This window comes from Vibrio tetraodonis, from assembly GCF_003350295.1.
GTDB lineage: Bacteria > Pseudomonadota > Gammaproteobacteria > Enterobacterales > Vibrionaceae > Vibrio > Vibrio tetraodonis.
In genome coordinates this window covers 1-115,343 of record NZ_QLYY01000017.1, presented here as the reverse complement: position 1 = coordinate 115,343, position 115,343 = coordinate 1, and the positions used below count along the sequence as shown (strand labels likewise).

Below are 115,343 nucleotides of genomic sequence, written 5' to 3'. Positions count from 1 at the left end.
TGTGTGGCGCCCTGCCCTACAGATTGTATTGAAATGATTCCTGTAGAAACCACTACAGCGAATTGGAAGTGGCAACTCAACGCCATTCCTGTTGTCGATATTACTGATTCTGCTAGAACGCAGAATAATGTGAATTAAGGGCTGGTATGTTGTCACTGATAGAACAAATTAAATCGGGCGCACTATGGGACTTTCCGGGTGGGATACACCCGCCAGAAAACAAATCCCAATCGATGAAAGAGCCTATTGCGCCAGCAAGTATTCCAAGGGAAATTATCTTACCGATTAAGCAACATATAGGTAAGCCAGGCCACCTGATCGTCAGTCAAGGGGAAAAAGTCCTCAAAGGGCAAGCTCTCACCAAATATGACACCAGCTTTATGTTGCCAGTCCACGCACCAACATCAGGTATTATCTCAGCAATCGAACCACGTACTATAGCTCATCCCTCAGGGTTATCGGAAATGTGCATCGTGATTGAACCCGATGGTGAAGACCGCTGGATCGAACGAAAGAAAACCAACGATTTTACCGATTGCACGCCCGATGAATTGATTGAAGTAATCCGCCAAGCGGGTATTTCAGGCATGGGCGGAGCGGGTTTCCCAACCGCGAAAAAAATTCAGTCTGGACTTGCTAGAACAGAGATACTTATTGTCAATGCCGCCGAATGTGAACCTTATATCACAGCAGATGACATGCTAATGCAAACTCACGCTGATGAAGTCATCAAGGGCATAGATATCGTTGAGCATATTCTCAAGCCTAAGCTCACTATCATAGGAATTGAGGATAACAAGCCAGCCGCGATTAGAGCTCTTGAAAAAGCTGCCCAGCATAAAGACGTCGTTATACGCGTTGTGCCCACCAAATACCCTTCGGGTGGTGAAAAACAGCTGATCAAACTGCTAACCAATAAAGAAGTACCCGCTAATGGTATTCCTGCCGACATTGGCTTGTTAGTACAAAATGTTGGTTCGCTTCAAGCCATTAAACGAGCGGTCTGTGACGGGGAACCCTTGATTGAGCGTATTGTTACCCTGACGGGCAATACTTTCAAGCAGCCAAAAAATGTTAAGGCGCTTATTGGTACTCCTGTCCAAGCTCTACTGGATCAGTTTGGGTATAAAGCAGACAAAAAACTACCTCGCCTTATCATGGGGGGACCTATGATGGGCTTTACTCTTCCCCATGCGAATGTGCCGATAACCAAAACGGCGAACTGCATTCTGGCTCCTACGGTGAAAGAGATTTCTCCAAACCAACATGAAATGTCATGCATTCGATGTGGTCAATGTGCTGATGCTTGCCCAGCATCCTTATTACCTCAACAGCTTTACTGGCATTCTAAAGCCGAAGAGTATGAAAAGTGTGAAGAGCTCAACCTTAAAGATTGTATTGAATGTGGTGCTTGTGCTTTTGTTTGCCCGAGTGAAATTCCGCTGGTGCAATATTATCGACAATCCAAAGCCGAAATCCGCACTCGTAAAGAAGAGGCCCAAGCCGCCGAACGGGCGAAAGTCCGCTTTGAAGAAAGAAAGAGCCGTTTAGAACGCGATAAGATTGAACGAGAGAACCGCTTTAAGAAAGCCGCAGAGAACAGGCGTAAAGAGGTTAAAACCCCTGATGGTGAAGATGCGATCGCTGCCGCCATTGCTCGCGTCAAAGCGCAAAAGTCAGATTCATCATCTGCTGAACCAAAAGTAAAACCAGCTGTAGCAGCGGCGATTGCCAAAGCGAAAGCAAAACAAGAAGCCGCAAAGGAAGCTGGACTTGCTGAGCCTGACAACTCTGAAATGAGTAAACTTCGTGAAAAGCGTAAGCGTTTGGCCCGTGAAAAGAAAGCCAATAAGGCAGCAGAAACAGAAGTCAATTCCGAATCTGATGAGAGTGATCCCAAAAAAGCGGCAGTAGCGGCCGCCATTGCCAGAGCTAAAGCGCGCAAAGCAGAGCAAGAAAAAGCCGCTGAGCCATCTGAATCAGAACCTGCACCTTCTGAAGACGATCCGAAAAAAGCTGCGGTCGCTGCCGCCATTGCCAGAGCCAAAGCGCGCAAAGCAGAGCAAGAAAAAGCCGCTGAACCATCTGAATCAGAACCTGCACCTTCTGAAGACGATCCCAAAAAAGCTGCAGTAGCGGCCGCCATTGCCAGAGCTAAAGCGCGCAAAGCGCAGCAAGAAAAAGCCGCTGAACCATCTGAATCAGAGTCTGCATCTTCTGAAGACGATCCGAAAAAAGCCGCCGTCGCTGCCGCCATTGCCAGAGCCAAAGCGCGCAAAGCAGAGCAAGCAAAAGCCGCTGAACCATCTGAATCAGAACCTGCACCTTCTGAAGGCGATCCGAAAAAAGCTGCAGTAGCGGCCGCCATTGCCAGAGCCAAGGCACGCAAGGCACAAAACCAACAGAACAACAGACTTGAGGAGGACGAGTAGTGGCCTTTTTTATTGCCAGCTCACCCCATGCTCATAGCCGTAGGAGCACACCCGATCTTATGAAATGGGTCGCCCTGTGCGCCTTGCCCGGCTTGTTTGCTCAAACCTACTTCTTTGGTTGGGGCACCCTAATACAACTCGTTTTTGCTATCTTGTTAAGCTTGGCACTTGAAGCTGGTGTGATGAAGATGCGCAAGCGTCCACCTATGTTAGCGCTACGTGATAACAGCGCAATTGTGACAGCCTGGTTACTTGCTATTGCAATTCCACCACTCTCACCTTGGTGGATTGTTGCCATAGGTCTTGTCTTCGCGATCGTGGTAGCTAAACACCTTTATGGGGGGATTGGACAGAACTTATTCAACCCAGCAATGGTTGCCTATGTAGTTTTGCTGATCTCCTTTCCAGTACAAATGACCAGTTGGATTGCACCAACCGAGTTGCAACCCTCAACCATCCCGTTTAGTGATGCTGTATCGCTTATTTTTACCGGTTTCAATCTGGATGGACTCTCGCTTCAACAAGTACGTACAGGTATAGATGGCCTAACCATGGCTACCCCGCTAGATGCGTTTAAAACCGCATTGCATTCAGGCAATACTGCTGCAGAAGCTCTATCTCAGCCACAGTTTAGTGGCTTAGCTGGTTTGGGCTGGGAGTGGGTTAATCTCGCCTATCTAGCAGGCGGCTTATTGCTGATAAAGATGAGAATCATTAATTGGCACATACCAATCAGCTTTATCGTCAGCTTATTTATTATTAGTATCTTATTTAGCCTATTCACACCGGGAGAAACCGCGTCTCCTCTCATTCATATATTATCCGGCGCAACCATGTTAGGCGCATTTTTTATCGCCACTGACCCTGTCTCTGCTTCAACCACGGTCAAAGGTCGTCTTATTTTCGGCGCTTTTATCGGTGCCATGATCTTTATCATACGAACTTGGGGTGGTTTTCCTGACGGCGTAGCATTCGCGGTATTGCTTGGCAATATGTGTGTCCCGCTTATCGACTACTACACCAAGCCACGAACCTACGGACACTGAGGAGCAAGATGTTAAACGCTATTCGTAAAAATGGAGTCGTACTCGCTCTTTTTGCTTGTGCCTCAACTGGGGTTGTCGCCCTCACCCACTATCTGACTAAAGATCAGATAAGCAAGCAAGAACAGGCTCAGCTTCTGTCTGTGCTCAACCAAGTCATCCCTGAGGGCATGCACGATAACAGCCTGTATCAGTCCTGTACCTTAGTTAATCATCCAGATCTTGGAACAGATACGGATATGCCTGTCTATATAGCAACTAAGGATGGTCAAACAACCGCGGTTGCCATTGAAGCTATTGCTCCCGACGGCTACAGCGGCGCGATCAAAGTTATCGTTGGTATTGACCAAAACGGTACTATTTTGGGTACTCGGGTGTTAAACCATCAGGAAACCCCGGGCCTTGGAGACAAGATAGATTTACGCATTACAGACTGGATCCTAAGCTTTAGCGGTAAAAGTGTTACCGAAGACAATGAAGGCCAATGGAAAGTGCGCAAAGATGGCGGGCAATTTGATCAATTCACAGGCGCAACAATAACGCCGAGAGCTGTAGTCAAAGCGGTGAAAAAAGCCGTTCAGTTTTTCAACGCCCATAGTGATGAGATTCAAAACCAGCCACGAAATTGTGGAGACTAGAATGAGCGATCATAAAACATTAATCAAAAATGGTATGTGGGATAACAACCCAGCATTGGTTCAGTTGCTTGGCCTATGTCCTCTACTTGCTGTATCCTCGACCGTGACTAATGCACTTGGCCTTGGCATTGCCACCTTGCTAGTGTTAGTCGGCTCAAATGTGATCGTCTCTTTGGTACGCTCTCACGTGCCAAACGAAGTCCGTATTCCTATCTTTGTTATGATTATTGCCGCGCTAGTAACTTGCGTGCAGTTACTGATGAATGCCTACGCTTATGGACTCTACCTCTCTCTTGGCATTTTCATTCCTTTGATTGTGACCAACTGCATTATCATTGGCCGAGCTGAAGCTTTTGCATCGAAAAATGATGTCCTTCCTGCGGCCCAAGATGGCTTTTGGATGGGGCTAGGCATGACTAGCGTGCTGGTTGTATTAGGCGCCATGCGCGAGATAATCGGCAACGGAACATTATTCGATGGCGCAGACTTGCTGCTTGGCAGCTGGGCGACTGCACTAAAAATTGAAATATTCCATTTTGAGAGCAGTTTCTTGCTCGCACTATTGCCACCCGGCGCCTTTATTGGAGTAGGATTACTTATCGCGTTAAAAAACGTCATCGATGCACAACAAAAAGCTCGTCAGCCAAAAATACAAAAACCAACAATCGAACGAGCTCGCGTTACCAACCAGTAAGATCTGGTTGAGACACTGGAAAACAGCACAAAAATGAACAAAGAAAAACGAGTACAAATACTGGAGCGCTTACGGGAAAACAACCCTAATCCGCAGACTGAATTAAATTGGAGTACACCATTTGAGCTTCTCATAGCGGTACTTCTCTCAGCCCAAGCGACGGATGTGAGTGTCAATAAGGCAACCGATAAACTGTATCCCGTCGCCAATACTCCGCAAAGTCTTTTTGACTTGGGCGTTGACGGCGTAAAGGAATACATCAAAACCATAGGTTTGTTTAATTCAAAAGCTGAAAACGTAATCAAAACATGTCGTATCCTGCTCGATAAGCATAATGGACAAGTCCCCGAAGACCGCGCTGCTCTTGAAGCTCTGCCCGGTGTCGGACGCAAGACCGCTAATGTTGTATTGAACACAGCCTTTGGTTGGCCAACCATCGCTGTCGATACTCATATTTTTCGCGTATCAAACCGAACCAAGTTTGCCATGGGAAAAAACGTTGACCAAGTAGAAGAAAAGCTACTTAAAGTTGTACCTAAAGAATTCAAACTCGACGTACACCACTGGTTAATTCTTCATGGCAGATACACATGCGTGGCAAGAAAACCCCGCTGTGGGAGCTGCATTATAGAAGACTTATGTGAGTTTAAAGATTTTCCAGATAAGCGCAAAAAAGGTAAATAGTTGTCAATGTAAGAATCATAAACAGCTATCTATCTGGTTAAGTTATCATTTGAGCTGCAAGCTGTATCCACACAACTTGTTAGCTCATCTTAACAGTATTAGTTTTGTTCTAGTAGCTCAACTAGATCTAATACGATCGATATAACACTGGGTTTTAATGGTATTGAATCTTTAGCAACTTACATATCTATTCAGTTTCAAATGATCTCACAAATTGGCGTATTAACCTAAGAAGCTCTATCCTTTGCTTTAGATATGTATTCTTGTTGAGTCAATTCCGACTTAACAAACTCATCATCAAGTAGAGTGAGAAAATGTCGACAACGATTGATACTACCTAAATCAAACTGGCTTTCGTCTTCCGTTAATTTCAGTTTTTCTTGGTAATACACCTTGCTCATTGCAAATTTAATAATTGTATCGTTGGCAATCTCTTTTTCAATAACAGCAGATCCCTTACATACTTTCACAAGCTTTCTGGCAAATGACGTATCATTGTTCAGTTGAGATTTAAACTTGGTTAAATCATTAACAATAGATTTTTCTTCAATAGTTGCACAATATTGCACGGCTTTGCTGTGAATAATCTTGTCAAAACCGAATTCTTTTTCTAATACGTTTACATTTTCAATTAAGTAATCATCTCCAATTTTGGCAAAAACGAACCTATTGCCTAAACGAAGAACGTCATGTGTCAGCCTTACAACCCTTGACTCATGTGTGGTAAGGAAAATCGTCTTTCCTGGAGTGGCAATGTATGTACTGGTCTAATGAAACAGGACACTTAATTGAGAGACAATCAATGTTAATCAATGAGGTGTTATATGACCGAGAAACGTACTTATAAACGTTATCCTAAAGAGTTTAAAGAAGAAGCTGTCGCTTTGGTTCGAGAGCAAGGATACACAGTCACAGAAGCTGCTGAGGCGGTAGGTGTCTCTACCACACTCCTTCACAAGTGGAAGGCTAAATTAGAAGCTCAGCTTGACTCTGAGGAGCTATCAGACGAGGAATATGAAGAGTTGAAACAACTGCGTAAGGAAGTAAAGCAGCTCCGTATGGAGAAAGATATTTTAAAAAAGGCGTCAGCCTTCTTTGCGAAAGAAATGAAGTAAGGTTTGAATTCATCAAAGCCGAAGCTAAGCATTATCCGGTTTCAGTGATATGCGAAGTCATGCTAGTGAGTCGCTCTGCTTATTACGCTTGGCTGAAGAGACCAGCAAAGGTTATTTCAGTCACTACTTTGAGTTTATATCGTCGAATTAAGACGTTATTCAAAGAAAGTCGAGGAAGCTTAGGCAATCGTGAGATGGTAAAGAAATTACGCAAGGAAGGGTTCGTAGTGGGGAGATACAAAGTTCGTTCAATCATGAGGTCATTGGGGTTAAAAGCCGTACAAAGACAGGCTTACAAAGTGACGACAAAACGCAAACACAGCGATACGGTTGCCGACAACTTACTCAACCAAAACTTCAACCCTGTCGCTCCAAATCAAGTGTGGGCCGGCGACGTTACGTATCTGAAGACAGATGAAGGCTGGATGTACCTAGCTATTGTAATGGACTTGTACTCACGTCGTATCGTGGGATGGCATTTAAGTAAACGAATGACCACAGACTTAGTCAACAAAGCTCTAATGAAAGCTTATAACTTGAGGCAACCTCCGAGAGGCTTAGTGTTCCACAGTGACCGAGGTTCCCAATACACAAGTAAGCGTTACCAGAAGCTATTACAGAGCTACGGAATGCGTTCGAGTATGGGGGATGTTGGAGCTTGTTGGGATAATACGGTTGTAGAGCGCTTCTTTGGAAGTCTGAAGCATGATTGGCTGTTTAAAGTGCCTCAGCCGACCAGGGAGCATATGAAGCAAGATGTGACGAACTACGTGAGATATTACAATCTAGATAGACTGCATTCTGCAAACCAAGATCTGTCGCCAATAGAGTTCGAAAACTCTCTAAAAAAAGTGTCCTGTTGGACTTGACCAGTACAACCTTACTTTTTCTAAGAAAGTGCAGTTTATAAATTGACATTCTTTAAGATTCACTCGCTTGAAGCTACAGAGAACAAATGTACAGTTAATAAAAACAAGCCCACTAACACTTTGTTTGAAAAGTCTACTTTACTGTAATATTCGTCTTTTTACATTAATCTATCTTTTGCCTACTTTCCATAGTTTTTTATAAAATACCAAGCTACTTAAGTGCGAATCCTTTATTGGCCTTAAATGATAAGAAAAAACATACTGGTATTAAAGTTACGCTAGAAAGAATAATAATAGGTTGATTTCCAATCAAGTCGGCAAAAATATAAATTACCCCTCCACCCAAAGGCAGCATAATTATATTAATCAAGTAGAATACGCCCATAACCTTGCCTATATACTGCTGTTCTATAATGCTAGTCCTAAGTGTTCTGTTAAAAATATTAAAAAGAGAAATCCCCATCATAGACATCGAAAAGCCAACTACATAGATAACATAGCCAGTAGATAGCGAAAGTACAACAAATCCAAAACCTAACAATAACAAACCCACTACAGAAAATGAAAACATTGACATACGTTTGACTAGTATTGGAACTAAAAGTAAATTTACAAAACCAAACATACCTCCAATAAAGTTTAATATTCCATAATATTTTTCACTTAACTCAAACACTCCTGTGATAATTGCAGCGTGTGAAGATATAACAACTGCAAACATGAAATTTATTAGGCTATTTAATGCAGCAAGATAGAAGAGAGGCTTCCGTTCAAAGATATAAGTAATACCAAAGAAAAAATTACTATCATTAGTCTCTGATTGAAAATTTGGCTGAACACGATAAAGCATAATTGACAAAAATGAAAACAAAAATACAATGCCACTTATGGACAGCAATTGAATTAGATCAAGGTATTCAGATGAAAAGGCAGCTAATGCAGGCCCTAACGTCCATGCCAATAATTCACTCGATTGAACATAGGAATGTATTATTGATATATTCTTATTTTCCTTTAAGAGTGCTACATTCTTTTCTGCCCCAACTCTGCTAAATGGTAGGAGGAAAGATAAAGCAAAAGCACATGTCAGAACTATAAATAGTGTTTTTTCTTCCACTTTATATATGCAAAAGATTGCAATCGTAATTATCAAAAATCTAGTCAAAGAAGAGAGAGCGAGTGCGCCTTTAGGGCCGAGTTTGTCTGCAATAGCTCCAGCAATAGGATACATAATAATTGCAGGCACCCACTCAAGCATAAACGCGAGACCAGCATATGAAGGGCTTGAAGTTAACTCTAAGACAATTAATGGGATTGAGAAAATGACAAATGACTCTGCTAATATCCCCAAGAATATTGATATAAGGAAGGCTAATATAGAAAGGTCTGAACTACTATCTACTCCGACTTTTTGAACAATCTTAGAGTTAAGCATCAGAATTAGCCTCGATTAAGTAAATGATTCTTCAACAAGAGAGAAATCTCTATTTTTATTGAAAGCGGCTAAGCTAAATACAAGCTCTTTTCCATATGGAGTTAAAAGGTCTATCTTCTCAAGTGTTCCTTGCACACAGTCATCTAATGACTTAGAAAACTCGTTCATCATTTCATCTTTACCGATAAGTTGCTCAAAGTACAAAAGTGGGACTGTCACAAATGCTGAATGAATAGCTTTATCAAGGGGTCTCAAATCACCAACTCTCACAGCGGATAATACCCTATACTCTTCTTTGTCAAGCTCAGACGCTGGTTTAGAAAACATCTTGTTCACCATATCGCAAATGAACGTACTTAGGTGCGTTGACTCGTGAATAAGCGTATTTGCCACATCTAGTGAAGTCCAGTTGTCATCAATACTGATACAGATGACTCCAGGTAAATGAGAACCTGAACCACCACCAACCCTTGGCGAGTAAACAAAAACGACATCAGTTACGACAGTATCAACAAGCTCACGAAGATCGGTTGAGTGTTTAGAAATTAGTTCCATCGCATCTTCGTATAGTTGTCTACAATGCTCTTTGTAAGAGTCAGATTGAATCGATTCTATATCGTTAATGTTTGCTGATTCTGAAAATACGCCTTGCGAAATAGCTTCTTTAGCTATGTCTGAAGTGTGAAATTGAATTGATATTTCGGGAGTACATTCAATACCTCGTATTGTTTGAATAGACTTGGCGTATGAATCTTTTAGAGGTAAAGGCGGCTCGTACTCGCGTTTTAGTACTGCCTGAGAAAACTTCGCAATGTTGTCTCGAAGGTGTGATAAGCTTAAAAAATCCATTTTTATTCTCCTTATTTGAGAGGGGGAAGCCCCCCCCCTCTCTGGTTATTGTTACTTTTGATTATCTTCATCACGATCGATTGTCCAACCGCCCATCATTGAGCGGTTTTCCTCCGAAAAGAACTCAGCTACGTTCGTTTCACTTGAATCATCACGATCAATAGTCCAGCCGCCCATCATTGAACGATTTTCAACACTGAAGAACTCTTGAAGATTGCTCTGTACTTTTTCCATTAGTAAATTCCTTTTTTTACAATGCTTTATATACCCCACCACAAGCAGGGCAAAAAAAAACTAACGTTCAATTAATAGATATGCAACACTTTTATATTCAACAAGATTTAAAAATGGGACAAAACTATCATTTCTAACTGTATTGAACGATGTGTCAAACCGTAACTCATATATGCATAACCAGCTAAAGTTTAATGAAAAATCACTATTTCTAACGTATATACAAGAATATATGCTTGGACGGCACTATGCCCTTCGTACAGCGAGGTGTAGTGTATTAGTAACTTTGACCCCGCCAGCAAGTCTCTAGTCAGGAAAAACAACAATACCCAGCGCTTCAAGAAGCTGTCCTTGCTGCCAGCTGGCAATTTTGATACCTGATGTATCGACTTTACGAGGATCTAAACCATCTAGTTCGGCGTGACATAAATTGGCACCCTGAAGGCTAAATTGTCCCCAGACATCTTCGGAAAAAACACCTCGACTTAAATCCGACTCTTTTAATGATGCGCCCGTGAGGTGAGTCCCTATCCAACGATTTTCATACAGCTCACATTTTTCTAAGCAGACCTGTTCCATATTTGCATAGGAGAGGTTACACCCAGTAATAAAGGCTGAGCAAAAGTACATACGATTACTCACTTGATTGGCAAAGTTTGTTCGGGAAAAGTTGGCACCTTTTAAATCGCACTCTCGCAGTTCAATACCGTAGCAATTGGCGTGATTAAAATTTGCCATCGCAAGTTGACATTGTTGGAAACTTGCATCGCGAAGATCCGCGACATCAAAATGGCAACCTTCGATATCCCCCTGCTCAATGAACTTGCAGCTAATAAATGTCGCATCACGCAAGTTGGCACGTCGAAAGTCGCATCGTATAAAGGTGCAAGCAGTGAAGGTAATTTCACTTAGATCTCGATGTGAAAAACTGTGGTGTCGATATGTGTGATGGTAGGTTTCCATGTTGCTTACTCCAATGATGAACTGAACGCAACACTACCATCAAAACCACTCCACAGCACCAAATTAAAAACACTAAAAATAAACACCTTAAAACCCGTCATTTACCCATTTAAAGGGGCCAAAACAGTACGACAAGCCTTCATGTTAACGGTCAAAGTATGTGGCATCATTGAAAAAAGTTATCCGCTTAAACTGCCACAGAGAGAAGGGGCCTTCATCTGGTTTAGCTATAATGTCCGTCATTAGGTAAAGTAACCTTAAGCGGAAGCCCGCAAATTGAAGTTGATACAAGTTCTAAGAAGGAATGGGGCAAAATCTTGCTAATAGCTTCAAAGTGAATAAGCTGACGGACAATAAAGAAGCCCCGCAATAGCGAGGCTTAATTGTGTTTATTTGTAGTACTGGTGGCGTCTTCTCGAATTATGCTTCCAGCACTTCGCAACGTCGTATACGTACGCAGGATAATCATCCCACGGGTCAGCTAGTGCTTTCCCTCTAGCTGCTCGCAGTTTGATTGGATATCCACGACACTCAACTTTGTGTAGGAAAAAGTAGCTCTTCTCCTGCTTGGTTGAAAAATGCTTGTGAGTTCCACTACGTACGTTAGGATACACATCCCATAGATAAGCCCCTTGCGCTTTGACATGACTTCGGTACTGTTGCTTTAGTTTTTTCATTTACCCTCCAGGTTTACATTACCTAGAAGGGGTCCTCTGCAAAGTAGTTCATTCGGCCACCATGATGTGCTCTTTACCTAAGTCTAGCAAATTCTAGTTAGGGCCTAAAACTATTACCAAAACTTATCAAGCAAACCATGCTTCTTAAATGATGTATGGAATCCACTCTCTCCTCGGCTAACTACACTCAATGCGAATATTATACTTAGAAACAAAATCTTAGTCCTCTCATGTGTTGTGCCGACGCGCTAGTTCGTACTAGCTAACAACTCTATCAATTCATCAGTTGTAACTGTTCGGTGTTTTTCATGAACCATTTTTCGTTTATAACATATACAGCAATACGATATTTGGGTTAGTTCTAGTGTGGCAAAGCAAGCTTGCCACTAATTGGAAAGAGTATGTAGGCAACTAGCAAGCCTCGACACATTTCCGTGTTAAAATAATCTAATTACACCTATTGTGTAAGTGTAGTTAGATTCGGAGGTACTTTAATGTTCAGTGCAGCTTATGAAATGCTTGGAGGTGATAAGCGTAAAGCTCAGAGCGTAATCGATAGCCTAAAAATTATTCGTCAAGGGCTTCCTGTTGAAATGCTGGATAGAGGAATGTTAACTCTTGGTCTGACTAAGACAGATTACGCGAAAATTATTGGCGTTAATCTACGTACTCTCCAGCAAAAAATGAAAAAGCCGAACGCAACGCTAAGCCCAACTGCCAGTGAACATGCTCTTATGCTTGCAGATATGGTCAAAGAAGCAGATGAGTATTTTGGTGATCGTGATGCGACATTACGCTGGTTAAATAAACCCAGTTTGGTGTTTGAAAACGAAACACCACTTTCACTCTGTGACACAAAAACCGGTATCATTCTGGTGACAGAAGAGATCAATAAGTTGACGTACGGATATACGGCTTAACTGGAAACCTACCAATGGTCTTGTCACAAAGCCACTTTTCTGACATAGCAGGGAAAGTTGGTCCGTTTGGTTCTGCGACATAGGCTCTTAGACACACTATGATTGGGTACAAGCGTGTTAGTTCCAGCCCATATAGCGTATCTCTGCCTTACAAAGTAGGCTTCATCCGGAAAGAGATGGCCAATGGATCAACATATCAACCTGATCTTTTGAGATAAAAACATCTCAAGAAAAATCACCATACTTGATACGATTTAATGCATCTAAAACGCGTTTTAAATCGCCTTTAAGCACAACTTCTAGCGGAGTTAGACCAGATAGCGCTGGAATTGCGGAAGTTAACCATTCTGCTCTCAAATCATAGCCCTCAAATACATCCTCCATTTGCTCTTTTAAAGTAGGGTGTTGTGAAAGAATGTACTCTATAGACTTCGACTGGGTATCATCCTCAAGTTCAACTTTGCGTAAAGTCCATGAGCCATCTTTATTGTCGAGCCATTCGATTTGATCGCCTTCTTCCCATTGCAATTCTTCTTGCAGTATTTCTGGAATGTTGAAGAAAGCTTCACCATCACAGGTCTTCTCAATTTTAACTTTCATTGCTGCTTAGAACCTTATTCTATTCACATGGTGATTTTATGACACGCTTACTCTAGTTTAGCAAAAACAGATTGCCACTAATTGGAACGAACATGCAACTGGCAAACCTACCATAAGTAACTTAAATTGCACTTATAGATAATTTCTTATACAACCACTACAAAAGTGAGTTATAGTGAACTTATATAGCAGGACGAACCCAATAGTGACAAAAGTACATTAAAAGGCACTTATGAAAAAAGGTAAGATGGTAAAGGCACAACCTATGCCTGATTTGAATACCGAGTTCAGTATGGAAACGCTGGGGAGCGCCATTCGCTCAAAACGCACCGATAGAGGCTGGCGTATTGATGATCTCGCTTCAAAAGCCAACTTATCTCGTAGGACAGTCATGAAAGTAGAAAAAGGCGATACCAGTGTCACCTTTGCCAATGTACTCGTCCTCATGGACATCTTAGGGCTATCGTTACGCCTTATCGATTTAAACCTATTTGTTCGTCCACATAGCCAAATAACCTCCCAAGCTGAAAACAGCGTGAGAGGCAATGAGGACGGTTGGTATGAGTAAGTTACAACAGTTAGACGTGTTTATCGGTACGAATACCAAAATTGGTCGTTTGACTCTCCCCGTCGGAACAGAAACAGAGTTCTCATTCATCTATGAAGAAGAATGGAAACACACTGGTTTCCCGATTTCGCCCCGCATCCTTTTCGATGATCAGGCTTCGCCACGTAGTATCGAGAACTATCTCAGAAATCTCCTTCCTGAAGGAGAAGCCTTTGAGGAGATGATACAAAACACCACTATCTCCAAAAGCAACACGTTCGGGCTGATTCGTAAGCTTGGTGCGGAAACATCTGGCGCATTATCTTTTCGAGTTTCAAACTCAGAACCTGAGGAAACCAGCTTTAGAGCTGTCCCTGATGATGAGCTCATAGAACGACTAGAGCGAAATCTATCGCCATTAGTGTATTGGGACGGTAAGGTTCGCCTTTCGGTTGCCGGTGTGCAAAACAAGTTAAACTTACTTAAGCGCGGTGATGAATGGGGATTTGGTGAAGGAAAACTAAGTTCGAACTACATTCTGAAGTTTGAAAGCGGTAAAGCACCGTGTATTGCTGTGAATGAGTTCTTTTGCATGACATTAGCTAAGCTAGCAGGTTTGGACGTCGCTAATGTTGAGTTAACCCGTATTGGGAAGACTAGGACACTGATCATAGAGCGGTTCGATCGTGCCTATATCGAGGCTCGTGATGTCGTTCAACGAAAACATGTGATTGATGGCTGTCAGGCGACTGACTTACCTCCAGGTTACAAATACGAGCGTCAGAATGGGGATGAAGGCGATGGTGTATATATGCGTGATGGCGTTTCCTTCCCACGCCTACTGAGCGTCAAAACCATAGACACGGTAATCACCAACCTAAAGCTTACCCAATGGATGCTCTTTAATTTAGCAACACTAAACTACGATGCTCATGGTAAAAATATTAGCTTCTTCGTCACCCCTAAAGGCCTTGAACTGACCCCTTTTTATGATTTAGTCAACATAGAAGCTATCGCTCAAGAGGGAGCAAAACGTAACTCACGAAGCGGCAAATTGTCTGCTGATGAGGGGCGTGCCGCCAGTATCCCTCAATATTTTGCAATGTCGATTGGAGATTGGGAAAGTGAAGACTTTCAAAATCCACCGAAAGGTAACTTCAAACGCCCTATCACCAGCTATGATTTAGCTGAATTCGGTGCTCTGCTCGGCTATTCAGGCACCAAAATGGCTTCCATAATTGCAGAAACCACTAGTGCCATAAAGAATGCCCTGAAGGAAACGGTTGGACTTACCGAAGCTCAAGGAATCGATGACGGAGAGCGTGAACACATAGAGCTATGTGTGTCACTCATCCAAACAGAGTGTGAATACTTGTTAGCGCAAGCCGACAGTGTGCCAGAAATGAGTGAGCTTCTTTAATAGCAAATGCAGGGGCGATCTTTAGCAATTTATAAACCACTTTTGGACAAAAAACGTTCATGATCTTGCCCTGCTTACATGGGTCTGTATCTAACGAAATAAGCATGACCAAGAAAAAAAGAAACATAAGCGATAAGATATACAGCTTTACCTGATCAATAACCCTCATGTTTTCTCCTACTTCCATTTAATAGGTCTGGCTTTGCTTAAGCAAGCCTGATGACATCACCAGTAATCAGGCTATGTTAAACAAAAGACACATCCAGAGATGTCGATTACCTAAACTATCTATTTTTCAATGACAAACCTATCTTAGCGTCTATACTCATATGAAACTACATAAGCATCGATATTTTAGCCTTAAATCTGTCCACCCACACCTTTAAACTTCTCAACAAAAGCAGCTATCTTACGGAACACAGTCTGCTTGAGCGTTCGGTATTTAGGGTTGAGCGGGCTTAACTTCGGCAATGCTTCTGTCAGCGCGGTGCCATTCTCAGATGCATACTCACGCTTCAACGATGAGGTGATATAGCGTTTAGCGGCCTCTTCATTCAATTTTTCAGAATCAATGATAGCTTCTGCTTCGCGTTTTTGTTCTGCTTGTGCAAACTTGAAAAATGCGTCAATGATGCTGGCTTTATCACTAATTTCGTCTAGATTGGTTTGATTAATGAAATCAACAACTAGACTCTCTTTAGCCCGGTTACCAAGGCTACCACGGATAAGACGGCGCACTTCATCGATTAACCCTTCTTTGCTCTTGTTCTTCTTGTTGTGTTCAAAGATCAGCTCAAGAATGTAATCCAGATTAATTTCTTGCGATTTAAGTAAATCGACCTCAAAAACGACATCGTCCCAGTCCATGGTCGGTTTATCTTTTTCCTGGCCTTCTTTCTCACGACGTAACCAATCACGGGTATCGTTATAAGTAGAACGATAATCCTGAACCACACGTTCGTTTGGTATTTCTATCGTTTGCATTACCGCAATGTCTTCATCGTTCAGATAATATTTTTCTTTGAACGCTTCAACAGCCTGCTCATCGCTAGTATCTAGGTTTTGCAGCGCTTTAAGACCGGCGAACTCATCATAGTTCTGTAGGATATTTTCCGCTTTAAGATATTCGCCAAACAACTTAGCAAAGTCTTTTTTATCTTGTTCTTTTACGATGTCTTCAGGGTTAGGAAAGCGCTCCTGCAACTCCCTGACAATCTCGACAAAACCACGACGAGCCTGACCTGTTACGATATCGGTAAAGCCTTCCATGTACTCTTTGTAGCTCTTTTCGAGTACAACGTTCTTCGTATTTTTATCGCCAAACAAGGTAATGGCATCAACGGTCGCTTGTTCTAGATCTCGGAAAGTAACAATATTGCCAAAGGTCTTAGTTGCATCATAAATACGATTAGTTCGAGAGAATGCTTGCATCAAACCGTGATAACGTAAGTTCTTATCAACGAATAAAGTGTTCAGTGTTGGCGCATCAAACCCAGTTAAGAACATCCCAACTACGATCAGCACATCGATTTCTTGCTTCTTCACTCGCTGAGCAAGATCGCGGTAGTAGTTTTGAAAACCATTGCTGTCTACACCAAAGTTGGTCTTAAACATCCTGTTGTAATCATCAATTGCCGCACTTAAAAACTCTTTGGCACTGCTATTCATTGCCGTCACTTCAAAGCTTTCATCTGCGATATCACCGATGGCATCTTGCTCTTCATTTGCAGCGAAGGAAAAGATGGTTGCGACTTTCAGTGGTTTTTCAGCGTCTTTCTGCAGTTGCGAAAAGCTCTCGTAGTAGGCTTTTGCTGCATCTACACTACTTACTGCAAACATAGCATTAAAGCCTTTTGCGCCTTTATAAGCCCGATGCGTTTTCTGATTAAAATTATTTAAGATGTACTGCGAGATCTCCCGAATACGCATTGGGTGTAAGAAGGCTTGTTTGTTTTCAGCAGCGCTAAGCTTTTTATCATCTTGCTCTGTTTCAATACTCTTGAACTGAGGACGAACATCGTTGTAGTCCACTTTAAACTTAAGCACTTTTTCATCACGAATCGCATCGGTAATGACGTAGGTGTGAAGCTGTTGACCAAAGACACTACCGGTTGTTTCTGCTCCAAGTGCATTGTCAGGAAAAATAGGTGTTCCAGTAAAACCAAATTGGTAATACGTTTTAAATTTCTTCTTAATGTTCTTTTGCGCTTCACCAAACTGGCTGCGGTGACACTCATCAAAAATAAATACGACTTGCTGCTTGTAGACAGGCAGATCACTTTCACTCTTGATTAAATTGTTGAGCTTTTGAATGGTGGTAACAATGATTTTGTTATCGTCTTTATCCAGATTGCGTTTAAGCCCTGCTGTACTCTCTGAACCATTCACGCTATCCGGTGAAAAGCGCTGATATTCCTTCATGGTCTGGTAGTCGAGATCTTTACGGTCAACAACAAAGAATACTTTATCTACAAAATCTAATTTCGTTGCTAATCGTGCCGCTTTGAAACTGGTGAGCGTTTTACCCGAACCGGTGGTATGCCAGATATAACCACCGCTTTCCGTATTGCTCCAGCTTTTGCTGTTATAGGCGCTTTTAATCTTCCACAAAATGCGCTCAGTCGCCGCTATTTGATAGGGGCGCATCACTAGCAGAGTATTGCTAACATCAAACACAGAGTAACGCAGAATCACTTCCAGTAAGGTTTCTTTTTGGAAGAAGGTTGCCGTAAAGTCTTTTAAATCTTTGATGAGGTTGTTGTCTGACTTCGCCCAGTTCATGGTGAAGTCATAGCTGTTTTTGTTGCGCTTAGTGGTATTAGCGAAGTACCGAGTATCGGTACCATTGGATATCACAAACAGCTGTAAGTACTTATATAAAGAATTTTCAGCATTGAAGCTTTCTTTGCTGTAGCGATGAACCTGGTTAAAAGCTTCACGAATCGCTACACCGCGCTTCTTCAGCTCAATTTGAACCAATGGTAATCCATTGACTAAGATAGTCACATCATAGCGGTTAGCATGGCTCCCAGTCTGTTCGAACTGTTTAATTACCTGAACTTTATTACGTGCGATGGTTGTCTTATCAAACAGGTAGATATTTTCAATATGACCATCATCAAATACAAAATCGTAAATATAATCGCTGTGTACTTTACGCGTTTTCTCGATGATGTTGTCACTTGGCGTATTTAAGTATTGTTCCTGAAAACGCCCCCACTCAGCGTCGGTAAACTCAACTTTATTGAGATCTTGAAGTTGAGTCCGCACATTTGCCATCATTGAGTCTGGGGTTGTTAACTCAGGCAAAAACTCATAGCCTTGATTCTGCAAATCCTGAATCAGTTCTCGTTCTAAATCACTTTCACTTTGATAACTATCACTAGGCTGCAATTGTTTGGTGTATTTATCTAAGACGATAAAGTTATTGGATTCTGCAATCGTTTTATAGTCAGTCATTTTGCGCTTCCTGCTGCCAATAGCTGTAGTTCTCCATTAAATTGTCCAACAGAAGCTTCACTGTTTGTTTTTCTTGTTCATTTGGTTCTGAAATAACTTCACTGGACAGAGAACTATGGCTGGTAAATTGAATAATACGGTTTAAATAGGCCTGTTTATTACCTGGGACAGTGTTTAACAGCTCTCCCCATTCAGGGTAACCCAAGAATCCTGCTGTTTTTTCGTATAAATTACGCAGCAGCATAAAGTGATAACGCTCTATTTGGTTGTGCTCTATCGCTTGTTCGAGGAGCTGTTTTAAATGCAAGTGATATGAAAAACTCTTGTTGGAATCGCCATACTTCACATTCAAGTTAAATGTGCCATCCTCAAAGCGCTCCAGTAGATAACAACCATCTTTCTTGTTGCCTTTATTGAGTCCCAACTCGTTGTGAAGAACGTTGTAGAATAGTGGGCTATGTGTAGTGATAATAAACTTAAGTCCATGCCCATTGGTAAAATCGCTAGACTTAATTAATGCCGCCAGATCGACCGCCAACTGAATAAGATGGTTATCGTCTAAGGAGCTAACAGGATCATCAATGAACACATAGTTTAGCTTATCGAAGGCATTAGTTTCTCTATCGTCGATTTCGGGAACATTAAGCACTTCAATCACTTGCTCAAGTAAGCTATAGAATACGCTCCAAATCAGGTTGCTTTCTTCACCCTTAGAAATTTTTAAATTCCCTAAATGATCGTCGTCCCCAGCTACCATTGAAAAAGAGACTTCGGAAAAATCAGCACTAAACTCCGGGGTCAATTTACTGTTTGTCAGACGTTGAAAATGAGCAACGATGTTCTGGTCTTGCCCTTGGTCTTCAAAAACCCATTTGGTGAACGCGTTTGGATGTATTTTTAGCTTTCTAGACTCATCCGCTTCTAAGTCGTTATCCCAATAGAAAAGGTCTTCAGTGAAGGCGTTGTAGTAGAGGATATTTTTGTTCGACAGCCCTAACAGATCTTCAGCATCCTCTTCATTTACTTCGGCTGCGAGCATTTCCTTGAATGTTCTCGAAAGTCGAGTTTTTCCTGAACCATTAAACGCATAGATTAACTGTATTTTCTTAGGCGAATTTCTGAGTTCTTCTGCAATCTCAGTCAGTGATTTCCCCATACTATGCAACTACCTCCTGCTTAGGAAAACTCAACAGTAGCTCCCGATAATACCCGTATTGCTTTTGGCGTAGTTCTATTTCTCGCGGCAAACCATCAGATATCGAACTAGTCAATGTATAGAACTTATCTAATATGGAAACAATACGTTCTTTTTCTTCAAGTGAAGGGTTAGGAATACTAATACTGTTTAAGTTCTTTTTATTCAGCTTTGGCTGTGCAGCTCCTGAAATGTAAGGAGTTAGATCGATACTATTTAGGTAGTACTCTACATACCTTCTCTCAGCATAAGTTTCAAACTTCAGCACATGAGCGTGATTATTTACCCAGTTTTTACCACTAATACTAAATGCAATAGGTGTGTTTCTTGCCAACAAGTTGGCTCCATCTTCTGAAACAAGCAAAAAGTCTCCATCAAAGATGAAATCTTTAACATAATCAACAATACCGGACGCACCGTAGTATGGAATATCACCAGGTACTCTCTGTCCACTAGTTATTGGCTTGCGTTTAGAGTCTAAGTTGTCAGCAAGTTCGCCTAATGACTTCCACTCGACAGCACCTTCATCAAAGCTCAACAACTGGTCACGGTAGTAGTTGTATTGTTTTTTCCGCATGTTAAGCTCAGCGGTCAGCTCAGCGGTCAGCTCGGCGGTCATGGCGGTAAATGCGTCCAAAATACGTACTATTTCAGCTTGTATTTCCAGCGATTTTTCTGGGTTATTTGGGCATGGGATGGGGATACTGAAATCTTTGACCTTCGCGTCAGAAATGGCTGGATATGCAGAACCACTCTGATTCTCTTCAAGGTACTTTTTAAAATCGCTTGAAGAAATCAAATGCAAAATCCACTTAGGCAGAGTCACTTCCTTTTTTACTCGCAATACGCAATATCCTGTGCTCGCAACTGCTCCATCATATTCTTCATCAATTAAGCAATAACGCATTTGTGTCGGACGAGTTGTTGCAAATAACACATCGTCTCTTTTTACAAGCTTTTGAGCACGGCTGGGTGCATTGCTAGATCCTACCTCTGTTGTTTCTATTATTTTTTTTGTATCGATACTGACAGAAGTTAGATCAATATACTGATGGCTTTTTGAAGTTTCACGCCACTTGATATTCGTAGTTCGCTCAGTAACTTCTCTGATCGGAAACCAAACCACTTCGATACCCTCGAGAAGTTTCTCTAAATAGCTCAAATGGTTCACGCCTCAAACTCCTCACCTTCAATCTCCGCCACAATGGCGTCAATATCACTACGAAGCTGATCAATTTTAGCGACTGTGATTTTAAGATCGGCATTAAGTTTAGTAATGTCCACTAATTCGCGAGTATCTTCAGCTTCTACGTAGGTACTCACCGATAGATTGTAATCATCAGTTATCGCATCTAAGTCAACAGATTTGGCAAAGTATTCAACATCTTCCTTACTATCAAACACCGACATGATTTTCTTGATATGCTCGTCTGTCAGTATGTTGTTATTGGTTTCTTTTTTAAACAAACCACTGGCATCGATAAACTGTGTTTTTGTATCGGTTTTATGCTTAGACAGAACCAGAATATTTACAGCAATTGTTGTACCAAAGAACAGGTTTGGAGCTAGCGAGATAACCGTTTCAACATAGTTATTATCAATAAGATATTTTCGAATTTTTTGCTCAGCACCACCTCGGTAAAAAATACCCGGGAAGCAGACAATCGCCGCTCGACCTTTACTAGAAAGGTAACTTAGCGCATGAAGCACAAAAGCAAAATCTGCTTTAGATTTGGGCGCAAGAACACCTGCAGGAGCAAAGCGTTCATCATTGATTAGCGTTGGGTCATCACTACCAATCCATTTCACCGAATATGGCGGGTTAGAAACAATAGCGTCGAACGGTTTATCATCTCCAAAGTGTGGATCGATCAATGTATCGCCCAATTGAACATCAAACTTGTCGTAGTTGATATTGTGCAAAAACATATTCATACGAGCCAAGTTATAGGTTGTGTGATTGAGTTCCTGACCAAAGAAGCCATCTTCAATGATATGAGCATCAAAGTGCTTTTTCGCCTGAAGCAGCAAAGAACCTGAACCAGCTGCTGGGTCGTAAATCTTATTAACGCTGGTTTGTCCATGCATAGCTAGTTGGGCAATCAGTTTGGATACGTGTTGAGGCGTGAAGAATTCGCCTCCGGATTTACCCGCATTCGCTGCATAGTTAGAAATCAAGAACTCGTAAGCATCACCAAACAAGTCAATTTTATTCTCGTCAAAGTCACCTAATGGAAGTTCTGCAACTCCTTTTAATACTTTGGCTAGACGGTCATTTTTCGCTTTTACCGTGTTCCCTAGACGGTTACTCGTGGTATCGAAATCAGCAAACAGGCCTTTAATGTCTTTTTCTGAATCGTAGCCGTTGGCTGAGTTTTCGATATCTGAAAAGATAGCAGCAAGGTCAGTATTTAGATTCTCATTTTTAGATGCATTAGCGACTACATTGCTAAACAACTGACTTGGATAGATAAAGTAACCTTTGGTCTTAATCGCATCATCTCTGGCAAACTCGATATTTTCGTCATCATCCGACATAGCTGCGTAGTCTACGCTTTCATCTCCACCGGTAATGAAGTGAACAAAGTTCTCACTGATAAAGCGATAGAACAAAGTGCCTAGTACATACTGTTTAAAATCCCAGCCATCTACTGAACCACGAACATCGTTGGCGATCGCCCATATCTGGCGTTGCAGGGCGGCGCGTTGCTGGCTACTTGTCATTTTTATTATTCCTGTTTCAATTCGTTTTGAGCCATTATGAGCTCATTATCTGGCGAGTATTATAACGAGCAAGGGAGTGCGAATCTAACCACTTGTTGTAAAAGTACTAACTTCGGATTAATTTAAGTCAACATTCATAAAAACAAGGATTTAGCATGAAAGTTTGCCTTGATGATGAACGACCGACTCCGAAAGGATAGCATCGGCTTTGCTGGTCTGAAGAAGCTATTGCCTTGCTAGAGTAAGGAACGGTGACTGAAATCAGCCTAGATCATGATCTGGGAGATGATGCTCATGGTACTTGTGTGAGATAGTACTTTATAAAGTCTCATACCAAGTATATCACTAAGACGGATCATTGGACTTTGTTTGCTCTTTCGGCTCTGTACGATAGTTGTCACCAGCAACGATATTGTATTGAATCACGGTATCGTCAGTAAATTGGGTGAAATCAATAGTAATGGAGTAAGCATTATTGACTTTTGATTTTTTCAGCTTTTCGTTTACATAAAAATCGCAAGCAAAACCGTCTGACCAATCTTTCCATTTTTCATAGTATTTTGCTCTACAGTTATTAGCTTCAATTACTGACTGCGTTGAAATAAATTTATCACTTGCCATTCTCGGCGGATAAATACGTAATTCAGCAAAGCCAACGGTATCGTATGCATTTTCTGCATCCACCACTATGCTGTAGAGCTTCATATCACAACCACTGGATGCAAAGTTTTTGTATGGAATGCGTAGTTCATAATGATTCTCATCGCTGGCAAAGTTATGAGTGATACGCAGTACCGCTTTCCCCCCAGAGCGCTTTTTACCATCGGAAGCACTCCAAAAAAACGATTTGCACTCATCGCCGCCTCCGTAAAAAGTGCCGTAGGCTTTGACCTTGGCATCTTTGGGTTTTGTCCCTTGGATTGAGATATAGCTATCTTCAGGAGATGAACCAAACGGCGGCTTGGTGCTCTCATACCACTCAAAGGCTGGGTAGACCATATAAAAAAGCGCGCCACAGAGTGCTACCAATATCGCGCCAATTTTTAAAACCTTAGCCATCTATTTGCTCTTTAAGCCAATACCCAACACATCACTAAGACGGATCATTGGGCTTTGTTTGCTCTTTCGGCTCTGTACGGTAGTTGTCACCTGCAACAATATTGTATTGAATCACGGTATCGTCAGTAAATTGGGTGAAGTCAATAGTAATAGAGTATGCATTGAACTCTTCTTTCTGCTTAACTTTTTCATTAATGTAATAGTCGCAGGCGTATCCCCCTGCCCATCTATTTAAATCAGAGATATATAAATCTTCGCAGTTACTAGCTTCAAATTTAGATTTAATATCAAAAACTTTATCACTTTCGTATATAGGGGGGTATATACGTAATTCAGCAAAACCAACGGTATCGTATGAATTTTCTGCATCTACCACTATGCTGTAGAGCTTCATATCACAACCACTGGATATAAAGTTTTTATATGGGATACGCAATTCATAATGACTCTCGTCGCTGGCAAAGTTATGAGTGATACGCAATACCGCTTTTCCTCCTGGGCGTTTTTTACCATCGGAAGCACTCCAAGAAAACGATTTACACTCATCGCCGCCACCGTAAAAAGTGCCGTAGGCTTTGACCTTGGCATCTTTGGGCTTGGTCCCTTGGATTGAGATATAACTATCTTCAGGAGATGAACCAAACGGTGGTTTGGTGCTCTCATACCACTCAAAGGCTGGGTAAACCACGTAAAAAAGCGCGACCCAGAGCGCTATCAATATCGCCCCTATTTTTAAAACCTTAGCCATCAATTTGTCCTTCTAAATCAATCTGTAATGGTTTCTTATCACCATACAGTAACACACTAGGGGGAAGCACTGCTGGGGAGTTAACCAGTACCCCTAACTCTCGTTGAATTCGTTTAAGATTGGCTAGCAATTTAGCTATGGTTTCCTCTTCAAGCTTTAAGCTGCCACGTTTGGCCTCGCCGACATGATAAGGGATGTTTTGACTGTGTTGATACTCTTCTTGTAAGGTTTGAATCGCTTGATTTAAATTATCTATTGTCGCCGTAAGCTCTGTATTGGCACTGTCATAACTTTGAGACAAAGTACCTTGGAGTAGTATTTCCAGTTGCGATTTGAGGTTTGGAATATACTCGGACATCATATGATTTAGCCCTGAATCAAGGATAGTCGCCGCATAGCCGTTTAGATCAATATGCTCTTTGCTAAGGGTATCTGCCAACACAAATGTATCATCTTGTTTGTTACGTGCAAATGTTAGGCTGGTAACGTGAGTCTGCTTAGGTGTCAATAGCACTTGTTTGACCTCTTTGGGCTGGTGCTTTTCGCGGCTATAAGTCAGTAGCTGAACGAGGTTGCCATGATGGTGATAATTATCCTCATCATTATCGACAAAGCGTTCCAAAACTAAAGCGCGCACTGACTCTGAAAGTTTTGACGCACTCGCATCAGAAGTGTCATCTGGGTTGGTATTCGTCCACTTAAAAGGCACTTGGGGCACCAAATCATGGTTATTGACATGGCGATAATGGCTAATGTCGTTATATGCTCCGACAAATGAATGTGTGCCCGTTCTTGGCATCCCATAGGTATAAAGACGAAGTGCTGTTGGCGAAAAATACTGTTTCAATAGTGCGCTGACAATAAGTGCGCCCGCACCGCCCAAGCTATGCCCACAAATATAAAGTTTTTTGTGTTTATGAAACTTCGAAATATCTTGCTGGATAAGCGTCCAAAAAGCTAATGCGTATTGAGAAAAGCCTTGGTGTAAGTAGGTTCCTTGCAGCTCAGCAATTGGAACTTGGGAAGCATCTAAGTCTGTCATCACATCCGTATAGCCCTCGGATTGAAAAAACGCCCGAACACCATCTTGGGTTTCAATCGCTTTAAAAGCCACCCCATTTACTTGTTTTACGCTTTGACCCCAAGTGGTATCACCAAGCTTATACACCTCTTCATTCTCAAAGTAGGTTTGCGTGCCCCGAATGCCGATAATCGCTATATCATCATTGCTTAAAATATACCCTTCACAGCCAATGCTCTCATCTTGGTAAAATTTACTTTTCAAATGCTGAGAATACGGCACCTCTTGCAGTAACCAATCTTCTTTGAAAGCCGCGCAATAGGCTGGGCGTATTTTAGTTTTCATTTGCTCAGCCACTTTAGCTAACCCTCCGTCAGGTATTGAAGGTGACTTACTATCTGGAATACCAAATTTCTCGCTAGCGTAAGCTTGGTTTGCCAAAAGTGCAAAGGTATAACTGTTGATAAGACTGTATTCATCGGTGTCGATAATCAAAGGCATATAACTGCGAAGCGCTTTAATTTCAACAACCGTCGTTTGGTTGGAAGTAAGTTTTAAGCCTGCTTTTTCGCTGTCATGCTGGCTATCAAGGGCACTATGGTGATCGCGTAAAAAATCATCGTCAGGCACTTGATCCCACAAGTCCCCAACAGCAGCGTAGATATAATGCTTAACCTTTTGATCCGAAGCGTCTTTCTCACTATGCGCTCTTTGCTTAACGGGAGAAAGCAAAGCCTCATCTCGGCTTGCATGCTTTTCTACCTCGCTCAGCAAATCATCTCTCATCGCGGTAACACGCCAATCCCCATCGAGAATATCATCAAAAATCACCCCACCATGTTGAATGGTCTGAGTAAGTTGCTGTCCTGTTGCGCAGTGGGTGATTGTCACTTCTAACCCATCTAAAGACACATCTAACTCACTGCGCAGCTCTAAGGCTAACCAATGTTTTGATTGTGTGGGGGCTTCAATATAGGTGATTGGTAAAGCGGATTTGTTATTGCCTACTGGCAGCTTAGGCAGCTCTGAAACCGATTTGGGTGTTCGAGTGGTAACGTCTGTGAAGCGTACCGCTGCTTTTCCTGGGTTCGTTTTTACTTGTGCTCCTTGGATTTTCGTTGAACTCAGGCCATCTATCGTTATATCAGAGCCATACAATAAAATATTGCCATTACTTTTTAAGACCAGTCCAGAAAACCCGACTTTCACTGCTATTTCATCCGCAGACACAATGGCGGTTTGTCCATCTGAGCGAAGAGAAGTATTCCCACTGACTTCGACATCTAAGTGCCTTCCTACCCCTTGAGTGTCATCACTCCCGATATTGACAGAACGAGATGCTTGAATGGTTTCATCTAAATCGTTTCCAACCTCTCGCGAATCATTATCTCCAATGAGCGTTTTACGATTTTCATAAGTGGTAAGCTTTTGTTCACCCGCAACCTGTTTGGATTCATTCGCATTGTAGGTGATAGTCACATCTTGCTCGACTTGATCTTTAAAGGTTTGCTTAGTGACAGAAGTCTTATGACCGTGGATGTCTTCTTTGCGATCACCAAAGATTTCGTTTTCTTGGTTACGGCCCACTTTCAGCTCTTCATCATTACCTATATCTCGGTAGCGATTATTCAGCACGTCGGTTTTCATGTTCCTTTGCGCACGAAAATACACCTCTTCTTGGTCATTTTCATCTTCAAAGTGCATTTCGTTGTAACCGTCTGCCTTATGACTTTGGGTACGAAAAACGGTGCGGGTTTTATGCTCTGGCAACTCATAAGGTGGGGTATGCAAACCGTTATATACCGCGCCTGTGACAAGCGGCCTATCAGGATCGCCTTCTAAAAAGGTCACCACCACTTCATGACCGATACGTGGCAGATACACCGCGCCCCAATTCGGCGCGGCCATAGATTGGCTGACTCGCAGCCAGCATGAGCTGTGCTCATCATTTTGCCCGTAGCGATCCCAGTGAAACTGAACCTTAATTCGCCCAAACTCGTCGGTGTAGATTTCTTCTCCCGCAGGCCCAACCACCACAGCCGTTTGCGGCCCATCTACTACAGGGGCGGCCATTTTCGGCGCTCGATAGGTCACATCACGCGGCAGGCAGACAAACTGATTTTGGTAGGTTGTGGGGGCGTCAGCGCCTTCTTCTTCGTGCACGCGAGGGTTGTCACCAGAATGCATCACAGAGAACATGAGGTAATCACGATTGACAGAGGAACGCGGATGCTCGCTTATCTCAAAACTCACCCCAGATGCTAAACGCATAATGTTGCTTGAGGCATGAACCTGATCACTATCAACCCTGTATTCTGACATCCATTCCTTGCTGCGCTGGCCACCAAAATCTGGAGAAGTGTAACGCCCAGGGTAATCAAAGCGTTTTAAATCTGTATTCATGCCATCTTGGGCAGCGGTGTTTTGCGGAATTTTTGGGGTGAGGTAATTGTAATCGCTATAGCTGACATCACTGGTAAGGGCGCGATGGATTTGTTCAAGGTCGAAAATATGCTCTTTATCGGACACCCCGCCACCGTGAGATTGAAACAGCATAGGCCCAAGGTATGAAGCATTGAGCGGCGTGCTGACAAGCTCAGGAATGGCATCATTACTGTCAACAATGACCATAGTATGTGCGTTATCACTGTGCTCAAAGTAAAACCACATGCCGTGTTCGGCCAAAAGGCGCTGGACAAAATGATGGTCACTTTCACGGTATTGCAACAGGTACTCTTTTTCTTGGTATTGCCCTACCAGCTCAAAGCGGTAATCGCTCATCCCCGCATCATCAAAAACATGGCGAATAATATCTGGCGCAGTTTTATTTTGGAAAATGCGGCAATCTTGGCGCTGGGTTAAAAACCAAAGTTGAGGCACTAGGGTGATAAGATAGCGAGAATAGCGGCGACCTGAACCTAGATAACTCAGCTCTGAAACGCTGCCGTTAAATTGGCGAGCTGCCGCTAAGCCTTGACCATAGATATTAAGCACGCCTGTTTTTCGGCTCAGCGCTTCAAAGGTAATACTATGGTTATCTGACAAGACGGTCAGAGTCATTTCAAACGGGGCAGACAGGGCTTCCGTTACCCGAAAACTTTCGACTTTGAATGCCCCTAAAAAACCAGAGACTTCAAAGCCAAACTCAATATCATTCGCCATACAGCTTCACTCTTGTGATCACAGTAATTGTGGATAATTAATCCACATGCATATTAAATGGCTGAACTGTAACAAGTTACATTGAAATCATCACTGTGCAAAAACAGGGGATAAAGGCTAAAAAACACCCACCAATTCACTAATGAATTGGTGCAAGTGCCTAGAGGGATATTTAAAGAGACTGAAAGGCTAGTGAAAACGACGGTTTTTACTCTCAGTAGATAATTGTGGTTTTGTGATGGGGTTGGCAGTGCGGAGGTGGGCGGCTTTGTATCTCGGCCGTGGTTTTGCCCCAAAAATCACTTTGATTAAATACTCTACTCAATTCAGAGGACGTGCGTTTACCCTACCAAAACTTATTTCGATTTATTTGATAACTCTAACTCCCGTCATTAGGCGGCATCTTGTAGTCTAATTTCCCTTCATGCGTCATATATTATTGATTATCACTTGAGTTAATATAAAAATGATTGCATTACCGAAGGGTGAAAAACGATAATTTGTCGTCTAATAAGTGTTAGCTTAATCGGGGCAGATTTAACATATGAGTAGAGGTTTAGAGCAAATGAGTAAGTTTAGTTCCATTTACAATCAGCCGTGGATGGAGCAAATCCGTTCAGTTGTTAATCAACCTTGGATGCAGAACCTTGAGTATATCAAGTCAATTCAGCAGTCCATGGTCACTCCAGAAATGGCAAGTCTTACTGAAAGCTTGAAAAGATATAACATTCAAAATTACTCAACCGTAGTTGACCATTTTCCACAAATGGAACTGATAAAGCACTGGAAAACTTTATCGTTAGACTTTCCCAAAATACCATCTGTGTTACCTGATGAGTTCTTGGTAACCTTAAATCTACTGAAGCAACATCAAGCTGTATTTAATGAAATTGCTGAAGAGGGATTCACTCATGAATTCAGTACAGTTGAAGAAAATTGTGAGTTCTCCGAAGTATTGTCGGAGGTTAACGAGGAACTAAAGACACCTAATCTCACTAAAACTTTGCTACTTCATGTGCTGCGAAAAGTCCCTGTAATACTCAGAGTATTACTTATAAGCTTTTTTCAGTACGTTATGATACCCCTCTCAGTTACGTTCTATTTACAGCCTCGAATTGAGGCCTACCTCAGTGAAACTGATGAACCTAAAAGGGTTCAAACTAACAATATTAAAAGACTACCGCAGCAAGAAAATGTTGAAGTAACATCTCTAAATCGTTTCATCAGTGGTGTTGGTGTAAGGCTTCGAGCTTCAGCTTCAATAAAGTCGGATATCTTAATGTCTCTAAGCTATGGGCAAGCAGTGTACGTTATCGAAAAACAGCGCAGTTGGTCTAAAGTTGCGGTACTAATCAAAGATGGTAACGCCATGGAAGGCTGGGTATTTACAGAGTACACGGAACGGTTTAAAAATTAAGCATACAAACGTTTAAGGTTTCTATACATGTCGAAATATAAAATCTTCACTGAAACCACCTAGTCCGTATTAGGCATAGTTAAAATGGTGTTTCATGAAAAAATCCACATGACATCCTCTTTCTAATGCTCTTTCCTCAATTTGCTTCCATAAGAGTGGTAAATAGGTTTTAAGATCTTCCGCTTCCGATTGATGATATTCATCCTCACAGTCCCCTGCGGCCGCTTTTAGCCACTCTGAAGGACTTAAAATAGTGAGCCCTAGATGAAAATATTCTGGAATCGCTGCCCGTATTGATTCTTCGCTACCACTGGCAACATACATTGTTACTCCTTCACCCGTTGCGTAATAGTGGCTTACACCGATATAGAACATATTGACTCCTTAGAAGTTTGCTGCTTGATGAAACATCGTTGCTAATTATAAAAATGCTGAGACCACACGCTCACGGAATCGTCCTAACCAGATTTCATCGAAAACATCCTCAGAACCCCGACCAGATAAGGAATGTTTGGATTGGATTCCCCAGTCTAACTGGCTGTAACCTTCGATAGCTTTAATCGGTGCAGATTCGACGTCACTGGTTTGATGGGTTACGATCAGAGCTGGTGCACTGTCCCCTTTACCAATTTTTGCAAAGAGGCAGGTTTCGGGAATGTCATGTTCTATACGTTCCGCGTATTCAATTAAATTCTCCTCAGCGAACGTGTAAAGCCAAGCTTGCTGATTGGGACTATCGTTGACGCGCAATATCCGCCCTAGTACTTGCCTAAAGTAAAGTTCTGTTTTTACCGCGCTGATATGGCAACACACTTGTAAACGGGGAATATCGGTACCTTCGCTTATCATTCCGACACTGACGATCCATTGGGTTGTTCCTTTTTGATAGGCCTTGATTTCAGATTGAGGATCGTCATGATGGTAGGTGACTAATGCTGTCGACTGACCAAATTTTTCAATCAATATTTTTTGAACTTGTTTTGCATGTTTCACGGATGAGGCAACAACGAGACCTCCCGCACTTGATGACTCTTTCCGGATTTCATTCAGTTTTTGGCACCCCAACCTGAGAATATATTCCATCGCTTGAGTATTATGTATCACGTCCTGATATGATGTTTTTGATTGCTTAAGCAGCTCTAAAATAGAAGCAAATGATTTCTTCTCAAAGCCTTCTGAAATCGTTAAATGCTCATTATCAACCAGAACTATTTTCGGCTTACGGCACACACTATCTGCAATCGCTTGTGCTAGACCGTACTGGTAATCACAAAACAACTTACCTTCTGGATCACTATATTCGGCCAAAACAATCGGAAATTTATCGGAGCGCCAAGGAGTACCTGACAGAGCTAGCGTATAGGTGGCAACCCCCTGTATACGCGCCAGTATTTGTTGTCCCCAAATATTGGCTCTCTCTAGCTCATCACCGGAGCAATGATGTATCTCATCGAAGACGACAAGTAATCGATATTTTTCAATAGTTCGCCAAAAGTCATCACCTAAATACTGAATGGACTGATAAGTCAGTGACTGACCAATTGAACCAAGACTACCGTTAAATGGACATTTAGTGGTTATTGAAAACGTAGCCCTCAAGCCGTCAGCGACAGAGATAGAGGGTGAAAAGCAAAGAATGAGGTCAATCATATTTTTTTCGAGTAATGTCTTAGCCAGTGTGGCAGACATGATGCTTTTACCGGCTCCAGGCGTTGCCTGACAGAAGAAATGGTTAGAACCGGATTCGTACTTTTTCAGAGCTTGAGCGACGCATTCAGCTTGCCATTTTCTTAGCATATTATGCTCTCTCATGTGACAACGAGTTTAGCATATTTGTAATGGCATTAATGTTGCCCATAAACAAAGCAGCCTTTTCGTTAGCGGCACAATGCAGACGTTCAAGAAGCTGAAGTTGCTCGGGATATTGTTCTTTTAACCTTTTGTACTTATCTATTTCACTCAAAGTGACTTCCAACTCTCCTTTTAATCTGTTGCGCTCAACCGTTTGCTCAGAGTAATCGTTACTATCTTGGTTGGTAACGGAAACTTTTGGGAGGCTCTTTCTTACGCGTGATTTGGGTTTACGAGGCTCAAAAGAGAGCGAGTTGAATTCATCCGTTTTGAAGTAACGTTTTTCTCTGTGAGAACCTTCACAGCGTAACCACCCGCTTTCTATGCACTTTAATAATTGCCGATAAACAATCTTCCGGAGTTCATTGATATCTTTGGGGCTTTCGGGGAACAAACGTGCAACATCTCTGGCTTCTACAACTGAAAACCCATCCATGTTCTTTTCTATCAACAACTTATAAATATATTCATTTATTTTTTGAGAACGTTTCATTTACTACTCGAACAACACAAAAACTAAGTATTGCTTAGTATACATAAATAAGTAAAACTAAGAAAATCTTAGTAACAAAGAGTCAAACAAGCATGAAACATCAGTGTCAACAGACAACCCAATTCCCAAGCGACTCAAAGAAGCCCGAAAAAAAGTGAAGGTCTCTCAGAAAACATTGGGGGTTCGTATCGGCCTTGATGAAGGCGTAGCAAGTCCACGGATGAACCAGTATGAGAGAGGGGTACATACTCCTGATGTTCGTACGCTTAAGCTGATGGCTAAAGAGTTAGGGGTTCCTTTGAGCTATTTCTTTTGTGAGGATGAATCAACTGCCGAGATAGCAACTGCTATTTCAAAATTATCCGAAGATCAGCGAAATCAGGTGCTTAATTTTATTTATAGTCTTAAAAATGAGGTTAAATAGATTCTAGAAATTTTCTAATCATTAAACTATCAAATATTATCTTATTGATTTTAATTGACTATTCTGAATAATATCACCAAACTAATTGTATTAAAAATTAGCCTATTTAATACGATAAGCATTAATTCCATATTAGTTACCTGCCACTAACATAATGAATTTTCAATATCATATTCAAATGCAGATAATATCATATCAATCTGTAATAACCCTTCCGTCATGGTAATGCTTTTATCCTTCAATTGTTGTTTAAGGCTTTGCACTTGACGTTGAACAATAGTTACTGAATCCTTTAACTTAACTGCATTATAAATTTCGCTATAGCCATTCAGCTCCGAAAAAACAAGATTTATATAAATATCAAGAGAATAGATCCGGGTATGTCCAGTCCATTCTTTCAGCTGCATTTTAAATTTTTCTGTATGTAATAAATGCTCTCTAAACTTATCAACTGATGTAATTTCCTTATGCTGTAAAATAATTTCTTTAAGCTTGTTAGTAATAAAGGCATGCCGGTATAAGTGAGCATGAAGTTCCCCTTCGATTCCTAAATCTCTCTTCCATTTATTCATATATCTCGTTAAAGTAGCACTTTTTAATCTCTTTCCTGTTGTCAATGATATGAATAGATAACCATGATCATTTTCTTTACCTATTGTAGATTTAATCACCTTTTTTCTAACTTTATTAATATAACTTTTAATATCAGTTAATAATGCTGAAGTAACAGGAATACTACGAGTGGTATTATCATCTTTCCTTTTTAAATTAGTTAAAGTCAAATGTGGCTCAACACTAGATCCTATCGCATTTTTTACATCATCAACCGTAATCAAATGAAGTTCCTCAACACGAGCACCAAGCTGCTCCATACATTGGTATAACGCTATATCACGCATTCGCTTATTTCTATTTTCTTGGTCTTGAATATAGTTCCAAACTTTTAAGGCATCATCTTCACTAACAGGTAATTTTTTCTTAACTGCATCCTTACTAGGAAAAGAAGCATGGCTAAATATCTCTTCTTCTCTTTTATAATTAGATCCTTCAATGACTTTTTTAGATTTTGTTATCTTTACAATAATAGAATTTTCTTTGCCTTGTCCGATAAAATTTTCGATTTCATGGAGTTCCTGGACAAATACTAAAAAGTCTAGGCATCTTCTAGCTATATTAATTACATGATTGTTTGTTCTAGCTCTCTCTCCAAACTCATCTTTTTCAGCTTGTAAGTATTGTATAAAAAGCCTAAACGAGGAATCGGTAAGATTACTAAACCTTATCTGGTTTTCATGACAAAATTTCACTATATGAATTATTTGATTAGCATAAGTCCTTAATGTCCCAGCTGTTCGATTATGAGTTAAAAGTCTATGCATATACATATTAGCTTCATAGCATGGTACCCCGCTAGCATAGGTAATAAAAGGAGTATCACTCGCTTCAACCATATATAACTTATGGTCCAATGGAGAATAAAAATCCCAACGTTCAAAATCACCTAAATAATTAACCGCCCCCATCATCGGTCTCCTTTAAGCAATTCAATACACTCAGTACAAATACCAAAGTTTTCAAAATCTCGTATTTTTAATATATAATTAAATTTTTCTTCGACTTTCCTATTAATCTCTTTATAGCTAGATCGCTTATCATCTATCGAATCGTCTGATTCGGCCATTCGCTTTAAATCTCCACGGAGTTCACTAATCATTATAGTTAGTAGGAAATTACTTTGCCGCATCTTCAAAAGACTAGTTTCTAACTCATCAACCATATTCCTTAACCCTACTTTAGTTGATTTATTCACTTTACTATCGACATCTATCATACTGTTTTCAAGCGAATCTAAAGCACTTTTCCTTAAATAATCTAGCTCAGAAAACCCTCGCTCAAGCAGAGATTCACTAGCATTTTTTAAGGTATTTAGAGAACAGGCTGTAATATCTCGGTCTTCGTCAGTGTATTTTGCTAAGTTTCCTTGTGATTTTAAAGCGGATTTAATTATTTCATTATTTATAAAACCTGAAGGGGATTCAATAATGTTCTTTAGTAATTTTTTTGTTTCGATAACTTTTTTCTGATTAGTTTCTAATGCCTTCATCTTTTTGCCTCTAATCTAATTCTTTTACTTGAAGTATTAATGTGAAGTCATTTATTTTATTTCCATCTTTTTCAATGGTAAAAAAATCAGGTTCAAGGGTTATTACTTCATCTTCTAATAACTCAAGGATTTGAGACTCCAATTTTTCTCTTTTCTTTAACTCATCGATATGAGGAATGGTTTGATAGTCATCTGTATTTTCATAATCTTCAATCGCGGCTGTAAATGTTGAAATAGATATATTTTCTTTTAAAACACCATAACGTTTTTCCAGTACTTCTGATAATCCCTGTATATCGTGAAGCTGCTGTTTCCCTAGTTCATCAACGATATAACTTGCCTTTATACCATTTAATACCCTACCGGTTTCACTTTCGGTAATATAATGATATAAATGCTGTATATCAGTATGCCCCAACATCCAGCGAAGTGTCTCCATACCTGCGTGATCAAACCCTTTTGACCAGAAAAAAACCATTGCAAAAAAACGGCGAAGTTGATGCTGACGAATATAATAACGACGTAATTCATCATCTTCACATTCCACTAGAGGTGTTTCAAAATAATCACACACCAAGTCAAGATAATTATTATATAGATTTTGATCTATCTTCTCTAATTGATAAGTTTTCTTATTCAGATTGGGGAATAACGAGAGTGTATTCTTACAAATTCCGGAGTTAGCTGCAGCTATATTGAATTGCTCCAATTTCCAGATAATTAAAGCAAAAGATCGAGGTATTGGACGTTTGATCGTAGTATTTTGACCATGTTTCCCACCGTTTCCCGATTTTTTTAATTTAGCTATAAGATGGTAATCAGTCTTTTTTCCTTCTTTACTGCCAGGATCGATATTGGGTGATAAATTACCATGACTTGTGAGACTAGATAGTTCATCTTGTCGCTTTGCCATAATAACACCAGTTAAAGTCTGAATAGAGCCAATTAGAACACCAAAAAGATCAAACATCCCTTCATTGTTACGCCTTTTTTTAAAGCGATTTACATCCCTAGCCGATACCGATATACACTGAACTCCCATATCCAATAGTGTGCTATCTATAAAATTTAAAGCTTCTTTTTTAACCCATGCCGCACGTTCTGTTCGGGGTTCCTCAGGATTATGCCCTTTACAGCCCTCATAGATATAATTGGGGTTAGAATTCTTACCTGTACTCTTCGTTGCTGCTTCTTTTAGTACAGACAGCACAGAACTCAAAATCACATCCAGATTCAATTTGGTGAAGTCGTAACAATCTCTAATTAGATCAAATACTAATCGAGGTGGTAATGTTTTATAACGTCCCACTTTTTTAAGTTTAACATGCTCACTAATTCGCTTTGTAGTGAGTCTTTTCATAGTACGAGGGGAGAATTGGCTAACCCCCTTTTTACCATGCACTACATTAAGTAATTTTAAGCTATGTAAGTATTGTTTAATCGCTTCTTTACCCATTCCTTCTGAAACATCACGGTTAGGAATAGGCCTAAATTCTGTTTGTTCTACTTTGTCGGATAGTTTTAGTTCTTCGATACATTCGGCAGAAAAATCAAAAGGAATAACTTTTCCTTTGTAAAACTGCCAGAAAAGAATATTACTGTTGCCTTGAGGTTTTTGTGAAAGCTTGCCACTTTTCAGTTGACTTTTATAATATCCGACTGTATTTAACCAATAACATGCCTTAACCCTTTCTGTTGTTGAAAACCCCAATAATTGCTCTTCATTCAGTAACAATCTAGTAATATATGGATGTTCATCTGCAAATTGAGCCGATTCAATTCCATCAATTAAAAGGATATGTTGTTTCAAATATTTTTTTACCTGATTGGTATAATCATAAATTCCATTTGTTGTATCGCCTTCTTCTGCCAATTTAACCATCACCGCCATCAGAAAATCATCTGATAACCCTGATAAATGACGAGTAGAAATATTAATATTTTCGCCATAAATCAAAAGTGCATTGATAAGTGATATCACTTTCAAAATGGACTGATAAACTGTATGACCTTTTCTTAATTTACCACTATTTTCCAATGGATTATCAGTAGCTGTCACCCAATATTTAAAACCATTTAACAACGGAATGTGTTTTGTATCAGTAAGTTTCAGGCCATCATTTAAAATAACTGAATCCCATTCTATCGTCTTGCAAAATGGTCTTTTATCCCCATTTTTAATTTCTATATACCAGACAGGATCAAAAAAATTATTTAACAACCAGTACGGTTGGCGTTCATTATAATTATAAATGCCTGTGACGTTATTTGTTGCAATTTTTAATGCCCGAAAATCACCATTAGCTACCGAAACTCTATGCAGATTAGTGAGTTCTTCTTTTGTCATCTCCGATAACTTTATAGAACCATTTAATACATTATCAATTAAAGTTAATGACATACTAAGTTTTCCTTAAAACAATTCATATCAAGGGGATTATCAATTGCTTCTTTATATAGAGGAATCAAGTCTTTATCTGCCCTTCGATAATTAGTTGCCTTACCATCAAGAGAAAAATGACTAAGAATAAATATTGCAGCTTGGTGCCACCTCTCTACAATTGGCTTAAATACATCATGTTGTGATGCAGAATCCATCATACTCTGTATTGCTATCAAAACTTGAAAAAGTGGGGTCGTTAACGTAAAAACTAATTCATCAATATTTTCTATAATAGATTGATTATCTTCGATGACAGAGCATGTTTTTGCTTGTTCAAGGTTCGCCGGTAACTCTTTTAGACCGTGGTTACACAGAAACTCTTCCAAACTATTCTCATCAAAATCTAAAGCATCAAAGAGAAATGGTGATTCTTTCAAAGCTTCGAATATAATTGCGTTTTGAAACTGACGAATCCAACGTTGATTAAAATAGTCCATAAGAGGTTTTGGTAAATAACTTTCTAACATATCGAAATTCACGTCCTTGTGCCCCAGAGCTTCTGCAACTGCCTTTAATGAATGAGTTTCAAGATAAATTTGTAAAGCCCTAGCTTTGCGAATGCTGCGAGGAGTTACAATAGCAGCTAACTCTTTTGCCTCAGACTTAGTTAAGACTCTATTTAACACCTTCGTATGAATTTTATATATAGATAAAAATGGCTTAATATTAATTTTGAACGGAATGTTTTTTGGATTATTACAATATGTATTAATAATTAGTGATTTATGATAGGCACCTTGATGTGCTAATGCATGCCCAAGGTTATTTGGTCGTTCAGGTTTATTTAATGATGCTTTTAGCATCATATATCTCCATTCACTTCTTCCTTGTTTTTTTAATGTGTCTCTTACATAACTAGTATGTTCAATTAATAAATTAATAATTGATTTAGAATAATCGTTTAAAATAATTTCTTGTTGGGCTATGGAAGCTCCTTTTCGGTTTTTAAAACTAACTGCTACCCATAGTTTTCCTACTTGTTTAAAACCAACTTTATTACTATTTTTATCATAGAGCTCCCACTCTTGGAGCCAAGCTGGCGTTATTTTAGGGTGTTCTAATACCAAAAGAGATACTAATACATTTAATGTAGATATTGTTGGTAAATTAAGCTCTTTTAATAACTGATCTCCTTCACCGGAAAAACCTAAAAATCCAGTTCTACCTGAAACGCCTCCAACACCAAAACCATAGTGATAAAATGTGGCAACTACGTTATCTAAGTTATTAATACCAATCGGATAACCTTGTAATCTTATACCATCACGAGGAAGAGGTTTAACTTGACCACTCTTAATATAATCCACATTTCTCATGTGGCGCTCTGATATCTGTTTAAATAATTTATGGCTAACAAGTCTAATATGCTTAAGATCTCTATTAAGCTGATCATGTATTAACTGTAATACTTCTTCATCTTTTATTTCAAGAGGCATATTAACCAACCAACGATCCTCTTCTTTTTTACTTAATTTTCCGCCGATAGATATACAATTTTCATTGTCGGATGGCTCTTTAAAGGAAGGAATAAGGAATGGTTTAATCGGCTCCTCAAATACATTTGTATCAATGAAACACTGCGTAAAATGACTAACAATTGCTGTCCATTGTAAATGGAATGTCTTAACATCATTACCGCTTATCATTGTCTGGAATAAGAGAGAATTAAAAATACCTTCCATAAATACTGTAGAGTTTTCAGATTTTAAAGAATGCTCTAAATTTTCCAAAGTCGTACAATGTTTTGTAAATTCATTAAATAGCATAATAAGGTTGTTAACAGCATTTCTTGCAGTATCTCTCTTTAATGTTCGAGTAAAGTTATTGATTACTGAATGTATATAAGATGTAAATACTTCTCCATAACAATCAAAAATAGATGCAAGATGAAGATTTCGCTGGTTTCCCAATTTATCTTGGTAATACCATCCTGAATAATATGAAAGCAATTCCTGATTTAAACTAAATGAACGAAATATTCGAATACAAACTAATTCATCTGGTTTTTCTCTACGATCTGATAATTTAAAATTATTTAGAGTAATGTTATATGATAATGAAAAGTGCGAAAAGATCTTGATAAAGCCTATGCTATAATTGTAGCTATCTCCTTTTGAAAAGCCTACATGCTCACTATACAGAAAGCCAATCAAAGCAGAGAGGTGCTCATTTAATTTGTTTTCGTTGTTTCGGATATCGAGCGCACTATATGCAGTATTTGATGGTTGAGTCACGACACTTACATATAGTGAATAAATATTCATATAGGTTTCATACATATCCTTTTTTACTATGCGCGGTATCTTTTGCATAATATCCAATAACTCATTACGATACCCAACACCTAGAACTAATTTAAGTTTTGGGTAAAAATTTAACTGTTTTGTATTCACGTTAACTAACCTAATTAAACCATTTCATTTAGATAGGTTATATAAACATTGATAATTGTCAATAATACAAAACACATCAAGAACAAATAAATAGCGTTGTAAATCAGTTAGTTAATCAAAAATTGATAACTAAGTTAAATCTGGAAAACAACGCTAAGGTTTACCCTGAGAGTTAGGAGAAAATAGCAATGTCAAATGGACGTATTTTACATACCATGCTGCGCGTTGGTGACTTAGATAAATCAATCGAGTTTTATACGAAAGTCATGGGAATGAAACTCCTACGCACCAACGAAAACAAGCAATACGAATACACGCTAGCATTCCTAGGTTTTGGTGATGAGTCAGAAGGTGCCGTGATTGAACTGACATACAACTGGGGAAAAACTGAGTATGACCTTGGTACAGCGTTTGGTCACATTGCTATTGGTGTTGATGATATCTATACCACTTGCGATGCTATCAAAGCTGCTGGAGGCAATGTCACTCGTGAGCCAGGGCCAGTCAAAGGTGGCTCAACACATATTGCCTTTGTCAAAGACCCTGATGGATACATGTTGGAACTTATCCAAAACAAACAAGCCTCTGCTGGTTTGGCTGGATAACTAGCACAATTGAAAAAGGCAGCCATCGCTGCCTTTTTCTCATCTAGAGAGTCACGACTAGACCTGAGTCCTACCCAAAGATATTACCACTCTGCGGTTTTTATCTTTTCCTAGCGGTGAGTTATTATCGGCTACAGGCCGACGTCGACCGTACCCCTGCACTTGAATCCTATCTTCAGGCAGACCCAAAGACTGAAAATACGTTTGCAGTACCTCTGCTCGCTGCTCAGATAAATTTTGGCTCATACTCTTAGGATCTTCATTACCTGTATAGGTAGATACCAAGACCAAATCTATATCCTGATTGTGTTTTATGTATTCAGCTATCTGGGCCAAGCGTTTTTGTGAAGCTTTGCTGAGCTCTACACTTGAACGGTCATAATGCAAAATAGTAAAGGCTATATCTTCGAAGCTGTAAGGCAATAAGTTAGCAATGCAATCGCTAAACGCATTGTATGAGTTTTGAAATAACACCGATGACAAGGCGACCTCGATACGCTGATCTCGACTCTGCCATTCTTGATAGCTGAAAGTGGGATAACGCCCTTTTTCTAATTCCGTCAGCAAACTCCAAGCAGTTTGCCCACCGACATAACCATCAAATTGTTGGAAAAACTGAATATTAGTAACACGTTCTCCCTTATCACCCGGCCGCCAAGCTGGAGGTTGAGACACCAAATAAACGTCTCTTGTTTTGCCCATCGGACGTTTCATTTTAAGCTCGAAATCGAGGTTAATTTTCTTACTCGCATGAGAAGAAAAAACCGCATCTCCGTAATTAGGTATTGGATGCACCATACGACACTCCAGAGGAGTATTGGTAATCATTTGCCACTTTGACTGCTCTGGCTTAGCACCATAATGCACATCCATTGCCATAACAGGAGTGGCAATAGAGGTAATAACCATGGTTGCTAAATGAGTGGCTAACCGTTTCTTCATCGTTTGGAGACTCTCTTAAAAATGCGGCTTATTGTTGCCGTCAGTACTACTACAGCAAAAACAATGCAAAATCCTCGCCAGAATACACGCTGCCATATTTAATAGAATCGGACTTGCTCATAAGTGATTATGAGGTTTTTCTTATCCCAAGAATCTGCAATAATGCAGGCTTTGTCACATAATATTAGGCCAACATGAGTGCAGAGAACGAAGCTTTAACGCTTAAAAAACGCTTTCGCGGATATTTCCCCGTGGTAATAGATGTCGAAACAGCAGGATTCAATGCCAAGACTGATGCTCTTTTGGAGATCTGCGCTGTCACTCTAGCCATGGATTCTAATGGTGATCTAAAACCGGCTTCAACCATGCATTTCCACGTTGAGCCATTTGAAGGGGCAAATATAGAAAAAGAAGCGCTCGACTTTAATGGCATTCACGACCCATATAGCCCTCTGCGAGGTGCGGTGACAGAGTCTGAAGCACTCAAAGAAATTTATAAGCTTGTACGCAAGGAACAAAAAGCGGCTGACTGCAGCCGTGCTATCATTGTCGCCCATAACGCCACTTTTGATCATAACTTTGTGATGGCGGCCAGTGAGCGTAGCAAGCTTAAACGCGTCCCTTTTCATCCCTTTGCCACTTTTGATACAGCAACACTGAGCGGACTAGCTTATGGCCAGACCGTATTAGCTAGAGCATGTAAAGTCGCCGGGATGGATTTTGACAACCGAGAAGCCCACTCTGCACTATACGATACACAAAAAACAGCAGAGCTATTTTGCGGCATCGTTAACAAATGGAAAGCGCTAGGCGGCTGGCCTATTGTTGACCTAGATGCCGAGAATAATAAATAAAAGTAAACACAACTTATGAGTAAACTATGAATCCTGTAGTAATTTCTGTATGTATCATGCTGCTGCTAGCACTGATGCGCGTGAATGTCGTGGTCGCCCTGACATTCAGTGCCATCATAGGTGGACTAGTCGCAGGAATGGGATTAAATGACACAGTCGCGGCCTTTGAAAGCGGGCTAGGTGGAGGGGCAACTATAGCACTGAGCTACGCTATGTTAGGTACCTTTGCCGTGGCTATTTCCAAATCCGGTATCACCGATTTGTTAGCCAATAGCGTCATCAAGCGTATCCATGGTAAAGAGAATGGCGCCGCATCCACAGGGCTAAAATATGCAGTCATCATTGCATTAGTGCTAGTCACCATGTCCTCACAAAATGTCATTCCCGTACATATTGCATTTATCCCAATCCTGATCCCGCCGTTACTTGGGGTATTTGCCAAGCTCAACCTTGACCGTCGAATGATCGCCTGTGTTCTAACATTTGGTTTGGTCACACCTTATATGGTACTTCCGGTAGGGTTTGGTGGCATCTTTCTAAACAACATTTTGCTCAAAAACCTTCATGATAACGGTCTAGAATCCGTCACTGCAAGTCAGGTTCCTGTCGCTATGCTGCTGCCTGCGGCTGGTATGATCTTTGGTCTTTTAGTTGCGATTTTCTTTAGTTACCGTCGCCCTCGCCAATACCAAGAAACTGAACTCACTCACGTAGAAGAAAATACCGCGTCAATCAACAAGAAAAATATTATGATTGCAGCAGTGGGTATTTTAGCAGCCCTATCCGTTCAGCTAACTACTGGGTCAATGATCATTGGCGCTTTAGCTGGGTTTATGGTCTTTACCTTTGGTGGTGTCATCGCTTGGAAAGAAACCCATGATGTGTTCACCAAAGGGGTACATATGATGGCTATGATAGGCTTTATCATGATTGCAGCAGCAGGTTTTGCTGCGGTAATGAAGCAAACAGGTGGTGTTGAGTCTCTAGTTGAAGCGCTTTCAACAAGCATAGGTAATAACAAGCCTTTGGCTGCACTTCTGATGTTGGTTGTTGGCCTACTTGTGACAATGGGTATAGGTTCATCTTTTTCAACGATTCCTATCATTGCAACCATTTATGTTCCTCTAGCCGCGGCGTTTGGTTTTTCACCAACGGCAACTATCGCACTAGTAGGTACTGCAGCCGCATTAGGAGATGCAGGTTCACCCGCCTCTGATTCGACTTTAGGCCCAACTTCAGGTCTCAACGCTGATGGTCAACATGAACACATATGGGAAACTGTGGTACCAACCTTTATCCACTACAACATCCCTCTAATTCTATTTGGCTGGGTAGCCGCCATGGTTCTGTAATCCAGTTATCTCGCATTAAAAAAGCTGACTAAAAAGAGTCAGCTTTTTTCTTTTTTAAGTATCCAAACTCGCTAGTCAGTGTGCTTATCTGCAACTGCCGATAATACAGGCACCATATCTTTTAATAACTTCTCTTCGACTGGTTTTCCAGACGAGTCAGTCACATTAATTGACGTACGGTTACCTAAGTCACCAAATAGGAAAGTATATTTACCCGATGGCAAATTGATCGGCTTGACACCAACCTTAGTCCAGAATTCATCGTTAGGCTCTGCGTATTTTGCCTTAACGGTTCCTTGCGACTGGTTACGATCTTCAATGGTAAAACCCATTTCTGGCAACAGGTTAGGCAAACGAGACCAGAGTGTATTATATGGAGAACGTGCAATAATCACAGGGAAGCCACTGCGATCCGTACCCATAGTAATTGGGATATTCTTAACCAGCTGTTCTGCTCGACGAGCAGCTTCTTGACGAGCTTCTAGATCATAACGAGCCATCACTAAGTTAGTCATTAGTACGTTGTAGCGCTCTTTGTTTGTCGAAGAAACAGGCTTTGTTTTCCCAGCTTCACGCCAATCAATTAAAGAAATTTTAAAACCGTAACGACTGTTTGCTTCCATTTGGGTGATTTCGTAACGGGAACCAATCTGCCCATCTTCGTCTTCTGAAACCCAAGTTACCCAGTCAGTTTCGATACGATCATCAGTTTCCTCACGAATAGAAACCTTGCGTTCTGCAAGCATGGTTTGTACGGTTTGCCAAACCTTGTCTAGTTCATCTTTCTTCAGCAACCATAGTACTACCTCTCCACCATGACGTTCAGCACGAGCACCAGGGATAAGCTCAAGCACTTGCTGAGGAGGACGAATATCGACATCTTTCCCAACTCCCCCAGAAAAGTTTCCAGACGGGATTTGGTAGTTGGGATAAATTTGAGTTTCAGCTCCTGCAACATCTTTCCACTCTGTTAGTGGCTTAGCATCGAGATACTCAAAGTCATCTTTGGCTTGGCGACGCTGAGTAGGTCCACCAGAGCATGCGCTCAAAACAAAAACAGCTAGCGAACTCACGACTAGCTGATGAGACAATTTCATTGAAACTCCTGATAAGTAAATGCCGAAGTCACCTTCGGCAATTCATAGTAAATTTAGTCGATACGGGCGTCTGCCATTGCTTGTGTCACAATTGGACGAGCAGACTCCGATAACTCGGTTAACGGTAATCGTAAGTCACCGCACTCTATCAAACCCATTTTATGCGCTGCCCATTTGACAGGGATCGGGCTCGACTCAATAAACAAATTTTTATGCAGTGTCATTAGGCGCTGATTGATCGCTTCAGCTTCATCGAAATTGCCTGCAAGGGCAAGTTTCATCATGGTTGCCATATCAGCTGCAGCAATATTATTAGTTACAGAGATAACACCCTGCCCACCTTGTTTAACAAACTCTAGGCCTGTCGAATCATCACCACTTAGTAAGATAAAATCTTTGCCACAAAGTTCACGATGAATTTCAATTCGACTTAAATCACCCGTTGCATCTTTAAGTGCGACAATATTTTCAATCTCTGAAAGACGGGCAACCGTTTCAGGCAGCAAGTCAACCGCAGTTCGACCAGGTACGTTATAGAGAATTTGCGGAACATCACTTTCTTCAGCGATGGCTTTATAGTGCTGATACAAACCTTCTTGAGTCGGCTTGTTGTAATATGGTGTGACGCTTAAGCAGCCTGAAATACCAGAATTGTTAAGTAGTCTGCTGAAAGTAACTGACTCATGCGTCGCATTCGCACCTGTTCCGGCAATAACTGGAACGCGCCCATCAGCGAACTCGACTGCCTTCGTCACAACTTTGACATGCTCTTCAACGGTTAACGTTGCCGATTCTCCCGTTGTACCGACAGCAACTATGCCAGTTGAGCCTGCTTGAACGTGAAAATCGACCAATTTTTTCAGGCTAACGTAGTCAACTTCGCCATCATGGGTAAAGGGGGTAATTAGCGCTACAATGCTTCCCGAAAACATGTCTTTCTCCCTAATATAGATACTAATTGCATGTTACTGTAAGGCGATTAACAAACACAAGCGATTAAAGCCGCTTAAATCACCTATTTGAATGAATATTTACCAGATGTTAGAACTTTGCCAAATTAAGCCCGCAATAGGTGTCATGACAAGGTCATAAATCGTACTTTCGAGGTCTATTGACCCCAGACTAACTATGCTAAGCTGTTTGGTTAACACCCATAACTATGATTCGATAGTGATACTATGACTCAACATTTGGTGATAACAGCGGTAGGAGCAGACCGACCAGGTGTCTGTAACCATATTGTACAACTGGTGACAAAATCTGGCTGTAACATTATTGATAGCCGAATTGCTCTTTTTGGCAATGAGTTCACCCTGATCATGTTACTTTCAGGTACCAATGCCAATATTACTCGTGTCGAAACAAGACTGCCGTTGCTAGCTCAAGAACTTGATCTAATTACCATGATGAAACGTACATCTGAGCATGAGCAAACTGATGATTCCTATCACGTTGAGGTATTCATAGAGTCAGAAGACAAAGCAGGTATCACCGAGAAGTTTACTCAATTTTTTGCAGATAAGAGTATAGGTCTTTCATCCTTGAGTGCACAAACAATCCACAAAGACAAAACTCTGTCGGCAAAAAAGCAATTTCACATTGCTATTACCGCTAAGGTTGATGCCCACTTTAATCTGATGCAACTTAACGAAGAATTTGACGCTTTATGTACCAACCTTAAAGTACAAGGCTCACTCCATTTTATCAAAAACAGTCAATAAAAAGGACAACCAATGAACACGCTAACCGCGGGCGCTAAGTCCCCAGCTTTTTCGCTTCAAGATCAGAATGATAATACGGTTTCACTCGGTGATTTCACGGGTAAAAAAGTACTGTTTTATTTCTACCCCAAAGCCATGACGCCGGGATGTACAGTTCAAGCACAAGGCCTGCGCGATGTAAAAGCAGAATTAGATAAGCACAATATCGTTGTATTGGGTGTGAGTATCGATCCCGTTAAACGTCTGGGTAAATTTATTGAACGTGATAATCTCAACTTCACTTTGCTCTCTGATGAAGATCACGCAGTCGCTGAACAGTTCGGTGTGTGGGGTGAGAAGAAATTCATGGGTAAAACATTTGATGGACTACATCGCATCAGCTTCCTCATTAACGAAGAAGGTATGATTGAGCATGTATTTAACAAGTTTAAAACCAAAGATCACCATGAGGTGGTATTGGATTACCTAAACAGCAAGTAATACCCACCTAATAGAACAGCCAGTCACTATCACTGGCTGTTTTGTATCATAAATAAAGGCCTAAAAGTCCAGTAATCACTGACTAAATTCTGGAATAATATGTTGGCCATATTGGGCAATGATGTTCTCTTCGTCACCGTTATCTAAGTAGATATTAAACTGAGTGACACCGACTTCTTCAAGCTGCTTGATTTTAGCGATGTGATCATCTGGACTGCCCAGAACAGAAAAGCTTTCGATGATATCATCAGAGATAAACTCTAGATAAGGGTTATCGCTTTGGCCATGCTTAGAGTAATCATAACCTTTGCGCTTTTCGATATAATCTGTCAGGCTCTTGGGAACTAAGCCTGAGTCACTGCCATATTTTTCAACAATATCAGCGACATGATTACCTACCATAGCTGGGAACCAGCGAGTTTTATCTAAACACTCTTGCTTGTCACCAAAGTAAGCCGGAGCCGCTGCCTGCACTTTAAAATTACTCATATCCTTGCCAGCATTTTTTCCTGCTTCTAATGTTTGGTCAGTAAACCATTTCACCAAACTTGGCTCAGCAAGCTGAAGAATCAAACCATCACCATGCTCGCCTGCTGTCGCAAGGGCTTTGGGTCCGTAAGCCGCTATCCACACAGGAAGATCGTAACCAACCGCCCATGGGAATTTCACCTCTGACGCGCAGTCATCGTAATTCACTGGCTCTTCACCTTTCACCATGGCTTTCACTTTGTGAGTGAACTCAGCCAAGCGAGCCAGAGGGGCGGGTTTTTTGCCCATAACGCGCATCGATGAGTCGCCCCGTCCAACACCAAGATCAAAACGCCCTTCACTTTGCAATGCCAAGCTTCCGTATAAACTTGCCGCAAGCGACCAATCTCGAATATTAGGGTTCGTCACACATGGGCCAAAGCGCATGGTTTTAGTGTGCTCCATACACATAGCCATAGCCACAAAAGACTCACGCCATAGTATGTGTGAATCATAGAACCAGCAGTAGCTAAAACCCGCTTCTTCCGCCTGACGTACTAAGTTTCGTGCGCGATTTGGGCTTACAAAGCCTTTGAAGGTAATTCCAAATTCCATCTCTTATTTCCTTTCGTAATAAGGTTAGTGAACAGGCGGCGCAATGGTTACGCCAGCATGGGTAAAAGGCACCTCTTTTGAGATATTGAGCCTGATTAAGATTGGAGTTAGCGCCTCGATACAGCGAGCACTTTCCGCAAGGCCTGCGTTGTAGGCTTTAACCCCTAACTTTTCGATAAGCGCCATAACTGATTTTTTGGCTTCAAGCTGATTGCCACAGACGAGAACGTCACAGTTGATCGGCTTATCGGTATTATTTAGCGTCACCGCGGATACATTGTGCAAAGCACCGACTACTGAAATCTCATCGCCTAATAGTGCCTGAGCAGCTTCTGTTGCTGAGCCTTCTGGTGGCATTACCACAGCTTTTGGATTTTTAGGCGCAAGTGGCACAACAATATCGACTAATATTTTGCCGCTCAGTAACGGTTTTATATCAGCCAGCGTCGCATCATGTGCTGAATAAGGCACAGACAAAATAACCATCTCGTTAGCCATTTTTGTCGCTTCTAAATTTTCCATTCCCTCTATATTTGCACTTCCTTGCGGTAATGCTGCGTTCAATTCAGCAGCAACCTCAGCGGCGCGAGCGCTGTCACGCGAACCAATAACAACAGGCACACCAGCCATAGCAAAACGCTTAGCCAATCCTTTTCCTTGCGGGCCTGTACCACCCAAAATTGCTATCTTGTTATTTTCATTCATCGGAATAAATCCTCCTTGATCGGTCTTAGGATTTGCTTGGCTGAGCTGTTGCATGCTTGCCAGTTCAATCCACGAAAAATAATCACTGGGCATTTATCACTTTTGCCCATTAAAAGCCCAGATGCGCCTGCTAGTTCATCGGCAAAAGCGGGGGCAGTCACTTTAAGCTCACGTCCCCATGCATCATCATCACCATACATTTCTTGGATGGCAGGCACACGCGCTAATCCAATCGCCACATTGGTTTGACCAAGTCGCCAAGGTCTACCAAAGGTATCGCTTACAACCACACCTAATTGACAGTCAAAATGCGCTTCCAAGCGCTCACATAATTGCATGGCGCTACGGTCAGGATTTTCTGGTAGCGTGATCAACTGACCTTCGAAATCCGCATTGGACTCATCAACCGCTGCATTGGCACAAATAAAGCCAAGTTTGTGCTCGGCGATTAAAATGCCCTCATTTTGCTCTGCACGTTTAATACTGCGCACAATGCGAGTTGATTGGTCGAGTATGACTTGGACTTTGCGCGGGTCTTTGTTGACTTGCTGAGCAAGTTCGATGGCTTGAACGCTCGCAGATACCGTCTCGATATCCACCACAGCGCCTTCAGTTTTCGACACCACTTTATGCGCCACGACTAAGATATCGCCATGCTGCAGTGATTGACCCTCTGCAGTTAAAACCTGAATCACATGCTGAGCCAAATCCATATCAGGCTTAAAATCTGGTAGCCCTGACACACGAAACATCTGTATAGAATTGACCTCTGGCACAACCCTAGATTTTGTCATTGCGCAGTTATTCATAGCAATATTCCTTATTTGGATAATCAGGAAAGGCTTTGATCAAATCCTTAGGTAAATCGATATCTTGACTCAAGTCAGGCAGGTCTAATACCTCAACCTTGAGCCCATTGATGTGCGCTTGTTGAACATGAGCAAGCGCCGACTGACAACCATATTGAAACTTAATCGCATTGGGTGGTGTGGTGATAAGCGCATTGGTCCCTAAGTCCTTAGCTCTCGCTATTACTACCTGATTACCCGCTTGCACAGCTTGAAACAAGGTATCTATCTCACAGCAATCGAGCTTGGCGATATCAGCAGGGATAACCATTTGAAATTGATACCCCAATTTAAGGCTCCAATGAGTTGCTAGTTCAACGGCTGCATTTAAGCCTTTTGCTTGCCTTTCGATTAAGGGAGAAGCACCAAAACTTGATGCAATATCGGCAATTTTAAGGGAATTTGTCACCACAAGGCAGTTGACCTGTGGGTAGTGCTGGGCAAAAAATCGTAATGTCTGACGATAAAGGTCCAAGGCAAGAGCCTCGCGCTGGGAGATATTAAGTACGCCCATAAGTCGCTGCTTAGCTCGGCTCGAAGCCTTCATTGGAATCACAATATTGAGCTTATCTAACATAAGCATGCCCTTTCCAATTGTCGCTTAAGCGCTTGTTCAACAACACAGGTCATCACACTGACCTTTTCGGCTTTATCACGCATCCAGATGTTCTGAACAATAACCTGAATCCCCATGGCTTCAATTTCCGGCGCGTGATGTGCATCGGTTGGATCAATAACTAATACATCGACCAGCTCGCGATAATAAGTCGCTACTCCAACAACATTTGGGCGGTAACCAAGTGATTGCATTAGCTCGACTGCTGGCCCTTTAATCGCTTGATTGCCAATAAGCGGAGAGATGGCCACAATAGGCTTTGAAAGCGCTTGTAATTGACGACGAATACCCCCAACTGACAAGATAGTGCCAATGCTAAGAAGCGGATTACTCGGGGCAATCAATACCAAATCGGCACCGCATAGCGCCTCAAGAGATTCAGGTGTTGCCGACGCCTTCTCGCAATCGAGATAACGAATTTCTTCAACATTTGCTTGGCATCGAAGACGAACAAAATAGTCCTGAAAGCTCAGCCATTGACCATTTGATTTAAGCTTGGTTTGTATTACATCATCAGTGGGCAGCAATATCGGCACATTTACGCCATTTGCAGCGGCAATTTGCTCGGTGATTTTTTGTGCGCGAATACCTTGATGGCGCTGCTCTGTACGAAAGATATGTGTCGCAAAGTCCATGTCTCCTAATTGCATCCATGTATCGACCCCGAGTCGTTTGAGACCATTTAAGACATTTTGCTGATCGCCCGCGAGTCCCCAACCTTGATTGCGATCTATCCGCTCAGCCAAAGTGTAGATAAGGGTGTCGATATCCGGTGAGACCCACAAACCATGAAAAGCTTGGTCATCGCCAATATTGCCAATAATCTTAAGACCATCGGCATAAGTACTTTTAGCTAAACCTTCCGCCGCTTTCGCTCCGCCAACACCGCCCGCAAGTAGCGTGATATTAAGACTTGTCATAATACGGCCTCAAAACGCGCAATCTCTTGAGAGGGCAAAACCAGCTGACTTTTTTTCTTGCACTGCGCTTGTAACGGGTATTCCTCTAACACCTGATAGGAGGTAGAGCGCTGAAAAGCATCTAACCCCGCTTGATGGATAAAGCTCACCATATCTTGTGGTTGAATCTCTTGGCCATGTTCGCCGCCTGCTGCTCGAGATATACTCTCATTCATCAGGGTGCCACCAAGATCATTGGCTCCAGAGCGCAACATTTGTATTGCGACATCAGAGCCCATCTTGACCCAAGAAGCCTGAATATTGTTGATATGACCTTGCAGCATAAGCCTTGCTACTGCATGCATTTTAAAGTGCTCATTGCGTGTCGGGCCTGGCCTTACTTTTCCTGGATTCTCGTTGTAGAGCTTGGTTTTGTAGTGCACAAATCCAAGGGGAACAAACTCGGTAAAACCACCCGTTTCTTTTTGGGTATTGCGCAGTAATTCAAGGTGATTTGCCCAATGGTAAGGCTGGTCGATATGGCCATACATTATGGTTGATGTGGTCTTAATACCTACTTCATGCGCCGCTTTAATAATGGCGACCCAGTCTTGAGTACTGAGCTTGTCTTTAGTTAATTGCTGGCGAATCTCGACATCCAAAATCTCAGCCGCTGTACCTGGCATGGTATCTAAACCACATAGTTTGAGATCATGCAAAAACTCTTTGTAGCCCATTTTGGCACGACGGGCGCCATACCAAATTTCAAACGGGGAAAAGGCATGGATATGCATCTTTGGCAAGCGTGCTTTGATGGCCAAAACAATATTGCGATAAAAATCAGCACCTATCTGCGGATGCAACCCACCTTGAATACATACCTCAGTCGCACCGCGATCCCAAGCTTGCTGCGCGCGTTCTGCTATCTCATCTAAAGAAAGAAGCTCCGCTTCTTTGTGTTTTATTGGCTTAGCAAAGTTGCAAAACTTGCATCCCATGTAACACACATTGGTAAAATTGATATTTCGGGTGATAACAAAACTGCCTCTATCACCACACAAATTTTGACGAACCTGATCGGCCACATCAAGCAATGCCTGTTGATCACGCCCATGTGCATTGAAGAGGCTTATTGCTTGTTTTGCTGATATTTCCTTGCCATCCAATGCCCGTCTGAGAGTATCTCTAATCTCGGGATTCAACCGGCTAAATGGTGTATGAGTAGCTGTAGGCTGATCGCTCCGTGACAACATCATCTTCTCCTTGGCTTTACAACTTAATGGGTATGGCTTTGTATCATGGCAAAGCCATCAACTGACGCCTGTGAGCGGATTCTTGAGTGGACCAAACTATCCGTCAGTGTTTCGATAGGTGACTGATGCCCTGGGTAAACGGTTAAGCGCTCTATTAATTCATAGCCTGTCGATTGGCAGTGCTGTGCCAAACGCTCTATCTGCGGCCAGGCTCGTTCTGGATTGATAAAATCTTTGGTCAGTGGCGAAATTCCGCCCCAGTCATTAATACCTGCGCGCAAATAATCTTGATAGTCCTGCTCTAGGTTAGGCGGTGCCTGCAAGCTGATTGAGGGAGATAGGATCAAACGAGCTGCAGCCAAAGTGCGCAGCATATCGACTTTGGGAGGCTCAGGAGCATCCGCCATTGCCGTTCCGGCTTTGGCACGAAAATTCTGAATAATAACCTCTTGGATATGACCATGTTTGGAATGCAAACGCTCAATTTCACACAAGCTTTCGATTCTGTCTTGCCATGATTCGCCAATCCCAATCAGCAAACCCGTGGTAAAAGGGATAGCAAGTTCACCAGCCGCCTCTAAGGTATCAATACGACGTTGAGGCGTTTTATCTGGGCAGCCATAGTGAGCCCCGCCTTTTTTAGTTAAGGCTGGGCTTAAACTCTCTAACATCATGCCCATGGAGCCAGCGACAGGTTTGAGTGTTTCTAACTCCTGATAAGAAAGTGCTCCAGCATTGATGTGAGGGACAAGCAAACTTTTTTGCAGCACAAGTTCAGACATTGCTTTAAGATAACCAACCGTCGTCTTATGCCCTTGTTCAGCGAGAAGATGTCTAGCCAATTTATGCCGCTTTTCAGGCTGCTCACCTAAACTGAATAACGCTTCCTTGCAGCCCATTCTCTGGCCTTGAAGCGCCGTCGTCAGAACCTGCTCGGGCGTCATCAACTCAGCTTGGCCCGATTCGGGGGTTTTGACAAAAGTGCAATAACGGCAAGTATCACGGCACATATTAGTTAATGGAATAAACACCTTACGTGAGTAGGACACCTTTTTCCCCCAGTGCCTGTCACGCAGATCGCTCGCTTGTTGACAGAGGCCAACTAGCTGCTCAGTCGTGGCATTACCTAACTGTAGCGCTTTACCCTTGCTCAGCATATTTTTCTCCATAGATGAGTCCTTTCACCTAACCCTAAAATGATGACTAGATAAGACCCTAAAAAAGCTGCACCTTTTTCACTCGCGGGTAGAACTAACACTCTTTTTACCAAATGGCAAAAAAAATAGATGGAAGAATTCTTGTTATGTAAGCGCAGTCTAAATAAAGGCACTGTTGATAAAAACCTTTTACTTACAACAATTTAATGACACTTAGATTTATACTTTTTTTGTTGAAAGAGTTAATAAGGCATGGTTTTCTTGGTTAAGCGACTGCTTAGAAAGGGGGATTAGCCCCTTAATACTAAAGGGCTTTATTTATGCGCTAAAACACCATGTAAAACCATATTGGTGAGAAATTTAGCTGCCCGATCAAAATCCGGCTGTTCGAGTTTTTTCTTATCAAGCACCAACTCTATTTGGGTAGCAAAATCAGCATAAGTTTGCGTCATCGCCCATATTGAAATGAACAAATGCTCTGGCTCAATATTCGTCAGCTGACCATGATCCATCCAGCTTTGTACCAAATGGATATTACTATCAAAAAGTGGCTTTAGGTGAGTCCTCAGGTAATCACGCAGCATAGGAGCGCCAGCTATGATTTCCTGAGCAAAGACTTTGGAAGCATCTGGCTTGTCATGTGAAAGCTGTAACTTACCTCGAATGTAAGCCTCTATCAGCTGCTCTGGTGTGGCATGTTTCTGCTCGGCAAATACCATCCTTTCTAACCAAAGATCGACAATATTCTGTAAGACTTTTCTATACAGAACCTCTTTGGATGAAAAATAATACAGCAAATTCTGCTTAGAAATACCGCTTTGCTGGGCAATTCGCTCCATGGTTGCGCCCTTGTAACCAAACTCAGCAAACACGCTTTCTGCTGCTTTTTGTATCTTGGCTTCCAGTGCCAAACGGGTAGACGAAGATTTGGTGTCTTGTCTTTTTGGTGCCGACAACGTAGAAGAGATAATAGCCATAATCACTCACCTTAAGTGTATTTTTGCTGCTCCTCATCAACCAAGATTTTTGAGCGCATCAGCGAATCGAGAAACTCTTGTACTATTCGAGTCGGTTTAGGCGACTTTCGATGAATCGCAGTAAATTGGCAATAATACGAGAAATTTGGATTATTTACTCTAATGATTTTATCTTGCACCACCATAATCGCGGCAAAATGTTCGGGTAAAAATCCAATATATTGTCCAGATCGAATCAGTGTTGCGATCCCTTCTTGATTAGTTGCCGTTGCGCTCTTATCTAAGTTAAGTGCTCGACCAATCTCCATATTTGGGCTACTAAAACTTAATCCCGCATATTTCTGCAACATGACTTCGTCATCACTGACTAATCGTTGAACATCAAACAATGGATGGCCTTTTCCGCAGTACATATACATCTGCTCACCAAATAAAGGCAAGTACTCAAGACTGGCCGAACGGCGATGAGGTGGGATAATTCCAACATGATATTTGCCTTCCAACACCCCTTTCTCAATTTCGTTAACAGGCAAGACATGGATATCGATTGCTACATCTGGCGCTCTCGAAGCATAGTCTGCAATCGCTTTGTCCACCTGACACATGGAATTGGTCACCGTAGTATCAAACATGGCAATAATAAGGTGCCCTTTTAAGCTGTGATGTAAACCGTTTACCTCATGACGAAACTCATCCATAGAAAGCACCAAACGCTGCGCCGATTCATAAATGTGAAGCCCTTCACTGGTGAGAGAGAACCCCGAACGTCCTCGCAGACAAAGTACTAACCCCAAACGTTGTTCTAAGTCTTTTAGATGGCGGCTAATGGTAGAGCGTCCAATGTTAAGCTCCATCTCTGCCGCGCTTAAGCCACCGCTGTCAACCACTGCCATAAACACTCGCAACAAGCGAATATCCATATCGGATAACTGTCCCAATAACGCCTTCATTGTTTCATAAACCCGCATCTTTAGTTCGATTATTTGTGATTTATCAAACCAAATCTCGTGCATAAAGTAAAAGCCAAGTCCATGTTTTTTACAAAGAAAATGGAAAAACAATAAGGGAGAGTCACAGTATATGGACACTCAACAGAGTGAATACGGAATGCAGGCCTACTGGATGCCGTATACCGCAAATAGAAGATTCAAAGCCGACCCACGCATCATCACTGGCGCTCAGGGTGCCTACTACATAGACGATAAAGGACGCAAGATATTTGATGGTCTTTCCGGTTTATGGACATGTGGCGCTGGTCACAATCGAACAGAAATCGCCAATGCCGTAGAGAAGCAACTCCTCGAACTCGACTATGCACCCGCTTTCCAATATGGCCACCCCAAAGCCTTTGAGCTGGCCGAACGTTTGGCAGTTTTAGCACCAGAAGATATCAATAAAGTCTTTTTTGTTAACTCAGGCTCTGAAGCATCGGATACCGCAACAAAAATTGCTCGCGCGTACTGGCGCCAGAGAGGAGAGCCCACTAAAACTCGTATTATCGGCCGTATCAAGGGCTATCATGGCGCAAGTTGGGGAGGCATAAGCTGGGGAGGCATCAATGGCAATCGTAAGATGTGGGGACAAGCAATGGAAGCCGACCACCTTGCCCACACGCTACAGCCTAACATGGCGTTCACCAGAGGTATGGCGCCCACAGGTTCAGAGATGGCTGACGAGTTACTTGAACTTATCACACTGCATGATGCCTCCAACATTGCTGCTGTTATTGTTGAACCTTTTTCTGGCTCGGCTGGCGTTATCGTGCCCCCCGAAGGCTACTTACAGCGCTTGCGAGCAATTTGTGACCAACATGATATTCTGCTTATCTTCGATGAGGTAATCACTGGCTTTGGCCGAACTGGCGACTACTTTGGCGCACAGACTTTTGGCGTCACTCCTGACATGATTTGTATTGCTAAGCAAATCACCAATGGCGCCATTCCTCTCGGAGCCGTGTTGGCTAAACAAGGCATTTATGACACTTTCATGCATGCCGGAGGGGCAGAACATAATATCGAGTTACCTCACGGTTACACATACTCCGGACACCCTGTCGCTTGCGCTTGTGCACTGGCTACCTTAGATATATTGGAAAAAGAGCAGCTTATACCTCAAGTTGCTGAGCTTTCTCCTGTGTTTGAAAAGTCTATCCACAGTCTTAAAGGCACCAAACACATCTTAGATATTCGTAATTTTGGCTTTGCGGCAGGTCTTACCATAGCACCACGTGATGGAGACCCAACCATTCGCCCCGTCGAAATCGCCACCACTTTATGGCAGCAAGGTTTCTATGTCCGCTATGGAGGAGACACCATTCAACTCGGCCTGCCCTTTATCACTCAAGAACATGAAATAGACCGCCTAATCAATGCAATGGGCGACGCCATAGAGCAAACAGCTTAAACCCAATAAGGAAGTAAACATGTTAGAACATATTGGTCACCTGATTAACGGCGAAATCCACTCAGAAGAAACACAAGAGCAAGCTGTATATAACCCAGCAAAGGGCGAGCCATGTGCGCAAGTATGTATGGCATCAGAACAAACCGTCGCTATGGCAATTAGCGCGGCTAAGCAAGCTTATCCTGCTTGGCGAAATACTCCACCAGCGGTTCGAGCTCAAGTTATGTATCGCTTTAAACAACTACTAGAAGAAAATCAAGGTACCATTTGTGAATTGGTCTCACGAGAACATGGCAAGGTACTTAGCGACGCAAAAGGCGAATTGGCTCGTGGTATAGAAAATGTCGAGTTTGCTTGTGGGATCCCAGAGCTACTCAAAGGAGAGCATAGCCGCAATGTTGGACGCGATATTGATGCTTGGAGCGAGCTACAACCTTTAGGTGTAGTTGCCGGAATTACCCCCTTTAACTTTCCAGCCATGGTACCACTTTGGATGTGGCCAAGTGCGGTAATGTGCGGCAACACTTTTGTGCTCAAACCATCTGAGCGCGACCCTTCCTGTGTGCTATACATTGCTCAGCTCGCTGAACAAGCAGGTCTACCCAAAGGGGTACTTAATGTGGTTAACGGGGGTGCTGATGCAGTCAACCAACTGATTGACGATGACACGATACAAGCCATCAGCTTTGTCGGCTCGACCTCAATTGCAGAAACCATTTATCAACGCGCATCAGAGAAAGGGAAACGCTGCCAAGCTCTGGGCGGTGCAAAAAACCACGCAGTCATTATGCCAGATGCTGATCTTGACAATGTAACCAGCGCTTTAATGGGAGCGGCCTACGGCTCTTGCGGTCAGCGATGTATGGCTATCTCAGTTGCAGTTGCTATTGGTGATAAGGTTGCCGATGCTCTTGTAGACAAACTCAAGCATCAAGTAGAAGCGCTTAAAGTTGGTCCTGGCAGTGATGACAGCAACGAGATGGGACCACTTATCACAGCAGCACAAAAGGACAAGGTCACCAACTATGTGACTCAAGCCGTTGAGCAGGGAGCCGAGCTTATTGTTGACGGCAGAAGCCTTGTTGTTCCGGGCTATGAGTCAGGTTTCTTCTTTGGCGGCACGCTGTTTGACAAAATAACACCCGACATGGACATCTATCAACAAGAGGTATTTGGTCCTGTGCTTGTGGTGGTAAGAGTCAACTCTTTAGAAGAAGCTGTCTCACTTATTAACCAACACGAGTATGGCAACGGCACTTGCATATTTACCCGAGATGGGGAAGCAAGCCGTTATTTCTCAGACCAAGTTATGGTTGGTATGGTGGGGATCAATGTACCTCTGCCAGTCCCTGTTTCTTACCATAGTTTTGGCGGCTGGAAGCGCTCCTTGTTTGGTGACTTGCATGCTTATGGTCCGGACTCGGTTCGCTTTTACACTAGACGTAAAGCCATCAGTCAAAGGTGGCCATCAGGAGAAGCGAAGGATGGAACCTTGTTTTCCTTCCCAAGTTTGTAACCTGTAACAATACCAAATTATCAAGCCTAACATTGGCCTGCGGCTGAACCATCCGCAGGCCAATGTCAGATTTAAAGTATCCATTTATTGTCTATTTGAACACTCAGCTCTGTTATTCCAATGAATGACGGCCCAGAGTTAACGGCCTGAGCATGGCCTAAAAACAAGTAAAAAAGGAGTTTGTATGCAAAACTTACGCGTCAATGGCGATCGACTATGGCAAAGCCTTATGGAGATGGCTCAATTTGGATTAACGGAAAAAGGGGGATGTGCTCGCTTAGCCGCAACCGAATTAGATGGTAAAGCCAGAGATTTGTTTGTCGACTGGTGCAAAGCCTGCGGCTGCACTGTCAGTGTCGACAAAATGGGTAATATTTTTGCTCGCCGTGAAGGCAAAAACAATTCACTGCCAGCCGTTGCAACGGGCAGTCACTTAGACACTCAGCCAACCGGTGGTAAATTTGACGGCGTGTTTGGCGTATTGGCAGGAGTTGAAGTGCTGCGCACCTTGCATGACAACAATATTGTTACCGAATCACCAATGGAGTTTACGGTGTGGACCAATGAAGAAGGCTCTCGATTTCAGCCAGCCATGCAAGGCTCTGGGGTCTATGTTGGTCGGTTCGATTTAGAAACAGAGTTAAACAAAACAGATGTCGATGGCATTCGATTAAAAGACGATCTAGAGAAAATCGGCTATTTAGGTAAGGAAGAACCCGGCAGCCGCAATATTGGTGCCTTTTTTGAAACCCATATAGAGCAAGGTCCAATCTTGGAAGACCAAGGCAAAACCATAGGTATTGTACGACTGGGGCAAGGTATTCGCTGGTATAACCTGACAATTAAAGGTCGTGAGTCTCATTCAGGCACCACGCCTATGTATTTGCGTAACGACGCTATGGTAGCGAGTGCCAAAATTATTACAGAGGTTGAGCAAATAGCTCACCGCTACGAAAATGGACTCGGCACAGTCGGCTTTATGCAAGTTTTTCCAAATTCTCGCAATGTGATCCCAGGTGAAATTACCTTTAGTGTCGACTTACGCAACCCCAATGCCGATACACTGGCTGAGATGGATAGCGTATTTACCAAGTACTGCGAATCGGTAGCAAAAGAGCGCGAGATACAAATCGATATTGACCCCTTCTGGTATTTTGCCCCCGTTGAATTTAATGCCTCTGACGATGTTAAATCTGCTGCAGATAAGCTTGGCTATTCGAATATGGATATCTACGCAGGTGCAGGACACGATGCTTGCTATATGGCCGACCTAGTTCCTACTGGCATGATCTTCACGCCATGTGAAAATGGCATTAGTCACAACGAAATCGAAAATACTTCTCCTCAAGAGTGTGAGGCAGGAGCTAACGTTCTTCTCCATACCATGCTCGAAGCGAGCGAACGGATTGCAAAAGAATCTGTTGGCTCAGTTGAATACGACACCGCAGAGTAAGTCTCTGCTCGAAACAAATTCTCAACTGGATGAGAAGTTAATGAAGCAATCAAGCATGAAAAAAATTGGCAACTTCTACGAGCTAGAGGTCGCCAAAGATTTAATCGATAGTAAATACTTTAATCAAGACCTCGCCCCCACCAAAGTCTCGGAGCGTACTTGGAGTAAAGTAAACATTGCCGCATTGTGGGTTGGTATGGCTATTTGTGTTCCGACTTATACACTGGGAAGCATACTCACGGCCTACTTTGGCCTGTCAGTACTTGAAGCCTTGTTTACCATTTTACTTGCTAATATCATTGTATTAATCCCCCTCACTCTCAATGCCTTTGCTGGCACCAAATACGGCATACCTTTTCCTATTCTTCTGCGTTCGTCATTTGGTACTCTGGGCTCTAATGTTCCATGTCTAATCCGAGGCTTAGTCGCTTGTGGCTGGTTTGGTATCCAAACCATGTTCGGTGGTTTAGCCATTCACCTACTTTTATCAGAGCTTTCGACAAGCTGGGCTAACCTTGCAGGTATCGGAGAAGTACTTGGGTTCTTTATCTTTTGGGTTCTCAATATCGGTATAGTGCTCAAAGGTTCTGAGTCTATCAAATGGCTCGAAACCCTGTCAGCACCGCTGCTACTGGCTGTGGGATTCGGTCTGATATTTTGGGCAAGTGATAAAGTCTCTTACACAGAAATCATTATGACCCCAGCTAATCGCCCTGAAGAAGCGGGACTAGCCAGTTACTTCTTTGCAGGACTCACGGCTATGGTCGGCTTTTGGGCAACGCTATCGCTCAATATTCCAGATTTTAGCCGCTACGCAAAATCGCAAAAGGATCAAATTGTCGGGCAAATCATTGGCCTGCCTCTGACCATGTTCTTTTTTGCTGCATTAGGTGTTGTGCTTACTTCTGCATCATACACACTGTTCGGCGAAACCATATCTGATCCCATCACTCTGATCAGTAAAATTGAAAGCCCATTTTGGGTGGTTATTGCCATGGTTTTGATTATCATTGCGACGCTATCGACCAATACGGCAGCCAACGTGGTATCGCCGACCAATGACTTTCAAAATATCGCTCCCAAACAAATCAACCATACTCGCGGAGTCATGCTCACAGGACTGGTTGGTTTGGGACTGATGAGTTGGGAGCTTCTAAAAAAACTCAACTGGATAGAGTCTGATGTCAGCGTCGAAGCTATGTATTCTAATTGGCTACTTGGATATTCTAGCCTTCTAGGACCAATAGCAGGGATCATGATTGTCGACTATTTTCTGATCAAGAAACAACACTTAGATATTCCCGCACTCTACTCTGATCAAGAACGAAGCCCATCGATCAACTATGCAGGCTTCATTGCCTTCTTCATCCCAGTAACCCTAACCATTATTGCCCTAACTTTTGAAGTCTTAATTTGGTTTTACAACTACGGATGGTTTACCGGCGCCTTTTCTGGGGCAATGTTGTACTACCTAATCGCCTCAACCAGTACACATCCAGCAATCAATGCTCAACCGGAAAAAGCCTGAACAAGAACGGCCATTAGTGCTTAGCGCTAGTGGCCATATTAAACAAGGAGTTATGATGAATCTTTTAATCAAAGGGGGCGATATCGTCACCCATGAACAAACCTACTCAGCCGATATACTGTGCGTGGATGGTAAAATAAGTCAGATCGGTCAAAATCTTGAAATTCCTGAAGACACTGAAACAGTTGATGCCCATGGCAAACTGGTCATGCCTGGCGGTATCGACCCACACACTCACATGCAATTACCTTTTATGGGCACTGTGGCTTCCGACGACTTTGCCTCTGGAACAGCAGCTGCCCTTGCTGGCGGTACAACAACCATTATTGATTTTGTTATTCCCTCTCCTAAACAGTCATTAATCGAAGCCTATCACCAATGGCAAGATTGGGCGTCTCTGTCTCAATGTAACTACAGCTTTCACGTTGCAATTACATGGTGGGATGAATTGGTAAAAAATGAAATGAAAACCTTGGTTGCAGACCATGGTGTGAATAGTTTTAAGCATTTTATGGCCTACAAAAATGCCATCATGGCTACAGACGATATTTTGGTATCGAGTTTTAGTACCTGCCTTGAATTAGGAGCAATACCGACTGTACACGCAGAAAATGGTGAGCTGGTTCATCATCTGCAACAAAAGCTGTTAGAAAAAGGGATCACGGGGCCAGAAGGACACCCACTCTCTCGACCACCAGCGGTTGAAGGTGAAGCTGCTAACCGTGCCATCAACATCGCAGGCACTTTAGGAGCACCTATTTACCTGGTGCATGTTTCAACGGAAGAAGCCGTCGATGCGATAAAATACGCCAAAGACAATGGACAAATCGTATTTGGTGAGTGCCTAGCTGGCCACTTGGTTATTGATGATAGCGTTTATCAGAGTTCTGATTGGAACTACTCTGCCGCGCACGTTATGAGCCCCCCTTTCCGGCCTAAAAAGCATCAAGATGCTTTGTGGAAAGGATTGCAAAGTGATGCTATTCAGACCACAGCCACTGATCATTGCGCTTTCTGTGCCTCGCAAAAAGCCATGGGCAAAGACAATTTCACCATGATCCCAAATGGTACATCAGGAGTGGAAGAACGCATGATGGTGATGTGGGATAAAGGCGTTAATCAAGGCAAAATCACACCTAATGAGTTCGTTGCGATGACATCCACTAATGCTGCCAAAATCTTTAATTTATACCCTCGTAAAGGCGTGATTGCTGTTGGTTCAGATGCCGATATCGTTATATGGGATACCAAGCAAGAGAAAACCTTCACGGTTAGCGATCAGATGTCTAAGATCGACTTCAATATCTTTGAAGGTATGCAGGTTCAAGGTAAACCCGTCACTACCATCTGCAATGGTAAGGTTGCTTGGGATAAAGGAGAGCTGAAATCAGCACCAGGCGATGGTCAATACATTACCCGCCCTCCGTATGCGAGCTTCTATCAAAGTCAACTCAAGCGCAATCAGCTTGAAGAACCAGAAGCCGTGAGTCGCTAAGTACTACTGTTAATAAAGTGAGTGATGGTAGGTACTGAAAACAATAACGCCAGCGATGTCGCTGGCGTTTTACTTTTATCAATGCTCTAAACAATAAATTTATTTAAGATAGAATCTTGCTCACGCACATTTTCGGTTTGAACTTGCATTGCAACATTAGCGTCTTCTGCAGCATCGGCAACTTGAGTGGACAGGTCTTTAATCTTCACTGTGTTCGCATTGATTTCCTCTGCCACTAAGCTTTGCTCCTCTGCTGCTGAAGCAATCTGCATATTCATATCCGTGATACTCTGAATTGACTCGCGAATGCGCTGTAGAGACTCATCAGCAGCTTTTGCTTTTTCCACCGCATCAACAGCCGTAGTTTTACTCTCACGCATCGCTGCAGATACTGAACTCGCACCAGATTGTAGCTGTTCAATCATACTGCGAATTTCAGTTGTAGATTCCTGAGTGCGCTGGGCCAAAGTTCTCACCTCATCAGCAACCACCGCAAAACCTCGGCCAGACTCACCAGCCCTTGCGGCTTCAATTGCAGCATTCAGTGCAAGTAAGTTGGTTTGGTCGGCAATATCGTTAATCACTTTCAAAATGGTTTCGATGTTTGCCGTCGCCGACTCAAGACCTTGCACTTCTTCTACTGCCTGATCAATTCGCTCTGATAGCGTATCTATTGATGCAGTGGTATCACTCACCACGGAAGAGCCCATTTGCGTCGCCTCATCAGCTTCTTTCGCGGCTCCCGCAGCGCCTTGAGCGTTGTTGGCAACTTCCGTCGCTGTCACGGCCATTTCGTTCATCGCTGTTGCTAACTGCTCTAGCTCTTGAAGCTGACTGCGCATCGCTTCAGCAGACTCTTCCGAGCCCTGAACTGTCATTTCTGTACCGCGTAAGATTTCAGCACCGATGGCTTTCGATTGCTGGATCTGTTTTTGCAGTGTCTCAGTAAAGGTGTTAAAGCCTTCAGCAAGTTCAGCGAACTCTTTATCCGTATTAGTATCTAACCGCTTTGTTAAATCGCCCTGACCTGAAGCCACATCTTTAATGGCTTCGTTAAGGGTCCCAAGTGGGCGCATTAGTACTTTAATTAAGAAGCTGAGCACAAGTACACTGAGAACAACACTAATCAGGGTGTATATCACAGAACTATTGCGCATATCAGCAACGGCAGCAAAGGCGATATCCTCATCGACTATCGCACCTATGTACCAGTTCTCACTAGGAACTGGTGTGAGATGTACCATGTAAGTATGGCCATCTTTTTCAAAACGTTGCTCACCTTCTTTGAGTGTGATATCCGGATAGTACGTCGATAAATTCTTACCGTTATTCTCTGCGTTAGGGTGGGCTATCGTAGTGCCATCGGATGACACAATAAACAAATAGCCAGCATCAAGAAGATTGGCGCTATTGACCAAGTCAGCCAAACCAGTTAATTCCAAGTCATAGAACATAGCAGCGGTAAATTGGCCGCTATCTTTCACTGGAGTACCGATTGATATGATGACCTTTTTTGAGGATACATCGACATAAGGTGCTGTAACGACTAACTTGTCCTGTGCTTTCGCCGCCTTATACCATGGGCGAACTCTTGGGTCATAGTCAGGACCAGCTTCCCAACCGTCGTCGTTTTCAACTACAAAACCATCAGCTTCATAGGCATAACCAACCGCTAAAAAAGTCCCCTTAAGGTTGGGCTTTTCAAGTACATCCTTAACACGCGTTTTGTTTTGCGGGTCTAATTCGAGTACTTCGGTTGTCGACATTGCGAGCGACTTCTTACTCGCCATTTCAGATACGACAGTGTTTTTTACCCCTTTCACCATCTCCGTCAGACTCGTATCCACCAAGTCTTCCACTTCTTTTTTTACGGTGCTAAGCTGCTGCATAGACAGTAACACAACGGTGATCAACAACAGCACTGAAGATGCCGCAACGATCTTTTGACTGAATCTCATAGTGTCCCTCAAAGAGTAATTCGTTTGTAGTTGTTATCTTGTCATTTGTTATTATCGTCCTAACCAACACAGACTTAAGAAATTTCCTACAAAACTAATGTTTTGTAAAACACTCTTTTAGAAAGTATATACCTTCTACGCAATAAAAAAGCTCAAATGCATATGCATTCGAGCTTTTTCTTGTAAACGTATGAAAAATATCATTAACCTGGATGGCTATAAGCATCTTCTTCATCGTGACTGGGCAGTGCATTCCATACTGCTTTGACCAAAGTAGCCAAAGGAATGGCAAAAAACACCCCCCAGAACCCCCATAAACCGCCAAAGACTAATACAGCAACAATGATCGCCACTGGATGTAAATTTACGGCCTCTGAAAAGAGAATGGGGACCAACACGTTACCATCAAGCGCCTGTATGATGCCATATGCCAAAAGTAACCAGTAAAACTCTGAAGTAAAGCCCCATTGAAACAAGCCAACGATTGCAACTGGAACCGTCACAGCAGCCGCTCCTATATACGGAATCAGTACCGAGAGACCAACAGCCACAGCAAGCAATACAGAATAGCGCAGATCCAAAAGAGCGAACGTCACGTAACTTACGCTACCGACAATAAGGATCTCCATGACTTTCCCACGAATATAGTTTGAGATTTGCTCATTCATTTCATGCCATACTTTAGTCGCTAGCTTACGATTTCTCGGCAGAACCCCGCTTGCAAGAGAAATCATCTCCTGCTTGTCTTTAAGCAGAAAAAAGACCAGTAAAGGTACCAAAATCAGATAGACAGCCAAAGTAGCAATACTTACCAAGGATGCAAGAGACCCTTTTACCACTGTCTCTCCCATTACAATAATTTGATTTTTCGCGTTAGTTACGACCGATTCGACAATTTGAAAATTGTCTAATTCCGGGTATCGCTGCGGCAGCTCAGCAATCGCTTTCTGCACACCCTGATACATGGTTGGGATATCGTTAATCAAATTTCCGACCTGTTTCCAAATCGTCGGAACAAGCCCAAATACAGCGATTAGCATTAGGCTGGTAAAACCCACAATCACCAATATAACAGCGAGGTTTCTTGGAATATGAAAGCGAGAAAGCTGCGTCACTGGCCACTCTAATAAATAGGCCAAAACAATCGCAACCAAAAGCGGCGCAATTAAATCACCAAAAAAGTAAATCGTGACAAAGCCAACCAATAGGATCGCGACCAAGCTTACTGCATGTGGATCGGAAAAGCGTCGTTTATACCAGCGACTCACCATTTCAAACATTCGGTAGGGTTCCTTTAATTAGCTTTACACGATAATAACCATCAGACTCATCACAGAACACATGAAAAGATTGCTTAAGCAAAAAGCGTTTTATATCAAAGAAAGACTGCTGGTCTGCCACGTATATAATCGCCTCTTGGCCCATGGCTATATCTTTGACCCGACGTTTCACTAGCAATAAAGCCATTGGACAACGTTCATCACGTAAGTCCAACACATTCTGTTCCATTATTTAGCCTGATGTGTAACATTGAGTCGAATATTGTATAGTGTTTTTTTTTCAACGTCAGGGCAAATTCACTCAACAATGCAAGTTTCACATTATACTGACTGTCAACATAAGAATTACCCTAAAATTCATTATCTGAAGGTCGACAGTGTGCATAAGCAAGTGAAACCTTATCACAAAAAGAGAGTCGAACTCGATATCCCATACTCAACCCTGTTATTATAGATAGTAGGCTCAGAAAAACGCCCTACGATTATGGAGTACATTCATTAATATATGTTTAAACGTACACGCTCACTCGTCTGCTTATGTGTAGCGGCCTCTCTAGGCATGCAACTCCCTATCTACGCAAATAATATTGATTTACCTGATATAGGTACTACTGCTAGCAGTACACTAACCATAGATCAGGAACTTCAATATGGTGATGCCTATATGCGTATGCTGCGCAGTAGCCATCCGATCATCAGCGATCCTGTTATCAATGAGTACATTGACAGCCTTGGTCATCAACTGGTTGCCAATGCTAATGACGTCAAAACGCCCTTCACTTTTTTTATGATTCGCGATCGCAATATCAATGCGTTTGCCTTTTTCGGCGGCTATGTCGCTTTACATAGCGGGTTATTTCTTCATGCAAAGACAGAAAGTGAACTAGCATCCGTCATGGCCCATGAGATTTCGCACGTCACTCAGCGCCATCTAGCGAGAAGTATGGAAGATCAAGCGCGACGCTCTCCTGCAACTTTAGCAGCCTTAGCGGGTTCATTATTACTCGCAATAGCAGCACCGGAGGCTGGTATTGCAGCGATAACGGCAACTACTGCTGGTAATATTCAAGGTCAAATAAACTATACAAGAAGTAATGAAAAAGAAGCGGATCGGTTTGGTATAGAGACACTCGCTAAGGCAGGCTTTGATGTGAATGCGATGCCAAGATTCTTTTCTCGACTTGCTGATGAATACCGCTACGCGAGTACTCCACCGCCAATGCTGCTAACTCACCCTCTTCCAGAAGATAGGATTACCGATAGCCGAGCTAGAGCTCGTAGCTACCCTGAGAAAAAAGTCGTTCCTTCTATTGATTACAATCTAGCTCGAGCAAGAATTGTTGCAAGATATGCAGATATCAACTCAGAGTCTGTACTAGATTGGTTTGCTAGGACAGAAAAAAAAGCACCGAGCGATATCAAGCCTTCTTTTCAGTATGGCCGTGCGCTCGTTTATTTGGATAACAATCAGCTCGATAAAGCGGCAGAGCTTCTGCAAGCATTACTCAAGCAACAACCAGATAATAACTTCTACTTAGATGCCATGACAGATCTTTATCTAGCCAAGGGGCAAGCACCTAAAGCTGAAGTCATGTTAAGAAATGCTTTGAAGTCAAAACCAAGCAATTCTGTGCTAACAATCAATTATGCCAATGTCTTGATGAAACAGGACAAAAACGAAGACGCTGTGCGTATTCTCCAGCGCTACACTCACGATAACCCTGATGATATCAATGGATGGCACCTTCTTTCTGAAGCAAACATTCATCTTGGGCGTAGAGACGAAGATCTCGCTTCAAGAGCAGAAATACTCGCTCTCAAAGCGAACTGGAACAAAGCCATCCAGTACTATACTCAAGCGGGACAAATTGCCGAGTTAGGCAGCCTAAAGCAAGCTCGATATGACGCTAGAATAGATCAATTGATCGCCGCGCGAGACCGATTTATGGCGCTGCAGTAAATAACTCTTAAACCACAAAGCATGTCGAAAGGTTCTGTTTTAGATATACTTTTGATTTATCATATTTTAAAAGAGTCGATAAGCTTTAAGCTCGTTGACTCATGCACTGTTCGGAGATTCACATTATGTCAGTCGTGATTTATCATAATCCTCGTTGCTCTAAAAGCCGCCAAACACTCGCGCTGTTAGAAGAAAAAAATATCCAGCCTGAAATTATTAAATACTTAGAAACACCACCAACTGTGGCGGAACTGAAGACTTTGTACTCTCAGCTATGCTTGAAAGAAGTCCGTGATATGATGCGCACCAAAGAAGACATATACAAAGAGCTTAGCCTTGCCAGTGCATCCGATCAAAAGCTGTTTGAAGCTATGTCTAACAATCCCAAACTGATTGAACGCCCTATTGTCGTCAAAGGTGGTCGAGCGAAACATGGTCGTCCACCTGAACAGGTACTTGAGATTTTATAATATGACATGTCAGCTTCTGGTCCTTTATCACAGCCGTCACGGCTCTACTCGTAACTTAGCAAGGCAAATTGCCCGTGGTATCGAATCCACTCCTAATTGTGAAGCTTGGATCCGAACAGTCGATGATATTGAGTCAGAAGGTGACGCTCAAGATCCGATAATCACGTTAGACGAACTCAAGTCATGTGATGGATTAGCGATGGGCAGCCCAGTTTGGTTCGGCAATATGTCCGCCTCTTTGAAACACTTTTGGGACCAAACCTCTAGCTTATGGGTATCAGGCGATTTAATCGATAAGCCTGCTTGTGTGTTTAGCTCTTCTTCTAGTTTACATGGAGGACAGGAAACGACATTGCAAACCATGATGTTGCCGCTTCTTCACCATGGCATGCTTATTATGGGCATACCGTACTCAGAACCAAAACTACATACCACTCAATCTGGCGGAACTCCCTATGGAGCGACGACCGTTAGCCATGGCAACAATAGTCTCACAAAAGAAGAAATTGAGCTTGCGCAGAATCTGGGGAAACGCCTTGCTGCAACAGCACTAACACTGAGAGGAAGTTAGAATGCAGGAAATGCAATTACGCACCAAACTCGTCCGCATTCTAGCTTTGTGTGGAAACTTAGGATTACTTACTTGGGTTTTTACATGGCAATTTTACTTATCTCCTCACCCTCATATTAACCATATCGCACTGGCCATAGCATGGAGTGTCCCACTAATTTTACCCTTACCGGGAATATTAATGGGCAAGCCATATACCCATGCATGGGCAAACTTCTTCCTTATGCTATATTTTCTGCATGCCTTCACCATCTTATATATTGACGACGGAGAGCGTTGGCTTGCTACTATAGAGCTCGCACTAACAAGCCTTGCTTTTGTCAGTAATATTTTATTTGCACGATTTCGTGGGCAAGAGCTAGGGCTAAAATTGAAACGGCTATCAAAAGTCGAAAAAGAAGAAAAACAAAGGTTTGAATAATCCCTCTCCGAATTAAAATGGTTTATGGCTGAAAATAAAAAGGTCTGGCAAAAGCCAGACCTTTTTAGTATTCAATCACAGTTTCATCAGACTCTATCGGGGGACCCACTTCTTGTGGCTCTTCAGTCGCTGCAACAATAGGTGTACCTTTCCATTCAAACATAAGAACTTGCTCAGAAGGAATAAGGTCAACACTATTCTCATCCCAAGAATTCAAGTCAGGATCCAATACAGTCTCTGAAAACTCACTTTCGCTCTCTTTAATATTAGAGGGAATGGAATCAAATGCATTATTAAGCGGAATAACCTTGTCGATACGCCCTAGCTCTTGTTCAAACTGAGCTTGAGATGCTAATAAATGCACGTTAAAAGTCACCTGATCACTTTGAATTTTTAGGATATCCAAGGAGGCAACTGAGCTTAATTTCTTGAGGCTCTTCTCTAAGCTGAAGAAATCAACCGCGTTTTTTAGAGTAGTAAAACGAACTTTAACCGTTTCCGATGACTCACTAGCTACAACAACCGAGCTCTTATTAGCATAGTAGTCGCTAATTTGGTTAATCATTTTTGAGGCGCCCTCTTCTCCAGAGTTAGACCCTGACAGGGGGGATTGACGCGTTACACCAATAGTTGCTGGTTTTTGATCATACAAGGTCCAACGAAGTGAAGTGCCATCTGATCTCACCAGTAAAACTGCATCAACAGGATAGCGCTGACTCGCTTGGCTAAGCGGACGGGTAAATCCCCCCCAAAGATCCGAAGCAGCAACGCCAGTAATATCATCAAAATCACCGACAGGTACAGTGAGCGGTAAACCTCGCTTGACCGCTTCAGCTCTCATTTGAGTCAGCACCATAGACTCAGCATGTTCCCAAGTGATACTTCTATCGTACTGCACCTCTTCAACCAACCAAACTAAAACATTAGACCGAGCGGCTGGCCACACTGGCACCTGAGCTTGACTCAGAAGAGAGCGAATATGAGGCCCGCTAAATCCCATTCTTAACGTTTGCTGGCCTTCGAGTTGACCATGACTGATTTGCGATAAGTACTGAGAGTTTTGCTTTAAAGCTTTCTGAATAACAGGATTAGACGTAGCATCTAAATCACCCGATGCCCGAACAATAATCTCTTTCATTCCACTCACTCGGGCCTTTGCATCAGCATTATCAACCCCTGAGTCGAGTACAATCTCAGTCTGATATAAATCTACGTTGGTTAGAGCAAGCACGGGAAAGCATGCAAATACCAAAACCAAAGAAGCTAAACGGCGCATAGCAATCCTAACATCATTTAATCATTTCCAGCTTACGATGATAAGCAACTATCCCTCGCTGAGCAACTAAAGCGCATTTTTATCTTCACATACACTGTGGTCTACTTGGCAAGTTTACTCCGTCATATTGACTTTTATTTGATCCTACACAGATTGCAATCGTTTGCTGAGGTGATAAGATCTGGCGCGTTTTGTGGCTAGCATATCGCCGCCACATTGGTCTGAGTTAATAAAGGAAATTGTAAGATGAAAAATGCCATCCAAGGAGCACAAATGCTCTTTGTTGCATTCGGTGCATTGGTATTAGTACCATTATTAACAGGTCTAGATCCGAGTGTTGCTCTTTTTGGCGCAGGCCTAGGTACTCTGCTTTTTCAGTTTGTTACTCGCCAAGCCGTACCTATTTTTCTCGCATCTTCCTTTGCTTTCATTGCCCCTATTTTGTATGGAGTTCAAACTTGGGGTATACCAGCGACTATGGGGGGACTCATGGCTGCGGGCCTCGTTTATGTGGTGTTAGGCGCTTTTATTAAAGTCAGAGGTGTTGGATTTATTCATAAACTTCTTCCTCCGGTTGTTGTTGGACCTGTCATTATGGTTATTGGTTTAGGCTTAGCACCAGTGGCTGTATATATGGCGCTTGGAAAAGGAGGCGATGGAGCACAACTGATAGATGCGAACACCTCTTTGGTTATTTCCTGCGTATCACTTGTCACGACTATTGCTATCAGTGTGTACGCGAAAGGCTTTGTTAAATTAATGCCCATTCTAGGTGGCATACTGGCAGGCTATCTCACAAGCCTTGCGTACGGCATCGTTGATTTTAGCCCAGTAACACAGGCTGCTTGGTTGTCTCTACCCAAATTCACAGCGCCTGAATTTAATATTAATGCCATATTGTTCATGATTCCCGTTGCTATCGCTCCAGCCGTTGAACACGTTGGTGATATGCTTGCGATATCTAATGTGACTGGTAAAGATTATCTGAAAAAACCGGGCCTACATCGCACGATAGCTGGTGATGGTATTGCAACAATGGCGGCTTCCATGGTCGGTGCTCCGCCAAACACAACCTACTCTGAAGTCACAGGCGCCGTATTACTTACCAAAGCATTTAATCCGGTCATTATGACTTGGGCGGCGGTCACTGCCATTATTCTTGCTCTAGTAGGAAAACTTGGTGCTGTATTACAAACCATCCCTATGCCAGTTATGGGCGGGATTATGATTCTCTTATTTGGCTCAATTGCGACGGTAGGCCTAAATACTTTAATCAAAAATAAGGTCGACTTACATCAATCTCGTAATTTAGTGATTGTTGCTGTCACTCTTGTTTTTGGTATTGGTGGCATGGCTTTTGGAATTGGAGAGTTTAGCTTACAAGGCGTCAGTCTATGCGGGATTGTGGCTATATTGCTTAACTTAATCCTACCGAAAACTTTGGGCGAAAATCAGATTGTTGATAACGCGCAAATTGAAGATGAAATAAACTAAGCAACCCAAGCTTTGCACGGGTTAGTTTTATGGTCGTCAGCCAAAGGCTAACCCATTATCTTTCCTCTGCGTAGATAAGATCAGCGCAGTACTAGTCATCTATATTCAAACAGAGCTCAGCAAACTGACCTCTCGTCAATAAGGCTAAATCTTGTGGTGCAAGTTCGATTTCTACCCCACGCCTGCCAGCACTAACACAGATAGTTGCTTTGCTCTGGGCACTTTGATGAATATAAGTAGGTAGGGCCTTTTTTTGTCCTAAAGGGCTTATTCCTCCAACAACATACCCTGTGATTTTTTGAGCAATTTCAGGATTCGCCATCTCTACTTTTTTCGCTTTCGCCGCCTTGGCAGCCAATTTTAGATTAAGTTTATGGTCGACAGGAATCACCGCGACAGCCAAGTTTTTTGAGTCACCATTAAGACTAAATAATAGAGTTTTAAACACATCACTTGGGTCTTGCCCCAAAGCTTTGACAACCTCTAATCCATAACTTTCTGCACGAGGGTCATGTTGATATTCATGAATGGTATGCGGGATTTCTTTCTTCTTAGCAAGGTTAATGGCGGGAGTCATAGAGGTTCCATTATGAAAAATAAAAGACGCTGAATCCTAAACCCAGCGCCTCAATTATCTTAGGTGGTCCAATTATTTATACACAACTTCATTCGACACGAACTTGTTTACATCAATTGGGCTGTTCTCTTTCAGGTATTCTTTCAATATTTCAGCATCAACAAAGCCAGTGTTCACGTAGCCAGGATGATCACTGATCTTAGGATAACCGTCGCCACCAGCTGCATTGTAACTTGGCACTGTAAAGCGGTATGTTTTATCTAGTCTAAGCTGCTTGCCCCCAATGAAAACATTGGAGACTTTATCATTAGATACTGTCATCGAAATGCCTGCAAACTGAGCATAAGCGCCGGAGTCTTCTGGCATGGTTGCAACCGCATTCAAATAATCCAGCACTTCTTTACCTGTCATATCTGTATAGGTCAAGATGTTACCAAATGGTTGAACTTTAAGTACATCTTTATAAGTGATATCTCCACCTTCGATGGAGTCACGTACACCACCAGAGTTCATAATACCAAAATCAGCTTGCGCTCGTTCCATATGAGCGGTTGCAATTAAGCGGCCAAGGTTAGTCTGCTGAAAACGAACCACATCTCGATCGCCTTCTAATTTGCCATTAGACTCAGCAATTTTTACCTCTAATTGTGCTTTACCTTTTTCTTTATATGGACGAAGGAAATCGAGCATTTCTTTATTTTCTGGGATCTCATTTTGAATAAAGACGCGCTGCTTTTTGCCATCAATTTTTACTTTTTTCTTCAAGTTCACTGGGATCAAGTTGTAACTCACCATCTCCAGCTCTCCATTACGAAATTCGTAATCGGCACGACCAACATACTTACCCCATTCATGGGCTTGCACAATGTAGGTACCGTTTTGCAAGTCGGGTTTACATTCATCGCCAGGTTTAAAGCGCTTCTTAACAATATTCGGGCCTTCCATACAAACAGGCTCTTGAGAATGTCCGCCAACAATCATGTCCAAGTCGCCTTCGTCAAGGTAGCGTGCTAATGCCACATCACCAGGCGCATTAATACCACGATTGCCATTTTCATAGTGGCCCATATGGGTCACAGCAAAAATCAGATCAGGATGTTCAGTTTTTTTGATTTCAGCAATCAGTTTCTTTGCTTCTTCTTTAGGGTCTCTAAAATCGATACCAATGATAAATTCAGGGTTACCAATTTTGGCTGTATCTTCGGTTGTCAGGCCAATAATGGCAATTTTTATCCCTTGCTTTTCAAACATCTGGTATGCTTGAAACATGCGTTTGCCGGTTTCTTTATCATAAATATTGGCAGATAGCATTGGGAAATTGGCCCATTCTATCTGCTTAAAAAGCACATCCAGTGAGTTATCAAATTCGTGATTTCCAAGTGCCATGGCATCGTAGCCGATTTTACTCATACCTTTAAAATCGGGTTCGGCATCTTGAAGGTCAGATTCTGGAACTCCTGTATTAATGTCACCACCAGAAAGCAGAAGAACACTGCCTCCCTCGCTTTCTATCTCTGCGCGCAGTTCGTCAATTAATGTTTTACGCGCTGCCATGCCGTACTCACCATATTTATTCTGCCAGAAACGGCCATGGTGATCGTTAGTGTGAAGAACGGTCAGCTTATAAGTTTTATCCGCCTCCCACTCTGGCTTAGGTGTCGTTGCACAACTAGCAAGAGTGGCAAGAATAGCGGCACTTAATGCGGTTTTAAAAATCAAACGTTGCTTCATTAAAATCCCTTTGAACATATAAAATTTGCCAATAACTAACAGGGGTAAGAGTAGCCATAGTTATCCAGTAATAGACCTGTAACCTAAAACGTTGAGGTAGTCTAAATTATGCCTATTAAGCGCACACACCAATTTCATACTTATGCAACAAAGATCACCATTATCAGTAAATCACTATGTCATAACGTGAGATAACGCTAGATTTTACAAACAAATTCATAGAGCAAACGTTTGCATTATTGTAAATATCAATAAATGGGGATTATATATTAAGTGGAATTAATTATAATAATATGAGTGTTGGAAGGCGTAATATGTAAGTGGTAATCCAAAAATTAGCCTACAAATGAAAAAGGGCTAACGAAAACGCTAGCCCTAACATTAACCTAATTGATTTAAAAATTAGTTAATCTCAATATGCTCGAAGCCTTTTATCAAGTCATCCAAAGCCTTCATTTGAGCTACAAATGGCTCTACTTTATCGAGCGGTAAGGCTGAAGGGCCATCACACTTCGCTTTGTCCGGATTAGGGTGCGATTCAATAAATAGACCTGCAATACCTGTTGCCAAACCAGCCTTCGCCAATTCAACCGTCTGCTCTCTTCTACCACCAGATGCAGAACCTGAAGGATCTCTCATTTGCAGTGCATGCGTCACATCAAAAATAATCGGGCTACCGTTTGATGCTTTCTTCATCACTCCAAAGCCAAGCATGTCAACAACTAGATTGTCGTAACCATGGCAAGAACCTCGCTCGCAAAGAATCACCTGCTTATTGCCACACTCTGCAAACTTTTCAACTAGATTACCCACTTGACTTGGGCTCATAAACTGCGGTTTCTTAACATTAATAACAGCACCCGTTTTAGCCATTGCTTCGACTAAATCGGTCTGGCGTGCCAAAAAGGCTGGCAGTTGAATCACATCAACCACATCGGCTACTGGATGAGCTTGCTCTGCTGTGTGCACATCGGTAATGATTTTAACGCCAAAAGTATCCTTAATCTCTTGAAAGATTTTCATTCCTTCTTCTAGCCCAGGGCCACGATAAGAGTGCACTGAGCTGCGATTTGCTTTATCAAAAGAAGCTTTGAATACATAAGGAATTCCCAGCTTTTCTGTCACTTTTACGTAATGCTCACAAATCTGCATCGCCAGATCCCTAGACTCAAGAACATTCATACCTGCGAATAGGGTAAACGGCTTATCATTGGCAACTGGGATATCACCAATTTGAACGATTTTTTGATCCATTTTGTAGTCTCTATTTCTGCTGTTTACTACCATGCTTAATGCACAGTAACCTGAGTCAAGCTCATCTCATTAACTTGATTTTTGAGTAACTCAGCGGCGGGGTCATCAGGACACTGATCGATAAAGTATTGGTAATCACTCAGCGCGACTTGATGGCAATCTAATTGCTGATAGATAAATCCTCTATCACGGATTTCATAGGGGTCATCAGGCACAAAACTCAGTGCAAGATCGGTACATTTTAATGCTAAAGTGTATCTCTCCTCACGTAGCAAAGTGCTCTTTAGCAATGCTAACCATCGACCAATCACAGTTGGGTTGTCAACGGATTTAAGATGCGAGGGTTTAAGCTTAGCTAACGGACCGCTGTGGCCAATTAACCAAGCTCTCAATACCTGCTTGGAAACATATTCACCATTAAAAGGATTGATGAACTTTGGCGCCTCACCAAACCACTCTAACTTAATTAAGAATTGGCTTGGGAAAGTCACACCTGATACAGGTAAACCAAGTTTACGACCCAAGTATAGTAGTATCGAACCCAAGCTGACCGGAATACCTTTCCTGCTCTCTAAGACTTTATCGACGAACGCATTCGATGATTCATAATAAGCCTCCTGATCACCTGAAAATCCCCATTGATGGTAAAAAAGACGCAATAAGGCATCAAATCGTTGTTGTTCATCGACTTCATGGCTAAGGGCAAGTTCGGCCTCTTTGAGCAAACGGTGAAGCTCGTTTCTTGCCCATATGTCATTGGTTTTTGGGTTGATGGCTTTATTTAAAATCAGTGCGCCCTCAGCCAGTTCAATCGCGTCAAAATCTTCGTCAAATAGCTCTACCATGGATATTCTTACACTCTCTCAACCCAGCAACATTGGCATTTTAGTAACGGCTAATTTGCCTGCCATTGCGATCCAGCCCAAAGCACCAAAGAAAGCAAATGTACGCAACATCTTGTTTTTACCTAATTTAAGAGCAAAAACACCAAGAGCTATATACGCAAGAACACAAGTGATTTTCTCAGTTAGCCAAGGCGCTGCAGGGGTAAATGGAATAAAATTGGTGATAAATATAAGCCCAATACCCGAAAGCAATAGACATGTATCATTAATATGAGGGAAGACTTTGAGAAACTTCTTTTCCAGCAGGCCGGAGTTTGCCATCATCAGCCCATAACGCAGTGATAGCAAAGTGACGCTAATGACCACTGTCAATAAATGAAAATGCTTTAAACCTTCATACATAATTATTTCTCTTTCTGGCATAGAGAAAATTGACCCACAGTGACTCGGTCATTTTCCCCATAATCTTTGTAAGTGGTAATGCTCTGATAACCCAAAGCACTTAAAATATCTCTCACCGATTTTCCTTGGTCGTACCCGTGTTCAAACATCAGCCACGCGCCAGGCAACAAAAAGCCCATTGCTTGCTTAGAAATATGTTTGATATCTGCAAGGCCGTTGTCCTGAGCAACTAACGCACTCAAAGGCTCAAACCTTACATCACCTTGCGTAAGATGAGGATCGTTCTTTTCGATATAAGGAGGGTTTGACACAATCAGAGCAAACTGTGTGCCCGCCTCCAAAGGGGTAAACCAATTACCACAGAGAAAGTTCGCATTTTCAATGCCAAGCTTTAATGCATTTGATTCTGCTAGCTGTCTTGCTTCCTCTTTGACATCAATACCCCAAACTTGACGATGGGGTAGCTCAGAAGCCATCGCCAAAGCGATGGCTCCTGTACCTGTACCTAAATCTAGAATATCGCCCTGTAATTGAGGCGTTTTTTCCAGTGCAATTTCTACCAAGCGTTCTGTATCTGCGCGAGGAATAAGCGTGCTTGGAGCGACTTGCAAAGGCAAAGACCAAAACTCTCGTTGACCTAAAATGTAGGCCACAGGTTCACCTTTGATACGACGCTGCAAAACTTTCTCAAACGCCAGTGTGTCCTGGATAGACAATAGCTTGTCAGGCCAAGTCAACAAAAAAGACCTCGGTTTATCTAGTACATGGCAGAGCAATACTGATGCATCAAGAGAAGGCGATTCACTGCCGCTCACTGTTAACCTTTCAGTCGCAGACTTTAGCGTATCCTCAACGCTAGATGATTGCTTCATTAATTATTCTCTGCCAAGGCAGCAAGCTGATCCGCTTGGTGCTCTTGAATAACAGGATCAATCAAGCTAACAAGATCACCTTCCATTACCTCACTCAAACGATAAAGCGTTAGGTTGATACGATGATCTGAAACACGTCCCTGTGGGTAGTTATAGGTACGAATTCTATCGCTTCGGTCGCCAGACCCAAGTAGGTTTCGGCGAGTGTCAGATTCTTGGGCGGCACGCTTGGCTTCGTCTGCTTGTATAATACGCGCAGCCAGCACTGACATAGCTTTAGCTTTGTTTTTATGCTGTGAGCGTTCATCTTGGCACTCAACCACTGTCCCTGTCGGCAAGTGAGTAATACGTATTGCAGAATCTGTCGTGTTGACGTGCTGACCGCCTGCTCCAGAAGCTCTGAAGGTGTCAATTTTTAAGTCTGCTGCTTTGATTTCTGGAATTTCCGCTTCTGGAATTTCTGGCATAATGGCTACCGTGCAGGCAGAAGTATGCACTCGACCTTGTGATTCTGTTGCAGGGACACGTTGTACACGGTGTCCGCCTGACTCAAACTTTAAGATACCGTATGCTCCATCGCCATTGACTTTGGCAATCATTTCTTTGTAACCGCCCTGCTCAGACTCATTGGACGATATCACTTCAATACGCCAACCTTTCTTTTCAGCAAACTTACTGTACATGCGGAATAAATCTCCGGCAAAAATGCCCGCTTCATCTCCCCCTGCACCTGCGCGAATTTCTAAGAAGCAATTGCGATCATCATTTGGATCTTTTGGCAGGAGCAAAATTTGCAGCTCATCATTGAGGCGCTCGATGGTCTCTCGCGACTCTTTGATTTCTTCCTGCGCCATTTCGCGCATTTCAGCATCCTCTTCTTTTGCCATTTCTTCAGCCGCTTTCAGATCTTCTTGGGCTTGCTGATAAGCTTGAAAGCACTTAGTCACTTCCTCTAACTGAGAATATTCTTTAGACAGGGCACGAAATTTGTCTTGATCACCAATGACATCAGGGTCACCAAGTAAATGCTGAACTTCTTCATATCGTTCAACGAGTGTTTCTAGCTTAGTTAGAATTGAGGCTTTCATAGTTTTATTAACTCAGGGTTCTATTTGGTTGGTTGGCAGAAACCAACCAAGGGTGTTAAGAGTCTTCAAGACCCAAACTTTGTCGTATTGTCGCAAGCTTGGCAGGCTCACCTTGCTCAGCGGCACTTTGCAGAGCACGAGTTGGAGCATGGATTAATTTGTTGGTCAACTTATTACTAAGCTCAAGCAGCACTTTCTCTGGGTCTGTGCCTGCCGCTAAAGACTGTAAGCTCTTATTAAGAAGATCTTCACGAATATCATTGGCTGCATTGCGATAATCCCGAATACTATCGACTGCCTGCAACGAACGCAACCATGACATAAATGTCGCACTTTCTTCACTCACAATCGCTTCAGCTTGAATGGCCTCGACCTTACGTTGCTCCATGTTGTTTTCAACGATCGATTGCAAATCATCCACTGAATAAAGATAAGCATCATCGAGTTCAGCAACCTGGGACTCGATATCTCTGGGAACCGCGATATCGACCAATAACATAGGCTGATGTCGGCGAGCTTTTAATGCGGTCTCGACCATACCCTTTCCAATAATGGGCAGAGGGCTTGCAGTGGAGCTTATCACAATATCGGCGCGAGCGAGGTGATTAGGTATTTCTGGCAAACCAATAATTTGTGCGCCGAATTGTTCAGCTAAAGGCTCAGCACGTTCATAAGTTCGGTTCGCAACTATCATATCACTACAGCCATTGCTCGCGAGATGTTTAGCGACCAACTCAATGGTCTCGCCAGCACCAACAAGCAGAACAGTAGATTCACTCAGTGACTCAAAAATATGCTTAGCAAGTGTACAAGCCGCATACGCTACCGACACAGCATTACCACCGATATCGGTTTCTGTACGAACGCGTTTTGCAACAGAGAAGACTTTCTGAAACAGTTTATCCATTGCCGTGTCAACAGATTGATGCTGACGCGAATCAGAATATGCCTGCTTTACCTGTCCCAAAATTTGGGGTTCACCTAGGACAAGAGAATCCAATCCACATGATACACGCATCAAGTGACGAATTGCGGCCTGCTCTTCATGAACATATAAGCTGGGCTTTAAGGCTTCAGGACTAATTTGATGGAATTGAGCAAGCCAATCGATGACTTTACTTTTTCCTAATGCTTTAACATCACAGTAGATTTCAGTTCGATTACAGGTAGAAATGATAACACTACCATTTACATATGGATTATCACCTAATTGCTTAAGTGCTTGTGGTAATTTTTCCGGCCCAAATGCGACTTTCTCTCGTAGTTCAACGGAAGCCGAATTATGGTTAATACCTATAGCAAGCAATGACATGTAATCAAGTTTCTCTGAATCAGCGAATAAGCGAACAAGGACAGAATTTTACTTTATGCCCCAATTTAATTAAAGGCCATTAAGGATATGTTTTCATCACTTCGTGATTTCAATGGTATACTCTGGCCCACCGACACCATTCAACATGGACAAATATTACACAATGACGGTCAATTCTCGTCTCTTCATCACTTTTATACTCAGCGGATTGTTTCTCTCAGGTTGTACTTCCATTGATCCAAGTACTACAAATGTTGAATGGCAAACACAACAGCAAAAACTTGCCTCAATAAATAAATACAAAACCAGTGGGAAACTCGGCTATATTTCACCCGAGCAGCGCCAGTCACTCAACTTCCAGTGGAAACACAGCTCAAGCTTCAAACAGCTGCGGCTAACGACTTTTCTTGGCCAAACAGCACTCAACCTAAAAATCACCCCTGAAGGCTCCTCTATTGAGACTTACCAAGATGAGACTTTTACCTCTCATGATGCTCAATCACTTATTTATCGCCTCACTGGGCTGAATTTGCCAGTTGAACAGCTCAATAGCTGGTTTTTAGGTAGTCCTGAAGGTGCCGATAACTTTGTGCTTAACGACACTAATACTTTAGCGTCGCTGACTAAACAAGTGCAGAGTAAAGTTTGGCAACTCGATTATCTAAGTTATCAAGACGTACAATATCAACACCAAACACTCCCATTGCCACACAAACTCAAGTTAACGCAGGGAAATATCAAAATAAATATCATCATTTCCGACTGGAATATTGAACAATGATCCATGACACCACCGTTTGGCCATCGCCCGCAAAGCTTAATCTATTCTTGTATATTACAGGGCAAAGAGACAATGGTTATCACGACTTACAGACCTTATTTCAATTTTTGGATTATGGCGATGAAATCACTATCACGGCTAATAACACTGGCGAGATTACCATTGAACCTGAACTTCCTGGTGTACCGACTAAAGACAACCTTATTTATCGAGCAGCGGATGCATTAAGAACAAAGACGAACTGCACCTATGGCGCCCATATCAAACTCAATAAAAAATTACCCATGGGTGGAGGTATAGGTGGTGGGTCTTCCAATGCCGCTACAACGCTTGTTGCGCTAAACCATCTTTGGCAGACAAAAGTATCTCAAGATGAACTTGCACAGATTGGTTTAGCTCTTGGCGCCGATGTACCAGTTTTCACACAGGGTTTCGCTGCCTTCGCCGAAGGTGTCGGTGAAAAACTAGCAAAAGCTCAGCCCGAAGAGAAATACTACCTAGTAGTGAGACCAGGAGTATCTATCGCCACCGCCGAGATATTTTCCCATCCGAAGCTGCACAGAAATTCGCCAAAACGTGATCTGGATACGCTTCTAAGCAGTCCTTACGAAAACGATTGCGAAAAAGTTGTGAGAATGCTGTACCCAGAGGTTGATAAGCAACTTTCATGGCTGTTACAATATGCGCCGTCAAGACTTACAGGAACCGGATCCTGCGTTTTTGCTGAGTTTTCAAGCCAAAATGAGGCCAACAAGGCTCTTGAATTATTGCCTGACAATGTCTCAGCTTTCGTAGCTAGAGGGAAAAATATTTCACCTCTTTATGAGACACTTGCTAACTATTGCTTAGCACATAATATAATCTAAATACTGGACGCAACCCTGAGGTTTCTACCGTGCCTGATATGAAGCTATTTGCTGGTAACGCTACACCTGAACTAGCCCAACGTATTGCTGATCGTCTCTACATCTCCCTTGGTGATGCAACTGTTTCTCGTTTTTCTGATGGCGAAGTCGCTGTTCAAATCAACGAAAATGTACGTGGTAGTGATGTTTTCATCATCCAATCCACCTGCGCACCAACTAACGATAACCTAATGGAATTGGTCGTGATGATTGATGCAATGCGCCGCGCTTCTGCGGGCCGTATTACAGCAGTTATCCCTTATTTTGGCTATGCTCGCCAAGACCGCCGAGTTCGCTCTGCACGTGTACCTATTACTGCCAAAGTCGTCGCTGACTTTTTGTCGAACGTTGGTGTTGACCGTGTACTTACCATCGACCTACACGCTGAGCAGATTCAAGGTTTCTTTGATGTTCCAGTAGATAACATCTTTGGTACACCTGTTCTTCTGGATGACATGGAAGCACGAGGACTCGAGAACCCTGTTGTCGTATCACCAGACCTTGGTGGTGTGGTTAGGGCACGTGCGACGGCGAAAGCACTAGGCGATATTGATATCGCGATTGTTGATAAGCGTCGTCCTCGTGCAAACGTATCTGAAGTCATGAACTTGATTGGTGACGTCGAAAACCGAGACTGCGTGATTGTTGACGATATGATCGACACAGGTGGCACCTTGTGTAAAGCAGCAGAGGCGCTCAAAGAGCGCGGTGCTAAACGAGTTTTCGCCTACGCCACTCATGCTGTTTTCTCTGGTAATGCCCATCAAAACATCAAAAATTCAGTGCTAGACCAAGTCATAGTCACTGACTCAGTGACGCTATCAAAAGAAATGCAAGCGACAGGTAAAGTCACCACACTAAGTCTATCTCGTATGCTTGCAGAAGCGATTCGCCGTATCAGCAATGAAGAATCAATCTCAGCAATGTTCAATTAAGTCAAATTGAACACAACAGAGAATGTACTAAAACACCTCCCATAGAGGTGTTTTATTTTTCATATTCACACCAGATAAACGGATACCTCGCCCAGACGAATATTTCTGTGTTATCATACCGCGCTTTTAAGATGCCAACAGAGATCTTTACCGTGAGCCAATCAATTAAACTTCTTGTCGGACTCGCTAACCCTGGCCCTGAATATTCTAAAACTCGACACAACGCAGGGGCTTGGGTCGTTGAAGAGCTGGCGCGCGCCCATAACATCATACTCAAAAATGAACCCAAGTTTTTTGGTATGACAGGCCGCCTAATCATTCATGGACAAGATCTCCGTTTACTCATCCCGACCACATTTATGAATTTATCAGGTAAATCGATTGCCGCTTTGGCCAAGTTCTACCAAATAAAACCTGAAGAAATCATGGTTGCGCACGATGAGCTGGATTTACCTCCAGGTATCGCTAAGTTTAAAAAAGGTGGCGGCCATGGCGGGCACAACGGCCTGCGCGACACCATAAGTAAATTGGGTAATTGCAAAGATTTTTACCGCCTCAGGATAGGTATTGGCCATCCAGGGCACAAAGACAAAGTAGCGGGCTTTGTATTGGGTAAGGCACCAGTTAAAGAGCAAGAACTCCTTGACGCTGCGACTGACGAAGCAGTACGTAGCTTGGATATACTACTCAAGGACGGCTTAGCAAAAGCACAAAACCGCCTACACACGTTCAAAGCAGAATAAGGTTATTATCATGGGTTTTAAATGTGGCATCGTTGGTTTACCAAACGTAGGTAAATCAACTCTGTTTAACGCACTAACTAAAGCTGGAATCGAAGCAGCTAACTTTCCATTCTGTACAATCGAGCCAAATACTGGCGTCGTTCCTGTACCAGACTTGCGACTTGACGCCCTAGCGAACATAGTTAACCCGCAAAAAATCATCCCGACCACTATGGAGTTTGTGGATATTGCAGGGCTGGTTGCTGGCGCTTCAAGAGGTGAAGGTTTGGGCAATAAGTTTCTTGCTAACATTAGAGAAACCGATGCAATTGGTCACGTAGTACGTTGTTTTGAAAATGAAAATATCGTCCATGTAGCAGGGAAAGTTTCGCCAATTGAAGACATTGAAGTCATCAACCTTGAATTAGCTATGGCAGACTTAGATTCATGTGAGCGAGCCATCCAACGCAACGCTAAAAAAGCAAAAGGCGGTGATAAGGATGCCAAGTTCGAATTAGTCGTTCTAGAAAAGCTTCTACCCGTACTAACAGAAGGCGGAATGGCTCGAACTGTCGAGCTAGCAAAAGAGGAGCTTGCAGCAATTGGATACCTCAATTTTCTGACTCTCAAACCAACCATGTACATTGCCAATGTCAATGAAGATGGATTCGAAGATAACCCATATCTTGATGCTGTACGTGAATTTGCCGCAAAAGAAAACAATGTAGTGGTGCCGGTTTGCGCAGCAATAGAATCTGAATTATCAGAGCTTGAAGACGAAGACAGAGAAGAGTTTCTAGCAGACATGGGCATTGAAGAGCCTGGGTTAAACCGGGTAATTCGTTCAGGTTATGAGCTTTTGACTCTACATACTTACTTTACTGCTGGCGTAAAAGAAGTCAGAGCATGGACTATTCCAGTTGGTGCTACCGCTCCTCAAGCAGCTGGTAAGATTCATACCGACTTTGAAAAAGGGTTTATTCGCGCTGAAGTCGTTGGCTACGAGGACTATATTCAATACCAGGGTGAAAGTGGTGCAAAAGATGCGGGTAAATGGCGTTTGGAAGGCAAAGATTACATCGTCAAAGATGGTGACGTAGTGCATTTCCGCTTCAATGTGTAATTTCCGCGCAAGTCATTGACAATAAAAGCCAGCCGCTTGGTTGGCTTTATTTTTTCACTTGAGTAATCAAATAAATAAACTTGGTAAATGTTCTTCATTTTACCCTCACTTTTTACTCATTAACGCGGCTCTTTGTTTAAAAAGAAACCGAACAGTTGATTTCACGGCATTTATTCAAAAAAACTATTGACGGCTTTGCTTCAACTTCGCATAATGCGCGCCGTTCCCAACAATAAACTAAGTTATTGAAGAGAACAAAATATGGTATGGCTACGTAGCTCAGCTGGTTAGAGCACATCACTCATAATGATGGGGTCACAGGTTCAAATCCCGTCGTAGCCACCATTCCTAAAAGCTTTATTCTAAAGTATTTAGGAATAGATGCGGAAGTGGCGGAATTGGTAGACGCACCAGATTTAGGTTCTGGCGCCGCAAGGTGTGAGAGTTCAAGTCTCTCCTTCCGCACCATAAATTTGTTAGCTATTTCAGTTAACTCATGTAGGTCTATCGCCAAGTGGTAAGGCAACGGGTTTTGATCCCGTCATTCCCTGGTTCGAATCCAGGTAGACCTGCCAATTATTTAAAGTGTTGAGCCTTTTAGAAAAAGGGCTTGTCACTAGGAGCGCGAACGTTTATATTGTCACGCTCACGAGTGGCTACGTAGCTCAGCTGGTTAGAGCACATCACTCATAATGATGGGGTCACAGGTTCGAATCCCGTCGTAGCCACCATTTATTTTGACTATTAGCTTTGGTTATTGGTCCTGTAGAATCAAGACGCGGAAGTGGCGGAATTGGTAGACGCACCAGATTTAGGTTCTGGCGCCGCAAGGTGTGAGAGTTCAAGTCTCTCCTTCCGCACCATCTTGAGATATTCTACAAATACAATTTATGCGGAAGTGGCGGAATTGGTAGACGCACCAGATTTAGGTTCTGGCGCCGCAAGGTGTGAGAGTTCAAGTCTCTCCTTCCGCACCATAGATTGTTAACTATTGCAGTTAACCCTGCAGGTCTATCGCCAAGTGGTAAGGCAACGGGTTTTGATCCCGTCATTCCCTGGTTCGAATCCAGGTAGACCTGCCATATATAATATCAGTCAGATTCACCAATTATCTGGCCGATTACAAAATTAGTTGCGGAAGTGGCGGAATTGGTAGACGCACCAGATTTAGGTTCTGGCGCCGCAAGGTGTGAGAGTTCAAGTCTCTCCTTCCGCACCATAGATTGTTAACTATTGCAGTTAACCCTGCAGGTCTATCGCCAAGTGGTAAGGCAACGGGTTTTGATCCCGTCATTCCCTGGTTCGAATCCAGGTAGACCTGCCATATACAATATCAGTCAGAATCACCAATTATCTGGCCGGTTACAAAATTAGTTGCGGAAGTGGCGGAATTGGTAGACGCACCAGATTTAGGTTCTGGCGCCGCAAGGTGTGAGAGTTCAAGTCTCTCCTTCCGCACCATATATTTGTTAACTATTGCAGTTAACCCTGCAGGTCTATCGCCAAGTGGTAAGGCAACGGGTTTTGATCCCGTCATTCCCTGGTTCGAATCCAGGTAGACCTGCCATATACAATATCCAGTCAGATCCACCAATTGTCTGGCCGATTACAGAATTAGTTGCGGAAGTGGCGGAATTGGTAGACGCACCAGATTTAGGTTCTGGCGCCGCAAGGTGTGAGAGTTCAAGTCTCTCCTTCCGCACCATAATTTATGGCTACGTAGCTCAGCTGGTTAGAGCACATCACTCATAATGATGGGGTCACAGGTTCGAATCCCGTCGTAGCCACCATTTATTTTGACTATTAGCCTTGGCTATTGGTCCTGTAGAATCAAGATGCGGAAGTGGCGGAATTGGTAGACGCACCAGATTTAGGTTCTGGCGCCGCAAGGTGTGAGAGTTCAAGTCTCTCCTTCCGCACCATAAATTGTTAACTATTGCAGTTAACCCTGCAGGTCTATCGCCAAGTGGTAAGGCAACGGGTTTTGATCCCGTCATTCCCTGGTTCGAATCCAGGTAGACCTGCCATATACAATATCAGTCAGATACACCAATTATCTGGCCGATTACAGAATTAGTTGCGGAAGTGGCGGAATTGGTAGACGCACCAGATTTAGGTTCTGGCGCCGCAAGGTGTGAGAGTTCAAGTCTCTCCTTCCGCACCATAAATTTGTTAGCTACTTCAGTTAACTCATGTAGGTCTATCGCCAAGTGGTAAGGCAACGGGTTTTGATCCCGTCATTCCCTGGTTCGAATCCAGGTAGACCTGCCATACTCTTCTCATTCAGATGTAAACCAAATATCTGTTCACAATGGCTACGTAGCTCAGCTGGTTAGAGCACATCACTCATAATGATGGGGTCACAGGTTCAAATCCCGTCGTAGCCACCATTTTCTATCATATCTTTGATTTTCTAGCCAAGCCTGTACTAAGTGACTGGCAACAAGATATAAAAAATCCAGCTATCGCTGGATTTTTGTTTAAAGTCATGACTTTCTATTTGCTAATACATCACTTTCTTAGCCTAGAAGCCCCAACGCTGAGTTGGGCGCTTGCTTTGCCTGTGCAAGAACAGAACTCGATGCCTGAGTAAGGATCTGAGATTTAGTTAATGCAGTGGTTTCTTTGGCAAAATCTGTGTCTTTGATCCGGCTCTTAGACGCATTTACATTTTCGTTAATGTTATCTAAGTTACTGATCGCATGGCTGAAACGGTTTTGGAATGCACCAAGTTCAGCTCGGTGACTATCGACAAACTGCAGTGCAGTATCAACAATCGCCACTGCTTCTTGGGCACCAGCTACTGAGGTAATATCCACGGTATCAACCGTTACTGCGTCAGCGGCACCAAAGTTAAGTTCACCAGCTAATGAGCCACCAAATGTCAGATCACCATCCACTTTATTGTTTCCAGCGAATATCTGGATATTACCATCATCCCCAACCGAGGCTTTAACCATATCATTTTGACCATTGATATAGGTTGCCAGTTCCTCAATATCATCACCTTCTTTAGCATTAATGGTAATGTTTTGGGCCTCACCAAAGACGTCGGTGAAAGCAATGGTCAGCTCATTAGCCGCAGCATCAACTCCCCAATCTTTATCTTTTGCCTCAGCCGCTACATAAATACTACCGCCCATCATCCTATTATCACTACGTAGGTTTTCGAGCGTGAGCATCACAGCCTCACCGTTATCTGCACCGATTTGGAAAGATCGAGTTGCATAAGTACCGTTGAGAAGTTTATTACCACCAAAAGATGTTGTCTCCGCAATACGGTTCAATTCATCATTTAGTGCCGTTACCTCCTCTTGCAAAGCGATCCGTTCAGACTTGGAGTTCGAACCGTTAGCTGACTGTAGGGAAAGATCTCGCATTCGCTGCAGAATGTTGGTCGTTTCATTCATTGCACCTTCAGCTGTTTGTGTAATGGATATGCCGTCGTTGGCATTTCGTACCGCCACATCAAGCCCCCTACTTTGGGAAGCCAAGCGATTCGAAATCTGCATACCAGCTGCGTCATCCTTAGCACTGTTAATTTTAAACCCTGAAGATAATCGCTCCATCGAGGTTTGTTGGGCAGCCGACGCGCTATTCAAATAGCGTTGTGCCGTCATAGCCGCAACGTTAGTGTTTACATTAACCGCCATAGTGGTTACTCCTATTGATTTTCCGTAGACCGGAAGTTTCGAAAGGTTTCCGACGTCTCGGTAAACCAAGTTCTCTCAAAGTACCCTTATTAACGACGCAGAAATAATTTACTTTAGAACAAAATATAAAATTCCTTTATGTGACCTAGGAAAACATAAATAGGTTGATCGGGCTTGCAAATATTGAATCGTGAGCTAAAGATTTAACGCTATTGGTCGGTGGGGGGAGAAACGACACTGTGGAATCTATCCAGAAAGTTGAAGATAAAGCACTGATAAAAAAAGAAAAGCCCCTTTCCTTTGAGAGAACCGGGGCTATTGTGGTCGCCATTGTGGAGATCGAGAGAAATGATCACAGCCTGGCTTCCGTATGCATTGACTTTAAGTGAATAGAGCGAGTGTGAGAGAGCTCTTAATACTTAGAAGTCCATGCTTGCCGGAACATCTTCACTAATCCACGTCTGGATACTGCTAGTGAAGATATTCACTACTACTGCAATAACGAGATTGCAGAGTTTGGCAACTGTTTTGCTTGAGCAAGTATTGATGTACCTGCCTGTTGCAATATCTGTGCTTTGGTTAACGCGGTTGTTTCCTTAGCAAAGTCAGTGTCTTTGATTCGGCTATTTGATGCCGCTACGTTTTCTTGAATATTGGCTAAGTTGTTAATACTATGGCTTAGTCGGTTTTGCTTCGCACCCAAGTCAGCACGTTGAGAATCAATATATCTAAGCGCCGAATCGACAATCCCCACCGCATTTTGTGCGCCACCAGCCGTTGTGACATCAATATCTCTAACTGTGGTCAACTGGCCTGGGCCACCACTTAAACCAACCTCGGTAGCAAGAGCACCAGAAATATTTAAGTTACCTTCAATGTGTGGCTCTGCGACAAAAACCTGCAACCGACCATCTTGGTCAACCGAAGCACTTATTTTGTCTGTTTGACCATTAATATAAGTAGCTAATTCTTCGATATCATCGCCTTCTTTAGCAAGAATATCTAAGGTAATGGCCTCACCAGCTTTGGTTGTAAACTCAAACTTGATATCTCTTGCCGTAGCTGGCACGCCCCAGTTTTTGTCTTTACCTTTCAATGGATCTGCAATGAATGACTGGCCTCCCATTCTAGGTTCATCAGCGCGGATACTGGTTAGGCCCATAATAATGGCTTCACCAGAACTTGCGCCTATTTGGAAAGCTGACTCTCCAAATGAACCATTCAGAAGTTTACGTCCACCGAAAGATGTAGTTTCCGCGATACGGTTCAATTCATCTTGCAATGCCAATACTTCTTCATTTAGAGCGATACGTTCAGAGAGTGAGTTGGTACCGTTTGCCGATTGTAGTGACAAGTCACGAATCCGCTGCAGAACAATGGTTGATTCGTTCATGGCACCCTCTGCTGTCTGCGAAATCGAGATACCATCATTAGCATTACGCATCGCCACATCTAGGCCACGGCTTTGTGCTGTCAAACGGTTAGATATTTGTAGACCGGCCGCATCGTCTTTCGCACTGTTGATTCGGTGCCCAGATGAAAGTCTTTCCATCGAGGTGTTCAAGTCATTCGTCGACTTAGTTAAGTAACGTTGGGCGGTCATCGCCGATACGTTAGTATTTACATTAATGGTCATAGTCTGCTCTCCTATTGAGTTCGCAAGTACTTGCGAAGCGGCCAGCTTAATCTCAGTTGGAAGCACTGACCGTAGATGACTTGCTAAGTAGGCAACACCCACTTAAAACCTGCTAGTTAAACTCTTGCTTACAAGAATACAAGTAGTGTGCCAACTTTAAATAATCAATAGAAAAATGATTTTCACAATATTTTTCAATATGTTATCGTAAACTCACATAGGTTATTCCCTAACGAGGTTTGCCGATAACCCCTTGCGGCAAACTTCTTGCCGCATCTTTGCCACTTGGTTGCCACTGGTTCAAACAATGTTCTGACCAAGAAGTAATATCTTACTTCGCACATACGGCAAAGCTCGTATGGCAGTAAAGCTAGATATAGTTAAATAGTGTTAATTCTTTGGTTTTTCCGAAGGCTTTATGAGATGCCTGAAGCGCTCTAGAGTTTTCATTAAACTCAATAACAGCATCAGCGTAGTCTAGGTCCTCAAAAGTACTCTTCGATTTGGCCAACGTAAGTTTAAAATCTTCGTGCTGCTCTTCTTGAATATCTAAAGTACTCAAGCGAGCCCCTACATCTGTCCTTGCTTCATTAAGATGGATAAATCCAGCATGAAATTCTTCGGTAACTTGATGTAACTTCGCCGTATTCGATGCATCAGAGACAGAGCCTTCCGATAGCAACATTGCTTTCTTGAAGGTATCAAAGATGCTGTAGGTTTTTCTCGGAACGAGTGTTATTGCATCACCCTTTGTAATTTGTCCCTTTATTTGTATGGTGATATCTTCAAATCTCACACCGGTCACCGGATTGAATGTATCCGCGCTGACCACAGCTCCGTCTCGCTCAAGTTGGTAGCCAAAATTTCCATCAGGCATATCGACAAAGGTTACTTTATAGACTGACTGATCATCTCTATTAAAATTGGTCGCTCGCTCTAGCAACAACTCAGAGGCTTCATTTAATTCATACTCTGGTTCGAAGTCGCCCAGTGGGTTATCAATCTCCATAAAGAGTTTGCTACCAGGGTCGTTTATCGGGATTTCTAAGCTATTAGAAACCTTCATCTTGCGTTGGTAATCATCACCCGCGTAAGAAATATTTCCATCTCTATCACGAAAGAATGGTTGGTTTTTAGGCTTGGTTCCCGCAAAGATATAGTTGCCAATTTCGTCTTGTACGTTAGACAAATTTAGAAAGTTGTTCGCCAGCTCCTGCAACTCACGTCGTTTGGCAAGCCGATCTTCAGGAGCCAAAGAACCGTTGATCATTTCCATGACAGTACGCTTGGCTTCATCGGCATATTGTTCAGCGTTTGCAATAATCACTTCGTGATGCTCAAGGCGATTTCGACTTAGGACAATGGCATCCGTAAACTGACGTAGTTGCTCATTCTGTTGACCGATGTTTTGAATGTAATGAGTCGCCAGTGGCTCATCACTTGCCGTTAATAACTTCTTACCCGACGCTAATTGGGCTTGATTATGATGTATTTTGGACTCTTGGCGACGGATATCATTCTGTACGGCCTCATAGTTATGGAAGCTAGAAATTCGGGTCATCATTTATCGGCCTCCTATCTCAACGCCAATATGGCGTTAAAAGTATCATTGGAAGCCTGCATGATACGTGAAGAAGCCATGTATATTTGCTGAAATTTCATCATATTGGCCGCCTCTTCATCGAGATTCACACCCGAAATAGTGGCTATGCGTTCTTGCGCCGTCTCTTTCTCTAATCGCGATACATCAGTTAGACGTGAAGCGGTAGACATTTTCAGCCCGACATCCGTATTCAGGTTATGATAGAGGTCTAATACTGTAGATTCACCATCATTCAAATGCTTTTTAGTCTGAATATCCTGCATATTCAGAAGGTTGCCGTTATCACCTTCAGAGGGGACAAGGTTTGCCGTAAACTTATCATTAGGTAATGCTCCCGGCGTAATTGCGAACGAAGTACCTAACACGGTAACAGGACCAGACGGCGGATAAGGCTGAGGTGCTAAGAGAATATTTCCGTCCGTATCAGTAACAGCGAACTGCTGGCCATTAGGTGAGATAATGACCTCAAATTCGCGTAAATCACCAGCATTAACGATGAAAAACTCTGCACTACCTTGAGCAAAGGTAGTCGATGCTTCATAGCTTTGTGCTGCAATTTCCGAAGGATCATTAGTCTCCATTTTAATTTGTGCTGCCGCGTTTCGAGTCGGCCTGATTAGCACTCTTTCTCCGGCTTGAAGGCCATTTTTTATATCAATCCGTATCCCATCTATAGCGATTGAGTTACCTATGACAGGCACTATGGATTGCTGTCCATTTGGACGAGTAATGTAATAGTCGCCATCTGTATATTGAAGCGAATATTCTCCTCCGATTAAGCGGCTAAGGTCTTCAATATACACTTCGATATCTGCAGTAGAGTTTGATGATGTCACCACTCGGGATTTAGCCACTACTTGAGAGTTGACATCGGTAAACATCAAGCCGCCAATATTGCCTCGTAAGTCCAATCCCTGAGATTGAAGTTGGTTAATATCATGAGAAAAAGCCGTCGTCATCCTTCCCAATTCATCCATCAAGTAAGGGATTTTCTCATCACGCATTGATAACATGGCGCCAATTTTGCCATCAATATCCCTTGTCGTGATTGCTTTAAGTCCTTTCCCTTCAATCATCGCTAATCTGTGCTGATGGACATCAGGATAGCCATCGATCATCGTTAGCTGACTTGCTTCAGTGCCTGATACTAAGGTATGACCGTTACCAATATGAACGTTAAAGCCTTCGGCATTTTTTCTTGGTGTCACCGTCACTTTTGTATATTCAGAAAGCTCTGCAATGAGCTTTTCGTGAGTATCCATAAGATCATTGTGAGGGCCAGGAGTTCGCATCATCAAACGATGCATATCCCTTATCTCTATGGCCAATTGGTTTACACGCTCGATAGCAAGGTCCAGCTTTTTGTTCGCGATATCTGATTGCAAACGCACTGTCTCATGAAAGTCATTGAGGTTTTGAGTAATCAGATCGGCTTTTTCGAGTACTACTTTTCGAGCACCCACATCATTGGGGCTATCAGCTAATGATTTAACCGCATCAAACCATTCATTAAGGTTTTCGGGTATTTTTTTCGAAGCAACAGAGTCTAGCATGCTAGATAGCATTTCTAAGTTTTCTTCGTCATCAACTCTATTGGCATGGTTAGTGGTAGAAAGATTCAGTTCATTAACGGCAAATTGATCCCAAGAGCGGCGAACTTTATCCACATGAACACCCATACCATAGGTTTCCCCACCGTATTGATGCGGCATGTTCGTGCCTTGTATGACCGACTGGCGATTATAACCCTTTGTATTAACATTAGAGATATTGTGTCCAGTGGTGTTAAGTTGTCTCTGAGCCGTAAGTACGCTTTGCGCACCAAGGTTCAGTAGATCAGATGCCATGTCGCCCCCCAGTAAAACCTTAAAAGCAGTACAACTGAATATCTTAACTGATTATTTAGCAATATACGTGCCAAGTGGCGGGATGCGGGATGCGGGATGCGGGATGCGGGATGCGGCAACCTTATCGATAACATCGATAAATAGAGGTCAAAAATAATGACTGTTGCCGTTTTTACTAGTGATTTCTATGCTGAATGAGTAATTACATCTGTTCAATTTGAGCTTTGACTTTCAATACTTTGTCAGCATATTCAGGGTCTGTGGCATAACCAGCTTGATGAATTCCTCTAATAAAACTCTCATTGTTCCCTTGGTGACGCAGAGCTGAATTATATCGAGGGTTATCGTTCAAAAATTGGACATAATCGTTAAAGCTATCTTCAAAGCTCGAGTATGACCTAAATGCCGCATTTTCTTTCACCGGAATACCTTGATGATATTCGAGCGTTTGAGTTGCGACTTTATCGCCAGTCCATCGTTTATCAGCTTTAATGTTAAATAAGTTATGACTACTTCCACGAGTATTAGCAATGACTTTTTCCCCCCAGCCTGTTTCAAGAGCGGCTTGGGCCAATATCAGAGAAGAATCCACGCCCAGAGCTCGAGCAGCTCTTTCCGCATAGGGCTTCATTGTATTTACAAAGGACTGAGGAGAGTCGAACGGCTGGGAACTTGCTATCTCTGAACGCTCGATAGGAACAGAGCTTGAAACCGGCTTAGGCTGACGAATATTATCAATCTTTCTCATCATAGCCTCAAAATTGACTTCACGAGCTTTTGCATTGGGGTTTTCAACTGAACCAGAAGACAACTGAGCAACAATCATATCAGCTAAACCAAGAGAACCAGAAGAACTCAGCTCACTCGCCATTTGCTCATCCATCATTTGACGGTAAAACTGTTGATTTTGACTATCCATTAACCCAGATTCAAAAGTTGAGTTAGCATCTCTCATTGACTTAAGTAGCATGGTTGTAAAGATCGACTCAAATTGCTTAGCTGCAGCACTTAGCGCTTCTTTTTCTCTATTTTCATCGCCATCAACCGCTTTCTGACGAAGTTTATCAAGGCTCGCAATGTCATGGATAAACCCAATATCCTTACCATTATTAATCATAACGACTCCTAAATAACGATCAGTTGACCTTCAATAGCACCGGCCTGCTTCAATGCTTGTAAAATAGCCATTAAGTCGGAAGGTGCTGCGCCAACCTCATTGACTGCTCGTACAAGGTCGTCAAGTGTTAACCCAGGTTCAAATTTAAACATCTTCCCTTGCTTTTCTGTCACTTCGATATCTGTGTCTGGCGTAACGACTGTCTCTCCACCACCAAATGCATTGGGCTGACTGACATTAAGATTCTCTTTTATTGCAACCGTCATACCACCATGGGTCACTGCAGCAGGTTTTAAACGGACATGCTTTCCGACCACTATAGTACCGGTGCGAGAATTCACTATGATTTTTGCTGATCCTTCAGCAGGGTCGAATTCCAGATTCTCTATTGCAGACAGAAACGATACTCTTTGTGATATATCTCTGGGTGCGCGCACTTTGACTGAGGTGGCATCAATGGGTTGAGCCATCTGAGGCCCCAAAAAATTGTTAACGGCATCAGCCATACGCTGAGCAGTAGTAAAATCTGATTCGAGCAAGTTAAAGGTGATGTAATCACCACGGCCAAATGGAGAGGGAATTTCCCGTTCGACTATCGCTCCATTTGATATCATACCTGCGGTCGGGTTGTTACCAACAATCTTTGAACCATCTGCACCTGTAGCACTAAAGCCACTAACAACAAGATTTCCTTGAGCAACGGCATAAACTTGCCCATCGACCCCTTTAAGCATCGTCTGCATCAGGGTTCCACCGCGCAAGCTTTTTGCAGCACCAATAGAAGTGACAGTAACATCTATTGTTTGCCCCTGTTTGGCAAAAGCTGCTAGCTCTGCGGTAACAATTACGGCTGCAACGTTTTTGGATTTAGGCTTAGTGCCCGCAGGAAGCTGGATACCAAAATTCTCCAACATGGCATTAAAACTTTGGTCTGTGAAAGGTGTGGATTCGCCCGTTCCTGGCAATCCAGTCACTAATCCGTATCCGACTAATTGGTTTGCTCGCACCCCAGCCACTTGAGAAATATCTTTGATCCTCGCGGCACTAGCTTGTGTTGCCACCATAGTTATGCTGGTTAATAGTAGTAATAATATTTTCATCAGATTACCTTCACTCGATACCCTAGCGCCAAAACGTCGACATTAGATGACTCTACAAAGCGACATTAAAGAATCGTGCCAAGAATCCAGGTTCTTGCATATCTTGCTGAGTGCCCGTACCAGAGTATTGGATTCGAGCATTAGAAATACGATTGGAAGCTATGGTATTTTCACGTGAAATATCATCAGGCCTTATTGTGCCACTAAGTCTAATGTATTCATCACCCGTATTGAGCGAAAGCCACTTCTCTCCTCTAATGATCAAATTACCATTCGCGAGGACTTCAATCACTTCTACTGTAATTGAACCTGATATACTGTTGCTTTGATTCGCTGCAGCACTACCACTGAATGAATTGTCATTACTCAAATTATAGGAAAAGTTATAATCGCCAATATTAAGTTGTTGCCCACCGACCTCGAGCGGATCCATTGAAGCATCATTGTTTTTAGACAAGTCTGCATCAGCACTTTTTGCTGCTTTAGTATTCTCATCTAATGTTACCGTAATGATATCACCAATACCTCTGGGTTTAGAATCATCGTACAAGCTAGATGTGCGGCCAACGTTGAATAAAGATCCTGTTTCTGCCGCATAATGCTCTGGTTGATGTTTAGGGTGAATAGGTGCCCACGCAGGATCGCCTGCGACGGGATCAGTTCGACCACGTAATGTATCAATAATGCCTGAGCTTTCATCTTCTGATTTATCACCTTCAACCGCATCCACCGTCGTTGTCCCCTGAACAATGTCAGAAGTCTCTATCGGGGGTTGTAACATAGAGCAACCTGATAATAAGGCTAATGTAATAATCGTCAGTATACGGCTCATAATAATTTTCCTATTACCCTAAAGTTACAATTGCTGATTAACAAAACTCATCATTTTATCCACGGCTGAAATGACTTTAGAGTTCATTTCATAGACACGCTGAGCTTCTATCATGTTAACCAATTCCTCTGTAACATTGACATTAGAGGTTTCAAGCATAGATTGACGAAGATCGCCAAAGCCATCAAAGCCCGGCACTCCTTCTTGAGGATCACCACTCGCTCCAGTTGGCAGATACAAATTTTGACCAATAGGCTCAAGCCCACCAGGATTAATGAAATCAACAGTCGTTATTTGCCCCAACACTTGGTTGTCTTGTTGACCTCGAATGCGAACTGACACTTCACCGTCGGTGCCAACGGTTATACTGATAGCATCCTCGGGTATGGCAATCTCTGGTTCCAGAGGATACCCCGCTCCAGAGGTGACAATCACCCCCTCGTCATTGACGGTGAATTGACCATTACGGCTATATCCAATGTTGCCATCTGGCATAAGAATCTGGAAGAATCCATCACCTTCGATCATCATATCCAAGCTGTTATTGGTCGTTTGTGTGTTTCCCTGTGTATGGACTTTCTGCGTAGCAACCACCTTGGAACCCGCGCCTAACATTAAACCACTTGGTAACTCAGTATTTTGTGAAGACTGCCCTCCAGGCTGGTTGATATTTTGGTAAAACAAATCTTCAAATACCGCTCTGCTTTTTTTATACCCAACCGTGGAAGCGTTTGCCAAGTTGTTTGAAATGGTCTGTATATTGGTTTGCTGAGCGTCTAAGCCAGTCTTACTTACCCATAGTGCCGGATGCATAATTCTCTCCTAATCCTTTGGTTAGCTCATACGAAGCAAAGAGTTTGAAGCTTTGTCCATATCTTCCGCTGTACTCATCATTTTGACCTGCATTTCGAACTGACGCTGAAGGTCAATAAGATTGGTCATTTCCCCGATTGCATTAACGTTACTGCCTTCCAGAGCTCCAGTCAGCAGTTTAACATTGGCATCTGTCTCATATTCAGCATTTGGGTCTTTGGAGCGAAATACTCCATTAACATCTTTATATAAGGAACGATTATTAGTGCTGGTTAGCTTAATGCGATCAACAATCTCTATAGCATCTGCTGGAGCTCCTTGAGGGACAACAGAAATCGTACCATCACTGCCCACTTCAATTTTGCTCACTGGAATAGGGACAGTAATGGGAGCCCCTGTCTCACCAAGTACTAGGTTGCCGCCCCCAGTAGTAAGCAAGCCATTAACATCAATATTCAGATTGCCGTTTCGAGTCAATCCCTCTTTACCCATGCTGTCTAGAACGGCAATCCAACCTTGATTTTGGATAGTCACGTCTAAGTCTCGGCCCGTAGTAATGACACTACCTTGTTGAAAGTTATGCCCTGGACGCTCTGTCATGCTAAATACTCGGCTTGGCATACCTTCACCATACGCTTGCATGGAACGAGCTTGCGCAAGATCTGACCTAAAGCCTGTTGTGCCGACATTTGCCAAGTTGTTGGCTCTAAGCTGCATTGCTTGCATATTTTGCTTAGCGCCACTCATGGCAAGAAACAGTGCGCGATCCATAATTTACTCCAACAATCATCATTCACTTAACTAAAGAAAGGCAAGTTTCGAGCCAAGTTTTAGTTAGCCTTTTATTAGGTAGTTAGAGTTATTCGAAAACAAAAGGAGAGCTAAAGATGAATAAAATTGCCGGAGGTGGCAAAAAGTGAGCTGGCGTTTGCCACCAGCTCGAACTAATTTTTTAATCAATGATTTAAAGTTATTACAAATTAAACTAGCGAATTTGTAGGATATTTTGTTGGGTTTGATTGTGGACTTCCAAGGAGCGAGAGTTCGCTTGAAAGTTTCTTTGCGCAGTTATCAAATCAACCAATTCTTGAGTCATATCAATATTAGATTGCTCCAAAGTACCACTGGAGATACTACCAAATGATCCTTTATTAGACTCACCCCAGATTTTATCACCAGAAAACTGTGTTGCATCCCACTGAGTACTGCCTTTTTTATCAAGGCCTTGCTCATTCGCTACACGAACTAAAGCGACCCGTCCTAAAATAATATTCTCGCCATTTGAATAGGTACCAAGAACACTGCCGTTTTCATCAAAATCAACTTTGGTCAAAAAACCAGTTGTCGCACCATCTTCATCAAATTTAGTTAACTCAAATGGGGCGGCAAATTGTGTCGCATCTTTTAGTCCAAATGCTAAGATTTGAGTTTCATCTGCGCCATTTAAGTTAACTGGGTTCGCCCCTGTTCCTAAAGCTTCAGTGACTATATCTTGACCATTGTTCAAACTTGCCAAAGTACCATCATTGTTAAACTTAAGCGTGTGCCCAATTTGGCCTGTTGGCGACGTCGTATCACCACCAACAATATTGATGGGTTTTTCTCCATCAGTGTCTGTCACTGTATAGTAAGTCAGCCATGTATTAGGTTGAGTGGCATCTTTAAGATAATATGACGTCAGCTTATACGATTGTCCCATCGAATCGTAGATAGACGAAGAAGTGGAACGGTTATAAGTTTCAGGATCTGTGATATCAAATAAAGCGGGATCTTTCAAAGGAGCGCCTGCTGGTAGGTTAAAACCAACCTCAATGTTTGCAGTCTGCTTGGGCTTACCAAATTCTTTAGGAATATTGATAGCTGATGCTTCGTATGATAATACATCGCCCGTATCTTTATTAACTTGATAGCCTAGCAAAAACTCATCGTTTGCCGTAACCATGTAATTATTTTTGTTTAAATGAAACGATCCGTTCCTTGTCAGCTCGTTTGTAGATGGCTGCAGGCGATCTTTAGCAACAGAGAAAAAACCTGTACCTGAGATCCTAAGATCCATAGGGTTGTTGGTATAAATACTTGAACCCTCATGAAACTGCTGGGCAACTTTTGCTGCCTGCACACCTTGGCCCGGTGTCGTTTTCGCATGAGTGAACAGTGAATTCGAATATACATCGCCAAATTCCGCGCGAGACTCTTTAAAGCCATAGGTTGCGGTGTTGGCAATGTTATTACTGGTTGTATTCAGATCTAACTGAGCTGCGGATAAACCGCTTAATGCAACATAAGACATTCCAAATCTCCTATCTAGCTAGCGTTGCTACGCCTTTCCAACTTCTAGTACTTCAGCAAGTCGAACTGGCGATTCAAAGCCAGCCAGATTGAGTAGTACGTTTCCATCACCTTTTCCAAGCAGGACACTATTTACATTAGCGTAAGTCGACACTTCGAACTCTTTCGCCTGCCCGTCTAGCAAACCCGATGCTTTCACATTGTATTTGCCAGCCGGCAATGGATTACCGTTTTGATCTTTACCATCCCAAACAACACGACTATCACCGCCTGGCTTAGATCCTACATCAAACGTTCGGATCAATTGCCCCATTTGGTTTTCTACTCTCACCATCAAACTATCGACAGCTTGAGGGAGTTTAACCATAGCAGCCATTTGGCCATCACCGGTTTTTACTCCAGTAGAGCCTGGGATAAGTACATCTCGTCCAACAAGTGATGATGCCTGAAGCGCTTGGTTTGATGTCATCGAAGAATTCAGCGTTTCAAACTGATTATTCATTTTGCCGATACCATCTACCGTCGCGAATGAGGCCATCTGTGCAATCATTTGGTCATTGCTAACCGGCTTAAACGGATCTTGTTGTGACAGCTGCTTAGTGAGCAAAGATAAGAAATCTTCTTGCTTTAGATCTTGCTTACCTGTTGTCTCATCTGGTTTGCTTTTGTCTTGAAGCTGTTTAAGCTGATCAACATAGGACAAGCCACTTTGACCAACATTGTTAATGTCTCCGGCCATTTGTTACCTCCTATCCTTATTGACCCATCTGCAGCGTACGCAGCAGCATTTGTTTACTTGCATCTGCTACTTGAACGTTCGTTTGATATGAACGAGAAGCAGATATCATATTCGCCATTTCTTCCATCACATTGACATTGGGTTTGTAGATAAAACCGTCGTCATTAGCCAAAGGATGTTCAGGGTTATACTCAGCATCAAGTGGCTTGTTACTCTCAACAATACCTAAGACTTGAACTGGCACTGTATCTTCACGACCGTATTTGGCTTTGCTGAGTTCGGCTCCAAACACCGCGTGACGAGCTTTGTATGTGTCTTTAGCCGAACTAGAGACACTGTCGGCGTTCGCCAAGTTACTCGAAGTAGTATTTAGACGAACAGACTCAGCACTCATCGCAGATCCTGTCACATTGAATACATTAAATAAGCTCATCTAATTACTCCCCTTTGATAGCCTTGGTTAAGTTCCTGAATTTACTACCCAAGAAATCCAGCGAAGCTTGGTGTCTGATTTGATTTTGCATAAACAAATTACGTTCCAAATCAACATCCACCGTATTTCCATCACCCGTATCAGGTTGTGTAGGAAGTCGGTATAACATTTCCCCTGTCACTTGAGTAGAGGCAGGAATATGCCGACCATCAGTACGACTAAGTCCGATACTTGCCCCTGATGTTGCCGCCTGCAATGCCCTTTGAAAGTCCATACCTTTCGATTTAAAGCCAGGTGTGTTGGCTTGAGCAATATTGGTGGATATCACCTCTGCATTGCGAGCGCGTACACCAACCGTATGTTGGTGGATACCTAATGCGTTATTGAAAGATATAGCCATGTTAACCTCTACAAAAAGAACTGACCGATACTATTAGAATTAAAAGCAATTAATATACCAACTTTGCACTTAACCTAATTTCCTTGTTCACAAACATAGGAGCAATTTACGCACCAAGTTTCTTTATAGATAACCAATTGTGAGTATAGCTTCCGCTTTGGAACTCGATAAACGTATAAAGCCCAGCACACTATGCTGGGCTTTATCTACTAGCTGTTGGCTCTATTTGAGCTTATAAATGATCCCTGGGTTGCACCTAACCATTTCGAAACAGTCCGTTAAACCCGTTAACGATTCGGAAGCACCTAGTAATAGGTGCCCGCCAGGGTTCAAACTAGCAGCCATTTGGTTTAGGACTTGGGATTTCATCTCTGGAGAGAAATAGATGAGTACGTTGCGACAAAAAATAATGTCAAACTTACCAAGCAACGAATAGCTTTCCATTAAGTTTTGAGGACGGAAATTGACCAAACGCTTGACATTGTCCTTAACCTTCATCCGACCATCACCTGCGTCTTCAAAAAAGTTTTTACGTCGCTCTGGAGATAAACCACGACCCAAGGCTAGGTTGTCGTATATTCCAGCACGGCACATGTCCAACATACTGGCTGATATATCGGTTGCCGTAACCGACACATTCGGTATCAATCCTGGTTTTCGTTGTTGAGTTTCAAGAATAGTCATGGCCATAGAATATGGTTCTTGTCCGGAAGAGCTTGCCGCAGACCAAATTTTTATAGGTCTTTTATTCTCAGCAGCTTCAGGCAAGAGTTTATTCGCCAGTACTTCGAAAGGATAAGTATCACGAAACCAGAGTGTTTCGTTGGTTGTCATAGCGTCAACCGCTGCAACTCGAAGATCTCTGTTGCGTCCAGACACTACGTCGCTGAGCAAATCAGACAAAGAACTTAACTTAAATTTAGTAACTAGTGGGCTGAGACGGCTTCTTACTAGATATTGTTTGCTGTCACCCAATACGATACCACATTGAGATTCGAGGAAACGGCTGAAGTCACGATATTCTTGATCGCTTATAGTTATTGCTGTCATTTATTTCTCTTTAATCAGTAAGCGCAGTTTTCACCGCATTACCAAGCTCATCAGGGTTGAATTTCGCAATGAAGGCATTTGCTCCAACACGTTCGACCATGGCTTGGTTAAAAACACCACTGAGTGATGAGTGAAGAATAACATACAAGTCTTTCAGATCCGGATTACGTCGTACTTCCGCTGTCAACGTATAACCGTCCATTTCTGGCATCTCGATATCTGAAATGACAAGTGAAATTTGTTCGTAAATACTCCCTTCGGCAGCCATTTCAACCAATTTGTCATAGGCTTCCTTGCCGTCTTTGGCCGATACGACCTCAAACCCGATAGAGACAACTGCACGCTCTACCTGTTTACGTGCCACGGTAGAATCATCAGCAATAAGTATACGTCGAACTACCTCTTTTTCCGACTGTACTTGCGCAATTTCATCACCGATTGTTGAATCCATTGTCTCATCAATGGGAGCGATCTCCATCAATATTTTCTCAACATCGAGGATTTCTACAAGCTCATTATCAATATTCGTGACTGCTGTTAAATAGTTACCCTTACCTGACCCATCAGGAGGAGGCAATATCGCTTCCCAGTGCATGTTGATAATGCGCTCTACAGATGTAACTAAAAAGGCCTGTATGGTTCGGTTGAATTCAGCAATAACAACAAACGCCTTCTCGACATCTTCTGTCGGTCTCCCACCTATGGCAAGACTCATATCTATGACGGAAACGGTTTGCCCTCTAATGTGGGCCACCCCTTTAACAAGGTGGTGCAAATTGGGCATCATAGTTAGTGTTGGGCACTGCAGCACTTCTTTCACTTTAAAAACATTAATGCCGTAGCGTTGACGTCCCATCAAGCGAAATGTTAAAAGTTCCAATCGGTTTTGACCCACGAGTTGCGTGCGCTGATTCACCGAATCAAGAATACCCGACATAAGCCCATCTCCATTTCAAACTTTCATGGTATAAAATGATAGTCTACTACAAGGCTAATAAAACCAGAGAAGCAGAATGACATACCATAATTTACGTTTATGCTCATTTTCCATAACTAATTGTAGAGCTTTCTGTAAAAAATTTTACAAGTCTGTCGCTTTTTTATGCCTTTTCTATAGTTTTTCGTCAACTTCAGCCACCTCTGAACAGACCACTATTATTCAACAAGCTGCAGAGAATTACATTCTTACGAATATAGAGTGGCCGCCAGGTGGTACATTGCTAGCAAAGGCAGCGAACATTGATAGCCGTATTTTTGTTACCGACTGTCCTGCTCCACTAAAAACTTCTTCTTCTTCTACAAACCCTAGTGCAAGTAACATCACTGTGCTAGTTGAGTGTAGTGAAGAGAACTGGAAATTATACGTTCCAGTAAGACTGACGAGGACTGGCCCACAAGTCACAACCACAGGTCCGATCAGTCGAGGTCAAACAATCTCAGCACAAGACCTGACTATCACTATGGTAGACTTGCAACGTGTAAGGCGACAAGGCTTTTCAAAAATTGAAGATATTATTGGAGCTAAAACCAAAAAAAACCTTAGAAGTGGAGAAGTCGTAGAAAGTAGTGATGTTTGTGTTGTATGCCGCAATGAAACTGTGACTATCAAGGCTCAAAAGTCTGGTATGACCATCACAACTAAAGGCACCGCACTCACAGATGGCACACATGGTGAACAGATTAGAGTGAAAAATAGCAAATCCAACCGTATAATTGAAGGTAGGGTAACTGGCATTGCCGAAGTTACAGTTATTTTTTGAACAATCAAAAAGTTCCTAAAGTATTGCTCGCTTCGGTCGATATCGACAGTACAAGATTTCAATTACGAAAGGCTCGAATATATGGCAGGCATTGATAACATACGCTCAGGGCAGACGGTCACGACCTCTTCCAAGAGCACTGCACGTAACGAAAGTAGTGCCTCTGCTGACTCTGGTTCAACAAAAAAGTCAGATGTTGCTCAGGACTCAGTATCCCTTAGCAAACAGGGTAAAGCTGTTGGTGAAATGCACTCCCAGCTAGCAAACCAACCAAGCTTTGATAAAGCTAAAGTTGCCGCAATTAAAGAAGCCATTGCTAATGGTTCATATAGCGTAGACCCTCAAAAATTAGCTGACAATATGATCAAGTTCGAGCAAGAACTTGGTGGTTTGGAATAGAGAGCTCGTATCATGGCATCCTTGAGCAGTTTAATCGAATTTCAGCTACAAAGTGCCCATGAGCTATCTGACATTCTCGAAAAAGAAAAGCTAGCAATTACCGCAAGATCTGCGAAAGACATAGAACAACTAGCCACTGAAAAGTTATCCCTGATAACCAAACTACAGCAAACTGACGAACGAATCGGGCAGCACCCTGACGTAGCCAACTTGACAACTGATCCAAATTTGAGCCCTCTGGTCGAAGAAATTCGATCCACTATCGCCGATTGCCAACAAGCTAATATTGTCAATGGCGAAGCCTTGCAACGAGCACAGATGAGTTTTAATAAACTGAATAATCTTATGCAACAGAGTCAAGGTAAACTAGGAATGACTTATAATGCTGACGGGCAGACTAAAAATGTAACCACACTGGGTACAAACATCAAAGCCTGATTCATGGTTAAAGCGACATTTTTGCCGCTCTACAACAAGACATTATAAATTAGAAAAGGGTTTGTTGACGTTTCTCAGGTACCACTTCCACTTCACCATAATCGCGAAGCTTATTCATTTTCTTGATATCAAGGCGTAACTCTGTCACATAGCTGTCACCAACTTTATAGCTGCGTACCACCTCGGCACCACGAATAACGCCATCGACTGCACCAGATGTAAGCTCCGTCCCAAGCCTCTGATCTTTTAAGTCTGCCCTGCCACTAACACGCATCCCGTAGACCTGCTCAGCTAATTCACGGTAAGCATCTATTTTAGAGGCACGCATCGCTCTAACTTGACGTTCCTCGTCGGTTCTCCCCTTTTGTTCACTGATATTGGCGTATCCCACCGCAGTGAGCCAATCATCAGCACGCATATTTTGCAAGGGCTGACATCCCACCATCATAAAGATAACGGCCAAAAAAAGAATTTTATTCATCACGACTCCCTATGGACGAAGAATAACGGTATATGGCTGCCTTATTGTAGGGTCAGAGCGAATTAAAACACCATCTTCATCTCGGATACTGTTAAGCGTGTCTAGATCTCGGCCAATTCTATCCGCAGGCAGAAAGCCTTGAGCCGTTGCAACCACAACTCTTGATTGCATACCAACTACACGAGCATTAACTAATACTCCTCCTTCTTGACGAAGCATGGTTCCGGTGAGTACATATTGAATATCTTGTTCTTGGGCAAGATCCTTCCAATCGCGACTAAACGCAAAATCACCTTGGCTGGTCACTTGAATCGAACCTGTTGTTTTATAATCGACAACCTTGAAGCCTCTTCGCTGAAACTGATGAATAAAGCCTTCAGAAACAGAGTTACCCAGCCAGTTGGTAGCATCCATACTTTGCAAATCCACAAATGATGTAACGGCAATAGGTGTCCGAGCAGAGACACTTGTATTTGAGACCATCAAATCTTCAGTCATACTTTCGACAAAAAAGTCAAGAGTATGACGCGGACTCTCCATCAACATAAATTGAGAGCCTGGGTAAGGTTCTTTACCATTATATACAGGTGCGTAAGCACAAGAGGTAAGAAGCACCACAGGCACAAGCGTTAGCCACTTTTTCATATTATAATCTCCGATACATTTTAGGCTTCTATCTGTGCCACCTTATATCTCAGATACCAAAGTGGAACATTCTTTGCTTTTCTATATCTGTCACTACATAGAGCGGCAACACCTAAATCAGCTAACGAAATAAATGCAAAAAGTGAACCAGTTTGGAAATATACGATGAAAAAGATGTTTTTTAAAATAGTATCAACCTTTTATCTAGTACTTTGCCCCACATTGGTATGGGCAGGATGGTACGAAGTAACAGGTCGAGCAACTGTCGTCGCTTCTGAAGAGGTTGCACGCATTCACGCGTTAGAAGATGCCATATTCAAAGCAGTTAGCTTCTCTGGAGCCGATATAGGCAGTATCTCGAATATCAGGCCAATATTAGAAAGCAAGCGCAAAGAATATCAACTCAGTAATACCGAGATACGTTACATTCTAATTGATGAACAAAAAGTCCGTAATGGTGTTATGTACGTCAAAGCTCGCATGGACATATACCCATCGGCAACAGCTTGCCACCTCAGCCAATACAAAAAGACCTTCTTAGTCGGCAATATCGATTTGGCCTCCCCTAAGCAAGCTGTTATGGGTCAAATCTATAACGTTGGAGATGACTTTGCGACTGTTATCAATCGGCAATTAAGCATACAGTCGAGTAACTTTGTTTCTGTAGGTACAACCGACTATGAAATTAGTAAGCGCAATCCAGAGCGACTAAAAATGATAGCTCAAGACACTGGTGCACAATACATCATAGGTGGCGTGATCACTGATTTAACGGCTACGATAGAACAAAAGTTACTCCAAGAGGACAATATAAACCGTCAATTTGCTCTTGATATGACCGTCTTCGATGGTAAGACTGGCAATGAAGTCTACAACAAGAACTACCGTGAAGTTGCTAGATGGCCTTTCCCTAAAACAAGTCAAGTAGATACTAAAAGTGCACGGTTTTGGGCATCAACATATGGAGAGATGATGCTGAGAGTCAGTCAGAATATCATGCTGGACCTCGAGTCGGAAGTCTCGTGCAAAATAACATTGCCGGAAATTATTGCCAAATGGGATAAGGTGCTAACTATGGATCTTGGTAGGATCCATGGCGTTACCCAAGGAGATAAGCTCAAACTTTGGCACACAAGTTCGTTCATAGATCAAAGAGGGATCCCTCGTAATAAGGTCACTGAGTCAAACATCACACTCACAGTGTCACGGGTTTATGAGAATGAAGCAGAACTAACTGTTGATCAGCCCGAACTCGCTGGTAGTATTCAAATTGGTGATGTTATGCACAAGCAACTTTAAATCAGTAAGTTAAAGCTTAACATTGCAAAAGAATATAGTATGATAGCTTCACGCTCCCGTGGCACAGCTGGATAGCGCGATCCCCTCCTAAGGGATAGGTCACAGGTTCGAATCCTGTCGGGAGCGCCATATTGGATCAATGCGGGTTATAACCTTCGACCCGCGATGACCAAAAACCTATGTATTTCCTAATTAGCAAATTAACCTCCAGAAAGAAGCTAGATTCCATCTTAATTAAGCTCTCTATGGCTGCATCAAGCTGGACAATCCCATTGGTATAATACTCTCGATTATAATCCACCCTAAACCTCAATGTAAAAGCTTAATAATCAATTACATAGTCACAGATCTACTCATTTGATTCAAAAAATCATCAACTTAGACAACATGAAAAAAGAGTCATACTTTAAATAAAATATGTAAAGAACTCATTATTTACTCAAAGATAAAAAACCTTTAATTACATTTTCTTACTGTCTTTTTTCAAAAAAAAGTGATGTTTTTCACTTTAACACTTTGCGGAAAGACGAATAAGCCCTTCACCAATCATGCACATTCAACTAAAATACTTATTAACAAAATTATCCATAATCATTGAATGAAGAAGAGTAATCTGACAACAAACACTGGTCACCGTTTTATCTCCAAAGCCAAAACCGCGTTTAAAATCCACATCCATACACCAGATGATAAGGTGTTACATCGCTCCGTGGGCTACGTAAAGATCGGTGAAAAAAAAGGACTCAAAAAAGCTATTAAGCTCAGAAATGAATTGGGTAGTGCCATGTGGGGCAAATTCTGGCGTAAGTTACTCAAAGACCCATACCTAATGACACGGCTCCCCCATTCTGTTGAGCCAAAGATTATTTTCAAACCTAGACCAACTAAAACTAACCCGGATGCAAAGGACGAATGCTATATTGCTGCTTGGCGAAATTATGATAAAAACGGCAAACTGATATATAGAAGCATTGTTTGTTCAATCAAAAAGCATGGTCGTCTCGCCGCCTACACAAAAACTAAAAAAGCCCTGCTAGAAGCCAACAAAGACAACTTAGAAATTCTCGAGTTTATGGGGCGTCTAACCAGCATAGACCTTAAATAAACGGTTTCTGCCTACCTGCAGCCATTTACCCAGCTATCAATCGAAACATGGTTAACTCATGTTTGTTTCATACCAAAAACCGCAACATGAGCTGCGGCTTTTGATATCACAGTGAGCTTCTAAAGCACTTTACGCACTAGCTTCTCGTTGTGAAATAAAGGCTAGCGCCATCTTGATTCGAGCAATAACTCGCTGTTTACCAACTAACTCCATAACCGCATCCACAGATGGTGATTGCCCACCCCCTGTTACTGCAACACGCAAAGGCATACCAATTTTGCCCATACCAATATCTAACTCTTCACAGACAGCAGCAATCACATTCTCTTTGATACTTGCCATATCCCAATTTTCTAGCGTTTCAACTTTCGCTAAAGCAAGCTCTAATGGACCTTTTGCGACAGCACGTAAATGTTTCTTCGCCGCACCAGCTTCAAAGTCAGAGAAATCCTCATAGAAGTAGCGAATTTGCTCAGACAGTTCAACAAGTGTATTACAACGCTCACCGACAAGTTTAATCACTTGAGTAAGTGCAGGGCCGTTTCCTACATTGAGTTTTTGGTTGTCCAAATGCCATTGTAAGTGCTCTGCTACATACTCAGGATCTGACGTTTTGATATAGTGATTATTTAACCACAGGAGCTTTTCAGTGTTAAACGCAGAAGCTGATTTGGAAATAGCATCAAGGGTGAATAGCTCTATCATCTCTTGCTGAGAGAATATCTCCTGATCGCCATGAGACCAGCCCAAACGAACCAAGTAGTTATTAAGCGCATTTGGCAAGTAGCCTTCATCGCGATATTGCATTACAGAAACAGCCCCATGACGCTTAGATAACTTAGCACCATCGTCGCCCAAGATCATCGCACAATGAGCGAATGTCGGAACTGGGGCACCCAAAGCTTCATAGATGTTAATTTGACGCGGGGTGTTATTAATATGGTCTTCACCGCGCACAACATGAGTGATTCCCATATCCCAATCATCAACGACAACCACAAAGTTATATGTCGGAGCACCATCAGTTCGGCGAATAATCAGATCATCTAATTGGTCGTTAGCGATTTCAATACGGCCACGGATCTGATCTTCAAACACAACACTGCCTTGCGTTGGGTTACGAAAACGCACTACACACGGATCGCCGTCTTTCGCAGCTTCATTTGCCGCTATGATTTTGGGGTGACTCGCATCATAACGAGGCATTTGCTTATTTTTTTCTTGCTCAGCTCGAATTTCATCAAGAAGCTCTTTGGACGCATAACATTTATACGCTTTGCCTTTAGCTAGCAAGGTATCAACCATTTCATTGTAACGGTCAAAGCGCTTAGACTGGAAATAAGGTCCTTCATCCCACTCTAGCCCCATCCACTGCATCCCTTCAAGAATGGCATCGACGGCTTGCTGAGAGTTACGCTCTAAGTCAGTATCTTCGATACGTAGAACAAACTCACCACTTTGGTTTTTTGCAAAAAGCCATGAATACAATGCTGTGCGAGCACCGCCGACGTGAAGATAGCCCGTAGGGCTAGGAGCAAAACGAGTTTTAACCGTCATTTAAAAATACCTTGATTAGCTGAATGACTGCACCATGAGAAGGCGCTAAAAATTGCGCGTATTTTATCATTGATCTCTAAATCTACAATCCACTAGTGACAAAATTCACCCATACAAACTGATCTCTCATCCCTAGTAACGCAATAATACACTTCTTGACCTTACCCCAAAGGTAAGGTTTATCCTTACTCATGGTTTATAGTGAGGGGCAGAAAATGCAAAGGTTAGATATTCCACTTTCAGGCTTAAGTTGTATGGGATGTGCGCGTAAAGTAGAACGTCTCTTAGTACATGAACATGGCGCATTAATCCATGAGCTAACGCCTGCGCTTGTTTGCTTGGAGACAAACAGCCCGTTTAAAGACATAGAATCATCTATTCTTACCCTTGGCTATCATGCCGGTCATCAGTATCACTTCCATCTTGAAGGTTTAAGCTGTACCAAATGTGTCGCTAAGCTCGAAAACGCCCTAAACAGCCATACAGGTATCGGACATTTTCAAGTATCGAAAACTGAATTATCTCTTTCAACGCTACTTAGTGAGCAAGAGATCAAAGATCTAGTTGAATCAGTTGGCTATAAAGCGAGTCATGAACAATCTGAGATACCCGAATCACAGCAGCAAACCTCTTCCCAATCTGAACCATTAACATTAACTGAAAAAAGCAGCACCTATACTTTAAACTTTTTTATCTCAGGCATGACCTGCGCAAGCTGCGTGGCATCGGTTGAGCGCGCCTTAATAAGTGTCGATAAGGTAGAGCGCGCGCAAGTTAATCTCGCTGAGCAAAGTGCCATTGTTTTTAGCCTCTCAAATGAAGAATCTGTCATCGCATCTGTTGTAGACACTGTAAATAAAGCCGGATATCAAGCCGAGTACGTTCTCGATCCAGAAACTCAGCAGAAAGAGCAGTTATCTAAACAAAAATCTATACAAGGCCAGCATAAAAAAAGTGCATGGCAAGGCTTAATTATCGGCGCTCCACTAATGCTCTGGGGAGTATTAGGCGGCAATATGATGATACGTAGCACTCAAGACCAATTGATCTGGGGCGCTATTGGAATGATATGCTTATGGCTACTAGCAACAGCTGGACGCTCCTTCTTTACCAACGCGTGGCAAGCGCTACGTAATAAACGAGCAACAATGGACACACTAGTTGCCCTTGGTACTGGCGCTGCTTGGTTATTTTCCATGCTTATTGTGAGTTTTCCTCAATGGTTTCCACAAGCGTCACGCCATGTTTATTTTGAAGCCAGCGCCATGATAATAGGCTTAATTTCTCTCGGGCATTACATCGAAGCCAAAGCTAAAGCCAAAACCACACTTTCTCTTCAATCGCTAATGAATCTCCAGCCAAGCAATGCTACCGTCATCACAGAATCCGGCGATAAAGTCATGGCGATAAAAGAGATAACACAAGGGATGCAGCTTAAAATTAAGCCTGGTGAAAAAATCCCTGTTGACGGGTTCGTCTTATCAGGTCAATCCTATCTTAACGAATCCATGTTAACTGGCGAACCTATTCCTGTATTTAAGGAGCAAGGCTCTCAGGTTTCAGCCGGGGCCGTAAATCAAGACGGAAGTCTGGTAATAGAAGCCACCAGCGTTGGTCGCAATACTATGTTAGCAAGGATCATCAATATGGTACGCACAGCGCAAAGCAGTAAACCGGCAATAGCCAAGCTGGCTGATCAGATTTCTTCTGTATTTGTTCCTGTTGTTGTAGTGATTGCGCTTATTTCTGCATTAGTTTGGCTTTTGTATGGGCCAGAGCCCAAAGCCAGTTATATGTTAATTGTCTCCACAACTGTACTTATTATTGCTTGTCCCTGCGCGCTTGGCTTGGCTACCCCGCTTTCAGTCACTGTCGGGATCGGAAAAGCTGCAGAAATGGGCATACTGATTAAAGATGCCGACGTGCTTCAGTCTGCCAGTAGAATAAATACTGTAGTGTTTGATAAAACGGGCACGCTAACACAAGGTAAACCTCAAGTTGAATCTGTGTTTGTCAAAGAGAGAGATGAAAGCCACCTACTGACTTTGGCGGCAAGTTTAGAACAATATTCCGAGCATCCACTTGCTAAAGCCATTGTTGACCTTGCCGCGCAAAAAAATCTTCACCTTGAAGAGGTGAGTCAGTTTACCAATCTGCGCGGTATGGGGGTAACAGGTCTAGTTAATGATGAACTGACCTCAGTTGTGTCCCTCAACTATGCTCGGCAGCAAGGGATCAATACTGACGCTTTCAACTCAGAAATAGAACAATGTGCCACTTATGCATGGACACCGGTTATTGTCGTCCAAAAAAATAATGTGGTAGGAATCATTGCTATTAGTGACCCGATCAAGCCAGATGCCAAACAGGCAATTGACGCTTTAAATTCAATGGGTATCAATACTGTGATGTTAACTGGGGACAATCAAGATGTGGCAAATTCGATTGCTTCCCAAATTGGAATAAAAACGATTATCGCCCAAGTACTGCCGGATCAAAAAGCGCAGCATATTAAGCAATTGCAAACACAAGGTCTGCGCGTTGCCATGATAGGTGACGGTGTGAACGATGCGCCAGCCCTTGCAACAGCCGATATCAGTATTGCGATGGGAAACGGCAGTGACGTGGCGATTGAAAGTGCTCAAATGACTCTACTGCACTCATCTCCTGTGGGCGTAGTTAAAGCAATTGAATTATCTAAAGCTAGCATAAGAAATATGAAACAAAACTTGTTTGGCGCGTTTATTTACAACAGTTTGGGCATCCCTATTGCAGCTGGTGCCCTCTACCCAGCTTTTGGCTTTTTACTCAGCCCTGTTGTCGCTGGCGCGGCTATGGCGCTCTCTTCAATAACTGTCGTAAGCAACGCTAATCGCCTGCGTTTGTTTAAACCTTCACACCACATCAAGAGGTCACTATGAAGATTAATCTTATAGCTCTTACGCCGCTTATACTGCTGTCGCACCAAGTTTGGGCTGCTGATGTTATCAATCACAAATCGCCTTATTGTGGCTGCTGCACGGCTTGGACCAAGCACATGCAAGAAGAAGGGTTCTCGGTAGAAGAAAAACTGCATGATAATATGAATGGCATCAAAAAAGAGCTGGGTATAACACCACTGTTAGCATCATGTCATACCGCCGAAATTAATGGTTACGTTTTTGAAGGGCATATCCCAGCCAACGATATCAAAGCGTTTTTGGCTAACCCACCTAAAGGAGCAAAAGGGCTAGCAGTCCCCGGTATGCCGATAGGCTCTCCGGGTATGGAAAATGGCGCACAAAAACAGGCTTATACTGTGTATACATTTAACCAAGATGGGCAAGTATTTGAATATCAAACCTACCCAAAAAGTGATAAATAACCTTTACTGTTGATTGATTTACATTTAAAAGCACCTAAAAATTCAGGTGACAACCTTATAAAACCAGAGCAAAAATAGAATAAAATAAAATAATAAACAATAACTTAGATATAAAATTTAACTTTATTCAACTATTTTTAAGTTTATTTCTCGCTTCATAACGCCAGATTGCAGTAACTTCTCCCCTTCACAAAAAAGCCGTACCAAGATGCGGCGCCTTAACAAGAGGCTCTTTAGTGAGTTACCGCTCACATTAGTCACCTCTTTTTCTTAAAGACAACAACTTGAGTGTATAACACATGAAAAAAGCATTACTTATTGCAGCTGTTGCTGCGAGCACTTCTATGCCTTCGCTTGCAAATGATAACTACGTAGCACTAGAGCTTGGTAAAGGTGAACATATTACGTCTGGTCTTACAGGAGACAGCCAAATCGGTGAAGATCTAGAAGAAATGCGCCTATTCTCTATCAAGTTTGGCCATTACTTTAATAAAAATGTGAGAGCTTACGGTTACTTACAGGGCTCTGCAAGTAACGAAACTACCTATATCAACACACCAGGTCTTTTAAAAACTCAACTAACAAGCGGCGAATTTGGTGCTGGCGCTGACTATTTGCATTACATCAATGATCAATTTTACTTGCTGGCAGGCGGTAACCTAGGTATTTATAAATCTGAGCTTGAAGCATCAAATTTCGGCATAACAGCAACTGAGGATAATACTGGTCTTGCAGCTGGAGCAAACCTTGGTTTGGGTTACAAGTTTACTGAACGTTTTGGTATGGAGCTAGGATATCGTTACACTCATTACTTTGGAAATGAGTTTAAATCTCAACAGTTCGGAAATCTTAACTTTGATGGATTCCAAGCTGCTTACCTAAATGCAAGCTACTCTTTCTAAGTACTCTTAGAACAAACACAATGCCGCTTATTGCGGCATTATGCTTTGACAATTCACAAACCAACTTCAAACTATTTCCCCCTAGTATGTCGAATGCTTCTTGGCTTTGTCCACTCAAACTGGCAGCCCATTAGAAATCCCCCCAATGAGAGATTGCGCCAAATACTTTGGCTAAAAAGAAATAAAAACAAAGTACTACCTAAAAAGTCTTGGGTTCTTCACAAAAGCTATCATCGTAAACACCTTATGTTTAAAATACATAAATCCACCACTAAAATCTCAGATAAATCTGTATCCAGAGTCTGAATTTAAAAAGGTGTTTACATGAGAAAAAAACTGTGTATTTTTCTGATAGCGGGAGCAACTTCTGTCCCAGTCTATGCAATCGAAAATTATATCGCGTTGGAGCTTGGCAGCGGCAGCTATGATATCTCTGGTACTCTGGCGAATAGCCAGATTATTAAAAACCTCGAGGATATAGGCACATACTCAATTAAAGGGGGTCATTACTTTAACGACATGCTGAGAGTCTATTTGTCCTTCCAACAAATAAATAGCAGCGAAACTCGATTTGTTTCAGGTTCAGAAGTTGTAGCCACCTATGAATTCAACACTCGTCAGTACGGTATAGGGGCAGACTATTTGCAGTATTTTAGTAGTCAATTTTATTTACTTGTTGGTGGTAATCTTGATTATTATGATAGCCAATTCGAGATTAACGATAACGGAGAGTTGATAGACGACAATAGTACTGGTTTAGCTTTTGGCGCTAACCTTGGACTTGGCTATAAATTTACCGAACGCTTTTCTATGGAACTGGGTTATCGTTTCACTCACTATTTGGACAATGAAACTGAAGACCGTACATCCCTGAGTTTTGATGGAAACCAAATAGGCTACCTAAACGCAAGTTACTCTTTCTAAGAGCATTTAGAAATAAATAATGTGGCTTATTTAGCAGCATTATTTGTTTCTACTCTACCTAATCTGGCTACATGGAACTGTCACTGTAGTGGTTTAATGATCCCGGACATCAAATTAGGTGGTAAAGTCTCCACCGTAAATGAGGTGTTCAATGACAAAACGACAACGACGTACATTTTCTTCTGAATTCAAAGTAGATGCCGCAAGCTTGGTTCTTGATCAAGGTTACTCAATATCTGAGGCGGCACGCTCTCTAGACATCGGTGATACGGCTTTACGACGCTGGGTCGATCAACTAAAGATTGAGCGTGGCGGAGAGACGCCAACGGTTCAAGCTCTGACGCCAGAACAGAAGAAGATCCAAGAGTTAGAAGCTAGGATTA

105 protein-coding genes and 19 tRNA genes (1 of these 124 running past the window's edge) are annotated in these 115,343 nt (G+C 42.5%); 61 read left to right on the top strand and 63 right to left on the bottom strand.

The genetic code is table 11. The features are described from left to right. The 6 genes in view from rsxB to nth are tightly spaced (at most 33 nt apart) and all read left to right on the top strand, a layout consistent with a single transcriptional unit that may run on beyond the window. Positions 1-138, top strand: the 3' portion of a protein-coding gene (rsxB, locus tag DPF90_RS13520; RefSeq protein WP_114786864.1) for an electron transport complex subunit RsxB. The gene continues 447 nt to the left of window position 1, outside the view; only the last 138 of its 585 coding nucleotides appear in the window; its start codon lies off the left edge, out of view; it ends in the stop codon at positions 136-138. 8 nt (positions 139-146) lie between these two features. Continuing rightward, positions 147-2,432, top strand: a complete 2,286-nt coding sequence (gene rsxC / locus DPF90_RS13515; RefSeq protein ID WP_114786863.1) for an electron transport complex subunit RsxC — start codon at positions 147-149, stop codon at positions 2,430-2,432. Further along, complete coding sequence (rsxD, locus tag DPF90_RS13510) at positions 2,432-3,478, top strand: electron transport complex subunit RsxD (protein WP_114786862.1); 1,047 nt, start codon at positions 2,432-2,434, stop codon at positions 3,476-3,478. The genes rsxC and rsxD overlap by 1 nt, the downstream gene beginning before the upstream one ends. Before the next feature lie 8 nt (positions 3,479-3,486). Beyond that, complete coding sequence (gene rsxG / locus DPF90_RS13505; protein WP_114786861.1) at positions 3,487-4,113, top strand: electron transport complex subunit RsxG; 627 nt, start codon at positions 3,487-3,489, stop codon at positions 4,111-4,113. A gap of 1 nt (position 4,114) precedes the next feature. Beyond that, positions 4,115-4,807 (top strand): electron transport complex subunit E, encoded by a 693-nt coding sequence (locus DPF90_RS13500; protein ID WP_114786860.1) that lies wholly within the window; start codon positions 4,115-4,117, stop codon positions 4,805-4,807. A 33-nt stretch (positions 4,808-4,840) separates the two neighbouring features. After that, positions 4,841-5,491 (top strand): endonuclease III, encoded by a 651-nt coding sequence (gene nth, locus DPF90_RS13495; protein WP_114786859.1) that lies wholly within the window; start codon positions 4,841-4,843, stop codon positions 5,489-5,491. 227 nt (positions 5,492-5,718) lie between these two features. Here the strand turns inward: nth and DPF90_RS13490 are convergent, their stop codons facing one another. Beyond that, positions 5,719-6,225 carry a Kiwa anti-phage protein KwaB-like domain-containing protein gene (locus DPF90_RS13490; protein WP_275895335.1) on the bottom strand — a complete coding sequence of 169 codons (507 nt, stop codon included), beginning with the start codon at positions 6,223-6,225 and terminating at the stop codon, positions 5,719-5,721. A 90-nt stretch (positions 6,226-6,315) separates the two neighbouring features. Between DPF90_RS13490 and DPF90_RS13485 the strand changes: the two genes are divergently transcribed. After that, positions 6,316-7,475, top strand: a protein-coding gene (locus DPF90_RS13485) for an IS3 family transposase (RefSeq protein ID WP_162814031.1) whose coding sequence is annotated in 2 segments (ribosomal slippage) — positions 6,316-6,580 and positions 6,580-7,475 — 1,161 coding nt in all. Because the reading frame shifts where the segments join, the coding sequence is not laid out codon by codon here. 211 nt (positions 7,476-7,686) lie between these two features. On the opposite strand, the gene DPF90_RS13480 is transcribed toward DPF90_RS13485, so the two are convergent. From DPF90_RS13480 to DPF90_RS13460, 5 genes are all read right to left on the bottom strand, one after another. After that, complete coding sequence (locus DPF90_RS13480) at positions 7,687-8,910, bottom strand: MFS transporter (RefSeq protein ID WP_114786856.1); 1,224 nt, start codon at positions 8,908-8,910, stop codon at positions 7,687-7,689. Positions 8,911-8,925: 15 nt separating this feature from the next. Continuing rightward, the gene (locus tag DPF90_RS13475) at positions 8,926-9,759 is read right to left on the bottom strand and encodes an aKG-HExxH-type peptide beta-hydroxylase (protein ID WP_114786855.1); all 834 of its coding nucleotides are present in this window, start codon (positions 9,757-9,759) and stop codon (positions 8,926-8,928) included. 51 nt (positions 9,760-9,810) lie between these two features. Then, positions 9,811-9,993: a hypothetical protein gene (locus tag DPF90_RS13470; protein WP_114786854.1), complete on the bottom strand. Its 183-nt coding sequence runs from the start codon at positions 9,991-9,993 to the stop codon at positions 9,811-9,813. A 306-nt stretch (positions 9,994-10,299) separates the two neighbouring features. After that, positions 10,300-10,956: a QnrS family quinolone resistance pentapeptide repeat protein gene (locus DPF90_RS13465; RefSeq protein ID WP_114786853.1), complete on the bottom strand. Its 657-nt coding sequence runs from the start codon at positions 10,954-10,956 to the stop codon at positions 10,300-10,302. A 389-nt stretch (positions 10,957-11,345) separates the two neighbouring features. Then, a complete protein-coding gene (locus DPF90_RS13460) occupies positions 11,346-11,633 on the bottom strand; it encodes a hypothetical protein (RefSeq protein ID WP_114786852.1) in 288 nt (95 codons plus the stop codon). A 494-nt stretch (positions 11,634-12,127) separates the two neighbouring features. Between DPF90_RS13460 and parS the strand changes: the two genes are divergently transcribed. Then, positions 12,128-12,553 carry a type II RES/Xre toxin-antitoxin system antitoxin gene (gene parS, locus DPF90_RS13455; RefSeq protein WP_038885218.1) on the top strand — a complete coding sequence of 142 codons (426 nt, stop codon included), beginning with the start codon at positions 12,128-12,130 and terminating at the stop codon, positions 12,551-12,553. A gap of 225 nt (positions 12,554-12,778) precedes the next feature. Here the strand turns inward: parS and DPF90_RS13450 are convergent, their stop codons facing one another. Next, a complete protein-coding gene (locus DPF90_RS13450; RefSeq protein WP_114786851.1) occupies positions 12,779-13,153 on the bottom strand; it encodes an MbcA/ParS/Xre antitoxin family protein in 375 nt (124 codons plus the stop codon). Between the two features lie 232 nt (positions 13,154-13,385). Between DPF90_RS13450 and DPF90_RS13445 the strand changes: the two genes are divergently transcribed. Next, positions 13,386-13,721, top strand: a complete 336-nt coding sequence (locus tag DPF90_RS13445) for a helix-turn-helix domain-containing protein (protein ID WP_045414322.1) — start codon at positions 13,386-13,388, stop codon at positions 13,719-13,721. Continuing rightward, a complete protein-coding gene (locus tag DPF90_RS13440; protein ID WP_162814030.1) occupies positions 13,714-15,120 on the top strand; it encodes a HipA domain-containing protein in 1,407 nt (468 codons plus the stop codon). The genes DPF90_RS13445 and DPF90_RS13440 overlap by 8 nt, the downstream gene beginning before the upstream one ends. A 360-nt stretch (positions 15,121-15,480) precedes the next feature. Here the strand turns inward: DPF90_RS13440 and DPF90_RS13435 are convergent, their stop codons facing one another. The 7 genes from DPF90_RS13435 to tssI all read right to left on the bottom strand — a co-directional run bounded on the left by DPF90_RS13435 (position 15,481) and on the right by tssI (position 28,488). Further along, positions 15,481-18,579 carry an HsdR family type I site-specific deoxyribonuclease gene (locus DPF90_RS13435; RefSeq protein WP_114786849.1) on the bottom strand — a complete coding sequence of 1,033 codons (3,099 nt, stop codon included), beginning with the start codon at positions 18,577-18,579 and terminating at the stop codon, positions 15,481-15,483. Further along, positions 18,572-19,735, bottom strand: coding sequence for an AAA family ATPase (locus DPF90_RS13430; RefSeq protein WP_114786848.1), 1,164 nt, complete (start codon positions 19,733-19,735; stop codon positions 18,572-18,574). Before DPF90_RS13430 ends, DPF90_RS13435 begins: the two co-directional genes overlap by 8 nt. 1 nt (position 19,736) lies before the next feature. After that, the gene (locus DPF90_RS13425) at positions 19,737-20,945 is read right to left on the bottom strand and encodes a restriction endonuclease subunit S (RefSeq protein WP_114786847.1); all 1,209 of its coding nucleotides are present in this window, start codon (positions 20,943-20,945) and stop codon (positions 19,737-19,739) included. Continuing rightward, a complete protein-coding gene (locus DPF90_RS13420) occupies positions 20,942-22,498 on the bottom strand; it encodes a type I restriction-modification system subunit M (protein ID WP_114786846.1) in 1,557 nt (518 codons plus the stop codon). The genes DPF90_RS13425 and DPF90_RS13420 overlap by 4 nt, the downstream gene beginning before the upstream one ends. 345 nt (positions 22,499-22,843) lie before the next feature. After that, a complete protein-coding gene (locus DPF90_RS13415) occupies positions 22,844-23,557 on the bottom strand; it encodes a hypothetical protein (RefSeq protein ID WP_114786845.1) in 714 nt (237 codons plus the stop codon). Positions 23,558-23,591: 34 nt separating this feature from the next. Next, entirely contained in the window at positions 23,592-24,305 is a 714-nt protein-coding gene (locus DPF90_RS13410) for a hypothetical protein (RefSeq protein WP_114786844.1), read from the bottom strand. Continuing rightward, positions 24,298-28,488, bottom strand: coding sequence for a type VI secretion system tip protein TssI/VgrG (gene tssI / locus DPF90_RS20620; RefSeq protein ID WP_240314519.1), 4,191 nt, complete (start codon positions 28,486-28,488; stop codon positions 24,298-24,300). Before tssI ends, DPF90_RS13410 begins: the two co-directional genes overlap by 8 nt. Positions 28,489-29,053: 565 nt before the next feature. Between tssI and DPF90_RS13395 the strand changes: the two genes are divergently transcribed. Next, entirely contained in the window at positions 29,054-29,905 is an 852-nt protein-coding gene (locus DPF90_RS13395; protein ID WP_162814029.1) for an SH3 domain-containing protein, read from the top strand. Between the two features lie 69 nt (positions 29,906-29,974). Here DPF90_RS13395 and DPF90_RS13390 read toward each other — a convergent pair whose 3' ends face one another. From DPF90_RS13390 to DPF90_RS13380, 3 genes are read right to left on the bottom strand one after another with little or no spacing between them, the layout of a single operon-like run. After that, the gene (locus DPF90_RS13390; protein ID WP_045625334.1) at positions 29,975-30,280 is read right to left on the bottom strand and encodes a hypothetical protein; all 306 of its coding nucleotides are present in this window, start codon (positions 30,278-30,280) and stop codon (positions 29,975-29,977) included. Positions 30,281-30,325: 45 nt separating this feature from the next. Then, positions 30,326-31,702, bottom strand: a complete 1,377-nt coding sequence (locus tag DPF90_RS13385) for a DEAD/DEAH box helicase (RefSeq protein WP_114786842.1) — start codon at positions 31,700-31,702, stop codon at positions 30,326-30,328. A gap of 1 nt (position 31,703) precedes the next feature. Then, a complete protein-coding gene (locus tag DPF90_RS13380) occupies positions 31,704-32,249 on the bottom strand; it encodes a hypothetical protein (RefSeq protein ID WP_162814028.1) in 546 nt (181 codons plus the stop codon). Between the two features lie 103 nt (positions 32,250-32,352). Between DPF90_RS13380 and DPF90_RS13375 the strand changes: the two genes are divergently transcribed. After that, a complete protein-coding gene (locus DPF90_RS13375; protein ID WP_114786840.1) occupies positions 32,353-32,673 on the top strand; it encodes a helix-turn-helix domain-containing protein in 321 nt (106 codons plus the stop codon). A gap of 146 nt (positions 32,674-32,819) precedes the next feature. On the opposite strand, the gene DPF90_RS13370 is transcribed toward DPF90_RS13375, so the two are convergent. From DPF90_RS13370 to DPF90_RS13355, 4 genes are read right to left on the bottom strand one after another with little or no spacing between them, the layout of a single operon-like run. Beyond that, complete coding sequence (locus DPF90_RS13370; protein ID WP_240314518.1) at positions 32,820-34,199, bottom strand: tyrosine-type recombinase/integrase; 1,380 nt, start codon at positions 34,197-34,199, stop codon at positions 32,820-32,822. Further along, positions 34,196-34,777: a hypothetical protein gene (locus tag DPF90_RS13365; protein ID WP_240314517.1), complete on the bottom strand. Its 582-nt coding sequence runs from the start codon at positions 34,775-34,777 to the stop codon at positions 34,196-34,198. Before DPF90_RS13365 ends, DPF90_RS13370 begins: the two co-directional genes overlap by 4 nt. Before the next feature lie 10 nt (positions 34,778-34,787). Beyond that, positions 34,788-37,178 (bottom strand): integrase, encoded by a 2,391-nt coding sequence (locus DPF90_RS13360; protein WP_114786838.1) that lies wholly within the window; start codon positions 37,176-37,178, stop codon positions 34,788-34,790. Then, the gene (locus DPF90_RS13355; protein ID WP_114786837.1) at positions 37,169-39,613 is read right to left on the bottom strand and encodes a hypothetical protein; all 2,445 of its coding nucleotides are present in this window, start codon (positions 39,611-39,613) and stop codon (positions 37,169-37,171) included. Before DPF90_RS13355 ends, DPF90_RS13360 begins: the two co-directional genes overlap by 10 nt. Positions 39,614-39,801: 188 nt before the next feature. On the opposite strand from DPF90_RS13355, the gene gloA reads away from it, so the two are divergent. After that, positions 39,802-40,218, top strand: coding sequence for a lactoylglutathione lyase (gloA, locus tag DPF90_RS13350; RefSeq protein ID WP_114786836.1), 417 nt, complete (start codon positions 39,802-39,804; stop codon positions 40,216-40,218). A gap of 57 nt (positions 40,219-40,275) precedes the next feature. On the opposite strand, the gene motY is transcribed toward gloA, so the two are convergent. Next, complete coding sequence (gene motY / locus DPF90_RS13345) at positions 40,276-41,160, bottom strand: flagellar protein MotY (RefSeq protein WP_114786835.1); 885 nt, start codon at positions 41,158-41,160, stop codon at positions 40,276-40,278. A gap of 194 nt (positions 41,161-41,354) precedes the next feature. On the opposite strand from motY, the gene rnt reads away from it, so the two are divergent. Beyond that, complete coding sequence (rnt, locus tag DPF90_RS13340; RefSeq protein WP_114786834.1) at positions 41,355-42,014, top strand: ribonuclease T; 660 nt, start codon at positions 41,355-41,357, stop codon at positions 42,012-42,014. Positions 42,015-42,040: 26 nt separating this feature from the next. Next, positions 42,041-43,366, top strand: a complete 1,326-nt coding sequence (locus DPF90_RS13335; RefSeq protein WP_114786833.1) for a Na+/H+ antiporter family protein — start codon at positions 42,041-42,043, stop codon at positions 43,364-43,366. A gap of 71 nt (positions 43,367-43,437) precedes the next feature. Here DPF90_RS13335 and bamC read toward each other — a convergent pair whose 3' ends face one another. Together bamC and dapA are read right to left on the bottom strand one after the other, a co-directional pair. After that, on the bottom strand, positions 43,438-44,463 hold the full coding sequence (gene bamC / locus DPF90_RS13330) for an outer membrane protein assembly factor BamC (protein ID WP_114786832.1): 1,026 nt from the start codon (positions 44,461-44,463) through the stop codon (positions 43,438-43,440). Positions 44,464-44,516: 53 nt separating this feature from the next. Further along, entirely contained in the window at positions 44,517-45,395 is an 879-nt protein-coding gene (gene dapA / locus DPF90_RS13325; RefSeq protein WP_114786831.1) for a 4-hydroxy-tetrahydrodipicolinate synthase, read from the bottom strand. Positions 45,396-45,641: 246 nt separating this feature from the next. Between dapA and DPF90_RS13320 the strand changes: the two genes are divergently transcribed. Then, entirely contained in the window at positions 45,642-46,184 is a 543-nt protein-coding gene (locus tag DPF90_RS13320) for a glycine cleavage system transcriptional repressor (protein WP_114786830.1), read from the top strand. A 12-nt stretch (positions 46,185-46,196) separates the two neighbouring features. After that, the gene (gene bcp, locus DPF90_RS13315) at positions 46,197-46,664 is read left to right on the top strand and encodes a thioredoxin-dependent thiol peroxidase (RefSeq protein WP_114786829.1); all 468 of its coding nucleotides are present in this window, start codon (positions 46,197-46,199) and stop codon (positions 46,662-46,664) included. A gap of 75 nt (positions 46,665-46,739) precedes the next feature. Here bcp and DPF90_RS13310 read toward each other — a convergent pair whose 3' ends face one another. The 9 genes from DPF90_RS13310 to DPF90_RS13270 all read right to left on the bottom strand — a co-directional run bounded on the left by DPF90_RS13310 (position 46,740) and on the right by DPF90_RS13270 (position 55,215). Beyond that, positions 46,740-47,747: a TIGR03842 family LLM class F420-dependent oxidoreductase gene (locus DPF90_RS13310; protein ID WP_114786828.1), complete on the bottom strand. Its 1,008-nt coding sequence runs from the start codon at positions 47,745-47,747 to the stop codon at positions 46,740-46,742. A gap of 24 nt (positions 47,748-47,771) precedes the next feature. Further along, positions 47,772-48,452, bottom strand: coding sequence for an NADPH-dependent F420 reductase (gene npdG / locus DPF90_RS13305; protein ID WP_114786827.1), 681 nt, complete (start codon positions 48,450-48,452; stop codon positions 47,772-47,774). Next, positions 48,449-49,261, bottom strand: coding sequence for a coenzyme F420-0:L-glutamate ligase (gene cofE, locus DPF90_RS13300; protein WP_205395195.1), 813 nt, complete (start codon positions 49,259-49,261; stop codon positions 48,449-48,451). Before cofE ends, npdG begins: the two co-directional genes overlap by 4 nt. Beyond that, a complete protein-coding gene (gene cofC / locus DPF90_RS13295) occupies positions 49,254-49,883 on the bottom strand; it encodes a 2-phospho-L-lactate guanylyltransferase (protein WP_114786826.1) in 630 nt (209 codons plus the stop codon). Before cofC ends, cofE begins: the two co-directional genes overlap by 8 nt. Further along, on the bottom strand, positions 49,871-50,836 hold the full coding sequence (cofD, locus tag DPF90_RS13290) for a 2-phospho-L-lactate transferase (protein ID WP_114786825.1): 966 nt from the start codon (positions 50,834-50,836) through the stop codon (positions 49,871-49,873). Before cofD ends, cofC begins: the two co-directional genes overlap by 13 nt. Then, positions 50,833-52,071 carry a 5-amino-6-(D-ribitylamino)uracil--L-tyrosine 4-hydroxyphenyl transferase CofH gene (gene cofH, locus DPF90_RS13285; protein WP_114786824.1) on the bottom strand — a complete coding sequence of 413 codons (1,239 nt, stop codon included), beginning with the start codon at positions 52,069-52,071 and terminating at the stop codon, positions 50,833-50,835. The genes cofD and cofH overlap by 4 nt, the downstream gene beginning before the upstream one ends. Positions 52,072-52,091: 20 nt before the next feature. Then, positions 52,092-53,237, bottom strand: coding sequence for a 7,8-didemethyl-8-hydroxy-5-deazariboflavin synthase CofG (gene cofG, locus DPF90_RS13280; RefSeq protein ID WP_205395194.1), 1,146 nt, complete (start codon positions 53,235-53,237; stop codon positions 52,092-52,094). Positions 53,238-53,539: 302 nt separating this feature from the next. After that, on the bottom strand, positions 53,540-54,202 hold the full coding sequence (locus DPF90_RS13275; protein WP_114786823.1) for a TetR family transcriptional regulator C-terminal domain-containing protein: 663 nt from the start codon (positions 54,200-54,202) through the stop codon (positions 53,540-53,542). Between the two features lie 11 nt (positions 54,203-54,213). Continuing rightward, positions 54,214-55,215 carry a LysR family transcriptional regulator gene (locus DPF90_RS13270; RefSeq protein ID WP_205395193.1) on the bottom strand — a complete coding sequence of 334 codons (1,002 nt, stop codon included), beginning with the start codon at positions 55,213-55,215 and terminating at the stop codon, positions 54,214-54,216. Between the two features lie 67 nt (positions 55,216-55,282). On the opposite strand from DPF90_RS13270, the gene aptA reads away from it, so the two are divergent. The 5 genes from aptA (at position 55,283) to hydA (ending at position 62,597) form a co-directional block, all read left to right on the top strand. Further along, positions 55,283-56,605 (top strand): omega-aminotransferase AptA, encoded by a 1,323-nt coding sequence (aptA, locus tag DPF90_RS13265; protein WP_114786822.1) that lies wholly within the window; start codon positions 55,283-55,285, stop codon positions 56,603-56,605. 19 nt (positions 56,606-56,624) lie between these two features. Then, positions 56,625-58,121 carry a CoA-acylating methylmalonate-semialdehyde dehydrogenase gene (locus DPF90_RS13260; RefSeq protein ID WP_114786821.1) on the top strand — a complete coding sequence of 499 codons (1,497 nt, stop codon included), beginning with the start codon at positions 56,625-56,627 and terminating at the stop codon, positions 58,119-58,121. A 184-nt stretch (positions 58,122-58,305) separates the two neighbouring features. Next, entirely contained in the window at positions 58,306-59,574 is a 1,269-nt protein-coding gene (locus tag DPF90_RS13255; protein WP_114786820.1) for a Zn-dependent hydrolase, read from the top strand. Next, a complete protein-coding gene (locus DPF90_RS13250; protein WP_205395192.1) occupies positions 59,528-61,102 on the top strand; it encodes an NCS1 family nucleobase:cation symporter-1 in 1,575 nt (524 codons plus the stop codon). Before DPF90_RS13255 ends, DPF90_RS13250 begins: the two co-directional genes overlap by 47 nt. A gap of 55 nt (positions 61,103-61,157) precedes the next feature. Continuing rightward, a complete protein-coding gene (hydA, locus tag DPF90_RS13245) occupies positions 61,158-62,597 on the top strand; it encodes a dihydropyrimidinase (protein WP_114786818.1) in 1,440 nt (479 codons plus the stop codon). Positions 62,598-62,683: 86 nt separating this feature from the next. On the opposite strand, the gene DPF90_RS13240 is transcribed toward hydA, so the two are convergent. The 3 genes from DPF90_RS13240 to DPF90_RS13230 form a co-directional block, all read right to left on the bottom strand. After that, positions 62,684-64,555 (bottom strand): methyl-accepting chemotaxis protein, encoded by a 1,872-nt coding sequence (locus DPF90_RS13240; RefSeq protein WP_114786817.1) that lies wholly within the window; start codon positions 64,553-64,555, stop codon positions 62,684-62,686. Between the two features lie 203 nt (positions 64,556-64,758). After that, complete coding sequence (locus DPF90_RS13235; RefSeq protein WP_114786816.1) at positions 64,759-65,835, bottom strand: AI-2E family transporter; 1,077 nt, start codon at positions 65,833-65,835, stop codon at positions 64,759-64,761. Next, positions 65,828-66,064, bottom strand: a complete 237-nt coding sequence (locus DPF90_RS13230; RefSeq protein ID WP_114786815.1) for a sulfurtransferase TusA family protein — start codon at positions 66,062-66,064, stop codon at positions 65,828-65,830. Before DPF90_RS13230 ends, DPF90_RS13235 begins: the two co-directional genes overlap by 8 nt. 276 nt (positions 66,065-66,340) lie before the next feature. Here DPF90_RS13230 and bepA point away from each other — a divergent pair, with 276 nt between their 5' ends. The 4 genes from bepA to DPF90_RS13210 all read left to right on the top strand — a co-directional run bounded on the left by bepA (position 66,341) and on the right by DPF90_RS13210 (position 69,257). Continuing rightward, on the top strand, positions 66,341-67,795 hold the full coding sequence (gene bepA / locus DPF90_RS13225; protein ID WP_114786814.1) for a beta-barrel assembly-enhancing protease: 1,455 nt from the start codon (positions 66,341-66,343) through the stop codon (positions 67,793-67,795). Between the two features lie 125 nt (positions 67,796-67,920). Next, the gene (arsC, locus tag DPF90_RS13220) at positions 67,921-68,265 is read left to right on the top strand and encodes an arsenate reductase (glutaredoxin) (RefSeq protein ID WP_114786813.1); all 345 of its coding nucleotides are present in this window, start codon (positions 67,921-67,923) and stop codon (positions 68,263-68,265) included. A gap of 1 nt (position 68,266) precedes the next feature. Further along, positions 68,267-68,836 carry an NAD(P)H:quinone oxidoreductase gene (gene wrbA / locus DPF90_RS13215; RefSeq protein WP_114786812.1) on the top strand — a complete coding sequence of 190 codons (570 nt, stop codon included), beginning with the start codon at positions 68,267-68,269 and terminating at the stop codon, positions 68,834-68,836. A gap of 1 nt (position 68,837) precedes the next feature. After that, positions 68,838-69,257, top strand: a complete 420-nt coding sequence (locus DPF90_RS13210; protein WP_114786811.1) for a DUF2069 domain-containing protein — start codon at positions 68,838-68,840, stop codon at positions 69,255-69,257. Positions 69,258-69,321: 64 nt separating this feature from the next. Here the strand turns inward: DPF90_RS13210 and DPF90_RS13205 are convergent, their stop codons facing one another. After that, positions 69,322-70,533 (bottom strand): DUF2066 domain-containing protein, encoded by a 1,212-nt coding sequence (locus tag DPF90_RS13205; protein WP_114786810.1) that lies wholly within the window; start codon positions 70,531-70,533, stop codon positions 69,322-69,324. 246 nt (positions 70,534-70,779) lie between these two features. On the opposite strand from DPF90_RS13205, the gene DPF90_RS13200 reads away from it, so the two are divergent. Continuing rightward, positions 70,780-72,027: a uracil-xanthine permease family protein gene (locus DPF90_RS13200; protein ID WP_114786809.1), complete on the top strand. Its 1,248-nt coding sequence runs from the start codon at positions 70,780-70,782 to the stop codon at positions 72,025-72,027. 91 nt (positions 72,028-72,118) lie between these two features. On the opposite strand, the gene ybaK is transcribed toward DPF90_RS13200, so the two are convergent. The 8 genes from ybaK to hemA all read right to left on the bottom strand — a co-directional run bounded on the left by ybaK (position 72,119) and on the right by hemA (position 80,108). Continuing rightward, positions 72,119-72,604 carry a Cys-tRNA(Pro) deacylase gene (gene ybaK / locus DPF90_RS13195; protein WP_114786808.1) on the bottom strand — a complete coding sequence of 162 codons (486 nt, stop codon included), beginning with the start codon at positions 72,602-72,604 and terminating at the stop codon, positions 72,119-72,121. A 72-nt stretch (positions 72,605-72,676) separates the two neighbouring features. Then, positions 72,677-74,335, bottom strand: a complete 1,659-nt coding sequence (ushA, locus tag DPF90_RS13190; protein WP_114786807.1) for a bifunctional UDP-sugar hydrolase/5'-nucleotidase UshA — start codon at positions 74,333-74,335, stop codon at positions 72,677-72,679. Positions 74,336-74,737: 402 nt separating this feature from the next. Further along, the gene (kdsA, locus tag DPF90_RS13185) at positions 74,738-75,589 is read right to left on the bottom strand and encodes a 3-deoxy-8-phosphooctulonate synthase (protein ID WP_114786806.1); all 852 of its coding nucleotides are present in this window, start codon (positions 75,587-75,589) and stop codon (positions 74,738-74,740) included. A 35-nt stretch (positions 75,590-75,624) separates the two neighbouring features. Further along, positions 75,625-76,434 (bottom strand): SirB1 family protein, encoded by an 810-nt coding sequence (locus DPF90_RS13180; protein ID WP_114786805.1) that lies wholly within the window; start codon positions 76,432-76,434, stop codon positions 75,625-75,627. An 18-nt stretch (positions 76,435-76,452) separates the two neighbouring features. After that, positions 76,453-76,836: a SirB2 family protein gene (locus DPF90_RS13175; RefSeq protein ID WP_114786804.1), complete on the bottom strand. Its 384-nt coding sequence runs from the start codon at positions 76,834-76,836 to the stop codon at positions 76,453-76,455. Between the two features lie 2 nt (positions 76,837-76,838). Further along, a complete protein-coding gene (gene prmC / locus DPF90_RS13170; protein ID WP_114786803.1) occupies positions 76,839-77,708 on the bottom strand; it encodes a peptide chain release factor N(5)-glutamine methyltransferase in 870 nt (289 codons plus the stop codon). After that, positions 77,708-78,796, bottom strand: coding sequence for a peptide chain release factor 1 (gene prfA / locus DPF90_RS13165; RefSeq protein ID WP_114786802.1), 1,089 nt, complete (start codon positions 78,794-78,796; stop codon positions 77,708-77,710). Before prfA ends, prmC begins: the two co-directional genes overlap by 1 nt. Positions 78,797-78,851: 55 nt before the next feature. Then, positions 78,852-80,108, bottom strand: coding sequence for a glutamyl-tRNA reductase (gene hemA, locus DPF90_RS13160; RefSeq protein WP_114786801.1), 1,257 nt, complete (start codon positions 80,106-80,108; stop codon positions 78,852-78,854). Positions 80,109-80,271: 163 nt separating this feature from the next. Here hemA and lolB point away from each other — a divergent pair, with 163 nt between their 5' ends. The 23 genes from lolB (at position 80,272) to DPF90_RS13045 (ending at position 86,964) form a co-directional block, all read left to right on the top strand. Then, on the top strand, positions 80,272-80,889 hold the full coding sequence (gene lolB / locus DPF90_RS13155; RefSeq protein WP_114786917.1) for a lipoprotein insertase outer membrane protein LolB: 618 nt from the start codon (positions 80,272-80,274) through the stop codon (positions 80,887-80,889). Continuing rightward, positions 80,886-81,755: a 4-(cytidine 5'-diphospho)-2-C-methyl-D-erythritol kinase gene (ispE, locus tag DPF90_RS13150; RefSeq protein ID WP_114786800.1), complete on the top strand. Its 870-nt coding sequence runs from the start codon at positions 80,886-80,888 to the stop codon at positions 81,753-81,755. The genes lolB and ispE overlap by 4 nt, the downstream gene beginning before the upstream one ends. Before the next feature lie 29 nt (positions 81,756-81,784). Next, positions 81,785-82,729 carry a ribose-phosphate pyrophosphokinase gene (locus DPF90_RS13145; protein ID WP_114786799.1) on the top strand — a complete coding sequence of 315 codons (945 nt, stop codon included), beginning with the start codon at positions 81,785-81,787 and terminating at the stop codon, positions 82,727-82,729. Between the two features lie 152 nt (positions 82,730-82,881). Continuing rightward, positions 82,882-83,472, top strand: coding sequence for an aminoacyl-tRNA hydrolase (gene pth / locus DPF90_RS13140; protein WP_114786916.1), 591 nt, complete (start codon positions 82,882-82,884; stop codon positions 83,470-83,472). A 10-nt stretch (positions 83,473-83,482) separates the two neighbouring features. Then, positions 83,483-84,574, top strand: a complete 1,092-nt coding sequence (gene ychF, locus DPF90_RS13135) for a redox-regulated ATPase YchF (protein WP_114786798.1) — start codon at positions 83,483-83,485, stop codon at positions 84,572-84,574. Positions 84,575-84,842: 268 nt separating this feature from the next. After that, positions 84,843-84,919: transfer RNA gene (locus tag DPF90_RS13130), tRNA-Met, on the top strand. A gap of 38 nt (positions 84,920-84,957) precedes the next feature. Continuing rightward, a tRNA-Leu gene (locus tag DPF90_RS13125) sits at positions 84,958-85,042 on the top strand. A gap of 32 nt (positions 85,043-85,074) precedes the next feature. Then, a tRNA-Gln gene (locus DPF90_RS13120) sits at positions 85,075-85,149 on the top strand. A 79-nt stretch (positions 85,150-85,228) separates the two neighbouring features. Further along, positions 85,229-85,305: transfer RNA gene (locus DPF90_RS13115), tRNA-Met, on the top strand. A 47-nt stretch (positions 85,306-85,352) separates the two neighbouring features. Next, positions 85,353-85,437, top strand: a tRNA-Leu gene (locus DPF90_RS13110). 29 nt (positions 85,438-85,466) lie between these two features. Continuing rightward, positions 85,467-85,551, top strand: a tRNA-Leu gene (locus DPF90_RS13105). Positions 85,552-85,581: 30 nt separating this feature from the next. Beyond that, positions 85,582-85,656 (top strand) — tRNA-Gln (locus tag DPF90_RS13100). Between the two features lie 52 nt (positions 85,657-85,708). Beyond that, positions 85,709-85,793: transfer RNA gene (locus tag DPF90_RS13095), tRNA-Leu, on the top strand. A 30-nt stretch (positions 85,794-85,823) separates the two neighbouring features. Further along, positions 85,824-85,898, top strand: a tRNA-Gln gene (locus DPF90_RS13090). A gap of 52 nt (positions 85,899-85,950) precedes the next feature. Beyond that, positions 85,951-86,035 (top strand) — tRNA-Leu (locus DPF90_RS13085). Positions 86,036-86,066: 31 nt separating this feature from the next. Beyond that, a tRNA-Gln gene (locus DPF90_RS13080) sits at positions 86,067-86,141 on the top strand. Positions 86,142-86,194: 53 nt separating this feature from the next. Then, positions 86,195-86,279 (top strand) — tRNA-Leu (locus DPF90_RS13075). Positions 86,280-86,287: 8 nt separating this feature from the next. Next, positions 86,288-86,364 (top strand) — tRNA-Met (locus DPF90_RS13070). 47 nt (positions 86,365-86,411) lie between these two features. After that, positions 86,412-86,496: transfer RNA gene (locus tag DPF90_RS13065), tRNA-Leu, on the top strand. A 30-nt stretch (positions 86,497-86,526) separates the two neighbouring features. After that, positions 86,527-86,601: transfer RNA gene (locus tag DPF90_RS13060), tRNA-Gln, on the top strand. A gap of 52 nt (positions 86,602-86,653) precedes the next feature. Further along, positions 86,654-86,738 (top strand) — tRNA-Leu (locus DPF90_RS13055). A gap of 32 nt (positions 86,739-86,770) precedes the next feature. Beyond that, a tRNA-Gln gene (locus tag DPF90_RS13050) sits at positions 86,771-86,845 on the top strand. Between the two features lie 42 nt (positions 86,846-86,887). Next, positions 86,888-86,964 (top strand) — tRNA-Met (locus DPF90_RS13045). A 129-nt stretch (positions 86,965-87,093) separates the two neighbouring features. On the opposite strand, the gene DPF90_RS13040 is transcribed toward DPF90_RS13045, so the two are convergent. From DPF90_RS13040 to DPF90_RS12970, 15 genes are all read right to left on the bottom strand, one after another. After that, positions 87,094-88,227: a flagellin gene (locus DPF90_RS13040; RefSeq protein WP_114786797.1), complete on the bottom strand. Its 1,134-nt coding sequence runs from the start codon at positions 88,225-88,227 to the stop codon at positions 87,094-87,096. Between the two features lie 490 nt (positions 88,228-88,717). Then, entirely contained in the window at positions 88,718-89,863 is a 1,146-nt protein-coding gene (locus DPF90_RS13035) for a flagellin (protein ID WP_114786796.1), read from the bottom strand. 370 nt (positions 89,864-90,233) lie between these two features. After that, complete coding sequence (flgL, locus tag DPF90_RS13030; protein WP_114786795.1) at positions 90,234-91,427, bottom strand: flagellar hook-associated protein FlgL; 1,194 nt, start codon at positions 91,425-91,427, stop codon at positions 90,234-90,236. An 11-nt stretch (positions 91,428-91,438) separates the two neighbouring features. Continuing rightward, positions 91,439-93,313 (bottom strand): flagellar hook-associated protein FlgK, encoded by a 1,875-nt coding sequence (flgK, locus tag DPF90_RS13025; RefSeq protein ID WP_114786794.1) that lies wholly within the window; start codon positions 93,311-93,313, stop codon positions 91,439-91,441. Positions 93,314-93,515: 202 nt separating this feature from the next. Continuing rightward, positions 93,516-94,430 (bottom strand): flagellar assembly peptidoglycan hydrolase FlgJ, encoded by a 915-nt coding sequence (flgJ, locus tag DPF90_RS13020; RefSeq protein WP_114786793.1) that lies wholly within the window; start codon positions 94,428-94,430, stop codon positions 93,516-93,518. An 8-nt stretch (positions 94,431-94,438) separates the two neighbouring features. Continuing rightward, the gene (locus DPF90_RS13015) at positions 94,439-95,530 is read right to left on the bottom strand and encodes a flagellar basal body P-ring protein FlgI (RefSeq protein WP_114786792.1); all 1,092 of its coding nucleotides are present in this window, start codon (positions 95,528-95,530) and stop codon (positions 94,439-94,441) included. Between the two features lie 52 nt (positions 95,531-95,582). Continuing rightward, positions 95,583-96,362 carry a flagellar basal body L-ring protein FlgH gene (flgH, locus tag DPF90_RS13010; RefSeq protein WP_114786791.1) on the bottom strand — a complete coding sequence of 260 codons (780 nt, stop codon included), beginning with the start codon at positions 96,360-96,362 and terminating at the stop codon, positions 95,583-95,585. Positions 96,363-96,386: 24 nt separating this feature from the next. Beyond that, positions 96,387-97,175, bottom strand: a complete 789-nt coding sequence (flgG, locus tag DPF90_RS13005) for a flagellar basal-body rod protein FlgG (RefSeq protein WP_114786790.1) — start codon at positions 97,173-97,175, stop codon at positions 96,387-96,389. 21 nt (positions 97,176-97,196) lie between these two features. Continuing rightward, positions 97,197-97,946, bottom strand: coding sequence for a flagellar basal body rod protein FlgF (locus DPF90_RS13000; protein ID WP_114786789.1), 750 nt, complete (start codon positions 97,944-97,946; stop codon positions 97,197-97,199). Positions 97,947-98,160: 214 nt separating this feature from the next. Continuing rightward, positions 98,161-99,465, bottom strand: a complete 1,305-nt coding sequence (flgE, locus tag DPF90_RS12995) for a flagellar hook protein FlgE (RefSeq protein ID WP_114786788.1) — start codon at positions 99,463-99,465, stop codon at positions 98,161-98,163. 27 nt (positions 99,466-99,492) lie between these two features. Further along, positions 99,493-100,203: a flagellar hook assembly protein FlgD gene (flgD, locus tag DPF90_RS12990; RefSeq protein ID WP_114786787.1), complete on the bottom strand. Its 711-nt coding sequence runs from the start codon at positions 100,201-100,203 to the stop codon at positions 99,493-99,495. Between the two features lie 16 nt (positions 100,204-100,219). Beyond that, positions 100,220-100,636, bottom strand: a complete 417-nt coding sequence (gene flgC / locus DPF90_RS12985) for a flagellar basal body rod protein FlgC (RefSeq protein WP_114786786.1) — start codon at positions 100,634-100,636, stop codon at positions 100,220-100,222. A gap of 4 nt (positions 100,637-100,640) precedes the next feature. Continuing rightward, positions 100,641-101,036 carry a flagellar basal body rod protein FlgB gene (gene flgB / locus DPF90_RS12980; protein ID WP_114786785.1) on the bottom strand — a complete coding sequence of 132 codons (396 nt, stop codon included), beginning with the start codon at positions 101,034-101,036 and terminating at the stop codon, positions 100,641-100,643. 222 nt (positions 101,037-101,258) lie between these two features. Then, complete coding sequence (locus tag DPF90_RS12975) at positions 101,259-102,086, bottom strand: protein-glutamate O-methyltransferase (RefSeq protein ID WP_114786784.1); 828 nt, start codon at positions 102,084-102,086, stop codon at positions 101,259-101,261. Between the two features lie 10 nt (positions 102,087-102,096). Then, a complete protein-coding gene (locus tag DPF90_RS12970; protein ID WP_114786783.1) occupies positions 102,097-103,023 on the bottom strand; it encodes a chemotaxis protein CheV in 927 nt (308 codons plus the stop codon). Between the two features lie 76 nt (positions 103,024-103,099). On the opposite strand from DPF90_RS12970, the gene flgA reads away from it, so the two are divergent. The 3 genes from flgA (at position 103,100) to DPF90_RS12955 (ending at position 104,683) form a co-directional block, all read left to right on the top strand. Next, positions 103,100-103,846 carry a flagellar basal body P-ring formation chaperone FlgA gene (gene flgA, locus DPF90_RS12965; protein ID WP_114786782.1) on the top strand — a complete coding sequence of 249 codons (747 nt, stop codon included), beginning with the start codon at positions 103,100-103,102 and terminating at the stop codon, positions 103,844-103,846. Positions 103,847-103,927: 81 nt separating this feature from the next. Continuing rightward, on the top strand, positions 103,928-104,245 hold the full coding sequence (gene flgM, locus DPF90_RS12960; protein WP_114786781.1) for a flagellar biosynthesis anti-sigma factor FlgM: 318 nt from the start codon (positions 103,928-103,930) through the stop codon (positions 104,243-104,245). A gap of 12 nt (positions 104,246-104,257) precedes the next feature. Continuing rightward, the gene (locus DPF90_RS12955; RefSeq protein ID WP_114786780.1) at positions 104,258-104,683 is read left to right on the top strand and encodes a flagella synthesis protein FlgN; all 426 of its coding nucleotides are present in this window, start codon (positions 104,258-104,260) and stop codon (positions 104,681-104,683) included. A 49-nt stretch (positions 104,684-104,732) separates the two neighbouring features. On the opposite strand, the gene flgP is transcribed toward DPF90_RS12955, so the two are convergent. Both flgP and DPF90_RS12945 read right to left on the bottom strand, forming a co-directional pair. Continuing rightward, positions 104,733-105,164 (bottom strand): flagellar assembly lipoprotein FlgP, encoded by a 432-nt coding sequence (gene flgP, locus DPF90_RS12950; protein WP_114786779.1) that lies wholly within the window; start codon positions 105,162-105,164, stop codon positions 104,733-104,735. 9 nt (positions 105,165-105,173) lie between these two features. Next, positions 105,174-105,809 carry a FlgO family outer membrane protein gene (locus DPF90_RS12945; protein ID WP_114786778.1) on the bottom strand — a complete coding sequence of 212 codons (636 nt, stop codon included), beginning with the start codon at positions 105,807-105,809 and terminating at the stop codon, positions 105,174-105,176. A gap of 174 nt (positions 105,810-105,983) precedes the next feature. On the opposite strand from DPF90_RS12945, the gene DPF90_RS12940 reads away from it, so the two are divergent. From DPF90_RS12940 to DPF90_RS12930, 3 genes are all read left to right on the top strand, one after another. Further along, positions 105,984-107,108, top strand: coding sequence for a flagellar assembly protein FlgT (locus DPF90_RS12940; protein WP_240314521.1), 1,125 nt, complete (start codon positions 105,984-105,986; stop codon positions 107,106-107,108). Positions 107,109-107,160: 52 nt separating this feature from the next. Continuing rightward, positions 107,161-107,237 (top strand) — tRNA-Arg (locus tag DPF90_RS12935). A gap of 469 nt (positions 107,238-107,706) precedes the next feature. Beyond that, positions 107,707-108,213 (top strand): Fe3+-citrate ABC transporter substrate-binding protein, encoded by a 507-nt coding sequence (locus DPF90_RS12930; protein WP_114786776.1) that lies wholly within the window; start codon positions 107,707-107,709, stop codon positions 108,211-108,213. A gap of 129 nt (positions 108,214-108,342) precedes the next feature. Here DPF90_RS12930 and gltX read toward each other — a convergent pair whose 3' ends face one another. After that, a complete protein-coding gene (gltX, locus tag DPF90_RS12925; protein ID WP_114786775.1) occupies positions 108,343-109,770 on the bottom strand; it encodes a glutamate--tRNA ligase in 1,428 nt (475 codons plus the stop codon). Positions 109,771-109,985: 215 nt separating this feature from the next. Here gltX and DPF90_RS12920 point away from each other — a divergent pair, with 215 nt between their 5' ends. From DPF90_RS12920 to DPF90_RS12900, 5 genes are all read left to right on the top strand, one after another. Continuing rightward, complete coding sequence (locus tag DPF90_RS12920) at positions 109,986-112,691, top strand: heavy metal translocating P-type ATPase (RefSeq protein WP_114786774.1); 2,706 nt, start codon at positions 109,986-109,988, stop codon at positions 112,689-112,691. Then, on the top strand, positions 112,688-113,134 hold the full coding sequence (locus DPF90_RS12915; RefSeq protein ID WP_114786773.1) for a DUF411 domain-containing protein: 447 nt from the start codon (positions 112,688-112,690) through the stop codon (positions 113,132-113,134). The genes DPF90_RS12920 and DPF90_RS12915 overlap by 4 nt, the downstream gene beginning before the upstream one ends. A gap of 299 nt (positions 113,135-113,433) precedes the next feature. Further along, a complete protein-coding gene (locus DPF90_RS12910; protein ID WP_114786772.1) occupies positions 113,434-114,036 on the top strand; it encodes an outer membrane beta-barrel protein in 603 nt (200 codons plus the stop codon). 324 nt (positions 114,037-114,360) lie between these two features. Then, the gene (locus DPF90_RS12905; RefSeq protein WP_114786771.1) at positions 114,361-114,960 is read left to right on the top strand and encodes an outer membrane beta-barrel protein; all 600 of its coding nucleotides are present in this window, start codon (positions 114,361-114,363) and stop codon (positions 114,958-114,960) included. A gap of 151 nt (positions 114,961-115,111) precedes the next feature. Further along, the coding region (locus tag DPF90_RS12900; RefSeq protein WP_162813957.1) for a transposase at positions 115,112-115,343 on the top strand (232 nt) is incomplete at its 3' end.

Bases quoted from the DNA above. Each gene is read 5' to 3' on its own strand.
- flgJ (WP_114786793.1), bottom strand. From the start codon at position 94,430: ATGATTAATAATGGTAAGGATATTGGGTTTATCCATGACATTGCGAGC.
- cofH (WP_114786824.1), bottom strand. From the start codon at position 52,071: ATGATGTTGTCACGGAGCGATCAGCCTACAGCTACTCATACACCATTT.
- arsC (WP_114786813.1), top strand. From the start codon at position 67,921: ATGTCAGTCGTGATTTATCATAATCCTCGTTGCTCTAAAAGCCGCCAA.
- DPF90_RS13430 (WP_114786848.1), bottom strand. From the start codon at position 19,735: ATGGGGAAATCACTGACTGAGATTGCAGAAGAACTCAGAAATTCGCCT.
- DPF90_RS13230 (WP_114786815.1), bottom strand. From the start codon at position 66,064: ATGGAACAGAATGTGTTGGACTTACGTGATGAACGTTGTCCAATGGCT.
- flgK (WP_114786794.1), bottom strand. From the start codon at position 93,313: ATGGCATCTGATCTACTGAACCTTGGTGCGCAAAGCGTACTTACGGCT.
- parS (WP_038885218.1), top strand. From the start codon at position 12,128: ATGTTCAGTGCAGCTTATGAAATGCTTGGAGGTGATAAGCGTAAAGCT.
- ushA (WP_114786807.1), bottom strand. From the start codon at position 74,335: ATGAAGCAACGTTTGATTTTTAAAACCGCATTAAGTGCCGCTATTCTT.
- DPF90_RS13435 (WP_114786849.1), bottom strand. From the start codon at position 18,579: ATGACTGACTATAAAACGATTGCAGAATCCAATAACTTTATCGTCTTA.
- DPF90_RS13420 (WP_114786846.1), bottom strand. From the start codon at position 22,498: ATGACAAGTAGCCAGCAACGCGCCGCCCTGCAACGCCAGATATGGGCG.
- npdG (WP_114786827.1), bottom strand. From the start codon at position 48,452: ATGAATGAAAATAACAAGATAGCAATTTTGGGTGGTACAGGCCCGCAA.
- flgA (WP_114786782.1), top strand. From the start codon at position 103,100: ATGACATACCATAATTTACGTTTATGCTCATTTTCCATAACTAATTGT.
- DPF90_RS13385 (WP_114786842.1), bottom strand. From the start codon at position 31,702: ATGCTAAGAAAATGGCAAGCTGAATGCGTCGCTCAAGCTCTGAAAAAG.
- DPF90_RS13255 (WP_114786820.1), top strand. From the start codon at position 58,306: ATGCAAAACTTACGCGTCAATGGCGATCGACTATGGCAAAGCCTTATG.
- bamC (WP_114786832.1), bottom strand. From the start codon at position 44,463: ATGAAATTGTCTCATCAGCTAGTCGTGAGTTCGCTAGCTGTTTTTGTT.
- ispE (WP_114786800.1), top strand. From the start codon at position 80,886: ATGATCCATGACACCACCGTTTGGCCATCGCCCGCAAAGCTTAATCTA.
- flgC (WP_114786786.1), bottom strand. From the start codon at position 100,636: ATGAGCTTATTTAATGTATTCAATGTGACAGGATCTGCGATGAGTGCT.
- DPF90_RS13275 (WP_114786823.1), bottom strand. From the start codon at position 54,202: ATGGCTATTATCTCTTCTACGTTGTCGGCACCAAAAAGACAAGACACC.
- ychF (WP_114786798.1), top strand. From the start codon at position 83,483: ATGGGTTTTAAATGTGGCATCGTTGGTTTACCAAACGTAGGTAAATCA.
- DPF90_RS12970 (WP_114786783.1), bottom strand. From the start codon at position 103,023: ATGTCGGGTATTCTTGATTCGGTGAATCAGCGCACGCAACTCGTGGGT.
- DPF90_RS12915 (WP_114786773.1), top strand. From the start codon at position 112,688: ATGAAGATTAATCTTATAGCTCTTACGCCGCTTATACTGCTGTCGCAC.
- gltX (WP_114786775.1), bottom strand. From the start codon at position 109,770: ATGACGGTTAAAACTCGTTTTGCTCCTAGCCCTACGGGCTATCTTCAC.
- DPF90_RS13470 (WP_114786854.1), bottom strand. From the start codon at position 9,993: ATGGAAAAAGTACAGAGCAATCTTCAAGAGTTCTTCAGTGTTGAAAAT.
- rsxC (WP_114786863.1), top strand. From the start codon at position 147: ATGTTGTCACTGATAGAACAAATTAAATCGGGCGCACTATGGGACTTT.
- cofE (WP_205395195.1), bottom strand. From the start codon at position 49,261: ATGAATAACTGCGCAATGACAAAATCTAGGGTTGTGCCAGAGGTCAAT.
- DPF90_RS13500 (WP_114786860.1), top strand. From the start codon at position 4,115: ATGAGCGATCATAAAACATTAATCAAAAATGGTATGTGGGATAACAAC.
- DPF90_RS13210 (WP_114786811.1), top strand. From the start codon at position 68,838: ATGCAGGAAATGCAATTACGCACCAAACTCGTCCGCATTCTAGCTTTG.
- DPF90_RS12920 (WP_114786774.1), top strand. From the start codon at position 109,986: ATGCAAAGGTTAGATATTCCACTTTCAGGCTTAAGTTGTATGGGATGT.
- DPF90_RS12945 (WP_114786778.1), bottom strand. From the start codon at position 105,809: ATGAAAAAGTGGCTAACGCTTGTGCCTGTGGTGCTTCTTACCTCTTGT.
- aptA (WP_114786822.1), top strand. From the start codon at position 55,283: ATGGACACTCAACAGAGTGAATACGGAATGCAGGCCTACTGGATGCCG.
- DPF90_RS13205 (WP_114786810.1), bottom strand. From the start codon at position 70,533: ATGCGCCGTTTAGCTTCTTTGGTTTTGGTATTTGCATGCTTTCCCGTG.
- rsxG (WP_114786861.1), top strand. From the start codon at position 3,487: ATGTTAAACGCTATTCGTAAAAATGGAGTCGTACTCGCTCTTTTTGCT.
- flgD (WP_114786787.1), bottom strand. From the start codon at position 100,203: ATGGCCGGAGACATTAACAATGTTGGTCAAAGTGGCTTGTCCTATGTT.
- flgP (WP_114786779.1), bottom strand. From the start codon at position 105,164: ATGAATAAAATTCTTTTTTTGGCCGTTATCTTTATGATGGTGGGATGT.
- DPF90_RS12955 (WP_114786780.1), top strand. From the start codon at position 104,258: ATGGCATCCTTGAGCAGTTTAATCGAATTTCAGCTACAAAGTGCCCAT.
- DPF90_RS13370 (WP_240314518.1), bottom strand. From the start codon at position 34,199: ATGATGGGGGCGGTTAATTATTTAGGTGATTTTGAACGTTGGGATTTT.
- DPF90_RS13395 (WP_162814029.1), top strand. From the start codon at position 29,054: ATGAGTAAGTTTAGTTCCATTTACAATCAGCCGTGGATGGAGCAAATC.
- DPF90_RS13480 (WP_114786856.1), bottom strand. From the start codon at position 8,910: ATGCTTAACTCTAAGATTGTTCAAAAAGTCGGAGTAGATAGTAGTTCA.
- tssI (WP_240314519.1), bottom strand. From the start codon at position 28,488: ATGGCGAATGATATTGAGTTTGGCTTTGAAGTCTCTGGTTTTTTAGGG.
- DPF90_RS13175 (WP_114786804.1), bottom strand. From the start codon at position 76,836: ATGTATGAAGGTTTAAAGCATTTTCATTTATTGACAGTGGTCATTAGC.
- DPF90_RS13335 (WP_114786833.1), top strand. From the start codon at position 42,041: ATGAATCCTGTAGTAATTTCTGTATGTATCATGCTGCTGCTAGCACTG.
- flgM (WP_114786781.1), top strand. From the start codon at position 103,928: ATGGCAGGCATTGATAACATACGCTCAGGGCAGACGGTCACGACCTCT.
- DPF90_RS13015 (WP_114786792.1), bottom strand. From the start codon at position 95,530: ATGAAAATATTATTACTACTATTAACCAGCATAACTATGGTGGCAACA.
- gloA (WP_114786836.1), top strand. From the start codon at position 39,802: ATGTCAAATGGACGTATTTTACATACCATGCTGCGCGTTGGTGACTTA.
- DPF90_RS13360 (WP_114786838.1), bottom strand. From the start codon at position 37,178: ATGTCATTAACTTTAATTGATAATGTATTAAATGGTTCTATAAAGTTA.
- prfA (WP_114786802.1), bottom strand. From the start codon at position 78,796: ATGAAAGCCTCAATTCTAACTAAGCTAGAAACACTCGTTGAACGATAT.
- DPF90_RS12910 (WP_114786772.1), top strand. From the start codon at position 113,434: ATGAAAAAAGCATTACTTATTGCAGCTGTTGCTGCGAGCACTTCTATG.
- flgE (WP_114786788.1), bottom strand. From the start codon at position 99,465: ATGTCTTATGTTGCATTAAGCGGTTTATCCGCAGCTCAGTTAGATCTG.
- DPF90_RS12975 (WP_114786784.1), bottom strand. From the start codon at position 102,086: ATGACAGCAATAACTATAAGCGATCAAGAATATCGTGACTTCAGCCGT.
- DPF90_RS13440 (WP_162814030.1), top strand. From the start codon at position 13,714: ATGAGTAAGTTACAACAGTTAGACGTGTTTATCGGTACGAATACCAAA.
- cofD (WP_114786825.1), bottom strand. From the start codon at position 50,836: ATGACAAGTCTTAATATCACGCTACTTGCGGGCGGTGTTGGCGGAGCG.
- hemA (WP_114786801.1), bottom strand. From the start codon at position 80,108: ATGTCATTGCTTGCTATAGGTATTAACCATAATTCGGCTTCCGTTGAA.
- DPF90_RS13180 (WP_114786805.1), bottom strand. From the start codon at position 76,434: ATGGTAGAGCTATTTGACGAAGATTTTGACGCGATTGAACTGGCTGAG.
- wrbA (WP_114786812.1), top strand. From the start codon at position 68,267: ATGACATGTCAGCTTCTGGTCCTTTATCACAGCCGTCACGGCTCTACT.
- flgG (WP_114786790.1), bottom strand. From the start codon at position 97,175: ATGCATCCGGCACTATGGGTAAGTAAGACTGGCTTAGACGCTCAGCAA.
- ybaK (WP_114786808.1), bottom strand. From the start codon at position 72,604: ATGACTCCCGCCATTAACCTTGCTAAGAAGAAAGAAATCCCGCATACC.
- DPF90_RS13260 (WP_114786821.1), top strand. From the start codon at position 56,625: ATGTTAGAACATATTGGTCACCTGATTAACGGCGAAATCCACTCAGAA.
- prmC (WP_114786803.1), bottom strand. From the start codon at position 77,708: ATGAAGCAATCATCTAGCGTTGAGGATACGCTAAAGTCTGCGACTGAA.
- DPF90_RS12940 (WP_240314521.1), top strand. From the start codon at position 105,984: ATGTTTTTTAAAATAGTATCAACCTTTTATCTAGTACTTTGCCCCACA.
- motY (WP_114786835.1), bottom strand. From the start codon at position 41,160: ATGAAGAAACGGTTAGCCACTCATTTAGCAACCATGGTTATTACCTCT.
- kdsA (WP_114786806.1), bottom strand. From the start codon at position 75,589: ATGGATCAAAAAATCGTTCAAATTGGTGATATCCCAGTTGCCAATGAT.
- DPF90_RS12905 (WP_114786771.1), top strand. From the start codon at position 114,361: ATGAGAAAAAAACTGTGTATTTTTCTGATAGCGGGAGCAACTTCTGTC.
- DPF90_RS13270 (WP_205395193.1), bottom strand. From the start codon at position 55,215: ATGCACGAGATTTGGTTTGATAAATCACAAATAATCGAACTAAAGATG.
- DPF90_RS13200 (WP_114786809.1), top strand. From the start codon at position 70,780: ATGAAAAATGCCATCCAAGGAGCACAAATGCTCTTTGTTGCATTCGGT.
- DPF90_RS13465 (WP_114786853.1), bottom strand. From the start codon at position 10,956: ATGGAAACCTACCATCACACATATCGACACCACAGTTTTTCACATCGA.
- lolB (WP_114786917.1), top strand. From the start codon at position 80,272: ATGACGGTCAATTCTCGTCTCTTCATCACTTTTATACTCAGCGGATTG.
- flgL (WP_114786795.1), bottom strand. From the start codon at position 91,427: ATGATGACCCGAATTTCTAGCTTCCATAACTATGAGGCCGTACAGAAT.
- DPF90_RS13310 (WP_114786828.1), bottom strand. From the start codon at position 47,747: ATGGAATTTGGAATTACCTTCAAAGGCTTTGTAAGCCCAAATCGCGCA.
- DPF90_RS13040 (WP_114786797.1), bottom strand. From the start codon at position 88,227: ATGGCGGTTAATGTAAACACTAACGTTGCGGCTATGACGGCACAACGC.
- dapA (WP_114786831.1), bottom strand. From the start codon at position 45,395: ATGTTTTCGGGAAGCATTGTAGCGCTAATTACCCCCTTTACCCATGAT.
- DPF90_RS13035 (WP_114786796.1), bottom strand. From the start codon at position 89,863: ATGACCATTAATGTAAATACTAACGTATCGGCGATGACCGCCCAACGT.
- DPF90_RS13380 (WP_162814028.1), bottom strand. From the start codon at position 32,249: ATGAAACGTTCTCAAAAAATAAATGAATATATTTATAAGTTGTTGATA.
- cofG (WP_205395194.1), bottom strand. From the start codon at position 53,237: ATGGAGAAAAATATGCTGAGCAAGGGTAAAGCGCTACAGTTAGGTAAT.
- cofC (WP_114786826.1), bottom strand. From the start codon at position 49,883: ATGCTTATGTTAGATAAGCTCAATATTGTGATTCCAATGAAGGCTTCG.
- DPF90_RS13000 (WP_114786789.1), bottom strand. From the start codon at position 97,946: ATGGATCGCGCACTGTTTCTTGCCATGAGTGGCGCTAAGCAAAATATG.
- DPF90_RS12930 (WP_114786776.1), top strand. From the start codon at position 107,707: ATGAAGAAGAGTAATCTGACAACAAACACTGGTCACCGTTTTATCTCC.
- DPF90_RS13450 (WP_114786851.1), bottom strand. From the start codon at position 13,153: ATGAAAGTTAAAATTGAGAAGACCTGTGATGGTGAAGCTTTCTTCAAC.
- flgH (WP_114786791.1), bottom strand. From the start codon at position 96,362: ATGAGCCGTATACTGACGATTATTACATTAGCCTTATTATCAGGTTGC.
- DPF90_RS13390 (WP_045625334.1), bottom strand. From the start codon at position 30,280: ATGTTCTATATCGGTGTAAGCCACTATTACGCAACGGGTGAAGGAGTA.
- DPF90_RS13460 (WP_114786852.1), bottom strand. From the start codon at position 11,633: ATGAAAAAACTAAAGCAACAGTACCGAAGTCATGTCAAAGCGCAAGGG.
- rnt (WP_114786834.1), top strand. From the start codon at position 41,355: ATGAGTGCAGAGAACGAAGCTTTAACGCTTAAAAAACGCTTTCGCGGA.
- flgB (WP_114786785.1), bottom strand. From the start codon at position 101,036: ATGGCTATATCTTTCAATAACGCATTAGGTATCCACCAACATACGGTT.
- DPF90_RS13410 (WP_114786844.1), bottom strand. From the start codon at position 24,305: ATGGCTAAGGTTTTAAAAATAGGGGCGATATTGATAGCGCTCTGGGTC.
- hydA (WP_114786818.1), top strand. From the start codon at position 61,158: ATGAATCTTTTAATCAAAGGGGGCGATATCGTCACCCATGAACAAACC.
- DPF90_RS13240 (WP_114786817.1), bottom strand. From the start codon at position 64,555: ATGAGATTCAGTCAAAAGATCGTTGCGGCATCTTCAGTGCTGTTGTTG.
- DPF90_RS13365 (WP_240314517.1), bottom strand. From the start codon at position 34,777: ATGAAGGCATTAGAAACTAATCAGAAAAAAGTTATCGAAACAAAAAAA.
- DPF90_RS13320 (WP_114786830.1), top strand. From the start codon at position 45,642: ATGACTCAACATTTGGTGATAACAGCGGTAGGAGCAGACCGACCAGGT.
- DPF90_RS13235 (WP_114786816.1), bottom strand. From the start codon at position 65,835: ATGTTTGAAATGGTGAGTCGCTGGTATAAACGACGCTTTTCCGATCCA.
- DPF90_RS13415 (WP_114786845.1), bottom strand. From the start codon at position 23,557: ATGGCTAAGGTTTTAAAAATTGGCGCGATATTGGTAGCACTCTGTGGC.
- DPF90_RS13445 (WP_045414322.1), top strand. From the start codon at position 13,386: ATGAAAAAAGGTAAGATGGTAAAGGCACAACCTATGCCTGATTTGAAT.
- bepA (WP_114786814.1), top strand. From the start codon at position 66,341: ATGTTTAAACGTACACGCTCACTCGTCTGCTTATGTGTAGCGGCCTCT.
- bcp (WP_114786829.1), top strand. From the start codon at position 46,197: ATGAACACGCTAACCGCGGGCGCTAAGTCCCCAGCTTTTTCGCTTCAA.
- nth (WP_114786859.1), top strand. From the start codon at position 4,841: ATGAACAAAGAAAAACGAGTACAAATACTGGAGCGCTTACGGGAAAAC.
- DPF90_RS13475 (WP_114786855.1), bottom strand. From the start codon at position 9,759: ATGGATTTTTTAAGCTTATCACACCTTCGAGACAACATTGCGAAGTTT.